This is a genomic window from Leptothermofonsia sp. ETS-13 (assembly GCF_049200465.1).
In the GTDB taxonomy this organism is placed as follows: domain Bacteria; phylum Cyanobacteriota; class Cyanobacteriia; order Leptolyngbyales; family Leptolyngbyaceae; genus Leptothermofonsia.
The window spans coordinates 5,125,310-5,240,652 of the sequence record NZ_CP120836.1 but is presented as its reverse complement, the minus strand read 5'-3'; the positions used below and the strand labels follow the sequence as shown (position 1 = coordinate 5,240,652).

Annotated in this window: 91 protein-coding genes, 2 tRNA genes, 3 rRNA genes, 1 pseudogene and 1 CRISPR repeat array (2 of these 98 running past the window's edge); of the genes and pseudogenes, 36 read left to right on the top strand and 61 right to left on the bottom strand. The window is 49.6% G+C overall.

The window, feature by feature from the left end:
- A protein-coding gene (gene glgB, locus P4D80_RS23835; RefSeq protein WP_421656538.1) for a 1,4-alpha-glucan branching enzyme crosses the window boundary here: on the top strand, positions 1–1,677 show its 3' portion. It extends 627 nt beyond the left edge of the window; 1,677 of the gene's 2,304 nt are visible here — the last part of the coding sequence; its start codon lies off the left edge, out of view; its stop codon occupies positions 1,675–1,677.
- Here glgB and P4D80_RS23830 read toward each other — a convergent pair.
- A complete protein-coding gene (locus P4D80_RS23830) occupies positions 1,671–2,321 on the bottom strand; it encodes a pilus assembly FimT family protein (RefSeq protein WP_421656537.1) in 651 nt (216 codons plus the stop codon). The two genes, glgB and P4D80_RS23830, sit on opposite strands and share 7 nt — an antisense overlap.
- Positions 2,322–2,718: 397 nt before the next feature.
- On the opposite strand from P4D80_RS23830, the gene groES reads away from it, so the two are divergent.
- The 6 genes and pseudogenes from groES to P4D80_RS23800 form a co-directional block, all read left to right on the top strand.
- Entirely contained in the window at positions 2,719–3,030 is a 312-nt protein-coding gene (gene groES, locus P4D80_RS23825) for a co-chaperone GroES (protein ID WP_421656536.1), read from the top strand.
- A gap of 133 nt (positions 3,031–3,163) precedes the next feature.
- Positions 3,164–4,801, top strand: a complete 1,638-nt coding sequence (groL, locus tag P4D80_RS23820) for a chaperonin GroEL (protein WP_421656535.1) — start codon at positions 3,164–3,166, stop codon at positions 4,799–4,801.
- A gap of 390 nt (positions 4,802–5,191) precedes the next feature.
- Positions 5,192–5,590, top strand: a complete 399-nt coding sequence (locus P4D80_RS23815) for a transposase (RefSeq protein WP_421656517.1) — start codon at positions 5,192–5,194, stop codon at positions 5,588–5,590.
- Positions 5,587–6,036, top strand: coding sequence for a transposase (locus tag P4D80_RS23810; protein WP_421656518.1), 450 nt, complete (start codon positions 5,587–5,589; stop codon positions 6,034–6,036). Before P4D80_RS23815 ends, P4D80_RS23810 begins: the two co-directional genes overlap by 4 nt.
- A gap of 377 nt (positions 6,037–6,413) precedes the next feature.
- Positions 6,414–6,554: a hypothetical protein gene (locus tag P4D80_RS23805; RefSeq protein WP_421656534.1), complete on the top strand. Its 141-nt coding sequence runs from the start codon at positions 6,414–6,416 to the stop codon at positions 6,552–6,554.
- 160 nt (positions 6,555–6,714) lie between these two features.
- A pseudogene (locus tag P4D80_RS23800) lies at positions 6,715–6,924 on the top strand (Uma2 family endonuclease); the annotation flags it as partial.
- Between the two features lie 249 nt (positions 6,925–7,173).
- On the opposite strand, the gene P4D80_RS23795 reads toward P4D80_RS23800, so the two are convergent.
- The 5 genes from P4D80_RS23795 to P4D80_RS23775 form a co-directional block, all read right to left on the bottom strand.
- Positions 7,174–9,252, bottom strand: coding sequence for an ABC1 kinase family protein (locus P4D80_RS23795; RefSeq protein ID WP_421656533.1), 2,079 nt, complete (start codon positions 9,250–9,252; stop codon positions 7,174–7,176).
- 186 nt (positions 9,253–9,438) lie between these two features.
- Positions 9,439–10,566 (bottom strand): ABC transporter permease, encoded by a 1,128-nt coding sequence (locus tag P4D80_RS23790; RefSeq protein WP_421656532.1) that lies wholly within the window; start codon positions 10,564–10,566, stop codon positions 9,439–9,441.
- Positions 10,567–10,736: 170 nt separating this feature from the next.
- Positions 10,737–11,843, bottom strand: a complete 1,107-nt coding sequence (locus P4D80_RS23785; RefSeq protein WP_421656531.1) for an ABC transporter permease — start codon at positions 11,841–11,843, stop codon at positions 10,737–10,739.
- Positions 11,840–13,849, bottom strand: a complete 2,010-nt coding sequence (locus P4D80_RS23780; protein ID WP_421656530.1) for an ATP-binding cassette domain-containing protein — start codon at positions 13,847–13,849, stop codon at positions 11,840–11,842. Before P4D80_RS23780 ends, P4D80_RS23785 begins: the two co-directional genes overlap by 4 nt.
- 24 nt (positions 13,850–13,873) lie before the next feature.
- Positions 13,874–15,088 carry an HlyD family secretion protein gene (locus P4D80_RS23775; protein WP_421656529.1) on the bottom strand — a complete coding sequence of 405 codons (1,215 nt, stop codon included), beginning with the start codon at positions 15,086–15,088 and terminating at the stop codon, positions 13,874–13,876.
- 321 nt (positions 15,089–15,409) lie between these two features.
- Between P4D80_RS23775 and P4D80_RS23770 the strand changes: the two genes are divergently transcribed.
- Positions 15,410–16,018 carry a TetR/AcrR family transcriptional regulator gene (locus tag P4D80_RS23770; RefSeq protein WP_421656528.1) on the top strand — a complete coding sequence of 203 codons (609 nt, stop codon included), beginning with the start codon at positions 15,410–15,412 and terminating at the stop codon, positions 16,016–16,018.
- Positions 16,019–16,212: 194 nt separating this feature from the next.
- On the opposite strand, the gene P4D80_RS23765 is transcribed toward P4D80_RS23770, so the two are convergent.
- The 5 genes from P4D80_RS23765 to P4D80_RS23745 all read right to left on the bottom strand — a co-directional run bounded on the left by P4D80_RS23765 (position 16,213) and on the right by P4D80_RS23745 (position 21,316).
- Entirely contained in the window at positions 16,213–16,506 is a 294-nt protein-coding gene (locus P4D80_RS23765) for a hypothetical protein (protein WP_421656527.1), read from the bottom strand.
- A gap of 349 nt (positions 16,507–16,855) precedes the next feature.
- Entirely contained in the window at positions 16,856–17,668 is an 813-nt protein-coding gene (locus tag P4D80_RS23760) for a tetratricopeptide repeat protein (protein ID WP_421656526.1), read from the bottom strand.
- 72 nt (positions 17,669–17,740) lie between these two features.
- A complete protein-coding gene (locus tag P4D80_RS23755; RefSeq protein WP_421656525.1) occupies positions 17,741–18,565 on the bottom strand; it encodes a tetratricopeptide repeat protein in 825 nt (274 codons plus the stop codon).
- 80 nt (positions 18,566–18,645) lie between these two features.
- A complete protein-coding gene (locus tag P4D80_RS23750; RefSeq protein ID WP_421656524.1) occupies positions 18,646–19,461 on the bottom strand; it encodes a tetratricopeptide repeat protein in 816 nt (271 codons plus the stop codon).
- Between the two features lie 457 nt (positions 19,462–19,918).
- Entirely contained in the window at positions 19,919–21,316 is a 1,398-nt protein-coding gene (locus P4D80_RS23745; protein ID WP_421656523.1) for a tetratricopeptide repeat protein, read from the bottom strand.
- 681 nt (positions 21,317–21,997) lie between these two features.
- Between P4D80_RS23745 and P4D80_RS23740 the strand changes: the two genes are divergently transcribed.
- The 4 genes from P4D80_RS23740 (at position 21,998) to P4D80_RS23725 (ending at position 26,695) form a co-directional block, all read left to right on the top strand.
- Complete coding sequence (locus tag P4D80_RS23740; protein WP_421656522.1) at positions 21,998–23,398, top strand: acyltransferase family protein; 1,401 nt, start codon at positions 21,998–22,000, stop codon at positions 23,396–23,398.
- A gap of 223 nt (positions 23,399–23,621) precedes the next feature.
- Positions 23,622–25,106: a glycosyltransferase family 2 protein gene (locus tag P4D80_RS23735; RefSeq protein WP_421656521.1), complete on the top strand. Its 1,485-nt coding sequence runs from the start codon at positions 23,622–23,624 to the stop codon at positions 25,104–25,106.
- A gap of 706 nt (positions 25,107–25,812) precedes the next feature.
- Positions 25,813–26,391: a filamentous hemagglutinin N-terminal domain-containing protein gene (locus P4D80_RS23730; RefSeq protein WP_421656520.1), complete on the top strand. Its 579-nt coding sequence runs from the start codon at positions 25,813–25,815 to the stop codon at positions 26,389–26,391.
- Positions 26,392–26,428: 37 nt separating this feature from the next.
- Positions 26,429–26,695, top strand: coding sequence for a hypothetical protein (locus tag P4D80_RS23725; protein WP_421656519.1), 267 nt, complete (start codon positions 26,429–26,431; stop codon positions 26,693–26,695).
- Here P4D80_RS23725 and P4D80_RS23720 read toward each other — a convergent pair.
- The 5 genes from P4D80_RS23720 to P4D80_RS23700 all read right to left on the bottom strand — a co-directional run bounded on the left by P4D80_RS23720 (position 26,692) and on the right by P4D80_RS23700 (position 34,423).
- Positions 26,692–27,141 carry a transposase gene (locus P4D80_RS23720; protein ID WP_421656518.1) on the bottom strand — a complete coding sequence of 150 codons (450 nt, stop codon included), beginning with the start codon at positions 27,139–27,141 and terminating at the stop codon, positions 26,692–26,694. The genes P4D80_RS23725 and P4D80_RS23720 overlap by 4 nt on opposite strands.
- A complete protein-coding gene (locus P4D80_RS23715; protein ID WP_421656517.1) occupies positions 27,138–27,536 on the bottom strand; it encodes a transposase in 399 nt (132 codons plus the stop codon). The genes P4D80_RS23720 and P4D80_RS23715 overlap by 4 nt, the downstream gene beginning before the upstream one ends.
- 262 nt (positions 27,537–27,798) lie before the next feature.
- Positions 27,799–30,807 carry a beta-phosphoglucomutase gene (gene pgmB / locus P4D80_RS23710; protein WP_421656516.1) on the bottom strand — a complete coding sequence of 1,003 codons (3,009 nt, stop codon included), beginning with the start codon at positions 30,805–30,807 and terminating at the stop codon, positions 27,799–27,801.
- A gap of 164 nt (positions 30,808–30,971) precedes the next feature.
- Positions 30,972–33,383 carry a sucrose synthase gene (locus P4D80_RS23705; protein ID WP_421656515.1) on the bottom strand — a complete coding sequence of 804 codons (2,412 nt, stop codon included), beginning with the start codon at positions 33,381–33,383 and terminating at the stop codon, positions 30,972–30,974.
- Between the two features lie 278 nt (positions 33,384–33,661).
- The gene (locus P4D80_RS23700; protein ID WP_421656514.1) at positions 33,662–34,423 is read right to left on the bottom strand and encodes a hypothetical protein; all 762 of its coding nucleotides are present in this window, start codon (positions 34,421–34,423) and stop codon (positions 33,662–33,664) included.
- A gap of 58 nt (positions 34,424–34,481) precedes the next feature.
- On the opposite strand from P4D80_RS23700, the gene P4D80_RS23695 reads away from it, so the two are divergent.
- The gene (locus P4D80_RS23695) at positions 34,482–37,220 is read left to right on the top strand and encodes an MGH1-like glycoside hydrolase domain-containing protein (protein ID WP_421656513.1); all 2,739 of its coding nucleotides are present in this window, start codon (positions 34,482–34,484) and stop codon (positions 37,218–37,220) included.
- Between the two features lie 226 nt (positions 37,221–37,446).
- Here P4D80_RS23695 and P4D80_RS23690 read toward each other — a convergent pair whose 3' ends face one another.
- From P4D80_RS23690 to P4D80_RS23645, 10 genes are all read right to left on the bottom strand, one after another.
- On the bottom strand, positions 37,447–37,608 hold the full coding sequence (locus tag P4D80_RS23690) for a hypothetical protein (RefSeq protein ID WP_421656512.1): 162 nt from the start codon (positions 37,606–37,608) through the stop codon (positions 37,447–37,449).
- Positions 37,586–37,939, bottom strand: coding sequence for a hypothetical protein (locus tag P4D80_RS23685; protein ID WP_421656511.1), 354 nt, complete (start codon positions 37,937–37,939; stop codon positions 37,586–37,588). The genes P4D80_RS23690 and P4D80_RS23685 overlap by 23 nt, the downstream gene beginning before the upstream one ends.
- Before the next feature lie 19 nt (positions 37,940–37,958).
- Positions 37,959–38,081 (bottom strand): hypothetical protein, encoded by a 123-nt coding sequence (locus tag P4D80_RS23680; protein WP_421659594.1) that lies wholly within the window; start codon positions 38,079–38,081, stop codon positions 37,959–37,961.
- A gap of 48 nt (positions 38,082–38,129) precedes the next feature.
- On the bottom strand, positions 38,130–38,294 hold the full coding sequence (locus P4D80_RS23675; protein ID WP_421656510.1) for a hypothetical protein: 165 nt from the start codon (positions 38,292–38,294) through the stop codon (positions 38,130–38,132).
- Positions 38,295–38,654: 360 nt separating this feature from the next.
- Positions 38,655–41,295: a CRISPR direct-repeat array (repeat unit 27 nt; unit sequence GTTTCAATCCCTGAAAGGGTTTTGGGG).
- A gap of 261 nt (positions 41,296–41,556) precedes the next feature.
- Entirely contained in the window at positions 41,557–44,118 is a 2,562-nt protein-coding gene (bcsA, locus tag P4D80_RS23670; RefSeq protein ID WP_421656509.1) for a UDP-forming cellulose synthase catalytic subunit, read from the bottom strand.
- Positions 44,115–46,604, bottom strand: a complete 2,490-nt coding sequence (locus P4D80_RS23665) for a cellulose biosynthesis cyclic di-GMP-binding regulatory protein BcsB (RefSeq protein ID WP_421656508.1) — start codon at positions 46,602–46,604, stop codon at positions 44,115–44,117. The genes bcsA and P4D80_RS23665 overlap by 4 nt, the downstream gene beginning before the upstream one ends.
- Positions 46,605–46,712: 108 nt before the next feature.
- Positions 46,713–47,306 (bottom strand): glycosyl hydrolase family 8, encoded by a 594-nt coding sequence (locus tag P4D80_RS23660; RefSeq protein ID WP_421659593.1) that lies wholly within the window; start codon positions 47,304–47,306, stop codon positions 46,713–46,715.
- Between the two features lie 95 nt (positions 47,307–47,401).
- Positions 47,402–48,073, bottom strand: coding sequence for a glycosyl hydrolase family 8 (locus P4D80_RS23655; RefSeq protein WP_421656507.1), 672 nt, complete (start codon positions 48,071–48,073; stop codon positions 47,402–47,404).
- A 19-nt stretch (positions 48,074–48,092) separates the two neighbouring features.
- Positions 48,093–50,405 carry a tetratricopeptide repeat protein gene (locus tag P4D80_RS23650; RefSeq protein ID WP_421656506.1) on the bottom strand — a complete coding sequence of 771 codons (2,313 nt, stop codon included), beginning with the start codon at positions 50,403–50,405 and terminating at the stop codon, positions 48,093–48,095.
- A gap of 4 nt (positions 50,406–50,409) precedes the next feature.
- Positions 50,410–52,062, bottom strand: coding sequence for a carbohydrate porin (locus P4D80_RS23645; protein ID WP_421656505.1), 1,653 nt, complete (start codon positions 52,060–52,062; stop codon positions 50,410–50,412).
- Positions 52,063–52,074: 12 nt separating this feature from the next.
- Between P4D80_RS23645 and P4D80_RS23640 the strand changes: the two genes are divergently transcribed.
- Positions 52,075–52,338, top strand: coding sequence for a hypothetical protein (locus P4D80_RS23640; RefSeq protein WP_421656504.1), 264 nt, complete (start codon positions 52,075–52,077; stop codon positions 52,336–52,338).
- A gap of 150 nt (positions 52,339–52,488) precedes the next feature.
- Here P4D80_RS23640 and P4D80_RS23635 read toward each other — a convergent pair whose 3' ends face one another.
- The 3 genes from P4D80_RS23635 to P4D80_RS23625 all read right to left on the bottom strand — a co-directional run bounded on the left by P4D80_RS23635 (position 52,489) and on the right by P4D80_RS23625 (position 56,139).
- Positions 52,489–53,331: a hypothetical protein gene (locus P4D80_RS23635; RefSeq protein WP_421656503.1), complete on the bottom strand. Its 843-nt coding sequence runs from the start codon at positions 53,329–53,331 to the stop codon at positions 52,489–52,491.
- A 1,069-nt stretch (positions 53,332–54,400) separates the two neighbouring features.
- Positions 54,401–55,585, bottom strand: a complete 1,185-nt coding sequence (locus P4D80_RS23630; RefSeq protein WP_421656502.1) for an acyl-CoA dehydrogenase family protein — start codon at positions 55,583–55,585, stop codon at positions 54,401–54,403.
- Positions 55,586–55,719: 134 nt separating this feature from the next.
- Complete coding sequence (locus tag P4D80_RS23625) at positions 55,720–56,139, bottom strand: FHA domain-containing protein (protein ID WP_421656501.1); 420 nt, start codon at positions 56,137–56,139, stop codon at positions 55,720–55,722.
- Between P4D80_RS23625 and P4D80_RS23620 the strand changes: the two genes are divergently transcribed.
- From P4D80_RS23620 to galE, 4 genes are all read left to right on the top strand, one after another.
- Complete coding sequence (locus tag P4D80_RS23620; protein WP_421656500.1) at positions 56,117–56,413, top strand: hypothetical protein; 297 nt, start codon at positions 56,117–56,119, stop codon at positions 56,411–56,413. The genes P4D80_RS23625 and P4D80_RS23620 overlap by 23 nt on opposite strands.
- Before the next feature lie 266 nt (positions 56,414–56,679).
- Positions 56,680–58,992, top strand: coding sequence for a response regulator (locus P4D80_RS23615; RefSeq protein ID WP_421656499.1), 2,313 nt, complete (start codon positions 56,680–56,682; stop codon positions 58,990–58,992).
- Between the two features lie 743 nt (positions 58,993–59,735).
- The gene (locus P4D80_RS23610; RefSeq protein ID WP_421656498.1) at positions 59,736–60,425 is read left to right on the top strand and encodes a DUF2834 domain-containing protein; all 690 of its coding nucleotides are present in this window, start codon (positions 59,736–59,738) and stop codon (positions 60,423–60,425) included.
- Positions 60,426–60,656: 231 nt separating this feature from the next.
- On the top strand, positions 60,657–61,655 hold the full coding sequence (gene galE / locus P4D80_RS23605; protein ID WP_421656497.1) for a UDP-glucose 4-epimerase GalE: 999 nt from the start codon (positions 60,657–60,659) through the stop codon (positions 61,653–61,655).
- 321 nt (positions 61,656–61,976) lie between these two features.
- Here the strand turns inward: galE and P4D80_RS23600 are convergent, their stop codons facing one another.
- The 6 genes from P4D80_RS23600 to P4D80_RS23575 form a co-directional block, all read right to left on the bottom strand.
- Positions 61,977–62,651, bottom strand: coding sequence for a Uma2 family endonuclease (locus P4D80_RS23600; RefSeq protein WP_421656496.1), 675 nt, complete (start codon positions 62,649–62,651; stop codon positions 61,977–61,979).
- A gap of 47 nt (positions 62,652–62,698) precedes the next feature.
- Positions 62,699–63,322: an ABC transporter permease gene (locus tag P4D80_RS23595; RefSeq protein WP_421656495.1), complete on the bottom strand. Its 624-nt coding sequence runs from the start codon at positions 63,320–63,322 to the stop codon at positions 62,699–62,701.
- 36 nt (positions 63,323–63,358) lie between these two features.
- Positions 63,359–63,568, bottom strand: coding sequence for a hypothetical protein (locus P4D80_RS23590; protein ID WP_421656494.1), 210 nt, complete (start codon positions 63,566–63,568; stop codon positions 63,359–63,361).
- Between the two features lie 181 nt (positions 63,569–63,749).
- Positions 63,750–63,884 (bottom strand): hypothetical protein, encoded by a 135-nt coding sequence (locus tag P4D80_RS23585; protein ID WP_421656493.1) that lies wholly within the window; start codon positions 63,882–63,884, stop codon positions 63,750–63,752.
- Complete coding sequence (locus P4D80_RS23580) at positions 63,877–64,668, bottom strand: ROK family protein (RefSeq protein ID WP_421656492.1); 792 nt, start codon at positions 64,666–64,668, stop codon at positions 63,877–63,879. The genes P4D80_RS23585 and P4D80_RS23580 overlap by 8 nt, the downstream gene beginning before the upstream one ends.
- Positions 64,669–64,744: 76 nt before the next feature.
- The gene (locus tag P4D80_RS23575) at positions 64,745–65,278 is read right to left on the bottom strand and encodes a tetratricopeptide repeat protein (RefSeq protein ID WP_421656491.1); all 534 of its coding nucleotides are present in this window, start codon (positions 65,276–65,278) and stop codon (positions 64,745–64,747) included.
- 431 nt (positions 65,279–65,709) lie between these two features.
- Here P4D80_RS23575 and P4D80_RS23570 point away from each other — a divergent pair, with 431 nt between their 5' ends.
- A complete protein-coding gene (locus P4D80_RS23570; RefSeq protein ID WP_421656490.1) occupies positions 65,710–66,798 on the top strand; it encodes a D-alanine--D-alanine ligase family protein in 1,089 nt (362 codons plus the stop codon).
- Here the strand turns inward: P4D80_RS23570 and P4D80_RS23565 are convergent.
- Positions 66,779–67,045, bottom strand: coding sequence for a MoaD/ThiS family protein (locus P4D80_RS23565; RefSeq protein WP_421656489.1), 267 nt, complete (start codon positions 67,043–67,045; stop codon positions 66,779–66,781). The genes P4D80_RS23570 and P4D80_RS23565 overlap by 20 nt on opposite strands.
- 455 nt (positions 67,046–67,500) lie before the next feature.
- On the opposite strand from P4D80_RS23565, the gene P4D80_RS23560 reads away from it, so the two are divergent.
- The 7 genes from P4D80_RS23560 (at position 67,501) to P4D80_RS23530 (ending at position 74,602) form a co-directional block, all read left to right on the top strand.
- A complete protein-coding gene (locus tag P4D80_RS23560) occupies positions 67,501–67,707 on the top strand; it encodes a hypothetical protein (RefSeq protein ID WP_421656488.1) in 207 nt (68 codons plus the stop codon).
- Between the two features lie 407 nt (positions 67,708–68,114).
- Complete coding sequence (locus P4D80_RS23555) at positions 68,115–68,894, top strand: glutathione S-transferase family protein (RefSeq protein WP_421656487.1); 780 nt, start codon at positions 68,115–68,117, stop codon at positions 68,892–68,894.
- A gap of 164 nt (positions 68,895–69,058) precedes the next feature.
- Positions 69,059–69,271: a hypothetical protein gene (locus tag P4D80_RS23550; protein WP_421656486.1), complete on the top strand. Its 213-nt coding sequence runs from the start codon at positions 69,059–69,061 to the stop codon at positions 69,269–69,271.
- Positions 69,272–69,595: 324 nt separating this feature from the next.
- Complete coding sequence (locus tag P4D80_RS23545) at positions 69,596–70,303, top strand: AAA family ATPase (RefSeq protein WP_421656485.1); 708 nt, start codon at positions 69,596–69,598, stop codon at positions 70,301–70,303.
- The gene (locus P4D80_RS23540; protein WP_421656484.1) at positions 70,300–70,656 is read left to right on the top strand and encodes a retron system putative HNH endonuclease; all 357 of its coding nucleotides are present in this window, start codon (positions 70,300–70,302) and stop codon (positions 70,654–70,656) included. Before P4D80_RS23545 ends, P4D80_RS23540 begins: the two co-directional genes overlap by 4 nt.
- A gap of 493 nt (positions 70,657–71,149) precedes the next feature.
- A complete protein-coding gene (locus tag P4D80_RS23535; RefSeq protein ID WP_421656483.1) occupies positions 71,150–72,910 on the top strand; it encodes a helicase HerA domain-containing protein in 1,761 nt (586 codons plus the stop codon).
- 708 nt (positions 72,911–73,618) lie between these two features.
- Positions 73,619–74,602 carry an RNA polymerase sigma factor, RpoD/SigA family gene (locus P4D80_RS23530; protein WP_421656482.1) on the top strand — a complete coding sequence of 328 codons (984 nt, stop codon included), beginning with the start codon at positions 73,619–73,621 and terminating at the stop codon, positions 74,600–74,602.
- 381 nt (positions 74,603–74,983) lie between these two features.
- Here P4D80_RS23530 and P4D80_RS23525 read toward each other — a convergent pair whose 3' ends face one another.
- Together P4D80_RS23525 and P4D80_RS23520 are read right to left on the bottom strand one after the other, a co-directional pair.
- A complete protein-coding gene (locus P4D80_RS23525; protein ID WP_421656481.1) occupies positions 74,984–75,592 on the bottom strand; it encodes a pseudouridine synthase in 609 nt (202 codons plus the stop codon).
- 147 nt (positions 75,593–75,739) lie between these two features.
- A complete protein-coding gene (locus P4D80_RS23520; protein ID WP_421656480.1) occupies positions 75,740–76,879 on the bottom strand; it encodes a PP2C family protein-serine/threonine phosphatase in 1,140 nt (379 codons plus the stop codon).
- A 140-nt stretch (positions 76,880–77,019) separates the two neighbouring features.
- Between P4D80_RS23520 and P4D80_RS23515 the strand changes: the two genes are divergently transcribed.
- The 4 genes from P4D80_RS23515 (at position 77,020) to P4D80_RS23500 (ending at position 80,473) form a co-directional block, all read left to right on the top strand.
- A complete protein-coding gene (locus P4D80_RS23515) occupies positions 77,020–77,451 on the top strand; it encodes an ATP-binding protein (RefSeq protein ID WP_421656479.1) in 432 nt (143 codons plus the stop codon).
- Between the two features lie 620 nt (positions 77,452–78,071).
- Positions 78,072–78,221 carry a hypothetical protein gene (locus P4D80_RS23510; protein WP_421656478.1) on the top strand — a complete coding sequence of 50 codons (150 nt, stop codon included), beginning with the start codon at positions 78,072–78,074 and terminating at the stop codon, positions 78,219–78,221.
- Positions 78,222–78,729: 508 nt separating this feature from the next.
- Entirely contained in the window at positions 78,730–79,200 is a 471-nt protein-coding gene (rplI, locus tag P4D80_RS23505; RefSeq protein ID WP_421656477.1) for a 50S ribosomal protein L9, read from the top strand.
- A 208-nt stretch (positions 79,201–79,408) separates the two neighbouring features.
- Positions 79,409–80,473 carry a glycerate kinase gene (locus P4D80_RS23500; protein ID WP_421656476.1) on the top strand — a complete coding sequence of 355 codons (1,065 nt, stop codon included), beginning with the start codon at positions 79,409–79,411 and terminating at the stop codon, positions 80,471–80,473.
- A gap of 471 nt (positions 80,474–80,944) precedes the next feature.
- On the opposite strand, the gene P4D80_RS23495 is transcribed toward P4D80_RS23500, so the two are convergent.
- A complete protein-coding gene (locus tag P4D80_RS23495) occupies positions 80,945–82,756 on the bottom strand; it encodes an ABC transporter ATP-binding protein (RefSeq protein ID WP_421656475.1) in 1,812 nt (603 codons plus the stop codon).
- Between the two features lie 738 nt (positions 82,757–83,494).
- Between P4D80_RS23495 and P4D80_RS23490 the strand changes: the two genes are divergently transcribed.
- Positions 83,495–84,157, top strand: coding sequence for a PEP-CTERM sorting domain-containing protein (locus tag P4D80_RS23490; RefSeq protein ID WP_421656474.1), 663 nt, complete (start codon positions 83,495–83,497; stop codon positions 84,155–84,157).
- A 77-nt stretch (positions 84,158–84,234) separates the two neighbouring features.
- Here P4D80_RS23490 and cax read toward each other — a convergent pair whose 3' ends face one another.
- Positions 84,235–85,326: a calcium/proton exchanger gene (gene cax / locus P4D80_RS23485; protein ID WP_421656473.1), complete on the bottom strand. Its 1,092-nt coding sequence runs from the start codon at positions 85,324–85,326 to the stop codon at positions 84,235–84,237.
- Between the two features lie 99 nt (positions 85,327–85,425).
- The gene (locus tag P4D80_RS23480) at positions 85,426–85,848 is read right to left on the bottom strand and encodes a hypothetical protein (protein WP_421656472.1); all 423 of its coding nucleotides are present in this window, start codon (positions 85,846–85,848) and stop codon (positions 85,426–85,428) included.
- Positions 85,849–85,959: 111 nt separating this feature from the next.
- Between P4D80_RS23480 and P4D80_RS23475 the strand changes: the two genes are divergently transcribed.
- The gene (locus P4D80_RS23475; protein ID WP_421656471.1) at positions 85,960–87,597 is read left to right on the top strand and encodes a tetratricopeptide repeat protein; all 1,638 of its coding nucleotides are present in this window, start codon (positions 85,960–85,962) and stop codon (positions 87,595–87,597) included.
- A gap of 59 nt (positions 87,598–87,656) precedes the next feature.
- Here the strand turns inward: P4D80_RS23475 and miaB are convergent, their stop codons facing one another.
- The 10 genes from miaB to P4D80_RS23425 all read right to left on the bottom strand — a co-directional run bounded on the left by miaB (position 87,657) and on the right by P4D80_RS23425 (position 96,285).
- Entirely contained in the window at positions 87,657–89,009 is a 1,353-nt protein-coding gene (gene miaB / locus P4D80_RS23470) for a tRNA (N6-isopentenyl adenosine(37)-C2)-methylthiotransferase MiaB (RefSeq protein ID WP_421656470.1), read from the bottom strand.
- 306 nt (positions 89,010–89,315) lie between these two features.
- Complete coding sequence (locus P4D80_RS23465; protein WP_421656469.1) at positions 89,316–89,849, bottom strand: single-stranded DNA-binding protein; 534 nt, start codon at positions 89,847–89,849, stop codon at positions 89,316–89,318.
- Positions 89,850–89,929: 80 nt separating this feature from the next.
- Positions 89,930–90,115, bottom strand: coding sequence for a hypothetical protein (locus P4D80_RS23460; protein WP_421656468.1), 186 nt, complete (start codon positions 90,113–90,115; stop codon positions 89,930–89,932).
- Between the two features lie 122 nt (positions 90,116–90,237).
- Complete coding sequence (locus P4D80_RS23455) at positions 90,238–90,405, bottom strand: glycosyltransferase family 9 protein (RefSeq protein ID WP_421656467.1); 168 nt, start codon at positions 90,403–90,405, stop codon at positions 90,238–90,240.
- 8 nt (positions 90,406–90,413) lie between these two features.
- A complete protein-coding gene (locus P4D80_RS23450) occupies positions 90,414–90,650 on the bottom strand; it encodes a glycosyltransferase family 9 protein (RefSeq protein ID WP_421656466.1) in 237 nt (78 codons plus the stop codon).
- A 317-nt stretch (positions 90,651–90,967) separates the two neighbouring features.
- Positions 90,968–91,084, bottom strand: a 5S ribosomal RNA gene (gene rrf / locus P4D80_RS23445).
- A 191-nt stretch (positions 91,085–91,275) separates the two neighbouring features.
- A 23S ribosomal RNA gene (locus tag P4D80_RS23440) occupies positions 91,276–94,150 on the bottom strand.
- A gap of 264 nt (positions 94,151–94,414) precedes the next feature.
- Positions 94,415–94,487 (bottom strand) — tRNA-Ala (locus P4D80_RS23435).
- Positions 94,488–94,610: 123 nt separating this feature from the next.
- Positions 94,611–94,684 (bottom strand) — tRNA-Ile (locus P4D80_RS23430).
- Positions 94,685–94,802: 118 nt separating this feature from the next.
- A 16S ribosomal RNA gene (locus P4D80_RS23425) occupies positions 94,803–96,285 on the bottom strand.
- The 16S, 23S and 5S rRNA genes sit together here with 2 tRNA genes alongside, the layout of an rRNA operon.
- Before the next feature lie 333 nt (positions 96,286–96,618).
- Between P4D80_RS23425 and glyQ the strand changes: the two genes are divergently transcribed.
- Both glyQ and P4D80_RS23415 read left to right on the top strand, forming a co-directional pair.
- Positions 96,619–97,506: a glycine--tRNA ligase subunit alpha gene (gene glyQ, locus P4D80_RS23420; protein WP_421656465.1), complete on the top strand. Its 888-nt coding sequence runs from the start codon at positions 96,619–96,621 to the stop codon at positions 97,504–97,506.
- Positions 97,507–97,706: 200 nt separating this feature from the next.
- Positions 97,707–98,327 (top strand): hypothetical protein, encoded by a 621-nt coding sequence (locus tag P4D80_RS23415; protein ID WP_421656464.1) that lies wholly within the window; start codon positions 97,707–97,709, stop codon positions 98,325–98,327.
- A 173-nt stretch (positions 98,328–98,500) separates the two neighbouring features.
- Here P4D80_RS23415 and P4D80_RS23410 read toward each other — a convergent pair whose 3' ends face one another.
- The 8 genes from P4D80_RS23410 to P4D80_RS23375 all read right to left on the bottom strand — a co-directional run bounded on the left by P4D80_RS23410 (position 98,501) and on the right by P4D80_RS23375 (position 106,894).
- Positions 98,501–98,827, bottom strand: coding sequence for a hypothetical protein (locus P4D80_RS23410; RefSeq protein ID WP_421656463.1), 327 nt, complete (start codon positions 98,825–98,827; stop codon positions 98,501–98,503).
- Positions 98,828–99,151: 324 nt separating this feature from the next.
- Positions 99,152–99,568: a RusA family crossover junction endodeoxyribonuclease gene (locus P4D80_RS23405; RefSeq protein ID WP_421656462.1), complete on the bottom strand. Its 417-nt coding sequence runs from the start codon at positions 99,566–99,568 to the stop codon at positions 99,152–99,154.
- A gap of 607 nt (positions 99,569–100,175) precedes the next feature.
- Complete coding sequence (locus tag P4D80_RS23400) at positions 100,176–101,780, bottom strand: ATP-dependent DNA ligase (RefSeq protein ID WP_421656461.1); 1,605 nt, start codon at positions 101,778–101,780, stop codon at positions 100,176–100,178.
- Positions 101,781–101,888: 108 nt separating this feature from the next.
- Positions 101,889–102,911, bottom strand: a complete 1,023-nt coding sequence (gene fni / locus P4D80_RS23395) for a type 2 isopentenyl-diphosphate Delta-isomerase (RefSeq protein ID WP_421656460.1) — start codon at positions 102,909–102,911, stop codon at positions 101,889–101,891.
- Between the two features lie 78 nt (positions 102,912–102,989).
- Positions 102,990–103,526 (bottom strand): bifunctional pyr operon transcriptional regulator/uracil phosphoribosyltransferase PyrR, encoded by a 537-nt coding sequence (gene pyrR, locus P4D80_RS23390; RefSeq protein WP_421656459.1) that lies wholly within the window; start codon positions 103,524–103,526, stop codon positions 102,990–102,992.
- A gap of 96 nt (positions 103,527–103,622) precedes the next feature.
- Positions 103,623–105,176 (bottom strand): circadian clock protein KaiC, encoded by a 1,554-nt coding sequence (gene kaiC / locus P4D80_RS23385; RefSeq protein ID WP_421656458.1) that lies wholly within the window; start codon positions 105,174–105,176, stop codon positions 103,623–103,625.
- A 297-nt stretch (positions 105,177–105,473) separates the two neighbouring features.
- Complete coding sequence (gene kaiB, locus P4D80_RS23380) at positions 105,474–105,794, bottom strand: circadian clock protein KaiB (protein WP_421656457.1); 321 nt, start codon at positions 105,792–105,794, stop codon at positions 105,474–105,476.
- A gap of 215 nt (positions 105,795–106,009) precedes the next feature.
- On the bottom strand, positions 106,010–106,894 hold the full coding sequence (locus tag P4D80_RS23375) for a circadian clock protein KaiA (protein ID WP_421656456.1): 885 nt from the start codon (positions 106,892–106,894) through the stop codon (positions 106,010–106,012).
- A 388-nt stretch (positions 106,895–107,282) separates the two neighbouring features.
- Here P4D80_RS23375 and P4D80_RS23370 point away from each other — a divergent pair, with 388 nt between their 5' ends.
- A complete protein-coding gene (locus P4D80_RS23370; RefSeq protein WP_421656455.1) occupies positions 107,283–110,942 on the top strand; it encodes an ATP-binding protein in 3,660 nt (1,219 codons plus the stop codon).
- Between the two features lie 252 nt (positions 110,943–111,194).
- Here the strand turns inward: P4D80_RS23370 and P4D80_RS23365 are convergent, their stop codons facing one another.
- Positions 111,195–112,994 (bottom strand): ArnT family glycosyltransferase, encoded by a 1,800-nt coding sequence (locus P4D80_RS23365; RefSeq protein WP_421656454.1) that lies wholly within the window; start codon positions 112,992–112,994, stop codon positions 111,195–111,197.
- Between the two features lie 5 nt (positions 112,995–112,999).
- On the bottom strand, positions 113,000–114,820 hold the full coding sequence (locus tag P4D80_RS23360) for an ArnT family glycosyltransferase (protein WP_421656453.1): 1,821 nt from the start codon (positions 114,818–114,820) through the stop codon (positions 113,000–113,002).
- 352 nt (positions 114,821–115,172) lie between these two features.
- On the opposite strand from P4D80_RS23360, the gene P4D80_RS23355 reads away from it, so the two are divergent.
- Positions 115,173–115,343 carry the beginning of a MarC family protein gene (locus tag P4D80_RS23355; RefSeq protein ID WP_421656452.1) on the top strand. Its footprint extends 426 nt past the window's final position, so only the first 171 of its 597 coding nucleotides appear in the window; its start codon is at positions 115,173–115,175; its stop codon lies off the right edge, out of view.

Below are 115,343 nucleotides of genomic sequence, written 5' to 3'. Positions count from 1 at the left end.
TTTCAACAGGAACCCCGTCCCAAAACAGCCTCCATTGTCACCGACCTGGATACTTACACTTGGCACGATGACGATTGGATGGAAAAACGCCGTCATACCGACCCTCTGACCCAGCCAATCTCGGTTTATGAAGTCCACCTGGGCTCCTGGCTGCACGCCTCCTCTGCAGAACCTCACAAGTTACCAGATGGGACTGAAGAGCCCGTTGTCATTGTGTCAGAATTGAAGCCCGGTGCCCGTTTTCTTACTTATCGAGAACTGGCAGAAAAACTGATTCCCTATGTAAAAGATTTAGGGTTTACTCACATCGAGTTACTGCCGATCGCCGAGCATCCCTTCGATGGTTCCTGGGGTTATCAGGTAATTGGCCACTATGCCTGCACCTCACGCTATGGTAGCCCTCAAGATTTCATGTACTTTGTTGACCAGTGCCACCAAAATGGCATCGGGGTCATTGTGGACTGGGTACCGGGACATTTCCCAAAAGATGGGCACGGGTTAGCCTTTTTTGATGGCACCCACCTTTACGAACATGCCGATCCTCGCAAAGGTGAACACAAAGAGTGGGGTACCCTGGTCTTCAACTACTCCCGCAATGAGGTCCGCAATTACCTGGTTGCCAACGCTCTCTTCTGGTTTGACAAGTATCACATTGACGGTATTCGGGTAGATGCTGTGGCATCCATGCTCTATCTCGACTACTGCCGGAAGGAGGGCGAGTGGTTACCGAATCAATATGGTGGTAGAGAGAATATTGAGGCTGCAGAATTTTTGCGGCAGATGAACCATGTCATCTTCAGCTATTTTCCAGGGATTTTGTCGATCGCCGAAGAATCAACGTCATGGCCGATGGTTTCCTGGCCTACATATGTGGGTGGTCTGGGCTTTAACCTAAAGTGGAACATGGGTTGGATGCATGACATACTCGACTACTTCCATATGGACCCCTGGTTCCGCCAGTTCCACCAGAATAATGTTACCTTCAGTATTTGGTATAACCACAGCGAAAATTTTATGCTGGCGCTCTCCCATGATGAAGTGGTCCATGGCAAGAGTGCCATGATTGGCAAGATGCCAGGTGATGAGTGGCAGAAGTTTGCGAACCTGCGTTGCCTCTACGCCTACATGTACACCCACCCTGGTAAGAAAACTTTATTCATGAGCATGGAGTTTGGGCAATGGAGCGAGTGGAATGTTTGGGGTGACCTAGAGTGGCACTTGTTACAATATGAACCCCATCAAAAGCTTAAGAACTTTCTGGCAGCCCTGAATCGGCTTTATCGGAGTGAACCTGCACTTTACACGCAGGATTTTGGGCAAGAAGGATTTGAATGGATTGATTGTAGTGACAACCGTCACAGCGTGGTTTCTTTTATTCGCAGGGCAAAGGATTCAAACGAGTTTATTGTGGTTGTCTGCAACTTTACCCCCCAACCCCATTCCCATTACCGGGTCGGTGTACCTGAAAGAGGTTTTTATACCGAATTGCTGAACAGTGATTCCCGCGAATACTGGGGCAGCAACATGGGCAATCTGGGAGGTAAGTGGACAGATGACTGGGCTTACCATAATCGTCCTTACTCTCTAGATCTTTGCCTACCTCCATTAGGAACGTTGATCTTGAAGCTAGATCGCCAAAAGACAGCCGCAGCAGAAAAGGGCATAACTGCTCAATAACAGGTTCTACCGCTACTATCGGGTCTGGGTCGCTCCTCCCCTTTGCGAATAGCTCCAAGGAGGGTAGATATCATGACACAACGTTTGCTTCCACCGCCGCTTTTGCTTGAAAGTGTGAGCCTGCCGAGCTGACCATTGACGTTCCCGTTTTCTTTAAATTGAATTCTGCGGATACCACCGGCAAGTTGTAAGGTGGTTTCCGAGTCTATTTGGATATTGGGGTCGAGATCTTTCCAGTGGGCAGTGGCAGCATTGACACTGGCAGGATGGATTGACCACTGGACAATACCGTTGAATTCTCGAAAGCTTGCCTGATAGGGAACATTTAATCGCTGGGCCGTACCCTGAGCATCTCGAATAGCCTGATAAACCACATCCTGAGCATGGCTGAGGGTTAGTCTTCTTAACAAAGCATTCCAACCGGGAGCCATAATCGACATTAGGATGCCAAAAACAACCAGGATGGTGGTCAATTCCAGGAGGGTGAATCCTGCTGTAGTGGGTTTGGATGGAAATGGCTTGAGGGGGTAGGGGGTCGTAGAGGTAGAAGAAGCTTGGAAGCTGAGGCTACGCCTATCGTTCGTTCTAATCCTGGTGATGATTCTGATAAAGGCGGTTCTGCATTCAACATAAGTTTTCATCATCAGCACCCTAAATAAAATGAAGCGGGTAGTAGATCGCATTTAAGGGTACCCGGAGAATTGTTGTCCTTAATCGCAATCACTAAACCTTCATAAATGGCGGCTGATTAATGGAATGAAGCCACAATGAAGAGGGTTGCTCAGGCCATTTTTGGGAGAGGAGAGTTCATAGGGGCATTCAAGGGTATGAGCTGGTTGACTGGGTTTGTCAATTTTTTTGTGACAATCCTGGAAAGGGGGGCGAGGGAATCAGGGTTTCAAGCCCACAGGTAGTTCGGGAACCCGTACAACTGAAAAAGTTGCAATCATGACCGGGCTATGGCTAAATTAGCACTCAGAGGTCGAGAGTGCTAACTCGATCCAGACTGTTCACCTAACCTGCTAGTTTGGAGAATTATTTATGGCAGCCGTAACTCTGAGTGTTTCTACTGTTAAACCTCTGGGTGATCGTGTGTTTGTTAAGGTGAGTGCTTCTGAGGAGAAGACTGCTGGTGGAATCCTGTTACCTGATACGGCAAAAGAGAAGCCTCAGGTTGGCGAAGTAGTTGCTGTGGGTCCTGGTAAGCGTGATGAGAAGGGAAACCGCCAGGAAATGGAAGTCAAACTTGGCGATAAGGTTCTCTACTCAAAGTACGCAGGCACTGACATCAAACTCGGCACTGAGGAGTATGTTCTGTTGTCTGAAAAGGACATTCTGGCAGTCGTCTCATAGAAGTTCTGAGTTTTAAGCTCTGAGTTTTGAGCTATCTAAAACGATTGATAACTCGAAACTTAGGACTTGCTCCCACGATTTGCGTTTTTTCACTCAAAACTCTTAACTCAACACTCAAGACTACTGGAGAACTATGGCTAAGCGCATCATTTACAACGAAAATGCTCGTCGCGCCTTAGAGCGTGGTATGGATATTCTGACTGAGGCTGTCGCCGTTACCCTTGGTCCTAAGGGGCGCAATGTCGTTTTGGAGAAAAAGTTTGGTGCTCCCCAGATCATCAACGATGGGGTGACGATTGCCAAAGAAATTGAGTTGGAAGATCACGTTGAGAACACGGGTGTATCCCTTATTCGGCAGGCAGCCTCTAAAACCAACGATGCCGCAGGGGATGGTACCACGACAGCAACCGTTTTGGCTCACGCAATGGTGAAGGAAGGTCTCCGGAACGTTGCAGCCGGGGCAAATGCGATCGCGCTCAAGCGCGGTATCGACAAAGCCACCAATTTCCTAGTAGACAAAATTGCTGAACACGCTCGCCCGGTTGAAGATTCCAAGGCGATCGCGCAGGTGGGTGCCATCTCTGCTGGTAACGATGACGAAGTGGGTCAAATGATTGCCAACGCGATGGATAAGGTTGGCAAGGAGGGCGTCATCTCCCTAGAAGAAGGCAAGTCAATGACAACCGAACTGGAAATCACTGAAGGGATGCGCTTCGACAAGGGTTATATCTCTCCTTACTTCGCTACCGACACCGAGCGCATGGAAGCAGTGCTGGATGAGCCTTTCCTGCTGATCACCGACAAAAAGATTACTCTGGTGCAAGACTTGGTGCCTGTGCTGGAGCAAGTGGCTCGTGCGGGTCGCCCACTGCTTATTATTGCTGAAGACATTGAGAAGGAAGCTCTGGCTACCCTGGTGGTCAACCGTTTGCGCGGTGTGCTGAACGTAGCGGCTGTGAAAGCTCCTGGCTTTGGCGATCGCCGTAAGGCCATGCTGGAAGACATTGCCGTCCTGACAGGTGGTCAGGTGATTACCGAAGATGCCGGTCTGAAGCTGGACAATGCCAAACTCGACATGATGGGTAAGGCTCGCCGGGTCACCATTACCAAAGACAGCACCACCATTGTGGCAGAAGGCAACGAAGCCGCTGTTAAAGCTCGTTGCGAGCAAATCCGCCGTCAGATGGAAGAAACTGATTCTTCCTACGACAAAGAGAAGCTGCAAGAGCGTCTGGCCAAACTGGCGGGTGGTGTTGCTGTAATCAAAGTCGGTGCAGCAACCGAAACTGAAATGAAGGACCGCAAGCTGCGCCTGGAAGATGCCATCAACGCAACCAAGGCTGCGGTTGAAGAGGGTATCGTTCCCGGTGGTGGTACGACTCTGGCTCACCTGGCTCCTGACCTGGAGTCCTGGGCAAGCAGCCATCTGAATGGCGAAGAGTTGATTGGTGCAACCATTGTTGCCCGTGCTTTGTCGGCTCCGCTGAAGCGGATTGCTGAAAATGCCGGTCAGAATGGCGCGGTGATCGCTGAGCGCGTTAAGGAGAAGTCCTTCAACGTTGGTTACAATGCGGCAACGAATGAGTTTGTTGACATGTTCGAGGCCGGTATTGTTGACCCTGCTAAGGTGACTCGTTCCGCTCTGCAAAACGCCGCTTCTATTGCCGGTATGGTGTTAACCACCGAGTGCATCGTGGTTGACAAGCCTGAGCCGAAGGATAATGCTCCTGCTGGTGCTGGTGCTGGCATGGGCGGTGACTTTGATTACTAATTAAGAGGTTAGAGATTAGGGGCCAGGAACCAGGTTCTACTGTCTCTGCTCAAAACCTGAAGGAATAGGAGCGATCGCTTCTCTCACGGAGCGATCGCTCCTTGTATTTTGAGCAAAATCCACTGAGATCTAAAATCCACTGAGATCTATAGCGATCCCGTACCTATAGCCACCAGGCTTAGGACAGGGTGCAGGGGGTCTACCCCTAGCTGCCCCCACCTCACCCTTGAGAAGCTGTTTGTAAATAGATGTAAAGAGAATGGTTCCCAGGAGATGGAATGAGCAATACCTAAATCATCTAGCTAGAACGGGAATGGACAGAGGATCAACGGATTCTCTTCTTGATGGAATAGCGATACCTAAATCATCTCGCTAGCACTCCTTGAGAATATGAGCCAACCCTTTTACGACAGTGACCTGAGCGACCAGGACTGGGAACGCATCGAACCGCTGTTACTCGGGAAAAAGCCTCTGGGTAAGAACCGGGAAGTGACCTCGCGAGAAGTGTTAAATGCGATTTTCTACCGGGCAGATAACGGCATCAAATGGCGCAGTTTACCGTGTGATTTTCGCTTGGCAGACGGTCTACGGGTACTTCCGATTGTGGGTCAAATAGGCATTTGGGAGCAAATCAATCACGCCTTGGTGCAGGATGTGCGGCTGAGTGAGGGGCGCGATGCGGACCCCAGTTTAGCCATCATCGCCAGTTTAGCCATCATCGATAGTCAGTCCATCAAACTCGGTCAAAAAGGGGGAACGAACAGGGGGGCGATGGGCATAAACAAGTGAAAGGACGCAAACGTCATATTGTCGTGGATGTATTGGGACTCGTGTTGGGGTGTTATGGGCGTGCAGCGAATGTCGCCGATGTTAAAGCCGCACCAGCGGTACTGACTTGGGTGTTAGAGTTGTATGAGCAGATGGCCAAAGTGCTGGCAGACAAAGGGTATCAGGAAGCCTTGAAAGCCCTCATCAGCAATACCTTTGACACGGAGGAACGCAGCGTTGAGGTAGAAATTAGTCAGCATCCAGAGGGGGCTAAGGGGTTTCAGCTAGAACCCAAGCGTTGGATTGTAGAACGGACTTGGACCTGGTTGGACAATGCACGAGCACTGGCACGAGACTATGAAACCTTACCTGAAAATCACGAAGGCATGATTTATGTCGTCATGATTCGGTTAATGCTCCGGCAATTAACCAACAATCGCCGAACGAGAAACCCAAGACCTGCTTAACTATTATTTACAAACAGTTTCTTAATTATGACTACTGCAGTGCCACAGCTTAATTTTAGGGTTTCCACCTTTTGAAAAGTACGTCAGATAAGGTTTTCAGAGATGGCTAACCCTAATTTTTAGTCTTAACGCTGCACTACCTACTTATTTGGATTGTGAGAAAGGATTCCCCGCAGCAATCCTTTCTCACAAAACCTCTCAATCTCACGACTGATTTAGGACTGCTATATTACCTGCTATAGCCTGAACAAAAGCACTCTTTCAGTAACAGAAGCTATGCAAGCCAAAGAGCATTTTTAATTTCCCAAAGAATACCTGGCATTAGAGGAAGCGGCTGAATTCAGAAGCGAATATTACAACGGTCAAATTTTTTTCCAATGGCAGGGGCTACACCAAATCACAATCGCATTACAGTTAATATTGGCTCTGCTCTGAATGTTGCTCTCGCGGAGCAAGATTATGATGTGTTCATTAGCGATATGCGTCTCTGGATTCCTCAGGTTGGACTACCTTCCTGATGTAATGTTAGTAGCCAGAGAACTGGCATTTGCAGAAGATTGCAAAGATACAATTACAAACCTACTATTAACTATTAAAACCCACTAAAAACCCACTATTAATTGTCTATTAGTTGTGGAAGTTTTATCGGAACCTACTTAAAACCATGACCGGAGTGATAAGTTTGAATTTTACCGGACGCTTTCGAGCTTTCAAGAATATGTTTTAGTTGATCAATACAAAATTCATGTTGAGCATTATGCCAAAACTTCTAACAACCAGTGGCTGTTGTCTGAATATGGAGATATGAATACTGAATTTGATTTAGTTTCTGTATCTTTTAGAGTTAGAGTTTCATTATCAAATTGCTACAGAAAGGTTAGTTCTTAAGCGATCGCTTCTTTCGTGGGAGATCGCCCACACAAAGGAATATAGCGGTAGTCATTATGGTTAGGACGGGGGGCAGGGGTGGAACCCCTGGCTGAGGGCGAAGCCCCCATTCCTTTCTAATTCCAATGTTCTAATGCACCCGCGTAGAGCTATATAATGGCATCCATTAAAGAGCGCGATTGTCCCTGCTGAACAGCTTCGGTGATTGCAACCGCTTTTGCCATACCTGATAAAGCGGTTTTAAACTGTTTACTGACGGGCAGGAGAAAGGCGCGGTTGATTGGAGGGGAGTGGCGGGTTTACAATTCCCTCATCAATGGGTTCCACCTCCTCCGCTAAAAGGAACTCGCGAATAACGCGTGCGATCGCCCGTTGAGCTAATCCACCAGCAATTTGCTGACCCATCTGGTGCACAGTGGGGTTAAACAGTAGACGGGGAATGATGGGCAGAATTTTCGCTGGATCAAAGCCACGGGTTTCCTGCAAAATGTCCCAGATCCGCTTAATGTGGTCTAGAGTCTTCTGATTGTCTGACGAAACTGGGGACTGATGAATCGAAAGCCCCAATTGTTCGCCAATCGTATGACTGAATCTGTTGAAAGTATTCGTAGCTAAGGTATCTATGCCTTTGACAACCTCATTGACAATGTTTTGCCGGATCAACTCACCCCGCTCAGAAAAGAGATAGTCCAGTGTTTGGTCAACTACCTGCCCTAAATCATAGTCGCTGCTGTTGCGAGCGTTACGGAGCAAGTTTTCCAAACGATTCCAGCGGAAACTGCCATCCTTGAACAGAAGATCCCGTAACGATGCCCGCAATTCGGGAGCTGGATCGGTGAGCAAGCGTTTTGCTACATAGGGATAGGCTTTGCTCAAAACTTTGAAATTGGGATCGACATTAATGGCAATGCCTTCCAGGGTGACAAGCGATCGAATAATCAACGCATAGTAAGCAGGCACCTGGAAGGGATACTCATACATCAATGCTGAAAGCTGATCTGTAATCGTTTTGATATTGATTTCAGCAACACTGGCTCCCAGAGCATTGTTAAATACCGTGGCAAAAGCAGGAATGATCGGCGTCAGGTCAGTGTCAGGACTGAGGAATTCCAACTTAATGTAATCTCTTGCCAAACCTTCAAAGTCTCGATTTACCAGATGAACAATCGCCTCAATTAATCCATAACGCTGAGGCGGCTTCACCTCACTCATCATGCCAAAGTCCAGGTACGCCAGCTTGCCGTCGGGTGTTGCCAGCAAGTTACCAGGGTGGGGGTCTGCATGGAAAAAGCCATTTTCTAGAAGCTGACGCAGAGAGCACTGAACGCCGACCTCAATTAAGTAACTGGCATCCACCCCTTGAGCTCGAATCGCCTCTGGCTGAGTCAGCTTAGTGCCCGTAATCCATTCCATCGTCAGCACTCGCCGCCCGGTGTATTCCCAGTAAATCCGAGGGATATAGACATCGGGGATGTTGCCGTAAAGCTGGGCAAACCGCTCTGCATTGCGCCCTTCCTGGGTGTAGTCCATCTCCTCAAAGATGCGGGCAGCGAACTCGTCCATAATGCCAACCAGGTCACTCCGCACCCACTTCACGTTCTTCTTCACCAGGTAGGCCAGAGTCCGAAGAATGTACATATCCAGAGCAATTCCCTGAGCCAGCCCGGGCCGTTGAACTTTGACCGCAACAACTTCCCCCGTTTTCAGTTTGCCTTTGTAAACCTGCCCCAGAGAAGCGGCTGCGATGGGTTCGGGGGTTAGCTCAGCATAGATATCTTCGGGTGGACTGCCCAACTCCTCCTCAATGAAGCGGTAGGCCACGGCATTGTCAAAGGGCGGCAACTGGTCTTGTAGCTTTGCAAGCTCTTCCATATAAACCGCCTGCACCAGATCGGGACGGGTAGAGAGTGCCTGTCCCACTTTGATGAAGGCCGGTCCCAACCAGGTCAAAATTTCACGCAGACGGGCTGCCTGCTGCCGCTGTTTGCGCTCATTGATGCCCGTGCGCTGGTTCCACCACCAGGTCAGGCCATAGGTCAAAAAGGGAAAAATGATTTGCATGATCCGCCCCAGAACTGCAAAGGGGCGCTTTCGGTAGTAAGCAGCGATCGCCTCCGGGTTGTACCGCAGACCTGTAACTTCCTCATGCCTAGAGGAACTCTGGGCAGACCTCCAGTGTTTTTTAAACACCGGAGAAAGCTCCCCTTCAATGGCTAACGTAGGAGTAACTGGCCCATCCCCAATTTCATGGTAGGACTGCTCAACGGAACCAACGGCGATTCTTTCGGTAGGCGAAATCGATTCAAGAGTAGCAGTCTTTGAATTCATGGATTTATGGCCAGGTAAGAATAGGTCTTGTAAAGTATTGTAACAATATCCGCCCGAAAGGGACTCCTACGAATGGCAGAAATCTTTATAGAGTGGGGAAGTGGGAGAAAGAATTATTACCTATCCACCCTCCCACTCCATCGCCCCCACCCTATCACTCCATCCATCCCTATTATCAGGGCTTCATCAACTCAATTGCTTGCGAAATTGATGGACGCTGATGCCCATGAGGATGGCCGCAAACGCTAACAGTGCCAGGGCATGGGTCCACAACACTTCCAGCCCGACACCTTTGAGCAAAATGCCGCGGATAATGGCAATGTAATGACGCAGGGGATTGAACAGTGCCAGAACTTGGAAAAACATTGGCATGGTTTCGATGGGGGCGATCGCGCCTGAAGTTTGAATCAGCGGCAAATTAATGAAAAAGGTAGTGAGGACGACCTGCTGCTGAGACCTGGAAATGGTAGCCAACATAATACCGACGCTGATTCCGACAAACAGATAGAGCCCCGAAAGTACCATAAACAGGAGAAAACTTCCTCGAAACGGCACCTCAAATACAGCTCGCCCAATCGTCAGTGCCAGCAGCACATCTCCCATCATCAACCCAAACAGCGGCACAATTTTTGCCAGTAGAATTTCCCAGGGCTCTGCGGGGGTCATTAGCAGTTGTTCCAGGGTGCCCGTGTCCTTCTCCTTGACAAGGGTAACGGATGAAACCAGTGTCCCAATCAGGGTAATCACTAATCCCATGACACCGGGTACAAAAAACCAGCTACTGGTTAGCCCTGGATTGTAGAGAAAAGTGACTTGAGGGCTTACAGGAGGTGAAACCGGCCCGGCTGCCAGACGAAAGTTATGTTGCCGAATAATTTGAGCCACGTAACCACTTGCAATTCCAGCCGTATTTGCATCGACTCCATCGATAAACACCTGCACTTCTGCAGTTTTTCCACTCGCAAGGTTTCGTTGAAAGGTGGGTGGAATGACCAAACCTGCCGTCAGTTGCCCTTCCTCAACCATGCGTCCCAACTCTTCTTCACTCGCCGGATACGCCTCTGCAATGAAAATCCGGTTCTCTGTCAGGGCAGAAACCAACTCTCGACTTGCAGACCCATTGGCGTAATCCACCACACCCAATTTCAAATAATGCACATCAGGGTTTAAAGCAAAACCATAGATGAGCAACTGTATCGTCGGTGGAATTGTTAATAGAATTAACAGTTCTTTTGTGTGAAAAATTTGATTCAATTCTTTGCGCGCCAACGCCCAGAAACGACTGTCAAAAAAATGTTTGAGGAAGGGGAACATAGAGGGTTTGAGTTGGGAGGAGGGATTAAGATTTGAGTTTTGGTTATGAGTTTTGGTTATGAGCTGGGAAAAATATAGGGTTTTTCAGTTGAGTTAGCCACATTCTTTAAAGGACTAGTGTTGCAAACACTAAATTTTGCAAGATGGGGGGTTGAATTGCGCCTAGCTACTTAATACGGCAGTTGCATCCTGCTTAGTAGCCGTCTGGCAATATTAAAAAGTAATAATCCAATCAGAATGATCATCAGTAAATCAAACCAGATACCTGCCCATCCCACACCACGAACGAAGGCATCACGGGTAATCACAATGAAGTAACGGGCGGGAACGATGTTGGAAATTAGGGAGAGGGGAAAGGGAATGTTGCTGAGGGGATAAATAAAGCCAGAGAGCAGAAATGCCGTCAAGAAACCGATGAGGGCAACTCCCTGAACAGCGGTGTTTTGATTGTTACTGCGCACGCCGAGGAAGAGTCCAAACATAATGGCAACTGCTAAATAAATGGGTGTGCTGATCAGTAGGGGAGCAGGATCACCGGCAAACCCCACTCGAAAGATGAGCCATCCTAAACCCATGACGATTAAGGCTTCGCAAAGACCTACCAGGACATAAGCAAGAGCCTTCCCCAGTAAAAGTTCTGAAGCGGTAAGGCTGGAGGCATAGACTTGCAAAATGGTGCCTTTTTCTTTTTCGCGGACCATAGCGATCGCTGCCAGCAAGGATGGAAAAATCCATAGCACAACAGCATAGACCCCCGGCACAATGTAGAGCGACTCTTTTCGTCCAGGGTTGAACCATAGCCGGATCTGGGCCTTGATTGGCTCAAATCGGTCTACCAATCCATCTGCGCTCAAAAAGAAATTTGTGGTTGCTTGTATGCTGTTGCGGATAACGCGGGCATTATTAGCGTCGGTACCATCCACTAGTACTTGAACTGGGCTTTGCTTATCTGCCTTGATGCGGCGGCTAAATTCAGGCGGAATGATGATCGCTGCTTTGGCAACCCCCTGATCTAACGCTTCTTCTACGGGTTCGTTGGGGGACCAGCGGACCGGTTGAAATTGATTTGTTGCAAACAGGCGTTCAATGTAGGTGCGGCTTAGACCGCTGCGGTCAAAGTCTTGAATTACCAGGGGAATGTTTTTGGACTCTAGCCGAATGGCGAACCCAAAAATAAACAGACTCAATAGGGGCAGTAAAAAAGCGAGACCTAATGTGATGCGATCGCGCCGAAATTGAGCCAGTTCTTTGACACATTGAGCCAAAATTCGTTTCATCGTGTTGCTTGCGCTCGCTGTACGGTTCCAATAAAGGCATCTTCCAGGGAATAGGGAATTGGGCGCAGGGATTGAATGTTCAATCCACTCGATTGCAGGATAGAGCGGAGTTGAGGCAGATCGGTTTCTGGATCGTCTATAACGACGTGGAGGCGATCAGCAAAGATGGAAACCCGCCAGGGTGCGAAATGTTGTTTCAGCAAATCGGAAGCAGCCTGGGTGCGATCAGGCTTGATTTCAATCAACTTGCCGGGTTGACCCATCTTAATCTGGCTGGGAGAGCCTTCAATCACCGTTTCACCAGCAACCAGAAAGCTCATTCGATTGCATTGCTCCGCTTCTTCTAGATAGTGAGTGGTCACCAGAATAGCGGTACCGCGTCGAGCGAAGTCGTTGATCAATCGCCAGAATTGCCGCCGCGCTAATGGGTCAACGCCTGATGTCGGTTCATCCAGAAACAAAATCTCCGGCTCATGCATAACGGAAGCCCCGAACGCAACCCGTTGTTTCCAGCCGCCGGGAAGTTGCCCGGTGACCAGATGTTCCTGCCCTTCTAGACCGCAGGTGGTAATTACCCAGGCGATCTTTTCGGGTTGCAGCCGACGGGGAATGCCATAAACTCCAGCATAAAATTCCAGGTTTTGTAGGATCGTGAGGTCATCGTAGAGGGTAAATTTCTGACTCATGTAGCCAATTCGCCGCCGCAGGTCTTGACTACGCAGGTTACTGGTTTCACCACCCAGGGAAATTTCTCCAGAACTGGCTTCCAGCAATCCGCACAACATTTTGATTGTGGTCGTCTTTCCGGCTCCATTGGCACCCAACAGCCCAAAGATTTCGCCGTACTGGACTTCCACATTCACGTTCTTAACGGCCTGAAAATTACCAAACATGCGGTTCAGGTTGCGGGCATAAATGGCGGGTATCCCAGAGTCCCGACGGGCATCGCGGCGACTGCGAGGAAACGGAATGAAGGGTGGAGCAGACCCTTGCTGCCGCAGGCGGGTAACAAAGACGTTTTCCAGAGTTGGCTCCATCCGATCCAGTTGATTTACGGGCAGGTGGCTCTGGGCGAACAGTTCACGCACTTCAGCTTCGCCAGTTTGAGCGTCTGAAACAAGGATGTCGAGGCGATCGCCAAAGGTTTGTACATCCACAATTTGGGGGGCAGCGGTAAGGGGGCGATCGCCGCCAGTATTCTGACAGACTCTCCCCTCGCCCGCCTCGATTAATATCCGTTCTGCCGCTGCCAACTGACTGGTTCGAACTTCTAAGCGTTGTAAACCAAGACTCTGTTTCAACTCCTTCGGTGTTCCGATTTGCTGAATCTGTCCCCCATAGATAAGGGCAACCTGGTTGCAGCGTTCGGCTTCATCCAGGTAGGGTGTGGAAACGACAATCGTCACCCCTTCACTGGCAAGGGTCGCCAGCACATCCCAAAACTCGCGCCGGGAAACGGGGTCTACCCCTGTGGTGGGTTCATCCAGCAGCAGCACTTCCGGTTTGTAGATCAGCGAACAGCAGAGCGCTAACTTCTGTTTCATGCCGCCGGAAAGTTGCCCAGCCAGACGAGAACCAAAGGGCTCCAGACCCATCAAGCGCAGATACTTTTTCCGTCGCTCAGCAAAAAGCGGATCTGGAACACAACGCAAGCCAGCGATGTACTGCAAGTTTTCGTCAATACTGAGGTCGGGATAAAGGGAAAATTGTTGGGTCAGGTAACCAATCCCTAAGCGAGCATCGCGGGGTTTCTGGCCCAAAACCCGCACGCTTCCCAGCGTGGCTTCCATCACACCACCCAGGATATGAAAGGTCGTCGTTTTTCCAGCCCCATCAGGACCAATCAGCCCAAACACGTCTCCTCGCCGCACTGAAAAGCTAATACCCTGTAGGGCTACCAGCCTGCCATAGCGTTTGTGGAGTCCTTCCACCTGAATGATGGGGACTGAGTGGTGAGGAGTGAAGGAGGAGGGGTGGGGGGCATTGTTCAGGCGGGAAGTTGTCATAGGATTGCCCTTTGTCTTGGTTGATCACTCCACCACAATCTCAGCATCGGCGGGCATCCCAGGTTTGGCGTAACCACCGGGTTTATCGATCGCAAGTTTAATGCCAAAAGCCTGCCTGACCCGGTCATCGCGAAAGTAGATATTTTCAGGAGTGAAGGAAGCTTGTGAATCAACCGCAGCGACTCTGGCATTTAACGGCTGCGTGGGGTTGGAGTCCAGGAAAACTTTGGCTGGTTGCCCGATGCGGACCTTACCAATCTCCCCAGCAGGGAGAAAGCCGCGCATGTAAACCGTATTGAGGTCAATCACAGTCAGCAACGTTCTGCCGCTGGTGACGACGGCTCCTGGCTCCACCGCACGGGCTGTGACCACTCCATCGATCGGGCTGGTGACGTTAAGGAAAGCGATTTGCGCCTGAATTTGCTGTTTTCCTGCCACCGCATTTTTGACTTCAGCCTGGGCTGCTTGTAGTGCGGCGATCGCCCGTTTCCGTTGCTCCACCAGGGCAGCCGTTTGGGCATTGCGGATATAGGGATTCAGGTTAGAAGCCTCTGCCAGGGCCAGGGCTCCTCTGGCGGCAGCAACCTGCTTATTCACCGCCTCCACCTTTGCCTGAGCGGTTTCGTAGGCTGTTTGAGCCTGGTCAAACTCAATTTTCTTGGCTGCGCCTTCCTGGTAAAGTTGGGCGTAGCGATCGCGGTTGACGTTTGCCAGGTTCAATTGGGCCTGGGCTTCTTTGAGTTGGGCTTCTGCGGTTGCCACATTGGCCTGGGCTTGATAGACCCGTCCCTGCGTATCCTGTTGCGCCTGCACCACTCCAATCTGCGACTCCCGGATCTGGTTTTCAATCACATCAATTTGCACGCGGGCCTGTTGTTCCTGTTTTCTGGCAGCGGCGATGCGGGCTTCGGCTCCCCGCAGTTGGGCCTGCACTTCATCGTCGTTGATGCGGACGACGAGTTGCCCCTGCTTAACCTCATCTCCCTCCCGCACAGCAACAAAATCAACCCGCCCACCTGTCTTTGCCCCAATATCCGTTTCGTAACCCTCAATTCGCCCACTCAACCTCAGCCCAGTATCAATTGGACGGGCCAGAAAGTACCACATGGAGCCTGCGATCGCGGCGATCGCCCCAATTCCCACTGGAATTAAAATTTTTGAGCGAGGTTTGTGTAGCCTAGACGGCAACGATTCAGAACCTGCAGGCGCAGTTTCAGGAGGGGTGATAGTCTGACTCATAGCTAGAAACCTCAAATGAGGAACGTTATCATACTAGACAGTCTAGTATGGTTAAACAACCATCGTTTGGAAAATTTAATGGTAAGTAGCTAGGTGCAATTAAATTAAAGATAATTTCGGGGGTGGAGGGGGTGAAACCCCCTGCCTGGGGACGCAGCCCCTACTCCCCCTTTACCAATTAATGATGACTACTGGTCTGTCAAGACTGTTTTGATGGGTTGAAAACCCTCAAAACACCTGAGAATTGGGTTTTGTAGATTTGAGTTATCCCTCAAATCTATCCTGACGGACTACTACCTACTTAGTGCTGGGAAAGGCGGGATGATGGAAGGGACTTTAACGGTTGTTAACCAGAAACGGGAACAGATTTTGCAGGGAGCGATGCAAGTCTTTTTAGCCTCCGGTTATGCCAGTACCAGCATGGATCGGGTAGCAGCGGCAGCTGGAGTTTCTAAACAAACGATTTACAGCCACTTTCAGGACAAGGAGGGGCTATTTAAGGCCCTCATGGAGCGAGTGACCTTTGACCGCGTGAGAAATTTTCTTGGCGAGGAGGAGATATTGGGTGAGCCAGAGGTGGTGCTGCTCCAACTGGCTGAGTTCTTCCTGACAGTCATTGCTGACCAGGAGTACCTCTCCCTATTGCGCTTGATTATTGCGGAATCGGTTCGCTTCCCTGAGTTGGCGCAACTATATACTCGCTCGGTGATTCAACAGGGGCGGCAACTTCTGTCTCGCTATTTCCAATCCAGACCCGAACTGGATATTGCCGACCCGGAAGCGATGGCTCAAATCTTTGTCGGTTCGCTGGTTTCCTACGTGCTGGCGCAAGAGATTTTGCATGGCAAAGAAACCATTCCCCTGGAGCGCGATCGCGTCATTGCCAGCCTTGTTGACCTGATGTTGAGAACGAAGAAACGAGAGTCATAATTGATGGCCATAGCCACCAGGCTCAAGACGGCTTAACCTCAACACCGTGTGACACCCCCACACCCCCTTAAACCCAGTGTCCTGAGCAACCTGGCGACAGTCATATAGCGGTAGTCATTATGGTTAGGACGGGGTGCAGGGGTGGAACCCCTGGCTGGGGGCGAAGCCCCAACTCCCTTTCTCATTCCAATGTCTTAATGCACCTGCGTAGAGCTATAACTGCCGCTGATCAGAGTTTGCCCATCTGGACTGGTTGCCACCGCCCAAACCGTATCTCGATACCCAGTCAAAGACCTTGCTGCGAGGGATTCTGGCGGTGGAGTTGTTGGAGGTTCATGAATAAGCGATTGGGGCAGAACCTCGAATTGCTGCGCGTTCGATGGATTCGATGGATTCAGTTGAAGCGCAGTTAAAACAGAAAACCAGTGGGAATAGGTTGCCAGAAACACGGTTAGCAGACCTGCTGTGCCTACACCGATTAGCAACACTGGCTTGCGCAAAAAACAAGGTAGCTGAGGGGGTTAAAAGGGCTGTATGCCAGTGTATCAAGGTCTGAGCTTTGGGGAGCTTTGGATGGCTTGCGATCGAATGGGCGATCGCGATGAAGCGTTACCACGGACAAAGCAGCTTCCTTGACCCATTCTTCCTGTGAGGCAACTCTGGCAACATTAACCTGAAATGGCTAATGCTGGGGACGGCACTGCTTTGGCCCCGGTGATGATTCGAGATTCAATGATCCTGATGACGGGGAGGGCATCGCTTGCAAATGAGCATAGCCCTTTTCAAGGGGGTGAGGTACCTCATTCAAATGAAAACCGCTAAATCGCTATGAAGTTTTTATTCTTCCAGAAGTGCTAGAAATCGAGGGTCGTTGCGAATTCGGTGAAAGTTAACGTCAGTATTGGCCATCACACGGCACAGGTAGGGACTAAACTCAATTGCCTGTTTCAGGTTTTCAAGTGCCTGATCAACATTTCCCTGAAGCGCATAACAACAGGCTTTGCCATACCAGGCATTGGCATTTTTTGACTTCACCTTGAGGGACCTCTCAAAACAGGTCAACGCTTCCTCAAACCGCTCCAGTTTTGCCAGTACCATTCCTCGATAATTCCAGGCATAGTGGCAGGTGCGTTTGATAATGAGAGCGTTTTCAAGGCTGGTGAGAGCCTCGTTGAAGCGGTTCAGACAAGTCAGTGCCACTGCCCGGTTATACCAGGCTTTGTAACTGTCAGATTTGAGTTCCAGAACCTTATCAAAGCAAGCGATCGCTTCTTTATAGCGGCAGAGGCTAATCAACGCTTTGCCCTGGTTTTGCCAGGCGCGGTAATCGTCAGGTTGAAGCTTCAGAGCTTTGTTAAAACTGGTGACAGCCTCTTCATAACGTGTCAGCTTTGCCAGCGCAATTCCTTTGCCTTGCCAGGCTGGAGCATACCTGGGCGCGATCTCCAGCGCCTGCTCAAAGCTCTTAGCCGCCTCCTCATACTGACCCGAACTTTCCAGCGCATAACCACGACAACTCCAGGCTTTATAGTCGTCTGGTTTAACGGCAAGTACCCGGTCGTAACGGGCAACAGCCCCTTCATAATGCCCCAGTTCACGCAGGACATGTCCCTGGCTGTAAAAAATTGCTGAGTCGTCACTATGGCTCATAGAAACGCTGGACTGACAGTGCTGATTTCAGGATGACTGTATTATGCCCTGTTAGTTCAGCTTTTCTGGCACCTAGCCCCGGCCATCGATCAGGGACAGAAAACGCTTATCCTGGCGCAGGGCATCAAAATCAGAATTGGTTTTGGCAATTTCACGATACTCATCTGGGCTCAGTTCTACAGCCCGCTGAAGGTTTTCAAACGCCAGATCAAAGTTACCCTGAAGGGCATAACAACAGGCTTTATTGTACAGTGTGTTGGGATTATTGGGTTTCAGCTCCAAAGCTCTATCATAACTGGCGATCGCCGCTTCTAACTGTCCCAGGTGATACAGAGCATTGCCACGATTGGTCCAGGCTTCTTCAAAGTAGGGGTTGAACTCCAGGGCTTTGTCGTAGCTGGCAACCACTTTCTCTAACTGATTGAGTTTCCGCAATGCCAGTGCCCGATTATACCAGGCCCAGTAGTAGTCGGGTTTAAATTCAATCGCCCGGTCGTAGCTACCAATGGCTTCTTCAAAGCGCTTCAAATTTCGCAGCGAAATGCCCCGATTGTACCAAGCCCAGTAGTAGTTAGGTCTGAACTTGATGGCCTGATCGTAGCTGGCGATCGCCTCTTCATAACGCCCCAGGTCATCCAGCGCACTGCCCCGGTTATTCCAGGCTTCGGGGAATCCCGGTTCATACTCCAGCGCCTGGTCATAGCTGGTGATCGCTTCTTCGTAACGTCCTAAATGATACAAAGCATTTCCCCGGTTATACCAGGCATCAGGGTAGTCTGAATATAATTCCAGAGCGCAATCGTAGCTAGCGATGGCAGCGCTGTAGTCCTTGATCCTATTCAGATAAAGCCCCTTCTGAAAGAAAAAGGTAACTTCAATATCTTGAGCGTGGCTCATAGACTCTAGCTTCTCAGTACAGTGCTTTAGTTAACATGCCCAATAAAGGTGCCGGATAAACAGGGAATAGAGAGTCCTTACTACTTTCGGGGGGAAAGGGTAAGGATCTGGTCGGTTTTCAAAACTTGACGGAAGTTGCTGTCAATTTTTGCCAGGCTGCGGTACAGATCTGGGTTGATTTTGATCGCACGTTGTAGAAAATTGAGAGCCAATCCACTTTCTCCCTGAGCGGCGTAGCACCGAGCTTTACCATACCAGGCATCGGGGTTATTCGGTTTACATTCCAGGGCTCGTTCAAAGCTACAAATTGCTGCGTCGTAACGTCCCAGTTTGGTCAGAATGCTGCCTCGATAGTTCCAGGCGTAATAGCAATTGGGTTTGATGGCAATTGCTTTTTCCAGGCTGACGAGTGCCTCCTGAAGATTACCCAGGCTAGCCTGAGCTTTGCTACGGCTATACCAGGCTTTGTAGTCATTGGGTGCAGACTCCAATACCCGGTTGAAACAAGCCAAAGCAGCTTCGTAACGACGCAAACGCACTAAAGCACTACCCTGGTTATAACGAGCTTTAAGGTCAGCGGGGTTAAGCTTGAGAGTTCTGTCAAAGCTAATCAGGGCTTCTCTATAGCGCCCCAACTTTGCAAGAGTTACGCCTTTGCCATGCCAGGCCAGGGAGTATTCAGGATTAATCTTGAGTGCCTGTTCAAAGCTAGCCAGAGCTTCCTGATAGCGTCCAAGATTTTCCAGGGCATAGCCACGATAACTCCAAACCTCGTAAAGGTCGGATTGTACGGCTAAAACTCTGTCATACCTGGCGATCGCGGCATCATAGTGACCCAAATTATACAAAGTATTTCCGTGGCCATACCAGGCCGCAGAGTCCAGACTATTTTCCATGAGAACTTGAAGGAACCTTGCTAAACCCGTTGCACCAGGGATACCCCAATAGATGCTGACAAGAGGTCCTGTTCTTAGGATTGCCAAAAATATTGGCTGTTATCTGAAGACTGATTGAACTTTCTTCAAAGGAAGTATGAATGATTGGAGGGGAGAGATGAGAGGGGTTAGGAGGCAGGAATTAGAAGCGAGGAGCCAGAAGTCAGAAGAGGAAAGGCGTGGGAGGGTGGGGGAGGGAGGGAGTAATAGAGTAGGGAAATACCGTATCACCCCACTATGCTATTACCTTATCACTCATCCACCCCGCTACCCATCCATCCCTCACCCCTTACGGCGTTGCTGAATTTGGGTATGAAATAAGTGCTGTATGCTCGAAACTTCATTTCGATTCATACTGCTTTTCAGCAACGCCCACTCCCTACTTCCTCTAACAACCAACAGATAACAACTGTTCTTCCTATGAGCCATGTGGAAAGGACTGGAACGGTTTGCTGGCTGAGGAAAAGTGATTGGAAAATTCTTCTGATTCTTCTCGCTCACCAGCGATCGCGTGTTGCTCTTGCTGATAGCGTCCAATTGCCAGTTCCCGACGACTGAGTGCATCAGGAAAGTCAGGCTTGATTAGCAGGGCTTTGTCGTAGCTGGCGACGGCGACCCGGTAGTTACCCAGATGACTGAGGGCAGCCCCTCGACTGTACCAGGCAGGGTAGAAGTGGGGGTTGATCTCCAGGGCTTTGTCGTAGCTGGCGATGGCTTCTTCGTTCTGGCCTAAGTGACCGAGAGATAAGCCTCGGCGGTACCAGGCTTCGTACAAATCGGGTTGAAACTGAACGGCTTTATCAAAGCTGGTGATTGCTTCGGCGTATCGTCCCAGTTTACAGAGGGCAATCCCCCGACTGTACCAGGCTTTGGCGAAGGTGGGGTTGAGTTCAATCGCCCGGTCATAGCTTGTAATAGCTTCCTCATAGCGACCGGATTTATGTAAAGCGCAACCCCAATTATACCAGGCTTCCCGCAGGTTTGGTTTCAGATCCAAGGCTTTTCGATAGCTGGCGATGGCTTCTTCATAGTGCCCCAGAGTGACTAGGGCATTGCCCCGGTTGTACCAGGCTTCGTAGAGGGTGGGATTCAGCTCAAGGGCTTTTTTGTAGCTGGCGATCGCCTCTTCATGTCGCCCTAGCTTATGCAGCATATTGCCCCGGTTATACCAGGCTCCGTACCAGTCTGGTTTAATGTTGAGTACCCGGTCATAACTAATCAAGGCATCGTAGTAGCGGTTCAGTTGATTCAGGGTATTGGCGCGGTTGTACCAGGCATTTGAGTAATGGGGTCTGAACTGGATGGCCATGTTGTAGCTAGCAATCGCCTCTTCGTGTCGGCCTAGCTTGCATAGAATGATTCCCCGGTTATACCAGGATTTGGCATACTCTGGGTCAACTTGGAGTGTCTGGTCGTAGCTGGCAAGTGCCTCTTCATAGCAACACGTTTTATCTAAGGCGTTGCCCCGGTTATACCAGGCTTGATGAAAATCGGGCTTGAGCTTGATGGCTTTGTCGTAGCTGGCGATCGCGGCGTCGTAGCTACCCAGGTTAAACAATGCCATCCCTCGACTGTTGAATGCTTCAGGGTAATCAGATTTCAAGTCCAGGGCATGGTTGAAGCTGGCAACTGCCTCCTCATAGCGTCCTAATTCATAGAGAACAACTCCCCGCTGGTACCAGGTTCGGTAATTGTCAGGAGCAATTTGTAGTGCCCGCTCAAAGCTAAGAACAGCGTCTTCAAAGGAACCCACCTGACTAAGCTGCCAGCCTTGCTGGCAAAGAAAGTCTGCTTCTGCATCTGAAAGCTGGGGCATGTTCAGAACCTAGGAACGTTGCTTCATTCTACTCGTAAGCAAAATTGATATCTGAGAGGGGAGCGATTGAATTCTGTAAATTCACGGTAGCCGATTACTTTTATCTAGCAAAGGGGAGCGAAGGGTAGGGGGCAAAGAACTGATGAAATGAATGAGGTGACCCTATAAATAAAGCTTATGTAATCAGCCTCTAATATGGAGGTCTGTTGAGGATTTGTATCAAAAATGGGACCTGTAGGCTATAAAACTATAAAGAAAATAAAGAAATACATATTTTTCGGAAGAAGGAGGGGAAAAGGTGTTTTTTTTTCATCAGAAAAACAAATCATTCTCATGTTTGAGATTAGTAGAAAAAATTTGTGCGGTAGATTTACGGAATTGTGGCTCTTTTATTCAAGTTTCGGTAGACCTCAAGAGGTAATGATGAGTGGCACTAGCCGCCATTATTTCAAACTGAAAAATCATTAATGATTTGGGCAATACCCAAGTTTCTCTCGTGCTCTTTCCAATCAGGCTGTAAATGTGCGCATCTGGCGGCTCAAAGTTAAAATGACTTGCTCATTAATGCTGAGGAGACCCACGTCTATTTATCAAAATCGGTTGATGATTAAAAAAATCGGTGAGAACAGCTTTTTGTTTTCAAATTCTCTGCTTACCACTTCTGCATTCATTCAGGGATAGATGGCTAATAATAGGATTCTGCGGCAGCGTTTAGGTTGGCTAGAAGGTATTCGTATCTTCGGAGTTGTTTTTTTATTGCTGTACCATGCCCAATCGCTCTTTACAGGCTATGCCTACACTCCGCAACCAATAGGACTTGCAGAAAATTTGGAACAGTTGCTTGCCCCGGTCGAAAGTCTTTTAGATCGGGGTTGGCTATTCCGCCTGCTCAGCATTCCGATCTGGTTTGGGTTTCAGTTTGTTGATGTGTTTATCCTGATCAGTGGCTTTTGTCTGGTGCTCTCCCAAAAGGGAAAACCTCTGGATATCAGCGGATTTCTCAAACGTCGGGTGCTGCGATTGCTGTTTCCTTTCTGGACGATCGCGTGGCTGTCACTTCCGATTCTTTGGGCGATCGGAGTAGCGGCCAACCTTCCCCTGCCGAATCCCTGGCAAATGTTTGCAGCTGCTACCTTTCCTCTGCTGGCAGATTTTAGCGGTGAACTTTTGCGTGCAACGAGCAGCACCTGGGGCTTTATGCCACTGATTCTGAGTTTTGGGCTCCTTTCCCCATTTCTCTGGCTGTTGCTGTTACGCTGGGGTACTGCCAATCTATTGCTGGTTAGCACAATCATTACGATTGGCTACCGGGCACTGGCGGTATTTCAATTTGATGGGCATCCCACCTACGTGTTGTTCGATACTCCAGTGGGCTGGTATCCCTTTCTTTTGTTTCCAGCCAAGCTCAGCACTTTTGTAATTGGGATGGTGGTTGGGCACTACTACCTCAAAGGACGGGGGCCTGTTTTCTGGCAGGCGGAACAGGCATTACTGATCGGGCTGGGGGTTTATGGGGCGGGGTTTGTTTGCCAGTTTTATCGCCTGGGCTGGATATTCGCTGATTTACTGTTGCCAATTGGTCTTAGCCTCTGTTGCATGGTGGTTTCTCGTGCGGTTGTTCAGGGGCAAGTGGCAACCGTTTTGAATGGACTGGGTGGATATAGCTACAGCTATTTTTTGCTTTCCAGTCTGGTGGCGGACCTGACCATCAAAGTGGTTGTACGAGATAGCCCTTCGCTATACGCCCACTGGCTGCCAGTGATTGTGTTAGGAACCTGGGCGATCGCGATTCTGGCGGATTACACTCGCCCAGCTTTGCAAAAGGTCGTAACCGGAATTTTGCGAGATCTGGATTATGTGATGAACCGACAGCCCATGGTTCGTCGCCGCCAGTGGAATCCCCAAATTGGCGATCGCGTCAGTTATCGGGGCAAAACTGGCTGGACTGTGCTGAAGATCGAAAAACTGTTGGATGAACAAGAATTTTTTCTATGCCAGGTCAGCGATGGGGAGCAGTCGCTCTGGGTGAATGAGGATGATTTAGAGTTTGCTGCCAGCGCTAGTAGAAGAGTGGATGGGTAGATGGGTGGGTAAAGGAGTGATGGAGTGGGAGAGTGATGGAGTGATGGAGTAAAGAAACCTATCTTATCACCCCGTTACCTTATCACTCCCTCACCGCTCACCCCTTACTTCCTCTTAATAGCCAATAACCAACAACTGATAACAACTGATAACAACTGAATAAAACTGTAACGAATCCAACCTGTTTGTCCTTACCAAAATCCCTAACCCTGAGGAGTGTACGATGCTTGACATGAAGAAATGGTCGGGCGATGCGCAAAAGTTGTTTTATACCCATCTTTTGTTAATTGGTGTGCCAACGATCTTCTATTACTGTCTGCGGCTGGGGGGATTTAACTTGGTTGATGTGCATATGGCGATCGCCACCTTTTTTCTCTTTAGCTCGACGGTTATTTTTGTGGAGGGAACCAGTGCCCTGTTTCGACGGTTTGCGGTAGAAACCAAATATCGTCCAACAGGCAAAGTAGACCGATTGCTACAATTCATCAAATCAAAGCTTGGAATCCAAGGTTATTGCCTGCCCATCTCAAAAACTCCGGTTCCCCGATGTTCTTTTTTAGTTGCCGCTTACCTGCCCAATGAGCAGGACATCATTCTTGAAACGGTGCAGCATATTCTCAGCAACGTACTACGTCCAGACGATGGAATTGAGTTAATTCTGGCCTACAACACACCGGTGGATTTGCCGATTGAGGAGGATTTGAAACTCCTGGCAAAGGAACATCCGGAGCTACGGCTGTTGCGCGTGGAGGGTAGCCGCTCTAAGGCGGAAAACCTGAACGCTGCCCTTGATATTGTAACGGGGGAGATTGTTTGCATTCTGGATGCCGATCACCATCCTGCTCCAGATTGCTTTTTCCGAGCGTGGCGATGGTTAGAGTATGATTACGATGTGGTTCAGGGACGCAATGTCATTCGCAATCATGACCACAACTTGCTGACCCAGAATATTGCGATCGAATTTGAAAGTCTTTATGGAGTCAGCCATACTGCTAAATCGTTTTTGACCGACTCCAGTATCTTTGGTGGCTCTAACGGCTACTGGCGTGCTTCGGTACTAAAGCGTATTCGCTTCAACCCAGGGATGTTAACAGAAGACATTGATGCCTCCATTCGGACGCTGCTGAGTGGCTTTCGTATCGTTCACGATCGCAGCATCATTGCAACCGAACTGGCTCCAGAAGATTTCCACTCTTTCTGGTTTCAACGCAAACGTTGGGCCCAGGGATGGTTAGAAGTCAGTTTCAAATATCAGCGACGAGTCTGGCGATCAAAAAAACTGACTCTCCGGCAAAAGATCTATTGGACCTATCTACTCTACTATTGCGTGTTCTACTCGTTGATTGCTCTGCAAATTTTGCCACTGATTCTCAGTTTGTTTTTGTTCTACGGCTATCTTCCCCCCTCTGAAAATCCCTATCTGCTGTTCAGCACAATTGTTACGTTTTCCAGCGGAATCTATCAAACCTTAGTGACCATGCGGGTATCAGCCCTGCGTTATCCAACCTTTTACTTTATCCAACATTCCGTATTGATTTTCCTGTACACCATTTTGAAAAACATGATTACAGTCGTTAGTTTGTATGATCACCTGCATGGATTTAACAAGTGGGTGGTGACACCGCGAGGCATCCAGCGGCAACGTAAAATTGCGATGCAGGAAGCAACCATTCTGGCATCTTCTACGGCAATCCGAACGACGAAATGAAGACGGTGGGCAATGCTCACCTTTGTGATTCCAGGCACCTTTTAGCGGTTGTAAGGGATGTTTGCCCTATCGATGAGCCTCTCCTTACCCTTAGAAAGGAGAGGTAGACACTGCTTGATGTCTTATACCGATTTAAGTGATGAACCTTGCACATTACCCCACCGCCTTCGGCACCTCCCCTTGCCAAACTACCGTGTATACACAAATCGCTTGACCTCTCCCCAAACCCCTCTCCGTGTCGGAGCGGGACTTGAATCAGAGCTCCCTTGGAGGGAAGGGGTTGAGGGTTAGGTCTGAGAGGCTTCCAGCGGAAACAAACCACTGATGTATACACAGTAGCCTGGCAAGGGAAGGTTAGGAGGGGTCAGATTTGCACTGTTTTCAAATCAAATTTCAAATCAAATTGCTCTGAAAATACCCTCGTTTTCATCTTCCGAGGTGCTGAAACAGCAGCATAGACGATTGATATTAATTGGAAGATGGCTCCACATCAATTGACAAAATGGAGCTTCTTGTCGGATCAATAATTTTTCTAAAGAAATCAAAATATTGCGTCAGGGCTATTGTGCCCAATCAAGAACTTAATGGAGACTGATGGGATTGGCGAGTTTGAACACCTGATTGAATTGGTGTAATACAGATTGTCAGACATGTTCAATGTAATGAGATGGGAAGCAGGCGACCAGATGATTTGCTGGGGTGATCCATGAAGAGCAAATGTCAATGGCAGTTAGAAATGGCAGCATGTTTGACGGTAGTTGGAATATTGTCTTCTGCGCCTCTCGCGATCGCTCAAAATATCACACTAGATGGCACGCTTGGACCAGCACAGACGCTAACCGGGCCAACTTATTTGATTCGTCAAGTTGATGGCACAACTGTTGGCAGTAACTTATTTCATAGCTTCGGACGCTTCAATCTGAGTGCAGGTGAGGTTGCCAATTTCCAAAGTGCTGCTAATATTCGTAATATTTTGTCCCGTGTGACGGGTGGTTCTCCTTCTTCCATTGATGGACTGATTTTCACTCAAAGTCCTAACGTAAATTTGTTTTTGATTAATCCTGGTGGAATTATCTTTGGTCCCAATGCTCGCCTGAATATTGGTGGTTCCACAAGAGGTTCCTTTGTTGCGACCACAGTTGATGCACTGGTGTGGCCAAATGGTGCTCAGTTCAGTGCAACAGTTCCGGGCAGACCTGATAGCCTGTTGACCATTGTGGGAGATCCTAGCGGATTTCTGGCTGCTCAGAGACTACCTCAACCAATCAATCATCTTTTCAGGTAGCACACTCAGGGTTGCTGAGGGACAGAGCCTGTTGCTGTTGAGGGGAAATGTAACCTTAGATAATAGCTTTCTATCAGTAGACTTTTTCCAGGGTGGACGGATCGAGTTAGGTGGAATAGCAGAAGCCAGTACTGTTGGATTGAGAATCAATGGTAATGAATTTCGTTTAACTTTTCCTGAACGTATCGCACGGGCTGATATTTTCATTGCCAATGGTTCTTCTATGGATGTCGTCGCTGAAAATGGTGGCAGTATTGCAATCAATGCTCACAACCTTAAGAAACTGTTTGTAAATAATAGTTAAGCAGGTCTTGGGTTTCTCGTTCGGCGATTGTTGGTTAATTGCCGGAGCATTAACCGAATCATGACGACATAAATCATGCCTTCGTGATTTTCAGGTAAGGTTTCATAGTCTCGTGCCAGTGCTCGTGCATTGTCCAACCAGGTCCAAGTCCGTTCTACAATCCAACGCTTGGGTTCTAGCTGAAACCCCTTAGCCCCCTCTGGATGCTGACTAATTTCTACCTCAACGCTGCGTTCCTCCGTGTCAAAGGTATTGCTGATGAGGGCTTTCAAGGCTTCCTGATACCCTTTGTCTGCCAGCACTTTGGCCATCTGCTCATACAACTCTAACACCCAAGTCAGTACCGCTGGTGCGGCTTTAACATCGGCGACATTCGCTGCACGCCCATAACACCCCAACACGAGTCCCAATACATCCACGACAATATGACGTTTGCGTCCTTTCACTTGTTTATGCCCATCGCCCCCCTGTTCGTTCCCCCTTTTTGACCGAGTTTGATGGACTGACTATCGATGATGGCTAAACTGGCGATGATGGCTAAACTGGGGTCCGCATCGCGCCCCTCACTCAGCCGCACATCCTGCACCAAGGCGTGATTGATTTGCTCCCAAATGCCTATTTGACCCACAATCGGAAGTACCCGTAGACCGTCTGCCAAGCGAAAATCACACGGTAAACTGCGCCATTTGATGCCGTTATCTGCCCGGTAGAAAATCGCATTTAACACTTCTCGCGAGGTCACTTCCCGGTTCTTACCCAGAGGCTTTTTCCCGAGTAACAGCGGTTCGATGCGTTCCCAGTCCTGGTCGCTCAGGTCACTGTCGTAAAAGGGTTGGCTCATATTCTCAAGGAGTGCTAGCGAGATGATTTAGGTATCGCTATTCCATCAAGAAGAGAATCCGTTGATCCTCTGTCCATTCCCGTTCTAGCTAGATGATTTAGGTATTGCTCATTCCATCTCCTGGGAACCATTCTCTTTACATCTATTTACAAACAGCTTCTCAAGGGTGAGGTGGGGGCAGCTAGGGGTAGACCCCCTGCACCCTGTCCTAAGCCTGGTGGCTATCGCTATAATTCGACCCTGAGATCGCCTATCTCTCCCATTATTTGGTAGCCGCTAATCTCAGCCTGTGCTTTAATTCTGCCCAGTGGATTTCTGCCAGGCTAGGTAATATCACATGGGCTTTGCCAACTCGTTCACTAGGACCCAGCCCAACTGCCCACATGCCGCCTGCCAGAGCAGCTTCAATTCCCGCAGTTGCATCTTCAAAGACCACACATTGCCTAGGTTGAAGTCCTAATTCCTGCGCGGCAAATAGAAACAAATCGGGAGCGGGTTTGGGATGTTGAACACTATAGCCATCTGCGATCGCATCAATGAGACTGGCAATTCCCAATTTTTCAATCACCGTTCGGGCATTTTTGCTGGCTGAACCAATGGCAACCTTCATTCCTTCCTGGCGCAATTCCTGTAGCAGGTTGAGCGAACCGGGTAGCAGATCGTTCGGTGTTATTTGTTGAATCAACTCAAGATAATAGCGATTTTTCCGATCCATCATTTCTTGAATTTGGGCTTCTGTATAGGCGCGATCGCCAATAATTTTCATCAACGATTCTCGCCGGGACACTCCCCGCAGCGCCTCGTTTGCCTGCCGATCAAAGGGCAATCCCTCTTCATTGGCAAGTCGCTGCCAGCTCTGATAATGATATTCTGCGGTATCAGTCAGGACGCCATCCAGATCAAAGATAACACCGTGAATATCCAGACTGGGGACGAAAGAAGGGGAAGCCGACGGAGCAGCAGCAAATTCTGGCGGAGCAGCAGCAAATTCTGGCTCTTGCCTGCTTTCCTGTACCTCCTCACCCACACTGACTTCTCCTGTTCTGGTAAATCCTGTTGCCATTTTTTTATCCTTCGCCCTGAAGTCAAACTCGTGCCAGGTACCGTGCCAGTGCAGCTTAAACTTGAGTCGTGTCCAACCGGGAGGAAGATGGGGATTGGCCACAGGACCGTCACTGGTTAACTGAACGCCCCCAAATCCCAAGACTACTGCCTGCCAGATGCCTCCAGCGGAGGCTCCATGAATGCCTTCGGCAGCATTGTTACGAGTATCTTCTAAATCAACCAGGGCGGCCTGCATAAAGCGGGCATAGGCTTCCGTTGTCTTGTTCAAATCGGATGCCAGAATTGCATGAATGGCGGGACCTAAAGAAGAGCCATAGGTAATATCGGTGCGGGGTGCATAGTAATCCCAATTCTTTTCCAAAATCTCTTTGCTGTAAGGAAATTCCTGGGACTGACGCATCAGGTAAAGCAACATCAACACATCGGGTTGCTTTAACACCTGGCGTCGGTTAGCCCCTTCAATTCCCAAGATGGTCTGCATGGACTTACTGCGTGGCTCGTAGCTTTCCAGGTCGATGTCTTCCAGATTGAAAAATCCTTCAAATTGTTCAATCAGTCCTGTACTGCTATTGAAGGGAATCCAGAGATTATTAGCGATATCCTGCCAGCGCGATCGCCGTCCGGATGTGAGTTGCAATTTCTCCTCCAGGGCAGCCGCGTGCTCTGGATAGCAGTCGTGTAGCCAATCGTAAACAATGATGGCTTTCTCTAGGTGCCATTGCGCCATCCGGTTTGTAAAAGCATTGTTATTTACGTGTTCGTGATACTCATCGGCACCAATCACTTCTCGAATTTCGTAGCGCTCTTTTTTCGTATTCCATTCCACTCGGCTCATCCAAAAAACAGCCCCATCCAGAATAATTTCGGCACCGTAATCGCGCATCCAGGCGTCATCCCCGGTGGTGTACCAGTAATACCAGGAGGCGTAGGTAATATCTGCTGTGATATGAATTTCCTGATCACGGCACCAGATCCGAATGTCTTCTCCATAGGGATCGTTGGGCAAGGCCCAGCGGGGAGTGACTTCATCCCCCGTACCCGCGCTTTCCCAGGCGTACATGGCTCCTTTGTAGCCGTAGTGAGCTGCCTTCCGCCGCGCCCCATCTAGGGTGTGATAGCGATAGGTGAGCAGGTTACGGGCGATCGCAGGCTGGGTGAGAATAAAAAAGGGCAGAATGAAAATTTCTGTGTCCCAGAAAATATGGCCTCGATAGCCAAATCCAGAAAGAGTTTTGGCTGGAATGCTGACCCGATCGTCATGGTACGGGGCGCTAATCAACAGTTGAAACAGGTTATAGCGAACGGCGAGTTGGGCTTTGGTATCCCCTTCGATCAAAATATCGCTCTGCTGCCAAACGTTGCTCCAGGCTTGTTCATGGGCATCCCGCAAAATGGGGTAGGGAGACAATTCTGCTAATTTTTGCTGGGCTGTTTCGACGGGTTTCTCCACTTCCCGCGATGTGAAAATGACCACCAGATTTTCAACGGTTACAGTCTGCCCAGGCGATAGGGTTAATGAGGTTCCTAGGGTGGGGTAGCCAGGAGCATTCGCTACCTGTAGGGAAGGGGTAACTTCAGATATGGTCATACTGGAGGCGATCGCCAGTTCAATCCGAGAAGTGCGGGTACGGACATTGAGCCAGACGCCTCGATTGGTTTTGCCCTGGTTGAGCAGTTCCCAATGGTTGAACCCTTGATTTTCGGGATAGCCATTGATGCTAGATTGAATTTCAACCACACCCTCAAAATCCACCGATGTTACCTGGCAGCGCAATCCCAGGACATGTTGATCGGCCAGGCTGGCAAACCGCTCAAAGGTTAAATCCACCGTATTTCCAGTCGGACTGCGCCAGCGCACAGAACGGATGAGAACGGCACGGCGCAGGTCAAGCTGGCGTTCATAATGGAGAATCTCGCCCTCGCTCATGTGGAAGCGATCGCCATTAATTGTAATCGTCAGGGGCAACCAATCAGGGCAGTTCACCAGTTCGGTATAAACTATGGGGACGTCATCATAAACGCCATGGATAAATGTGGCAGCCCATGCATTTGGATATCCTTCCTCAAAACTTCCTCGTGTTCCCAAGTAACCATTGCCAATAGTGAATACCGTTTCTCTAGAGTGCAACCGTTCAGGAGCAAACTGAGTCTCAGTCAGCATCCAATCGGTATAGGTCAGGGAATAGGATTGCTCAGCTATATCCATCGGCACTGTTAGCAAAGAGGAAAGAAGAAAGAAATTAGGAATTAGGAGTCAGGAGCTAGAAGGGGAAAGGGGAAGGGGAAAGTCAGGAGCTACCAATAGGCAACCGCTAAGAGCAAATAGCCTATCTCCAGTTGTGCGGCTGCACATTGGTCAGATGATAGGCACTACTGTCGATAATGTTGTTCCAAAATCAGTTCAGCTCTGGGTTTATAAATCAGATGAAACAGGGCGTCCAGATAGTGTAACAAGGCTTCGCGGTTGTCCTGATATACAGGATTCCAGAAGCTGTAAAGCTTGGCGAGTAGAAGGAGTTGGCGGGTGTGGAGTTTCCAGTTGTACTCATCTTGAATGCGTTGAATCATACCATCGGAAATCTCCTGCCAGTAAGCTGGATTTTGATTGCACTGATCAATGAAATTCAACAATTTTTGGGTTGAGCCCTCAATGTCAGTAGGATTAATTAAGAAACTATTCTCATAGTGTTGAAGAATTTCTGAAGCTCCGCCAAATTGGGTTGCAAAGGTAGGCAGCCCTGAACTCATTGCTTCTAAGATGACTCGCCCAAAGGCTTCAAATCGGGCAAAGTGAACAAATATCCCCCGCTGGTCCGCAATTACCCGATAAATTTCACCTAGATCGGAGGTGGGCAGAGGCATTCCTACCCAGCGAATGTGCCCATGTAGCTGATATTGCTCGATCAGCCTGTGCAGCCGCCTAATTTCTTCCACTTCATCGGCACGGGCGGTGTTGGCTACATGCAAATTGTTGGTGACTAGAATCAGGTTACAGTGATGCTGCAATTCCTGGCTGTGGCCAAAACATTCCACCAGCCCGGTGAGATTTTTGGTGGAATTGACCGGCGCGATCGCCAGTATGGGTCGCTTCTCTGTTTTTTCCAAATATCCAGTAACGTTGGGGTCTTCGCGGGAAAATAATAGAGCTTGTACCCGTTCGCAATCGCTCACATTTCGCTTTTCCTTCTGATAGTAGGGAAAGAAGATGGCCTCATTCACCCCTGGCGGCACCCGATTGAACTTGGGGCTAAACAAATCAATCCCATCAATAACGTGGTAGAGCTGAGGCATGGAATAGCACTTATAGGATTCGTACTGTCCCATAGTGTCTGGGGTGCCCACAATTTCCTGGTAAGAGGATGTAATGATGAAATCCGCAGCATTCATACTGAGCAGATCAGCGGCAAACTGGGCTGACAAGTGGTACTGATCTTCCATTTCCTGCCAGTACAGATCGCTAAACAACCGCTTCGGTTTTTCCAGGGAATGGGCAATGTGACAGTGGATTGCCTTCAACCGCCGGGCCAGTAGAAACGCGACCAGATTTCCATCACTATAGTTGCCAATGATGAAATTGGGACAACCCTTGAGAATCTTGAGCAGTTCTTTTTCAGCATCCTCGGCAAAGCTTTCCAGGTAGGGCCAGATCTCGTATTTAGAAATCCAGTTCTGCGTCACGTTGGGGTTAAATTCCCGGAACGGAACGCGCAGGATCCACCCATTTTCGGTGCCATCCAGTTTCTCTAACTTCTGGTTACAAAGTGTTCCTTCACAATTGGGAATTAGCCGAGTCAGGATAATGACATGGGGTTGAATGTTGAGGAAATCTAAGCCTGCCTGCGAAATTTGTTCTCGCAGAGTGTTTTCTAGAGTGCGTGCCTGATCCAGTACATAAACTACCTGGCCACTGGTTTCGGGTCGGCCTAAAACACTTTCCTGCCCAACCCAGCCATGAACGGAAATGAGAACCACGCGCAGAATTGCCGGCACACGGGAGACAAAGGCTTCCAGGAAAGCGGGTTCGGGATTATGAATCAGGTGCTCCAGGAGTTCCAGAGTTTCTCGAACACGGAAGGCAGTGTCGCCCCAGCCAGGGTCAAACCCCAGTTCCTGAAGCTCAGGATGGAATTTCTCGTAGGGTTCATTGGGTGGTCGTTGATCGATAAACTGAATTGCTTCCCTCACCCGCTTTGCCAGTTGAGTACCCGAATGAATGCGATTGCTAATCAATAAAGAAATGCCATCATATTCATGCTGGCGTAAAACCTGAAATAGCGCTTCTATCCAGAATTCTCGATTGGTCGATACCTGTTCACAGAGGTGGTGGTTCAAAAACGTCAGTCCCTGACCGATGTTTCTGGGATCACTAATAGAGGGCGATTTTTCGTAAAACGGTCCAAAATCAATTTCTAAAATATTGGGTTGATAACGGTTCACCCAGCGATCGCGAACATCCAGCAATGAACGCATTGGCATTTGCTCAAACTGGCTCAGGTCTGAAGACAAACGCCACACCTGCTGACTTGCCACCCAGGGACGCAGCACCAACCAGATGCTGCCATCTTCCAGAATCAACTCATGGGTGAAATGGATAAGTTGTGCCAAAGGGGAGGAGTGAAAAAAGTAAGCGGGTTTTTGCGTTTTTTCACAGTATTCAATAAACGCTTGCTGAATTTCGTTTCTTAAAAAATATTGTTTGTCTGAAGCCTGCAATAGATCAATAAATTCCTTTAGCGCAAGCTTTTCATGATCAGTTAAAACCGTTTGAACCAAGGAGTGCATGGCTAATTTTGCTCCGACTAGCCTGGTTGAATCATAATTTATGACTGGAACCATCGTCACCTAGCTCACGATAGATTTCATAATCTCTCATGGTTGTTTGCGCCTGAGAAAGGGAAAGGAAAAAAGAGGAAAGAGAACAGCAGAAAAATGGGTTGCGGGGTTAGATGGGTAAGGGGTGATAAGGGTAATGGCTCTTTGCATACTCCATCATTCAGTTACTGCATTACTCCCCTACTCCCCACTCGCCCTTATGGCTTCTGACTCCTGGCTTCTGACTCCTAGTTCCCTACCAACAGCGCATCAAATTCAAGGAAACTGCGCATTTCTCCAATTCCAGCCTGCTTACGGCGGCCAATCCAGAGGGAGCGGCGACCGTCATACCACCGTACCAGTTGATAAGCGCGGCTGACTTGGGCACCAGCGCGGGGGATTTCTTCCTCATGGACACGAAACGCTTCAGTTCTGGAAAGCAGGTGCCCGACGGGTTGGGGAGCGACTTCATTGATTTCGTCCAGCAATCCTGCCCGCACCAGAAACCTTTTCTGGGTTGTCGGGTCGCGCATCAGCACCAGGGGAAGCCAGTGTTCGGGCAGGTCGGTCATCACCTGATAGTACAGGGATTGATGGAATTGGGGGCGTGGCAGTCCATTGACATGGCTGAGGCCCTGATCGGCGTTCTCTTCAGGATATCCACTCGCATTGGTAACCATCTTTGTCAATTGCCCGCACCATATTCGCCATTTCGTCCCGCAGGAAGGCCACTTCTTCCAGGAGCGGAGCCTAAAGGGAAGACGATAAACCGGAGGGACAAACAGAAATTCATTCATGTTCCGGGTTTCGGGTGCCTGGGTGAGGCGGTTCATTTTCCAGTTTGAGGTATGGTGCTGTTGAGGCAAAATACTGGTTTTGATGCCAAAGGTATCCGTGACGTGGAGTTGATTAATTTTATAGCGGTAGTCATTATGGTTAGGACGGGGTGCAGGGGTGGAACCCCTGGGCTCTGTCCTAAGCCTGGTGGCCATGGCTATAACTGAAAGCATTCAACTAAAAATTGCTTTGCAGAGCAAACACCATTTGATGTCCAGGAGTTAGTCATCTATGACCGCAGAAGATCAACGGCTTGAGCAGACCTGCACTGGCGAAGTGGATTGGTACAAGTGGGGCCCCTATCTGAGTGAACGCCAGTGGGGAACCGTGCGCGAAGACTACAGTTCGGATGGAGACGCCTGGAATTATTTTCCGCACGACCATGCGCGATCGCGTGCCTATCGCTGGGGCGAAGATGGATTGGGCGGCATCAGCGACAGCCATAACCTGCTCTGCTTTGCGCTGGCATTGTGGAACGGCAAAGACCCAATTCTCAAAGAGCGGTTATTTGGCTTAACCAATAGCGAAGGTAACCATGGGGAAGATGTTAAAGAGTACTACTTCTACCTGGACAGCACGCCTACCCATTCGTACATGAAGTATCTCTACAAATATCCCCAGGAAGAGTTCCCCTATGAGGATTTGGTCAAAACCAATGGCAGTCGCAGTCGCTATGAGCTGGAGTACGAATTGCTCGATACGGGCATCTTTGATGGCGATCGCTACTTTGATGTGTTTGTGGAATACGCCAAAGCTGATCCTGAAGACATTTTAATTAAAATCAGCATTGCTAATCGAGGACCGGAAGCGGCTCCAATTCATGTGCTACCTACCCTCTGGTTTCGCAATACCTGGTCCTGGGCGGTGGGCGGATCCAGGCCGGTATTAACAAAGCTGGAGGGAACAGGGAACAGCGTCGTTCATGCCCACATTACCGATACGTTGCTGAATCGGTACATCAAAGATTATTACTTTTACTGTGATGGAGTGACTCCGCTGCTATTTACGGAGAATGAAACTAATAATCAGCGGTTGTTTAACACGTCCAATGCCAGCCCCTATGTGAAAGATGGCATTAACAATTACATTGTGCATGGGCAGAAAGATGCCGTGAACCCTGATAGCGTAGGGACTAAAGTTTCACCTCATTATGAATTGACTGTGGGTGCCGGAGAAACAAGGGTGATCCGTTTGCGGCTGACAAAACATGCTCCCGCCCAGGTGGGTAATCCGTTTAGTGCTTACTTTGAGCAAATGTTTGCCACACGCCTCCAGGAAGCCGATGAGTTCTACGCGACGATAACTCCGCCAGCGATTCAGGCTGATCAGGACCGCACTAACGTTATACGGCAGGCGTTAGCGGGGATGATGTGGACAAAACAATATTTTTACTATGACGTGGATCAATGGCTGAGAGAACGTAATGTTACTCCCTGGACACGGCCTGACCAAAAGAGGCATGTGCGAAACAACGAGTGGTTTCACATGCATAACAAGGATGTTGTGTCCATGCCCGACAAGTGGGAATACCCCTGGTATGCTGCATGGGATCTGGCATTTCATGTGATTCCTATTAGTTTGATCGATCCAGACTTTGCCAAAGCTCAACTCATGCTGATGCTGCGGGAAGATTACCTGCATCCCAATGGTCAAATTCCTGCCTATGAGTGGAACTTTGGCGATGTGAATCCACCCGTGCATGCGTTTGCCACCTGGGAAATTTACACTCGCGATCGCGAACGCAACAACGGGGTGGGCGACATCGACTTCCTCAAATACGCCTTTTCCAAATTACTGATTAACTTCACCTGGTGGGTTAACCGTAAAGACGAAGGTGGCAACAATGTGTTTGAAGGGGGATTCCTGGGACTGGATAACATTGGTGTGTTTGATCGCAGTTCACCGTTACCCACAGGAGGCCGCCTGGAACAGGCAGATGGCACAGCCTGGATGGTGTTTTTCAGCCAGCGGATGCTCCAGATTGCCATTGAATTGGCACTCCACGATCCTCTCTACGAAGACCTTGCAGTCAAGTTCTTTGAACACACCATGTGGATTGCGGGAGCAATGGATCGCATGGGTGAACACAATGACGAATTGTGGGATGAAGAAGACGGCTTCTTTTACGATGTGCTGTGCCTGCCCGGCGGCAAATCCACCCGCTTGAAGGTGCGATCGCTGGTTGGCTTATTATCCCTGATGGCAATTTCTGTCTTTCCGCAGGAAGCCTTTGAGAAGTTACCACGCTTCAGTGCGCGGGCGCAAGAGTTTATGATACGCCATCCGGAGCTGACTCAAAATGTCCATCTTCCCTTAACACCTGGTGTACGTAATCGGCTGATGTTGTCAATCTTGAACGAAGACAAACTACGCCGTGTGCTTTCCAGAATGCTGGATGAATCCGAGTTCCTTAGCGATTACGGAATTCGTTCTCTATCTCGCTATCACCTGGAGCATCCCTACTGCTTCTATCACGCAGGACAGGAATACAAAGTGGGATATGTTCCTGGTGATTCCACCTCCGGTATGTTTGGTGGAAATTCCAACTGGCGCGGCCCCATCTGGATGCCCGTCAATCTCTTGCTGTTGCGAGCGCTGCTCCAACTCTATAGTTACTATGGCGATGCTTTTACCATCGAATGCCCAACTAGATCGGGTAAATACATGACGCTGTATGAAGTCACGAAAGAAATCAGTGAACGGATCGTCAGCATTTTTCTCAAAGATAAATCCGGTCGCCGTCCAGTATATGGTGGGGCCGAGAAGTTTCAGACCGACCCCTACTGGCGCGATCTGATCCTGTTCTACGAATATTTCCATGGGGATAACGGAGCCGGACTTGGAGCCAGCCACCAGACTGGATGGACGGGGTGTGTGGCTCGCATCATCCAGGCGTTGGGCTACTTTACCAAGGAAATGGTGTTGGAAACAATCGCCCCAGGAGAATTGATTCAGTATCGGGAGCTGTAAACCATGACCACACCGACCCACCCTACGCTATATCAGGTCAATACTCGTGTGTGGATTCAATCCCTCTCGAAGCAATTGAACTGTCCAGCCACGCTGGATGATATAGCTCTACGCGGGTGCGTTAGGACATTGGAATTAGAGAGGGAGTGGGGGCTTCGCCCCCAGCCAGGGGTTTCACCCCTGCACCCCGTCCTAACCACAATGACGACTGCTATACACTTCAGCTTTAGCAGGGCACAGATCTCGAACCTCTAATCGGTTTGCCAGGAGTGTACAACGAAAACACCAGTAAATACTCCAGAATAGTTAAACAGGCGATCGCCAGCCATAAACCAAAGGAAAAGCCGCCAACCTGTTGTCCAGGTCTAAACAGAACCGTCGTAACCACCACCCAAATCGGAATAAATCCAAATAAAGCTTGCAACCAGAAGCCAGCCTATCCTAACCAGCGGAAAGAACGGGCGATCTGTGTTCAGGGAGACTTTCGTATACCTGGGATCAGGGTCAAGATTCGTTGGCACGATGTAAGTGGCAGTTTGTAAGATCTGCCAGCGATCGCACCAGGCTTGTTTTTGGGGCGTAAACACTTCACGGGTGAGGCAATTATGCCAGATAGGCTCTGCTTCAGCCCTGGCTTCTAGGCCGAATGCGATGGCACTTCCCAGGGTTGTTATCCCTAAACTTAAACTGAGTATAGGAGGAAAAATTTGCTTGTGCATATTTAATCAGGGATACCCCTCAATCTTGGGGCTGTTCAATATCATGCTGTATTTGTTGCGGGATACCGATTTGAATATGGTTGCGATCGAAAGCAATTTTAAGCCGACGACGCAGTTCTCGTGCAGTTATCCATTGTTTCAGCGGAGCTGTTTTGATCCAGATGCGAATTGCAATTCCAGTGTGGGAAATCTAATCGACTCCAAAGAGTTCGTGAGTATCCAGAATCAATGCTTTCCATTCCGGATCTTGCGCCATCTGATCAATAGTGGCTTGAACGACGGCAAGGGCACAGTCAACATCGGTGTCATAGGCTACTTCAATCCTCAAATCAGCGCGGACCCAAGTGCGGGACATATTTTCTACCTGAGCAAAAGTCGGTCAGCCGATTCACTAAGCCTTTAATAAACCAGGCAATTAGCAACACAACCGGGACGACAACCACCTTTATGGCAAACTGGCGCATTTGCGGAAAAGTATTGAGACTATAGGCAATCCCAAGCACCCAGACAAAGGCGACGATCGCCCGTCAAGAACAATACAAGCAGCGCATGAAACCAGGATGACTCGCATTGAGCAATACTTGGAGGCGACCACAGCACAGCAAGCGTTGAACACCCAGCAAATTGGTATCATCAGGAAGCGATCGCCAATCTCACGGCGAGCATCCTAGACTTGTGAAACCTGGTAGCTGACTACATCCAAAGTCACAACCAGGTTTCAATCCCTGAAAGGGTTTTGGGGTTTGCGACTGCTCAATCGCAGGCTGAAAGGAGAATTTGTTAGTGTTTCAATCCCTGAAAGGGTTTTGGGGTTTGCGACGCTATAGCTGCCACTAGAAGCGTACCCACTACTGGTTTCAATCCCTGAAAGGGTTTTGGGGGGTTTGCGACCCAACCTTTCGCATGAGCATCTGGAATTAGCAAATCGCGTTTCAATCCCTGAAAGGGTTTTGGGGTTTGCGACCTTTCTCTTCGCAGATAGTTGCAATCTGCGCAAGGTTTCAATCCCTGAAAGGGTTTTGGGGTTTGCGACGAGGAAAGAGAAGCAGAGCGGATTCAATTGATCGAGTTTCAATCCCTGAAAGGGTTTGGGGGTTTGCGACTCAGTTGTTTCTGGCTGTGGGCGGATTTCTCTTAAGTTTCAATCCCTGAAAGGGTTTTGGGGGGTTTGCGACGAAGTTTGACGGGATTTGGACAACTCAAGTCAAGAGTTTCAATCCCTGAAAGGGTTTTGGGGTTTGCGACGGCTAAAGGAGCTATGATCGCGGCTCCTACAAAAGAGGTTTCAATCCCTGAAAGGGTTTTGGGGGGTTTGCGACTTTCCTCGCTTCAATAAATCGGGAGACACCCCTAAGTTTCAATCCCTGAAAGGGTTTGGGGGTTTGCGACACGTTAGCTCTAGCTGTAATTGCTGTAAGGTTAGTGTTTCAATCCCTGAAAGGGTTTTGGGGGGTTTGCGACTTATGTTTCCAGGGATGACAATCAATCAAAGTTCCTCGTTTCAATCCCTGAAAGGGTTTTGGGGGTTTACGACCCCTAATGGCATAACAGCAGAGAATCCTCTCCTGCTCCGCACCTGGTTTCAATCCCTGAAAGGGTTTTGGGGGGTTTGCGACACAGCTTCTGTCTGGGAAAATGCAGCCAAAATAATTGTTTCAATCCCTGAAAGGGTTTTGGGGGGTTTGCGACTTCCGCCTGGCGACCACGAAATTGATCGCCGAGCGCGTTTCAATCCCTGAAAGGGTTTTGGGGTTTGCGACTCAATTTAGGAATTAAGTGCTAAAGCATTTCTCATGCCAGGTTTCAATCCCTGAAAGGGTTTTGGGGTTTGCGACTTCGGCCTTCTCTTGGCAAATAGAAGCAATCCCTCAAGGTTTCAATCCCTGAAAGGGTTTTGGGGGGTTTGCGACTCATATCTCCTCGGAAACAAGAATGCAGTTGGGGTTTCAATCCCTGAAAGGGTTTTGGGGGGTTTGCGACTTTTGGCAAATCGGCTCGATACATTAGTTCCTCCTGGTTTCAATCCCTGAAAGGGTTTTGGGGGGTTTGCGACGGACTCCAACGAATAAACTCCCGCATTAAGAAATGTTTCAATCCCTGAAAGGGTTTTGGGGTTTGCGACTTTGAAAAAGCCTCGGTGTAGAAACAAATGAATAGCTGGGTTTCAATCCCTGAAAGGGTTTTGGGGTTTGCGACGGCAGAAATAGTTTTGCAGTTTCAACAATGCGCTTAGAGTTTCAATCCCTGAAAGGGTTTTGGGGGGTTTGCGACGATTTAGCGCCCGATGTGAACATCAATATCGGGTTTGACTTCAATGGGGTAAATATCGTTTCAATCCCTGAAAGGGTTTTGGGGTTTGCGATTGACAACAAAATCCCCACTTTCTTTTCGTTGGGGTTTCAATCCCTGAAAGGGTTTTGGGTTTATGACTCCCAGCCCCGTTACTGCGGGCTGGGCGTGGTTCGTTTCAATCCCTGAAAGGGTTTTGGGGGGTTTGCGACCAAACGGAAGTTGAGGAGAAGTCTGGCACATCAGAGTTTCAATCCCTGAAAGGGTTTTGGGGTTTGCGACGCAGGTGGTTGTGGGTATGGCCTAAAAGTCAATAAGCGGTTTCAATCCCTGAAAGGGTTTTGGGGGGTTTGCGACAAGAGGGGACGAAGACCTAGGGAAGGCTATGGAAGTTTCAATCCCTGAAAGGGTTTTGGGGGGTTTGCGACTGGAACCAAGAAGAGATCGTTAAAGCAGGGCAAGGTTTCAATCCCTGAAAGGGTTTTGGGGGGTTTGCGACTGGTTTTCCCATAGTCGTAATAGTTATGATTTTCCCGGTTTCAATCCCTGAAAGGGTTTTGGGGGGTTTGCGACCCCAGAACCCCAAGTATTTGCAGATTGGTTAGGTCGTTTCAATCCCTGAAAGGGTTTGGGGGTTTGCGACTTTTAGCTGTGCTGATCTCAAGGGTGCCACAATGCGTTTCAATCCCTGAAAGGGTTTTGGGGGGTTTGCGACGTAGGTTCGTTGTAGTTACGTCTCCAGTAGCTAAAGTAGGTTTCAATCCCTGAAAGGGTTTTGGGGGGTTTGCGACGTCAAATCGGCACAAAAAGATATCAATGAGCTAACAGGTTTCAATCCCTGAAAGGGTTTTGGGGGGTTTGCGACTAGATAAATCCCATCCAAGAGTATCCAGCTCTTTGTTTCAATCCCTGAAAGGGTTTTGGGGGGTTTGCGACAATCAGCCCATTACGACCACATTACATAGTGGCGTTTCAATCCCTGAAAGGGTTTTGGGGGGTTTGCGACGTGCACAAAAGATTGATTGTTGGGTTGTCAGCCTGTTTCAATCCCTGAAAGGGTTTTGGGGGGTTTGCGACCGCTGACGCCTAAGATCATTGTTACATGCAGTTTTCAAGGTTCGATTGCGCGGATTGAAATGATTATAACATTCCAGAATTAGATTGTCACATAATTGGGTTAAGCCAAACTCACTCAATCCCCTACCAAATGAGTCATTCCAGGTTTGCGCGGATCGATTCTTCCACATAAGAGGATTCAAAGCCTTATCTACCAAGGGTTCTAGCCGCTGAATTTCTGCCTGGTCAAAAAACACCCCCCTATCCGCGCATCAGTTGCTTAGCATCAACTGCTTAATTTTAGACTCCTGTTGGGTGCGCAGACGCTCTGGAAAACGAAGCTCGACCTGGATCTGATTGGATGGGAGGGCGTGGGGCGTGGGGGACGTTTGGGGTTCAGCCGATGCTACGATCGCCAACAGCTGATTTCGGTCACCTGTTTTTTGATCATATTGCAGTAACCCCACAATTGGTTTCTTCCGCTGAAGCAATTCCCAATTGGGAACCCTTTGAGCATCCACAACTAACCGCATACTCTGGGCTCCAACCTCCGTTACTAGTGCCGGGAAAAGATGCCCTTCCCAGAAAAGCTGCACCGGAGTTTGTACCTGTTTGCGTACTCGCACTCCCTGAATTGGCTGGGGTTCTCGTAGTGAACGGTTAACACTGGAAGCAATGAACCGGAGAGACTCCAGCGGATCATCCACCTGTTCCCGGTGTTGCCCATACCATTCAGCCACATCGGAATAGAGTACCCGGATCAGGGCATCCATCTGTTCACGGGTGGGTTCCAGATAATCGGCAATCAGCAAGGTCTGGTTCTCATTCAGGGGCACTCCGCGAACAATCTGGGCGCTGACAAAAGCTCTGGCACCGTAATCTCCTATCAGTTCTAGTTCCACCACATCGGGAATGTTAGGCCAGGTATCCAGAATAATGCGGGCTCCGGTTTCACTAACATCCACCGTTCTGCCCTGCCAGGTTTGATCTTGACTGTAAAGGGTGACGGGTAGCTGGCGATATAGGCGGTGCGATCGCCGCAGTTGGGGTTGCTCCAGAGCCACCAGCAGAGCACCTAGCATCAGAACCAGGTTAAACATGCCCCAGGTGGCATTCACCAGAACAGCTTCTCTGTCTTCGGGATATAGAATCAACCAGAAAGGAACTGTTAATAGGGACGCAATCACCAATCCAGTCACAATCAGTAGAGGACGGGCAGAAGACCAATCAAAACTGCGTTTGGTAACAGATAAACCCTTATCGGTGACATTAAATTTACCCAGTTTTGGATTCAGTATCGCCATCAAGGTTACAATCGCGGTGAAAAATGCCAGCGCAAATTCGTAGACCTCATTCCAGAAGGAGAACCGCACTCGTTTAGAAACAATGTAATTGGTGTTCATTGCCAGAACAATGTGGGGCAACGCATAGGCGAGGGTTTCTAAGCCCAAACCTCGAATTGGATTGATAGCAAACAGTAGAAACAGTGTAGGAGCGATCGCATACATGATGCGGGGGAAACCATAGAAGAACCCAAACATCGCCGAAAAGTAACACAACCGTTGGGGAATGGTAAGTTTCAGTCGACGGTTGAATAGGGGATTTTCCAGACGCAGAATTTGGGCCATGCCCCGTGCCCAGCGCACCTGCTGACCGACCAGCGCAGAGAATTTCTCCGGGGCCAGTCCGGCAATCATGATTTTGTCGTAATAAACCGAGTCATAGCCCTGGGAATGGAGCCGCAGGGAAGTGTGGCAGTCTTCCGTCACGGTTTCAACGGCAATTCCCCCCACCTGCAACACATAGTCTTTGCGAATCAATGCTGCCGACCCGCAGAAGAAAGCGGCATTCCAGAAATCATTTCCCTTTTGCACCACTTTGTAAAATAGTTCATTGCTGACAGGGATCCGTCCTTGAGTCAATAAATTGCGCTCAAACGGGTCGGGATTGTAAAACCAGTGGGGAGTTTGTACCAGGGCCACATTAGGATTGTAGAAAAAGCCTACGGTGTTTTGTAAAAAATCGTGGGAGGGGATGTGGTCACAGTCCAGGATTAGGATTAAATCTCCATTGGTGCGCCGCATGGCGGTGTTGATGTTACCGGCCTTGGCGTGGTCGTTGTTGTCTCGTGTTAGCAGGGTGCAGCCCAGTTCTTCGCACATGCGTCGCAGTTCCTGCCGTCGTTCGGGAAATTTGCGTCCATCGTCCAGGATATAGACTCGCTTTTTGTCCATTGGGTAATTGATGGCCATTGCGGCGATCGCCGTTTTGCGGACAATTTCCACATCCTCGTTGTAGGTAGGGATGTAGATGTCTACCTTGAACCATTGGTCCTGCGGCCTGAGCGTCAGGGGGACGGGCTGGCGTTCCTTCAACTTCAGCGTTTGAAAGTAGGAAAGCAATAATCCGATAACGGCATAAAGCTCAGCGCCATAGAGCAGGAGACAGAAGACTGTATTTAACCAGCCATCAAAATTGAGGGTATAGGCACTGCGGTAATAGAAGTAGCGCAGGGTGGTGATGACACTCAGCCAGACCAGAAACAGGTGGAGATATTCGCTGGTCTGAGTATCGGTTTGGCGGTGTTCTACCTGTACTACCAGCCAGCCCAGCGCAATCAACAGAGCCGCTACTAATCCCTGCTGCCAGATTTCCAGGGGTGTCACAATCAGTGGCACCGACAGAATGAGCGCCAATCCGATCAATCCCAGCAGTTGGCGACGTCCGGCCCGGTCCAGGGTACGGTTAAAAAAGTCGGGAACCCGCCCCACCAGAGTGTTGATCACCATCTGGCGCTTGCCTTGTTTGGGCGACTTTAGAGAAGGACTGGTCATCGCTTGTCTCCTACGGCCACACGCTTGAGGTAGAGTTGGACAACTCCGTAGAGCACCAGAGAGGCCGTGACAATTCCCGTGGGCAGGAAGTACCAGTGATCTTGCAGAAAGCGGGAAGCTTTTGTCAGCGGAGTGGAGTTGTCAATGCGCTGGGTTTTGTCGGCTTCCTGGAAGAATTGCATGGCCCAGGCATCGGGTTTGTACTGGGAGGGGTTCTTCTCGCTGGTGTTGATGACAACGGTGTCATCTTTAAGTCGGAAAAAGAGAGAGTCATAGGCCAGCAGCTCTTTCAGCCTGTCCAGGCCTGCGTCGGTTTGGGCGGTGAGCGCCAGTAGAACGCGATCGCCATTCCAGGGAGACAGAATTTGCTTGACAACGCCCCCTGTATCGGGCAGGGTTTGCACCTGGCTCTGGTCTGAGCGACGGCCAAACAGGTCGCCAATCTGGAAACCTCTGGACTGGAACACTTCGGGGAAGGGAAAGTGTTCTCGTTTGCCAATGCCAACCAGGTTAGCTCGTTGCCGAACTGGCTCTGGCAGGGTGCCCACGGTATAAACCTGGAGTTGAATGCCATCGGACTGGCTGAGCCGACCCAACCGTTCGCTGAATTCCAGGAGGGTTTCCAGTTCAGAACTGGATGGGTTATCGGGGAGGGCGATCGCTGTGGTGGAAAGATCCTGCGGGGCGGTGAAGGGATAGCCTGTTTGCAGCAGCTTCAGGTCAGGTAATTTGACCGACTGATCTCGCTGAAGATTGAACCGGGTGTCGCCATGAACGGTGCCCCAGAGTTGCTGATCCACTACTCTGCCACATTCTCCCGGTTCTTTGGGCACCAGGTTAAAGGCAACCTGCATTTTCGAGGTGGGCTGGATCAGATCCTCTGGCAGGTTGAGGTTGACCGATTCCCGGTTTGCTCCATTTTCCGAGGTCAGCCGTTTGCCGCCAATGGGAATGCCGTCGATGCGCACTTCCACCGTGGAAAGGCGGGGGTTAACCTGGGGGCTGTGGCTGTAGACCAGGGTCATGGTGTTGCCTCGCTTGAAGCGATCGTCCGGTAGTGCCCGGAAATTAAATTCAACGGGGGGGGCATAGGCTCCCCGAACGGTGACATCTTGTATCGGCTGATCGTTCAAGTCTTTCAGATCACTGAGCTGGAAGGAGTTTTCTTCCGGCAGGTAGCGAGCCCACTGGCGTGGCGGAGGGGTAGGGGCTTCACTTAATTGATCCACCAGGACAGCGGCTCCAGTGGCCAGCTTTCGCTGTTGGGGTTGGAGCAGGAATTGAAGCGCCTTTGCTACCCCTTCGGGGCCATTCCCCGTCACCACCAGGACGGGCACGTTACTGTTGCGGCTGGTGGTCAACATCAGTAACCCCACATCCTCTGGCAGAGCAACTTTGCTGCCATCGATAAACTGGTTATCGGCCATCCGATAGGGGAGCTTCAAAGACTTCAAAGTGGGCTGCTCCTGGGGTGTGCCAATGATGACCAGCCGGTGGTTAGCAGGCACTTCATCCAGTTTTTTCACCAGTTGGCTTTCCAGGGGGCGGAAGTCTGCCAGCCGCCCCATGCCTGCCTGGAAGCGGGCAATGGAGGTGAGCCAGGATTCATTTATCTGATTGGGTTGCAGGTAGGCGACCTGGTTGGCGTCCAGACTCAGATCATCAAATAGTGGATAGGGATAGTGGCTGAAGTCGAGGGCGATCGCTTTCGGATAAAAATCAAACAGCAGACGGGAGTTTGGCAGGATTTCCGTCCAGAGAGTCTGGTCTGCCGGGTCGGAGCAGGTGGGCGAGTTGTTCTGCTGAGCGACCAGGGTGAGTTCGTTGTAGTTCTGGATCAGATTGGGCGGAATATTGACCAGGATCTGTCCGGTTTGGGATTGCTTACGGTTGAGCGGTACACTACCCACGCTGGTGCCATTCACCCGCACCGTCAGGTTTGAGCGGTTTGCCAGCAAGGCCGGGGAGTGCTGGAAGCGAATCAATGCCTTCACCGATTTCAGATCCCAGTTGCGCGGACGGGTAAATTTCAACCGCGCTTCACTGTAGGTTCCCCGCAACTGGAGGCTGTTGCCCACCCTGGGATCCCGATTGAACTCATAAACGTACTGGCTGAGTGGCAGCCTATCCGCCGTTGCACCGGGTTTGCTGGCCGTTCTTTCGGCGGGGTCACTGGCAGGCTGACTGGGCTGAGCCGGAGCGGGCGCTGGGGCCGTGTAGTCAGCAGCAGGCGGCGGAGCGGGAGCCGGTTGATAAACGGGCGCTGGTAGTGGGGCAGGCGGCGGCGCAAATTGGCGAATGAGCTGATCTTCCTGCTTTTGCAAATTACTCTGAGCTTGAGCCAGCGGCACCAGTGAACTGAGAATCACGCCAACCTGAGTGGACAGCAGCAGCCAGGCGATCGCGCCAGATGACAATCGCAACGGGTGCGATCGCCGACGAGAACCGGCAGGGTGAATGACTTTAGGACGGGAGTTGGGTTTCATGGCAGGAGGAAGGAGGAAGAAAGAGGAATGAGGAAAGAAGAAGGAGGAATGAGGAATGGGAAGGTAGAAACTCGAAACTCAAAACTTCATCCCCTCATCCCCCCATCCCTAATCAGGCTGAAGAAGCGGAATGATCCCCTCGGAAGGAAGCAGCCCGATCCAGACAAGGTTTTGGGTGTAGTAGGCGAAATCGTTGTCCCAGAATCCCTGACGATAGCGGGGAACCAGTTTGGTGGCTTCGATTTGTTGAGCGGTGGGTGGGTCGATGAGTTGGAAGGCAATGTGTAGCATGGCGTATTGGGCAGTGGCTTCATAGGTTACGGTGGGTTTGCCCTGGAGGTTGATGCGGGCGGGAATTTTGCGCTGCGATCGCCACAGCCGCTGTGGAAACTTCAATTGGGTTTGTAAATACCGGATGGCTCTGGGTTCTTTGAACCAGGCGGCATCCCAGGCTACTCGCCACCAGACGCGGTAAGCATCAAATCCGTAGTCGCTGGTACCTGGATTGGCGATCGCCATCGGTTTGACGGTGCCGATTTTCAAATCCAGTACGACCCAATCGTTGGGCAGTCCAACGGATGACAGGCTGGTGGCTTGCTGCAAAATGTCGTAGCTGCTGTTAACCAGACTGAGCCAGTCGTGGCTGGGGTCTACCTGGGCAAACAGGCGGAAGGCGTAGGGCGCAAAGTAGGAGGGGTTGATTTGAACTGTGGCTGACTGTTGAAAGGCGGCGGCGGGACCGGGCAGGAGGTAGCGGGAGGATTTGCCAGCTTGGTTGGGGTGATAGGCAGGAGGGGTCAGGGGGGGGAGGGGCCAGGGGTAAAAGGCTTTCCTGGCCTGGGTTTGCGCCTATCATTAGCCTGCACGCTTGTGGGGAATGCGGTGACAGTAGACAGGTTCCAGAGGTCGTTTAGCTTGGTGCGGGCAAGGTCTAGATAGGCGGAGTCTTGCCAGCGGCGGGCGGCGAAGATGAGGGCCGTTACGGCGTCAATATCGGCATCGCTGGCAAAGTTGCTATCCAGAATGCCCCAGGCTCCTTGTGAGTTGCGTCCCCATTTCCAGGCCCACAGGTGATCGGAGCGTTTGCCATTGGTTTGCCGTTGCAAATTGTTTTCAGCCCATTGCAGGGTGCGGTCAAAGGTGTCCCGATCGCCCACTATCACGGCCCGCAGCATGGCGTAGGCCTGTCCTTCGGAAGTGGAGCGATCGTCGGCCTCCCGGTCAATCACCCGGCCATCGGCCTGGATAAACCGCTGTCGATAGGCCGCCCAACTCTGTTGCAATAAAGTCTGGCGATCGGCGGGGGCAACTGAGGCAACAGTGACCGGAGCTGGAGCGGTTGATTCTACAGCAGATGGTGGCTGTGAACTTGTCTGCGGAAGGGACTGTCGGGATAATAGGGCAATATCCTGACAACCTTCCAGTGCCAGTGTGAGGGAAGCGATGGTTAATGCAACTGGTAAATACATAAGAGCTTTTCCCATGTGACTAATAGCGCTCCCAGGGGGGTTGGAATCCTCGTCGTTGGAGAAAGTCTTCTTCGATCTTTTGCTGGCGCTGGGCCAGTTCTGAGTCTGGGGTGGATGCGCCCTGTTGCAGTTGGAGTTCTTCCAACTTTTGCAAAGCGGTCAGGGGATAGTCCTGGGCCACTTCGACTTCAATCAGCGATCGCTGAATGCCAACATCACCCGGCTTCAGAGCCAGGGCTTCACTGTAAAGCTGGCGGGCCGTTCCCCACTGGCGCTGCTGGAACCGAATATCCCCCAGTCCAATCAGGGCGTCCACGTTGCCCGGTTGCTGTTGCAAAATAGACTGGAACGCCTGATCGGCCAGGGAGATGTCTCCGGCGGCCTGGGCCAGTTGTCCCTGTAACAGATAGGTGCTGGTATCATTCGTTCCAGTGGCACGGCTACGGGCAATGAGTTGACGGGCTAGTGCTTTGGCTTCTGCCGGGTTGCGCTTGGCCACTACCTGCACCAGGCGCAACTGCACAGGCAGATAATTCGGGTCTGCCTCGGCCAGCGTCAGATAGAGGGATTCACGCTGGGGATCGGGGGGAAGCGCTCCCACCAGGCTAAACAGTTCCAGGGGGGTATCAGAGGCGGGACGGCTCCTCAACCAGTTGTTGAGAACGGCTTCCGCTTCAGGGGTGGAAATCTGTTTTGCCTGGTACGCAATACTGGCACGTCCCAGTTGCAACCTGGCATTCGTTGGGTTGCGGGCAACCAGCTGGTCATAGAGTTGCAGGGCATCGCTGGTGCGACCTTGAGCCAGACGCACTCCCGCCAGACCACGGATTGCGGCTAACTGCACGTCGTTATTTGCTGGACTGGCTGCCAGGATGGCTTCATACCGTCGGGCACTGGCGGTCAGATTACCCTCTCGTCGTTCAATTTCGGCGGCTAACAGTTGGGGAGCCAGATCGCCCTTTGCCTGGGGCGTTGCTGTATAGGCAGCGAGGGCATTGCGGGCACCCACCAGGTCGTTATGTTCCACCAGAATTTGAGCCACCCGAAAGTTCAGAAACGGTTCCGTTTGTCCTGCCCCGGATTGCAGCAGGGTCTGGTAAATGGGCAAAAATTCTGGGTCGGGGTCTACCCTTACCAGTGCCTGGGCGATCGCCTGTTGCTGGAACGGATCAGCAGGCAAAGGATTGAGGAGGGGCTGCAACTTCTGGCGCAGTTCTGCTTTAGAAAGGCTACCCAACTGGCTCTCTAAGGCCAGAATTTTGACCTGAAGCGCCCGGTCTTCTGGCTGGGTCTGGGCAACTCGACGGTAGAGTTGTAGAGCCTCTTCCCGATTCTGGGGTTGACCACTCAGCACATCTGCGGCTTCCTGTAAAAGGGCGGGAGATGGATTGGGAGTTTGGGCCAATACCCGCTGGTATAGGGTTGCTGCTTCTGTGGTTAACGCGGGCAGATTCAACTGTCGCCCAATTTTGTTCAACCCTCTGGCCAGGGGCAGGGTGGCTGCGGGGCGATCGCGCAAGGGGTCAAGGGCTGCCAGTGCTTGAGCTTGCTGCTGATTGGCCAGGTAGGCTAAGGACAGTTCCGCCCGTAGTTCGCTATCCAGATCCGTGGAGCGATTGGGTCTGGTCAGTTGGGTTTGCAATACCTCTATAGCCTGAGCTGCATTGCCTGTGTTGCGCAGGGCGCGGGCATAGGCGATCGCCGCAAAGCCCTGAATTTTTCCCCCCGTTCGCTGGTAGCGGTTAAATAACTCCAATCCCTGCTGGTCGTTACCGTTGTAGGTATACACCTGAGCCGCCCCCAGCAAAACATCGGGTGAAGGGTTGCCCTGCAATGCAATCTGATAATCTGCCAGCGATTCGGTAAAGCGTCCCTGATAGCCATAGAGCAAGGCTCGTTGTGCCCGTGCCTCTCCGTCATTGGGATTGAGGTTGAGCAGGGTGGTGAGGGCTTCAATTCCTCTCGCCTGCCACTCCGGGCGATAGCCACCCAACAGACCCAGGCTTCTCAGCGCCAGTTGATTGTTGGGGTCAAGGGCCAGCACCTGTTCATAGGCGCGAAACGCCTCCCCATCCTGCCCGTTGCGGCGGTAGGCGATCGCCAATCCCAACCGGGCTTCCACCGACTGGGGATAGCGCTGCACTGCTCGCTGAAAGGTGGCGATCGCATCCTTCACCCAGCCTTTCCCCAATAACCCATAGCCCTGCTGGACTTCCACCGGAATCGCCTGAGCATGGACTGCCAGCGTACTGAAGTCCAGAACCAGTGGCACTCCCGCTAACACAATGCTGAGGTGAGCCCCGAACGCAAACCAGAGACCACCACTCCTCATTGCCCTACCTCCTGGGTGGCACTAAATCAAATTCGGTCTTAACCCGGACTCCAAAAATGCTTTCTGAAAACCCATCCGATGCCTGATAGGAGAAGGCTAACCGCAGGTTTTTCAGCACCGCAAAATCATAGAAGACCTCAAATACATCTGGGACTTTTTCCCCGGCCTGTTTGCGCAACTTCTCGCTGGATAAGGCTCGCCCGTAGGCAACCCCCAAACGATCATTCCGCATAAACAGATCCAGGAAATTAATCCCTGCACTGTAGGTGTCACCACTTTCACCCACGCCACGATTAAAATAGCGGCCATAGCGTGCAAATATCCCCATTTTGAGTTCGGGGATAAAGACCTCGGCGTTGATGCCATAGGAATCTTCGCGATCGCCCCGCAACAGCCCGGTACGTCCATCGCCACGATCAATTTGAAAGATTTCGCGGAATCCACTTCTTGCCCCGGCATCGCGACCACTGGCAAAGGTTCCCCGCACAATGAAATTGCCATAACGCAGTCCCACCTCTCCTGCAAATCCATCCAGACTAAAGTCACTGATGCTGCGGGAAGACGAAAAGACTGCGGCCTTTGCTTCTAGATAGTCGGTAATGCTCCAGTTCACCAGTGCGGCTGGACGAGAGCCAATGCCCGTTGCCGCCAGAGCCGGATTGGTTTGAAAAACCGGATTGAAAAAGTGAGTTGCTCCATCCTTGGCAAAACTATTGCGATCAAAGTAGGAGGTGAGATCTAGTTGCCCGATAGCAAAACGCAGATTGGGTACACCCGGAAATGCAGCAGCCACATACAGTTCATTGATGCTAATCCCCTGTTCCGGCGAATCTGTGAAGGCATTGCCATCCGTAAAATCGATCGTGCCACCCACCAGCACACTCGGCGAGAGGGGATACACTCCCGTTACTCTTGCGCGGGCTGAGTTTTCATTACCCTGGAAAATGTCAACAGCCTGAAACTTGAGAGTGGGCGGATTCAATGCGGCACTGCGGGTCGAGGGACGTTGTCCCGGTAAGGAGCCTGGAGCGGGTGTTGTCGATGATGGTTGGGCAGGCTCAGGCAATGGTGGTAAGGGAGCTGCACCCGTTGGTGTTGCAGTGGGGGCACTGGTTTGACTGAATTCAATTTCTACCGCTGTTTCTGCTGGTGCAGGGGATGGACTGGGGCAATGACCTGACTCGCAGCGATCGCTCTGGCTGGCTTCAGGCTTGCCTGCGGGTGCAAACAGCTTCAGACCTACATCCGAGTTTCCGACTGCTGCGGTCTGGGGTGCAGAACTGAACGTTGGAGGGGTTCGCTCTGGAGCAGTTGGAATCAATTCTGCCTGAGGCCGAACGGTGCCTGCCTGAGTCACAGAACCGGGTGGGCGGAAACTGGGTGCTGGAGCCAAAGGGTTGGAAGTCGGCACAACCCGCTTTGCACCAGCCATTTGACGAATGAAGTCGTCTTCGGTTTGGGGGGGAGATGGAGTCGGGGGCAGGAAGGGAGTAATGTCTTGCGACGGATCAGTTGCCCGTGCCTGCGATCCAGCCAGAGGTTCTGCCTGAACCGCTTCTCCGCCAATCACTCCAGAGGCACATAATATCGATACCGCTCCTACCAGTTGGACATGACCCAGGGCTGGGCGTTTAGAAGAATAGGATGAATTGGACATGCTAAGCCAATAGTGAGCTACCCATTACGCGATCGCACCCTCAATCCAACAGGACCATCTGTCTACCAACAGGGGAATCGACACTGTCTGCCGCCAGAATTTCAAACCCTGCACCCAGGCCTGACCACAATCACTTCCGGCATTGCTGAATTTGGGTATGCAATAGGTCTGTATGCTCGAAACTGCGTTTCGGTTCATACTGCTTTTCAGCAATACCTCAATACCTCACTACCGCTACATCCCTACAGTAGGGTGGGCACTACTCACCAGCCTTAATTTAGAGCGATTACTTCAAGTTGGAATCGCAAGTTGGAACCGACTATATCTTTGCAATCCCGTTGATAGGTTTGGGGTATAGCAGGTAGTACGTACTAACTAAAACTCAAAACTTCCAAAGACTTGAGATAAACCGCAGCAGTACAAATACTAAGAGGCAGCCTGTTCTTTCATCCAGGTTGACTCCAGCAACTGGAGCCGCCGATGCAAATGTTCTAGCACTGAACTGGGAGGTTCGGAGGGTTGAGCTACCGGAGTTTCTTGTACCTTCCGCAGGGAAGTATGCAGGCTATTCAATTGAGCGGCCATTTGCTCCAGTTGGGTTTGCAATTCATCCACCTGAGCCAGAACTTCTGGAGTCGATTGAACTGGAGTTTTCTCAGAGTTTGCAACTCTAGATTTCATCACTGCTGTAGTCGATTCAATTGTGTCTATAACTGTTTGCGCTGAACGTGAAGAAGTAGCAGGAGATGCAGATTCGAGAACAATTGACTCAGGTTGATGTACAAAGTTTCGCACTACCATTGTCATCGGCTGTATAACTTCTTCGGGAGTTTCCTCCACAATAGACTTCATAACTTGTGGAGTCATCTTTTCTGAAACTACAGCCAGGAAGGGAACAGCCTTCGGGTTCAGAAATTGGTGCAGCCCCGTTGACTGCAAGTGGGACTCTGACAGGCGAAGCTCATCTAGCAACGATTCTTTTTCATACAGTTCTTGTTGCAGTTGGGAAAGCTGTTTTTGAATTTGAGCAGATTTGTGAGAAGACCTGCGCCATCCACTAAACAGAAGGCTCAAAACTCCAGTTCCTAAGCTTGCTGTTGCTGCAACTGCTAGATAAGGAGGAGCAATATCTCTGAGTTTGCCAAAAAAAATAGGTTCTTTCTGAAACTCAATCCCAATAGAGTGGGAACCAAAAACGGCTAAAGGCAGGGTTAGACAGGAGAAGACAGTGCAGGATAAAAGGGTTGCCGATAGGATTGAACGCTTCATAGAAGATTCGACTCAAATATCTGTAAAATGACGTAACGAATCCAGGGGAGTTTTGACGAATACCAGACCCTGCACCCAAAGGGTTGATTGGACGACGTTGAATTACGGTTCTGTTGCAAGTCGTAAGGTTCTCCTGAACGTCTAGTGAGAAGCACCGTTGATCACTAGAACGATATTGACATTCGAGGATACTATGGGAAGTGAAAGAGCATCTCGTTAATCTTTCACTGGCAGATCATCTTTCACTGACAGATCAGGAGAACCATTGTTGGATAAAATTTAACTGAATTTCTTTTACTTTTGGGTTTACGTCTTGTGAAGATGGTAGAAGTATGATTAAGTTTTTGTGAATAAACCAGGACTCAAAGAAGCGGAATTGTTGATAGCACTGTGGATGGAAAGCATTAATCGCGATCGCTATCAACACTGCAACTAACCGGGAGGTACTGGTTGCCTGACAAAGTTTTGAAACATAGATAGAAAAAACACAAAACCCAACATCTGTATGGGTTGCATCTCGCTGCCTTATCTCGGAATTTTTGGGATCTTCAAAAGTTTTTTAGCAGGTAGATTAATGGATAAGGTAGACCTCAAGAGGTAATAATGAGCGGCGCTGGCCACCATCATTTCAAACTGAAAAATCATTATGATTTGAGCACTACCATGGATAACGTTACTTAGCTCAAGTATCAAAATCGACATTACTTTTGTATAAAAAGATACGTTGTCATATTAAAAAGCATTCAATTCAAAGATTCATTCCAATAGTCATCCTTACACATAGGAATCCCTACCTATAGCAATCCCACTAAATTACTATACCGAAATATAGCTCTACGCGGGTGCGTTAGGACATTGGAATTAGAGAGGGAGTGGGGGCTTCGCCCCCAGCCAGGGATTCCACCCCTGCACCCCGTTCTAACCATAATGACTACCGCTATAGTAGCTCTAAGTCGGAGAGGGACTTTGAAAGCGAGAAAACATTCCCTTTCTCTCTTCATCCCTTCTCACAATCAACTGTTCTTACGAATACTGACCGGGAACTGACATTTCCTCATTCAGCACCTTCTTACGAATACTGACCGGGAACTGGCACTTCATCATTCAGCACCCAGTTGCCAATGCTGCGCAGTTTATGGTCGAGTGGATCGTGTAGAGAGAAGGTTCGCAAATCGCGCCAGTAGCGATCAAAACCGTAGCGGCTGGCCGTTGCACGGGCACCCATGAGTTCAAAGATGCGATTTGTGATATCAGTGCCTACCTTAATGGCAAAGGCTTTGGCTGTGGAAACGGCGATCGCTGTTTCACCCCGCTCTTCCGGGCTAAGTGCTACTCCCCTATCCCAGGCTATTTGTACTTGTTCTGCTGCCCGGTCTGCCAGGGAGATCGCGGCCTGCAACGAAGACCACAGTTCGCCATACTGCCGCAGAATATAGGGATCCTGGGAGGCGCGATCGACTCCAGAATTCATCCAGGGTCGGGCAGTTGTCTGAATATACTCCCGCGCAGCCTCTAAAGCGCCTTCAGCAATTCCCAAGTAAACGTAGGTTTTCGTTAATTGGGCAATTACACTTGGAATCGTCAGAAAAGCACTTTCGGGGAAGGGGGATGGCCCTACAATTTCATCCCGGTAGACGATTACGTTGTTGAAGGTGAAACTGCCGCTGGCGGTGCGTCGCTGCCCCATGTTGTCCCAATCGTTATTGTAGACAACACCTTCTCTGGTTTTGGGAATGACAAAGAAGACAGGCATTTCTACCCCATCTTGCATGGCAGAAAATACGCGCATGTCTGCAACAACGGTACCTGTGCCAAAGGATTTGATGCCATTCACCCGGTAATGCTCTCCCACGGGTTCAATTTTGAGCCGAGTATCTCGTGTATTGATGGCATTGCCCCAGAACAGGTTGTTTTGAGCTGTGATGCGATAGAAATACTCCGCCTGAGCGGGTGTGCCAACCATTCCAATGATCACCAGCGCCAGGTGATTACCGTAAAGTTGACCAATAGAACCATCAGCTTTGGAAAGTTCCTGAAGAATTTTGCTGGACTCAATCCAGTTTGCACCAATGCCACCATACTCTCTTGGGATATTGAGCGCCAGCAATCCCGATTCCTTAAATCGGCGGATTTCTTCCTCCGGAATGCCAGCTTCCAGGTCCCGTTCAACTGCCGAAGCAGCAAACTCTTCCGAAAGGGCAGTCGCGATCGCGTGAAAATCTTTCAGTTCAACACGTTCCAATAACTGAATCATGGTTTGTTTCTCCAAATATGAGGGGTAACCAGGGAAAACTTTTGGATATAGCGGTAACCATTGTGGTCAGGACGGGGTTTGGGGGCTTCACTCCCAAGCGGGGGTGGAACCCCCAAACCCCCATATTGCAAAATTTAGTGTTTGCAACACCAGGTATTTAGAATGGGGTCTGCCTTCAAACCCCTCCACAAACCCTCGGTCAGAAATATCGTTTTGCTGGAACTTTCCTTGGGGGGATAGATTAACCGATTTACCAGAAGCCGGAATCGAATTTGCGGCCCAGAGGGTGCCAGACGAATAATCGTGCCAGTTGTCAGCAGGGCATGGGGAACGGGGGCATTATTCAGGTAAGTTCCGTTGGAACTTAAATTGACAATTTTCCACTCATTGCCAAACCCCCATAGCATCGCATGGAAGCGAGAAACTACTTTGCTGTGTAGGACGACGTGGTTATTGGAGTCTCGCCCAATTCGAATCACAGACTCATTCTCAAACGTCCAGTTCTGCAAAGAAGTAAGCCCTGATGGATAAATGAGTTCTAAGGAAATTGCCATAGCTAAAACAACTGAAAAAAGAAGAAGAAAGAAGAAAGAGGAAAAAGGAAAGAAGAAAAAAGACAAGAGCCGGGAGCTACGGTTTATAGCTATAGCCATCAGGCTTAGAACAGGGTGCAGGGGTGGAACCCCTGGCTGGGGGCGAAGCCCCCACACCCCCTTTAAAGCCAATGTCCTAAGCAACCTGGTGACAGCTATAAGATTTGATGCTGTTTTTTGTGTCGATGGTTTTAGAGTAGGAAGCGATCGGGAAGAAGTCGGGAAGGATAATTAGTTCAGGACTTACGCATTTTGCCAAAACCTCGGAGGTTTTAACCTGAAATTGCACCTCATGACCCCCACATCAGCGCTTAAACCTCCGAGGTTTGCGTAAGCCAGTTGTTAAGTAACTGGACAAAATTAAGTTGAAGATAGATTCGGGGGTGGAAGGGGTGGAAACCCCTGCCTGGGAGCAAAGCCCCCATTCCTTCTTCTTCTAATTAATTGGGTGCAGCTACTTAGTGGTTGGTTGTTAGTTGTTAGTCGAGTGGTGATGTTCCTGTGAGAATTTTGCTGATTGAAGATGACGAAATTTTGATTGATGCGCTTCGCCAAACATTGACCAGCCAGCACTATGTAGTTGATACGGTAGAAGATGGTCGCAGTGGTTGGGAGTATGCCCAGAGTACAGAATACGACCTGATCCTGATGGATGTGGGTTTGCCTGGGTTGGATGGAATTTCCCTGTGCCAGCGACTGCGTTCTGAGGGGTGTTCAACTCCTATCCTGCTGATTACTGCACGAGATGCGACCACCGATCGCATTCGGGGACTGGATGCAGGTGCCGATGATTATTTGATTAAACCGCTGGATTTATCAGAACTTCAGGCAAGGGTGCGGGCATTGTTGCGGCGGGGCACGGTTCCCACTTCACCCATACTTCAGGTTGGTAAGTTGCGACTCGATCCCTCTACGGTTCAGGTCAGCTATGGCAATCAACCATTGAATCTGACGCCCAAAGAATATTCCCTGCTAGAGCTGTTTTTGCGCAATCCATCGCGAGTCTTTAGTCGGGGGCAAATTTTGCAACACCTCTGGACGTTTGACGATCCGCCGCTGGAAGAGAGTGTGAAGGCACACATCAAGGGACTGCGGCAAAAGCTGAAAGCTGTTGGTGCGGCGGACTGGATTGAGAATGTTTATGGGATTGGCTATCGGTTAAGGGAAGGAGTTGACCATCAAGAACAGGAGCAGACAGAACGTTCACCCCTCGCCCCTCGCCCCTCAGCCCTCAGCCCTCACCCTCCCTCCACTGAACACGAACACCAATTTAACCAAGCGATGGGGGATCTGTGGGAACAGTACCAGGGGTTGATGGCGCAGCGGCTGGAGGCATTGCAGAAGGCGGCGGCAGCGATCGCAACTGGCAAGTTAACGGAGGCATTGCGCCAGGAGGCAGGGAAGGCGGCTCACAAACTGGCGGGTGTGCTGGGGATGTTTGAGAAAGAGTCGGGAACTCTGCTGGCACGAGAAATGGAGCACATCTTATTGACCGAGGGCGCGTTGTTGCCGGAGCAGGAGCAACGGCTACTGGAACTGGTGCAGGAAATGGCCCGGTTGCTAAACCTGGGGAAGGGGGAGCTATCTCTGCCACCAGAGGCGGCTCAATTATTGTTAGTGGATACTGACCCGGAGTTGCAGCGATCGCTACAGATCCTGGGGCAATCCACCGGGATGGGCTGGCAATTTGTAAAAACCTTGCGGGATGCAACTGACTGGCTGCGATCGCACACCCCCTCACTGGTGGTGCTTGCGGTGGACACGATCGGGCAGGAAAACACCCTGGCACTTGTGGCCGATCTGGCTGCACGCACTCCGGCTGTTCCAACACTGGTACTGGCGGCAGCAGATGAATTGTTAGACCGGGTAACGGTTGCCAGAGCAGGTGCACAGGGATTTCTGGTCAAGCCAGTAACCGCACCCCAGGTATGGGAGGCAGCCACCCAGCTATTGCAAAAGTCCCGCTCTCAAACGGCCAATGTGCTGGTAGTGGATGATGACCCGATATTTTTGGGTGTGCTGCGATCGCTCCTGGAACCCTGGGGGATGCGGATGACCGGACTGGACGACCCCCTACGCTTCTGGGACATGCTGCAATTGATTTCCCCCGACCTGTTGATTCTGGATGTGGAAATGCCTGAAGTCAGTGGAATTGAACTCTGTCAGGCCGTGCGTACTGATCCCACTTGGCAGGGGCTTCCTATCTTGTTTCTCACCGCGCACAAGGACTCCCAGACAGTGCAGCAGGTGTTTGCAGCCGGGGCCGATGACTTTATCATCAAGCCTGTTGTAGTACCAGAACTGTTAACCCGGATTACTAACCGACTGGAGCGGAACCGTCTGCTCCAGACCCTTTCTACCCGCGATCCTATTACTGGACTAGCGAACTACCCCCAGTCCAGCCGCGATCTGGAATGGTTGCTCCAGGAAGCCACTCAAACTCAGCAGCCTTTTTGTTTGGTGGTGTTAACGGTGGCCGACCTGCGTTCAATTAACATTCAGTATGGGCATGGGGCAGGCAACCAGGTGTTACAGCGCTGGGGACAGGTGTTGCAATCAGCCCTCCGTAGCGGTGAAGTGACGGGTTATTGGGGTAACGGCGAGTTTGTCGCTGGTCTGCCTGGATTAAAAAAAGCCGAAGCCCGCGATCGCCTCGCCGATGGATTAGCCACACTCCGACGACAGATATTTTCGGCACCGGATGGTAGGCGATTTCAGGCCACCTGCCAGGTTGCGATCGCCGAGTATCCCACTGATGGAGCTACCCTTCAGGCACTTTATCAGGCAGGTAGCTCAGTTCCAGTAGGGAAGTGATAAGGGGATGGGGGGATAGGGGATGGAGGGCATTGCTGAATCTGGGGATGAAAAAGGTGCTGGATGCTTGAAACTTCGTTTCAATTCATCCCACTTTTCAGCAACGCTGACCTACCAGTAGATCAAAACAAAAGTTTTGAAGGGGGTGGAGAGGGTGAAACCCCCACTCCTCCATGTTGCAAAATTGATGTCTTGCAACACTAGTGGGTCATTTGGCATGTATAGCTCTACGCGGATGCGTTAGGAAATTGGAATTAGAGAGGGAGTGGGGGCTTCGCCCCCAGCCAGGGATTCCACCCCTGCACCCCGTCCTAAATGACTACCACTATACATCCCCCTCCTTAAAAAGGCAGCCTATCCTAAAAAACGTACCTAGCGATCTGTAATGGCTATATTCGAAGCAAATGACCCAATAGTAGTCCGCCAAGCAGATTTTGAAGGGTTTGCAAACCTTCAAAACCTCGTAAATTTGTTTTTCTGGGTTTAGATAACCAGGCAAAGTTCCTTTAATGAACCACTAGTGCAAACTGCTATTAACACTAAATAAGTGGGTCAAATTAGATTGAACATGGCGTCTCTGGCCCCCCTTGTAGTTCCCCCTTACCAAGGAGGACTACAAGGGGGTAGCTAGTTTAATTACGCCTACCCATTGACTCCTCTGGAGGGAGTTTTACGGGGGGTACGAACCTAACCGCTCACTTCCTTTACATTAGAGGAGTGGAGGATGATTAGACAGATAAACAATGGGACGCAGACTTGGATTTGGACTATTGTGGTTGGGATTTGTTATTTACGCATTTTTTCTGTCTCCACCCCAACAGCCCGACACTTTTGCGCTAATTAAACATCTTTCTACTGGGCAAATAGCTGGAATCAATCCCCTGGTGGTCTTAATTTTCAACCTGCTTGGGGTTTTCCCAGTGATTTACAGCTGTCTCTTGTTTTTTGATGGGCAGGGACAGAGAATTCGAGCCTGGCCCTTTGCAATCGCATCCTTTGGAGTAGGAGCATTTGCACTCCTACCATACCTGGCGTTTCGGCAACCCAATCCTTCCTTCTCAGGGCAGAAGAATTGGTTTTTGAAACTGCTTGACTCGCGTGGATTGGGAATTTTGCTCGCGCTTGGCACCTTTGGTTTAGTGGTTTATGGAGTAACTCAGGGAAACTGGGTCGATTTTCTGGAACAGTGGCGCACCAGCCGCTTTGTTAACGTCATGAGTCTGGATTTTTGCCTGCTCTGCCTGCTTTTTCCTGCCTTGCTAGGGGATGATATGGCGCGGCGGGGACTGAAAAACTCCTGGATCTTTTGGGTTGTTTCCCTGGTACCGTTACTCGGTGCCGCTTTTTATCTTGTGTTGCGCCCCCGATTGGCTGAGTCCTCTCAGGCTGACTCTGGGCTTAATCAATCTCAGTCCTATGGCACTTTTTCATAAATTTCTTGTAAGTCTGTGTGGCCTTTTTGTAAAGCCCTCACACCACTCGATTCCATTACCAGGTTCTAGCTAGACTAGTGTTGCACTAAATTTTGCAACATGGGGGTTTGGGAGCGGAGCCCCCAAGCAAGGGTGGCCCCCCTGCACCTCCAACAGATCTTTCGTTTTGCTGTACTAATGCAAGGTGTGATAGGCATTGAAGTTTTACTATAAGTTCACTAAGGGGTAGATGTGACATTCAATCAATCAACGATTTTAGTGACGGGAGGCGCAGGATATATTGGCTCCCATGCAGTGTTGGCGTTGAAACAAGCCGGATATGAAGTAGTCGTTTTGGACAACCTGGTGTATGGCCATCGGGAGCTTGTGGAGGATGTGCTGAAGGTGGAGCTTGTTGTGGGTGATACCTGCGATCGCCCCCTGCTTGATCAGATATTTGCCACCCGTAATATTGCTGCGGTAATGCACTTTGCCGCTTACGCCTACGTAGGCGAGTCGGTGACGGAACCGGCAAAATACTATCACAACAACTTTATTGGCACCTTGACCCTGCTGGAGGCGATGCTGGCAGCTTCTATTAAAACCTTCGTGTTTTCCTCCACTTGCGCCACCTACGGTGTTCCAAACACAGTCCCCATCCCGGAAAACCATCCCCAAAACCCAATTAATCCCTATGGGGCAACCAAGCTAATGATTGAGCGAGTGTTGCAAGATTTCGATCGAGCCTACAATTTCAAGTCGGTTTGCTTCCGCTATTTTAATGCTGCCGGAGCCGACCCGGAAGGGCGGTTGGGCGAAGACCACAATCCCGAAACCCACATCATTCCACTGGTATTGCAGACTGCGTTGGGCAAGCGAGAGTCGGTTTCTATCTTTGGCACCGATTACCCTACATCGGACGGCACCTGTATCCGTGATTACATTCACGTTACCGATCTGGCTCAAGCCCACGTCCTGGGTCTGGATTACTTGCTGAAGGGCGGCGAAACCACAGTGTTCAACCTGGGTAATGGCAACGGGTTCTCGGTTAAAGAAGTGGTTGAAGTGGCTCAGCAAATTACTGGTCGAACAATCAAAACAGTGGAGTGCGATCGCCGCCCCGGTGACCCTCCAGCCTTAGTGGGAAGCAGCGATCACGCCCGTACAGTTCTCGGCTGGGATCCTCAATATACCGATTTGCACACCATTATTTCCCACGCCTGGAACTGGCACCAGAAAAGGCATGGGTGAGGCTCGTACTCAAACTCATACTTTTCTCACCGTGTCTTTACAGCGATTTCACCCAATTGCGAATGGCGGTAGTTACCTTAGATTCAGTTGGGTTGGTAATGCCCACTCCATGAGAAGAACGGGACGGACAGCAGTGGGGGGCTTGTTGCTGTCCGTCTTGCTTTGGGAGACTAAAGATTGATATAACTATAGTCACTAAGTTTAGGAACGGGGTGCAAGGGGGGAACCCCTGGCTGGGGGCGCAGCCCCCCACCCCTCTCTTAAACCCAATGTCCTAAGCAACCTGGCGACAGCTGTATCAGGATTTGTGGATAGAATTCCTCACTTTTGCTGAGTTTGACTCCGAACCCATTGCCGCAGAGCCCGAATGACGGCATTATCATCTTCTGTTTCTGCCAGTTGAAGAAACTGCCCTAAGGTTTCTCCAGAGATCATTGGAAATGTAGGGCTAAATTCACACTTAACATATTCACCCGCTTGAAGTTGAAAAATGGTTATCCCGCTCTGTTCTGTGTAGTGCCAAACTTCTGGTATTCCAAGCTGCAAATAAATTCCAAACCTGCGGTGGGAAGAACTGGTGATATCGACTTCAATGGCAAGATCAGGAGGTGGATCGTCAGAGAGATGGAGTCTACTCTCAGGTCGTCCCGGACGAGATTTGCCCAAAACCTCTGCTACGTGCTGAATATAGAAACACGAATCGGGTTCGACTCCACGGTTTAAATCTTCACGATCAAGGGTTGTGGAACCACAGTTCCGAATTTTTAAACTCAATTCATCCGTCAGAGCTGTGACCATGAGAGCTAAGAGCCGATTGATAAATTCATGCAAATTTGAAGGCATGATGATTTCTAAAATTCCCTGGTCATACGCCAACCTTGAAGATCGATGATTACCCAGATCTTTCAGCAATGCCTGGTAGGTCTGCCAGGTCACTCCTTCCAGAACGACATGTTGGGTTTGTCGAGATGAAGGAAGATGCAGAGTTGCCGTCATTGCTGCTTACTCTCAGGGGAAGGGACTGTTTTATACCTGTATTTTAGTCAGTGTTTGATAGTGAACTGTCGTTCTAGCCAACCGATACTGTAGTCAGCAAAGAGAGCGATCGCGGCGGCTGGAACTGCCCCGGCTAAAATCAACTGGTTATTTACCACTGAAATTCCCCGAAAAATGAACACACCCAGCCCCCCTGCCCCGATCGCGGCGGCAATGGTGGCAATGCCAATCGCAATCACGGCAGCAACTCTGACCCCTGCCAGAATCACCCCCATCGCCAAAGGAATTTCTACCTGGGATAGCAATTGCCAGTCTGTCATGCCCATCCCCCGCCCCGCTTCTCGAATAGCCGGATCGATGCTGGTAATGCCCACATACGTGTTGCGAATGATGGGTAGAAAGGAATAGAGGGTAAGGGCAATAATGGCAGGCACCGGACCAATACCGACCAGCGGAATCAGTAAACCAAACAGAGCCAGGCTGGGAATCGTTTGCAGAACGTTTGCGATCGCCAGAATGGGTTGGCGCAGAAAGGATTTGCGCGTAATCAAAATGCCGAGGGGAATGCTGACAAGGGTGGCAATGGCGATCGCCACAGTCACCAGCAGCAAATGTTCTCCGGTTCGTTGCAAAATCTCAGAGCCATAGCGAATCAGAAAAAAATTGCTCACTAACTTTTCTCACCAAACTGATTGTGGTAAACCGATTTAGTTATCTTCTGTCTCTAACCGTCTTATTCGGCGTTCTAAAGCATTCATTCTCTCTTCTAAATCCAGGTGATCAGATTCATTGGTAATGCTGTAACCAATAAGACAGTCAACTAAACGTTGCTGGCGCTGCTGATACTCCAACAATCGATCAATTTCCTGGCGTTGATTTAACTGACTCTCCTGTAACTCCCGCTGTACAGCAAGCATCTATTCTAATGTGCGTTGAATTTCGCCAAAGGTCATTGGCGGCCCCCATTCCGATTCTAAGTAGGTAGCCACAATCTAATTGTAAAGGGGGTGGAGGGGGTTCCCCCCTGGCTGGGGGGAACCCCCTCCACCCCCAAAATTATCCTTAAATTTAAATTACGCCTAGCTATTTACTTATGTTCTAACCAACCTCTAAAGCCTTTTGCCAGGCTAACTTTGCAGCACCAACGATGCCTGCCTGGTTGCCTAACTCTGCTTTTAGTAATTGCAGTCCAGCACGGGAACTGGGCAATACCCGCTGCTCAATTTCAGCCAAAACGGTGGGGAAGAAAAAAATCGGCACTGGCACTTACGCCGCCTCCAATAATGATCGCCTCTGGCGTCAGCACATAAATGAGGCTGGCTAACCCTGCTCCCAGATCTCGTCCATAGGTCTGCCAAAATGCCAGAGCCTGAGAATCCCCTGCCAGTGCCAGCATGCCCAACTCCTCCGGTTCCATTCCCGTGCGGCGGCGAATGGCCTGCACCGAAGTGTAGGACTCCAGCGAACCCCGATTGCCACTGTTGCAGGGAGGCCCTTCTGGATTAAGGGTAATCAATCCCAACTCCCCAGCCGTACCGTGATGACCTACGAAAAGTTTGCCGTTGAGGATAATGGCTCCCCCTACGCCCGTTCCCAACGTCAGTAGAATCAGGTTTTGATACCAGCGTCCGGCTCCTAACCAGGCTTCTCCTAAACCGGCGCAGTTGGCATCGTTGGCAATAATGACAGGACGTTCGGTTTTGGCTTCCAGCCAATCTGCCAGGGGAACATTGTGCCAACCGATGAGGTTAATGGCTACTCTGGCAATGCGTCCCGTGGCATCGGCCGGACCGGGAGTGCCTACCCCGATCGCGATGGCCTGTTTTTCTGGGTCAATTTGAGCGATCGCCTCTGCCATTGCTGCCAAAACCGCTTCTGGTGTTGAAGGCTGAGGTGTCGGCACACTGAGTGAATGCAAACAGGCACCATCCCGGCTAAACCGCCCCAGCTTAATCGCGGTGCCGCCCAGGTCAACTCCCAAAACCTGGGCTCTAGGCTCAATTGATTCCCCACTCATGGTGATGATATTGAATCCACAGTGATCTCAGTCGATCATAAACGGCTGGGTAAGCGTGGGGAATGGGGGTGGGAATTTAATCTGGCCCACAGCCGGAGGATGTTGGCTGAGAAGAAAACTTGAAAAGCTGGAAGAATTTTTCCCATCCCCACAGACGATCAGTGCCAGTGGCGCGATCGTAGCTGGTATAGGCATCTTTATACCGTCCCAACCGATGCAGCACTACCCCTCGAAATGTCCAGGCTTCCCGATCATCCGGAGCAAGTCCAAGGGCGCGATCGCAACTTTCTAAGGCTTCCTGATAGCGCTCCAGATGAATCAAAACGACACCATGAAACGTCCAGGCTTCATGGGAGTCCGGTCTAAGCTCAATCGCTCGATTAAAGTTTCTCAATGCTTCCGAGTAACGACCCAGATTAGCCAGGGCATCTCCCCGACCATACCAGGCTGCATAGTTATCCGGGGCAAGCTGGATAGATCGACTGTAGAGAGAGAGGGCTTCTTCATAGCGTCCCTCTTCTGCCAGGGCTGCCCCTCGCCGATTCCAAAATTCAACGTCGTCTGACTTTACTTTCGTAAAATGATTGGTGGTTGTCATTCGCCGTTCCATATCACCTAGGTAAGCTAGCGTGAGTGTTTAATGCCAGGGATCCGAATACCGCTCGAAGCGGAGACTGGTAGAGCCACCACGCAGACACACCACTGCCCAGGGAACTTCGGTAAACTTGCCGGGGGTAAGGGATAAAAATCCTTAACGCTTGCGACAACTGAGCTCAATTTAGCCAGTTATATAGTATCAGCCACTCTCATCATGACATGCAGAAGTGTGCCAGTGTAAAAAATGTCGCCTTACTGGATAGACGAAATTCAACGATTGGGCAATGAGGCTGATCAGATACACCATTAGAGCCTGAAATCAGCAATCGTTCTTTTGCAGAAATTGGTTTTTAGGAATACAAGAATTGAATTTCCAGCCTGAATGGGTGTTGATCAACCAAACAAAGGTTATGATTTCCGGTTAATGTTTAAGGCAGTGGATTCATGGCAAAACGACAAGTAGGACTGTTGTTTGGAGGTTGCTCAGGAGAGCATGAAGTATCCATCTCTTCGGCACGGGCGATCGCCCGTGCCTTTGCGGACGAAGCCAATCAAGCAAGGTATGAATTACGACCCTTTTACATCCAAAAGGATGGACGCTGGCACACTGGCACAATCGCTCAGACAGTCCTCGATACGGGTTGCCCTTTGCAACCAGAAGAAACGTCAACTGAAGGTAGGCAGTCTTCTAACTGGCACTTTCCAGCAACCACTGCCGAAGTAGACGTGTGGTTTCCAATTCTGCATGGCCCCAATGGAGAAGATGGCACTGTTCAGGGATTACTCACCCTGATGCAGGTACCCTTTGTGGGCTCTGGTGTTCTGGGCTCGGCGATCGGGATGGACAAACTTGCCATGAAAACTGTGTTTGCTCAGGCAGGACTGCCTCAGGTGAAATACCTTGCAGTGAGCCGTGCCCAGGTCTGGTCAAACCCCTGCGTCTACCCCAAGCTGTGCGACGAAATTGAGGCAACGCTAGGTTATCCCTGCTTCGTTAAACCCGCAAACCTGGGGTCTTCTGTGGGTATTTCGAAGGTACGTAATCGTACTCAATTAGAAGCCGCTCTCGACAGTGCCGCCAGTTTCGATCGCCGCCTGATTGTAGAAGCAGGTGTCGTTGCCAGGGAAGTCGAATGCGCTGTTTTAGGCAATGACCACCCGAAAGCTTCTGTGGTGGGAGAAATCACCTACCAAAGTGAGTTTTATGATTATGAGACTAAATATACCGAGGGCAAAGCTGGTTTAGTGATTCCAGCCACCATCCCAACATCAGTAAGTGAGCAAATTCGGGAGATGGCCCTTCAAGCCTTTCTGGCCATTGATGCAGCAGGATTGGCAAGGGTGGACTTCTTTTATGTGGAAGCGACGGGCGAAGTATTAATCAACGAAATCAACACCATGCCTGGTTTCACAGCAACCAGCATGTATCCCCAGTTATGGGGTGCCACTGGCATTTCCTTTGCAGAACTGGTGAATCAATTAGTTCAGTTAGCATTGGAACGAGGAGGGGAGGTCACTGGGCACCCCCACTAACGGGAGGAATTAACACCACCTCATCCCCATCTTGAAGGGGTGTGTTGGGCTCAACAAACTGGAGGTTAATGCCAAAGCGAGTCAGATCGCGCCATTCGGCTAATTGGGGATGTTCAGCAATGAGGCGATCGCGCACCGCTGCAACCTCTGTCCCCGGCGGAAACTCCAGAATGACTTCTGAAACTCCAGAGGCTTCCTGATAGGCCGCAAACAGCTTAACCGTAACCGTGACTTTAGGCTCAAACATGGATTGAGTTGTTAGTTGGGTGAGGAATGAGGGGTAGTTTTGGGTTCTAAGTTTAGATAGAGGCGATAGGGTGGGGGGATGGGGGGATGGGGTTTTGAGTTCTAAGTTTTGGAGTTTGTCAAATTTTGGGTTTGTCAGTTTCTTTGTGGCAATGCTGGAAATTCTTTGTGGCAGTGCTGGAAAGGGGGGCAAGGGAAAATCAGGTCTTCAAGGAGTCAGAGCCTCGTTTCTAGAACACCCTCCTCCACTTCCTATTCTCTCTTCTGTCTCCTTTCTTCTTTCTTCTCCCCTGCTTCCACTCATCTGTCTCCTGCTTCCTCAGCCTTCACTTAAAACGTAAAAGCAAAGTCCGTTCAGACATAATTTAAATGGAAAATTTTCTACTTTCTGTTGACGACTATCGATTGGTATAGCTACAACCAACAGGCTTTGCCCCCGCTGGTTACGCCACTGGTTTGAATCTGATTGTTATTTATTTGTCTCTGGCTAACGCCTGGACCGTAGGTCTGACTGTAGTTGCGAGCCTGGTAGTCTCCATCGTTCCGATAGCTCACCTGATTAGCAAATCATCGGGGTGGCGATCAGGGTTGTTGGCAGACTCCACTATCTATCTGGTAAAGCCACCTGCGGTAGCACCACCCCGGCCAAGAACGTTGTTGTAAAGGGCGTTCATCTAACTCCGCTAACTTTCGGTTTGAGACCCATTGGAATTGGGAGTGTTAACGTTTTCCTAGGCAAAAGCAGGCAGCCCCAAAAGACTACTGACTGCGATCGCCCCAAACAGTGCAGTCGCTTTCCTGACCAGGTTTTGACTTCTTTTTAAGTTCATCATATTTGAGATATCTCCTTCAACTGTCGCAAAACTGCGAGCTTCCAGAATCTGAAATTGGTTAACTTCGATACAGTTGAAGTCTAGAAATCTGGCGTTACTGATTTCTCTGCCATGGGTGAGATCTACCCACTAAACTTAGGTTCGATCTCTATCAAATGCCCTTTGTAGCAGTCTTTCGCATTGTGTTTCACAAAGGATTGGGTTAGTCTTACGGAGTTGCCTGACAGGAGACTCTCCATGCTAGAGCTATACCAATTTGAACTGTCCCACTATGTTGAAAAGGTGCGTCTGATTCTGGACTATAAAGGTCTGGCCTATCGGAAGATTGAGGTGACTCCCGGAATTGGCCAACTTGACTTGATACGAATGACCGGGCAGCGACAGGTTCCTGTATTAAAGGACGGAAGCGAAGTGATTGCAGATTCAACAGCGATCGCGGAATACCTGGAAAAACAGTATCCCGACAAGCCCATTATTCCCACGGATCCTAAATTGCGCGGCTTGTGTCTGCTCATAGAACAGTGGGCCGATGAATCGATTGGGATTAATGCCCGTAAATGTTTGATTAGCGCCATGGGCCAGGATCCTAGTTTCCGCACCGCGACCCTGCCAGCCGAAACTCCCAATTTCCTCAAAAGCTTAATTGGAGCCGTTCCTGGCAACCTCTTCACCCTTCCTGGCCTGCCCGATCCCTTCAAGTCTGCCAAAGATGCGATGAAACGTGATTTAGCATCGCTGTGCTTCATTCTGATGGAACAGCCCTACCTGGTTACCGATCATCCCACCCTGGCCGATTTTGCTGTGGCCGGGCTGACTATGTACATCAAGTTTCCCGAAGGTCCCTATTTAGATATTCCCGCTTCCCTCAAAGGCAAAGGCGTTCCCGGCATTGCCGACGTGGGTACCTTTGACCCCTTCTTCACCTGGCGTGACAAACTCTACACCGACTTCCGCCAGGCTTCTCCGTCTTCCAGTTCCACCTCCCCATCTTCCCCAACCTCGATCAATATTGAATAATGCAAGTTGAGTGAGTTGTGGGGAATGAGCAAACCGCTCCATCCTTGCCTGTAGGAAAACATGGAAGTTAAATGCCTGAAAATCCAGTTTTTTCGCGGCATTGAGGATCTAACTCTAGAGTTAGATCCTCAAATAACTGTATTGATTGGTGTGAATGGACTGTATTGATTGGTATGAATGGAGTTGGAAAGTCCAGTATTCTCGATTGTCTGGCTATTTTGTTGCAAGAACTAATTCTGAGCCAAATACTGGACAAGCTTAACCTGAAGCGAAATTTTACAGCAGCCGACTTTAAAGCTAAGCATAGAGAGATTTATGTAGAGATTTTGTTAACTGCTAACTCTCAAACTGGAAAGCTTTCAAACTGGAAAGCTTAATTTGATCGGTCACTTATCAAGTGGAAAAACTTCCAAAATCTTTCAAGAAAAGACTTTTCAAGGAGAATTGTCAGTTTTTTTCCGAAGAATCAGAGACCAACTAGAATCTGGTTCTAGTCAAGAAACAGCCCAGACTAATCTGCCACTTTTTGTTTATTATCCAGTTAATCGAACGGTAGAGGATACTCCGTTAAAAAGTGAGAATGCACTTACTTTTCAACCCATTGATGCCTATGAAAACCCATTGATGCCTATGAAAATGCACTAACTGGAGGACAGGTTAAATTTGAGGACTTCTTCAGATGGTTCCGAAACCAGGAGGATTTGGAAGCAGAGTATTTACGAGACGACTCGACCTACCGCGATCGCCAGCTAGAAGCAGTTAGAACCGCAATCCCTCAGTTTCTCCCAGGATTTTCAGACTTACGAGTGCGCCGTTCCCCGCTTCGCATGACTATTCAGAAGCAGTGTCAAGAACTCATCATCAATCAATTATCGGATGGTGAAAAATGTTTGCTGGCAATGGTAGGGGATATTGCCAGGAGATTAGCGATCGCCAATCCTGGCTTAGAAAACCCACTCCAAGGAGAAGGCGTCGTTTTAATTGATGAAATCGAACTCCATCTCCACCCCCAATGGCAGCGGAAGATCATTCCTTCTTTGAGAAGTGCCTTTCCTAACTGTCAATTCATTGTTACAACCCACTCTCCTCAAATCATCAGTCACGTTGAACCAGAGAGTATTTACATCATTTACATCCTTGAGGCAACGCCTGAAGGAATTAAGGCATTTCGACCTGAATACTCTTTGGGACGAGATAGTAATACAATTCTTGAAGATTTAATGGGGGTCCCAGCCCGTCCAAAAGAATACCAGGAGAAGCTTCAGGAATTGTTCCAGTTGATTGAAGAGGGAGATCTGAACGCTGCCCGCGAAAAAGCCGCACAGCTATCCGTAGAAATTGGAGCAGATGAAGCAGAACTGGTCGGGGCAAGGGCAGCGATTCGGCGGAAGGAAATTTTGGGTCGATGAGGCAGATTCATAAAAGCCAGGAACCTGCAAGCCTGACAAACTGGAAAGCACTTCAGAGAAATACTCCTAATTTCTATTACAACTATTTACAAAATCCTGCCAAACGCGAACTCCATCAGGTTCTTCTGCAAGAGCAAGGCTATCTTTGCTGCTATTGTGAAATGCGCGTCAGCCAGCAGAATAGTCATATTGAGCACTTAAAACCGCAGAGCGAATGTTCCAGTGAAGAGACGGTAGAATACATCAACCTTCTAGCTTGCTGTCAGGGAGAGGGCGAAGTTTCTCGAAAACCAGAACATTGTGGGCAAAGGCGGGGCAAAAGCCCACTTAATAGCAATAGCCACCAGGCTTAAGACGGGGTGCAGGGATGGAACCCCTGGCTGGGGGCGAAGCCCCCACACCCCCTTAAAACCGATGTCCTAAGCAACCTGGCGACAGCTATAAGATTACGCCTCGAGATTCCGCTTGCTCTAATGCCTTTCGCTTTACTGAGGATAGCCAAATTCTGGCTAACTGGAATCTGCCAACGAAAGAAGCGGCAGAATCAGTTATTGAAGTTCTTGGTCTCAACATTCCTAAACTTCAAAGAATGAGAAGAGAAGCCATTCGGAAAAACATCCAAGGTGCTGAAAACTTGACCCAGGAAGAAATTTAGAAGTTGATTCAGGTTTTTGAAAACCGAAGTGCTAGTGGAATGTATGAGGAATTTTGTAGTGCTGTTCTCTACCAATTGCGGCAATTTATGATTTAGCTTAGAACATCTGTTCTTTTTGTCTAGAACTGGTGTATTATTTAGAGTTGTCATCCCAGTTCAACCCTCGCTAAACGGGATGGTGTGGGATAGGTATGACCTTAGAGATGCCACTGGGTTCTGTTGTTCAAGGCTCTCTGAGCCAGGGTTTAGAAGTGCGCCTGCATCCAGATGTCTCGGTGGAAGACATGCGGGTAGGTAAATTTTTGGTCGTGCAGGGGGTGCGATCGCGCTTCTTTTGCATGCTCACCGATGTCTCCCTCGGAACGGGCAGTCCCCGCATTCTAGCAAACCCACCCGACCCGGCCAATACATTCTTGCAAGAAGTCTTAGCGGGCAGTGGCACGTTTGGGACAATTAATCTATCGCCGATGTTGATGATCAGCCAGGAGGTGAGGAGGCAGGAGCCAGGAACCAGGAACCAGGAGCCAGGAGCCAGGAACCAGGAGCCAGGAAATCATTCAAAACTCAAAACTCAAAACTCAAAACTCGCCTCTTACGACGCTCAATCCAGCGCCCCAATTGAACTGCTCCCCGTCAAGACCATTCCCAGCCACTTCAGCCAGGTCTACGACGCCAGCGAATGGGATTTCCGGGCCGTGTTTGGCTGGGAAGATGACCCTCATCGGCGGAATTTTTCCGTAGGGCAACCGATTGATATGGATGTGCCGATTTGTCTGGATCTGGACCGCTTTGTAGAGCGCAGCAACGGAGTCTTTGGCAAGTCAGGCACTGGAAAATCCTTTCTGACAAGGTTGCTGCTGTCTGGCATTATTCGCAAGCAGGCTGCTGTCAACCTCATTTTTGACATGCATTCTGAATACGGCTGGGAAGCGACGCGGGAAGGGAAACAGTTCAGTACTGTCAAAGGGTTGCGCCAACTGTTCCCCGGACAGGTACAAATCTACACCCTCGACCCGGACTCCACCAAACGGCGTGGGGTGCGGGACGCCCAGGAGCTTTACATCAGTTTTGACCAGATTGATGTGGAGGATCTGATGTTGGTGCGGGGAGAGTTAAACCTGTCGGAAGCCAGTTTAGAAAATGCCATTATCCTGAGAAACGAATTTGGCAAATCCTGGATTTCGCGGTTATTGACAATGAATAACGAAGAAATTCAGGAATTTTGCGAAACCAAGATGGGTAGTAAGTCTTCTATCATGGCGCTTCAGCGTAAGCTCAATCGTCTGGCTGAATTGAAATATATCCGGAACTCCTGCCCACACAACTATGTAGGGCAAATCCTGGAATCCCTGGAAGCGGGTAAGCATGTGGTAGTGGAGTTTGGCTCCCAATCCAATTTGTTGTCTTACATGCTGGCCACCAATGTGATTGCCCGTCGCATTCACCAGGCTTACGTCCGTAAAGCCGAGCAGTTTTTACAGACCAAAAAAGTGAGCGATCGCCCCCGCCAATTGGTCATCACCATTGAAGAAGCGCACCGTTTCCTTGATCCGGCTACCGTGGGGCAAACCATCTTTGGCACCATTGCTCGCGAAATGCGGAAATACTTCGTCACGTTGCTAGTGGTTGATCAGCGCCCTTCTGGCATTGACAACGAAGTTATGTCCCAAATTGGTACCCGCATCACCGCCCTGCTAAACGACGAAAAGGACATTGAAGCCATCTTTACTGGAGTAGCTGGAGCGCAGAGCTTAAAATCGGTTCTGGCAAAACTGGATTCTAAACAACAGGCCCTGATCCTGGGTCATGCTGTTCCAATGCCGGTAGTGATCAGAACCCGTCCCTACGATGAAACCTTCTATGCCGAAATTGGTGACCCCGCATGGGAAGAGATGCCTAGCCCGTTGGTGTTCAAAGCAGCAGAAGCAGCTAGAGCCGACCTGGGCATTTAAATCCAACCCTGGCGACACAGCGTATACCTTTTAGAGCAAATCTTCTTTTCCCTAACCCGTCCTGTTAACCACCCATCTACACACAAAATCAACATTATTGTCATACCCTGGTTGCAACCATTCAATACACTCAACCGCAGGAGGTGTACAACCTAAAAAGATTCACTATGGCTGTTGCAGATATCCTCACTAGAGAGGTTCAAAAAGTTCGGTTATCCCTCTCAGTTGAGACTAGCCACGACGACGCGATCAAGGCACTATAGGATTGCAAAGCCGAATTCATGTGACGTGCTAGATGCATGCCTTTGGCATCAATTGAAACCTTCTCATACTGGATTTTTCCTGTTTTGCAGAAAATATGAATCGATCATCCATCTGAATCATCCAGTAGGGGGAAACCAAACGACTTTACCGGCGTCTATAATTTGTAATAATATTGATTAAAACTCATAACGATTCCGCGTTTGTACTTATTCTTGTATTTGTCCTCGCCTCACCCATCGTATCCCCGTTATTAGTAAAGTCCAGACGTTTCATCAAGTCTTTTTCCTGATTCTCTGAAAAGTGTTGCAACTGGGCTAGCAGTCCAATCCTATCGGTGTTTTGCCAAGGGACTCGCCTTTCCGGGAAAGGTGAGTCGCTTCTCAAAAATCTAGTTTCTGTTTGTATGTTCCCTTGTCTTTTGTTTACGGAGTTAAGTACGCATCCATGACCACTGCCACTACTAAATCTAAAACCGCTAAGCCCACCTTCACGGCAGATATGGTTCGCACGTATTTGCACGAAATCGGTCGCGTACCGATGCTGACCCATGAGCAAGAGATTATCTATGGCAAGCAAGTACAGCAGATGATGTCGCTGCAAGAGAAGAAGGAAGCCCTTGCCAAGAAACTGAATCATGAGCCAAGTGAGCAGGAGCTGGCAGACCACGCCAAAATCAGCGAAGCTGACTTAAAGGACATTATGCAGAAAGGTCGGCGAGCGAAGCAGAAGATGATTGAAGCGAACCTGCGTCTCGTTGTCTCCATTGCTAAGAAGTACCAGAAGCGTAACCTGGAGTTTCTAGATCTGATCCAGGAAGGCACAATGGGACTGGAGCGTGGTGTGGAGAAGTTTGATCCCACCCGTGGCTATAAGTTTTCGACCTATGCTTACTGGTGGATCCGGCAGGCAATTACGCGGGCGATCGCACAACAAGCACGCACTATTCGCCTCCCAATTCACATTACCGAGAAGCTGAACAAGATCAAAAAAGTCCAGCGAGAGCTTTCTCAAAATCTCGGTCGTGCAGCCACCGCTTCTGAAATCGCAGAAGCTCTGGAGTTAGAACCAGCCCAGATTCGCGAGTATCTGACCATGGCTCGTCAGCCAGTGTCCCTCGACCTGCGTGTGGGTGACAACCAGGATACGGAACTGCAAGACCTGTTGGAGGACGATGGACAATCTCCTGACACCTTTATGGATCAGGAATCCCTCCGTCAGGATCTGGAAACCCTCATGGCTGAGTTGACTCCCCAGCAGCGTGAGGTGCTGACTCTCCGCTTTGGCTTAGAGGATGGAAACGAGCTTTCTCTGGCAAAAGTGGGCGAACGTCTCAACCTCAGCCGTGAACGGGTCCGCCAGCTTGAACGGCAAGCTCTTGACCAACTTCGTCGCCGTAAAGCACGGGTGAGGGAGTACCTGGCTAGTTAGGCACTAGCACAGCAAAATGAAAATTCTGTTGGGGGTGTAGGGGGTCCTCCCTGTACCTCCATGTTGCAATGTCAGACGATGTTTTACTGATTGCTCGTGACCAAGCTTCAGCCTGGTCAGGTTGGACGAGAAGCTCCTGCTGCCGATTGAATCTGGGAAGTCAGAGCTTCCATTGATGGGTTTGCTAAGCCGGAGCTTAAAAACCAGGAGAAGCGCAATCTTTATCACGGCCAAGTTATATAGCTCTACGCGGGTGCATTAGGCCATTGGAATTATAGAGGGAGTGGGGGCTGCGCCGCCAGCCAGGGGTGGAACCCCTGCACCCCGTCCTACTCAAAATCATTACTCACAATCATTACCGCTATAAACGCCATGACTCCCTCACCTCTTCGCATTGCCGATATAGAATTTCTGCCGTAAGTGATGCAACTCTTCAGCCGTCACCTCTCGCCATTGACCGGGTTGTAGCCCTTCCAGGCTGAGGTAACCAATCCGAATCCTTACCAGCCGCAAAGTTGGAAACCCTACCGATGCAGTCATCCGTCGGACCTGACGGTTGCGCCCTTCTGTCAGAGTCATCTCCAGCCAGGAGGTTGGTACGGTCTTACGAAACCGGATAGGTGGGTTGCGCGGTGGGAGGGGAGGCTCCGCTTGCAATAAAATGACCGTTGCGGGACGAGTGCAATAACCCTGAATCTCTACCCCCTGTCGGAGTTGGCGTAAAGCCGTTTCATCTGGAATGCGTTCGACCTGTACCCAGTAGGTACGGGGATGCTGAAATTTGGGATCACTTAGTTGATGCTGAAGTTGTCCATCGTTGGTTAACAACAACAGCCCTTCACTATCGTAGTCAAGCCGCCCCACGGGGTACACCGATGGTACAGGAATGTAGTCCTTCAGGGTCGATCGCCGCTGTTCGATGGAACTATCATCTGTAAACTGGCAGAGGACATTGTAGGGCTTGTGAAACAGGAGGTAGCGGTAGGACACGGGAGGGGGGAGGGGTGATGGAGTGATGGAGGGGGGGAGTGATGGAGTAAAGAAACGAGGGTGTTCTAGAAACGGGGCTCTGGCTCCTTGAAACCCTGATTCCCTCGACCCCCTTTCCAGGATTGCCACGAAGAAACTGACAAAGTACTAATGAAACTCAATCCTGAGTAGGGATAGATCATCATCCAGGGAACCTTTGGGGTTAAGGGCTTTGATCCGTTCCAGGATATAATCTAACCCGAAGCGATCGATATTTCGGGCATCATTTACCAGCAAATCGACAAACGCCTCCAAACCCCAGATGTTGCCGTCAGGCTGCATGATTTCATAAACCCCATCGCTAAAGATGTAGAGAATGCCAGAGGATTCAATTTCATAACGCTGGTTAACAAAGCGAGTGTCAGGCAACATCCCAATCGGCATACTGGAAGTTTTTAAGGGCACAAATGGCCCTCCTCCCCTTGAGGCTTTTGGGAGCAGGATCGCTGGGGGATGACCGGCGCTGGAGTAAATCAACTGCCGCTTGACCTGGTTGTAGACACCGTACCAGATGGTAAAGAATTTGTCGTTCTGGTTATCCATCTGAAAGGTTTCGTTTAGTGCCCGTAACACCGAATTGGGCTGGTAGAAGTTGACTCCATCCATGGATTGCGATCGCAGCAAATTCAGCACCGAGATCGAGGGCAACGCCGCTCCCAACCCATGTCCCGACACATCTAATAAATAAATGGCGAGATAATCGGGGTCAAGCCAGTAATAGTCAAAACAATCTCCTCCCAATTGCCGGGAAGGGATAAAGCGGGAATCAATTTGAAGCTTGCCCGTCATTGGGGGAGGGAGGAGCGATCGCACATACTCCGCCGCTTCATTAAACTCGGACTCTAACACCCGTTTCTGTGCTTGCAAGTCCTGGTTCACCTGATGCAGACGGAGGCCCGCCCGCACTCGCGCGGTTAGTTCATCCAGTTCAATCGGCTTGCAAAGGAAATCATCGGCCCCATTATCCAATCCTCGTACCCGATCTTCTACCGTTGTTCGAGAAGTCAGCAAAATAAAGTATGATGCTGCTAGTTCAGGGTCAGCTTTAATGCAACGGCAGACCTCTAACCCATTCATTCCTGGCATCATCCAATCGCAGATGATGACCGCAGGCAAATATTCTGCTGCCATCTTGGCCCCTTCTCTACCGCTGGTAGCAACGATAACATCATAGCCCTGAGCCACCAGTAGCTTTCTGAGAACAATTTGGATGGCAGCATCGTCATCAATAATCAGGATCTTGGGCATAGAGGGGTGAATAGGTTAAAGCGATGACCAAGGGTTAAACAGCCAAGATGCTAAATGAAAATTTCAATTCATTGAAACAACACCTGTCTGGGCAACGCATATACTGGTTCCCAGGTTCTCAATTTGAGGATTTTCAACCGTTGCAGCCAATCCACAGAGACTCCATTCAAGTAAATACAGACCTCAATGCTCTGATTCAAGTTCTTGCATGGTTTGACCAGTTTAACTGTCCTCCGGTCTCTTATCAAACCTGGATGCAATGTCAACTTGCTCTGGCAGAGGGGTTTACCAATGCGGTACGCCATGCCCATCAAGGACAACCTGTTGAGCGGTTGATTGATATTGAAGTGGTTATTTTTTCTGAATGGCTGGAAATAAGAATCTGGGATCACGGGGCACCGTTTAACCTGATTCAGAAGTTGAAGAGTTTACCGTCTGAAATGGATACCAATGCCGAAGGGGGACGGGGCTTAAAACTAATGGAACGCATTGCTGACTCGTTGAGCTATACACGAACAGAGGACGATCGCAACTGCCTGTTGATTGTGAAGCATTACTCGGAGTCCGCTTAACCAATCAGAACTTATTCGAAAATTAAAATTGCGATCGCTTAAATCCCAGTAAAATGGGCATTTTTTCGTGATGAAGAATTTGCAAAGCTAACCACCTAACTCCCTCCTGCAAGGCTACTATGCAGCTTAAGACCCATTCAGGAAAGTTATCTAGATTAGACAGACTAAAATCAGTCTAAATACACAGTCTAAATACAATTTAGATCGCTTGCATTGGTCAGTGAGACACCTCTTTAGGCTTCTTTTAGGGAGCAAAACATTGATAACAATCATCATGTGGTTTACTGGACGAATAATCTTTTTCATAAGTTAAGCCTTTAAAAAATTTGCTATTTCTATTTGCTATTTCTCCTATTTCTATTTGCTATTTCTCATAGATCTGACAAGATGCAAGTAAAACTTGCACCTCACTTCACGCGACTAATTTCAGATGCAGCTTTGAAACCATTTTGGAGAAAACGAACCTTGAGAGACTTCTTGAAACAATGCGGTGTTTCTGAGACATTGTTAGCGACATGGAACGAGGATGAAACAAAAAGAGATTTTTAGATCGTCTCCTTCCAAAACTTCATGAGTCCGATTCAGGGCACCAAGTTGTTGTTAAGATAGCTTATTCCTTAATGGAGCAAACAACTTTTCCAGCTTTGAAGAACTGGGAAAATAGCAAAGACAAAATTCGAGATGTCTATACTGCTGTTGAATGGTTAAAAGCTTTTCATAAAAAACAACTAGCAGAAATTGAACGACAGATATCTAAAGAACAATCTTAAAGACGTTTTAGAGAGCATGCAGCAACAAAGCTCAATCTTGCACCATGCCAGGCTAAATGAGGGTGCAAAGCTTCTCGCAGTAGAGTAATCTGATTCCTGAAGGTTTCGTGGATAGAATATGGTAATTCTCATGAACCCCTTTCCTGCTCCCCTTTTGCGAGCTTTTGTCCTGTACTTAGGGAGCAGGCATAAAACATAAAATAAAATGTTGGGATAAAATTTTGAAATGCCAGAATAATAAAATGTCCGGTTTGCGATCAGACCAGTCAGTTCTAATATAAGCAGCATACACGCCGTGATTCATAATGTCATACTCAAACTACAGCTAGTGATGCAACTGGGGTTACTTCTAATCAAGGCGAAAAGATTCTGGAAGGTGTTGCAGGCTTAAGATTAAAGAGATGTCTGCTATGTGGCCAAATTTTTAGGGAATGGTGTAGATGTTCTTCCTCTTGTTGCGGTAAGATTGTACTTCTGTGGGTAAGAGTTGAGCAACACAGGAAGAAATATGGCGAAGCGCGTTCAGTTAGTTCTTAATAAAGACGTCAGCAAATTAGGTCGGGCAGGAGATCTGGTAGATGTTGCTCCCGGTTATGCCCGTAATTATTTAATTCCCCAGGGATTGGCGGTGCAGGTAAATCCTGGCATTTTGAAGCAAGTTGAGCGGCGCAAAGAGCTAGAACGACAACGCCTCCTGGAAGAGAAGCAGCAAGCCGAAACCCGTAAGAAAGCACTGGAAACTGTAGGTCGGTTCATGATTGCCAAGCAGGCCGGTGAGAAGGACGCTATTTTTGGTACCGTAACTAACCAGGATGTGGCAACGGCGATTCAGGAAGCTACGAATCAGGAAATTGACCGCCGCGGAATTACTGTTCCCGACATTCACAAACTGGGTTCCTACAAAGTTGATATCAAGCTGCACCCAGAGGTGACAGCAACCGTAGAAATCCAGGTAGTACCCGCGAAAGCCAGCGAATAGCGGTATATCACCTGCTATAGCCCTATGGAATGCCCCTGGTAAGTTCGCGTTACTGGGGGTATTTTGATGCGATGAGCACATTTCTGACTCCCCTCATTTATAGCTATAGCCACCAGGCTTAGGACGGGGTGCAGGGGTGGAACTCCTGCACCCCGTTCAAATTGCAAGAAGGATCGCTATAACAGAGAGCTATTAGTTGAAAATTCAAATGGCTATTCATAACCTGATTAAGCGTCTGTCGGTAAAAGAATCACTTGACCTGAATGAGTGGCATCATCTGGAAGAAATGACACTCCAGGATGAACGGGCTGCCAGAGCGTTTGGGATTACCGCAGAAAATGTAAGTGAGCATTTGCAGTTGCGATCGCACCTCCTCCAAACTGTCTATCCAGACTTCATTCAGCTTTGCCAAACTCGTTTTAATCAAGCTCTAGAGAACCAGTTCAATACCCTCTGGAACCTGTGGCTTCCCTTGGCCATTTGGCTGGCGAACCGTCGTCAAGCTCAAAGCCGCCCCTTTGTTCAAGGCATTCTGGGTGGGCAGGGAACGGGCAAAACCACCCTGGGAGTTATCCTCACCCTCCTCCTGAAACACCTGAGCTATCAAACACTCAGCCTTTCCCTGGACGACCTCTACAAGACCTATGGCGATCGCCTCCAACTACAGAAGCAAGACTCCCGCTTAATTTGGCGTGGACCACCCGGCACCCATGATGTTGAACTGGGTATTCAAGTTCTGGATCAACTCCGTCACCCGCCACTGGACCAACCGATCGCGATTCCACGTTTTGATAAATCACTGTATGGGGGAGCGGGCGATCGCACCGTCCCTCAAATGGTGTCCAACATTGATATCGTTTTGTTTGAAGGCTGGTTTGCTGGTGTCCGTCCCATTCCCCCATCCCTTTTGAACACCGCCCTTCCCCCCCTCACAACCGAAGCGGACCGTACCTTTGCCCGTGACATGAACACTCACCTGTACGATTATCTTCCCCTCTGGGAACGGATAGACAGCTTGATGGTGCTTTATCCAATTGACTATCGCTTCAGTAAGCAATGGCGCAAACAGGCAGAACAGGAAATGGGAGCAACAGGCAAAGCCAGAATGAGCGATGTCGAAATTGATGCATTCGTGGATTATTTCTGGAAAGCACTCCATCCTGAGCTATTTATCAAACCGTTGGTGGACATTCCAGGTTACGCCGATCTGATCGTCGAAATTGACCAAAATCATAAGCCTAGAGCCGTGTATCAGGGGGGCGATCGCGGATGAAAGAACTCTAGATTTACCGCTGAAATCAACTCTTCATTTATCAATTCAATGGTCAGCAATTCAAGAAAGCTAAACCAGTTTGCAGGTTCCTGAGATCAACATCAAAATGTTGGTCCCTAAGTATGTCAACCGAGGCTGGCAAATCGGTTCCAGTATCTCATTGCAAGAGTTTGAGCAGTTTTTGAATAGTTCTGAGTTCTATAGCAGTAGTCATGATGGTTAGGACGGAGTGCAGAGGTGAAACCCCTGGCTGGGGGCGCAGCCCCCACTCCCTCTCTAATTCCAGTGTCCTAACGCACCCGCGTAGAGCTATAAATTTTGAATTTTGAATTTAAAGGCACAAGGGAGAAACCAGAAGCCAGAAATGAGGGACTGGAGAAAAGGGGATGAGTGATGGAGTGATAGGGTGATATCCACGCCCCGACTCCATCACCCTATCACCTCCCCCCCACTTCTCACCCCTTCTCTTGCCTAAGCTAGCAATTCGCCCGTTTCCTGCAACGAGTGCAGGCGTTGATAAATGCCACCGTGATTTAGCAACGATTCGTGGCTACCCACTTCTACAATGCGTCCTTTCTCCAGCACCACAATCTTGTCAGCCTCACGCACCGTACTCAAACGGTGGGCAATGATGATCAATGTGCGGGTACCCAGAATGGCACGCATCGCCAGTTGAATCGATCGCTCCGACTCATAGTCCAGGCTAGAAGTTGCTTCGTCAAAGATCAACACATCCGGCTCCATAATCAAAGCACGGGCAATGCCAATCCGCTGCCGCTGACCACCCGAAAGCCGCACGCCCCGCTCACCCACCACAGTAGAGTAGCCGTTAGGCATATTACGGATGAACTCATCCGCCTGGGCAATCCGGCAGGCGTCCTTCACCTGTTCGAACGTAGCCTTAGGGTTGCCATAGGTCAGGTTTTCCAACAGTGTGCCATTGAAGATATCCACCTCCTGATGAACGATCGCCAGCCGTTTCCGGTAGGCTGTTACATCCAGTCTGCGAATGTCCACTCCATCCATTAAAATTGCCCCCTCATCCGGTTCAAAATAACGGAACAGCAGCTTCACCAGCGTAGACTTACCCGAACCCGACCGACCCACTAACGCTACCGTTTGATACGGCTCAATCAGCAGATTCACATCCTGCAATACGGGACGTTCCCGATCGTAACCAAAGGTCAGATGAGAAAATTCCACCTTTCCTGTGAACTGGTAAGACGACACCCCTTCAAAAACCAGATTGCCCGCATCCTTACCAATCGGAAGATGCATGAATTCATGGAAGTGAATCATTGATGCATAACGCCGGGCAACCATCTCTGCAATCTCGCTAATGGGCTCTACTTCGGCATAGGCCATGCTGGAAACCGTTAGCGTTGTGATGAAATGCCCAATCGAGATTTGCTCCTGTACCGTTGCAATCAGCGTAAATACCAGCACCAGAAACACACAGGTTTGCACAATTGTGCGCTGCCGCATGCCCAACATAACAAACCCCTTGTGAATGCGGTAATCCAGCACTTTAAATTCGCGATCGAACCGCTGTTGCTGACGTGCAAGCTCCGTTGCCTCCGTTGCAAAGGCTTTTACCGTCTTAATGTTAGTGATGATCTCAGAGGTGCGGCTCTCAGTATCTTCCATGTATCTATCCAGTTTCTTATCCCGCTCCATCAGCGGTATTAAACCAGCCAGGTTCAGCGAAAGAATGACAATGAACGAAACCATTGTCAATAAACCAATCCACCACTCAATCATCCAGATCAAGACGAAGATACCCACCAGTCGAAGCATTTTAGGGAGCATCTGCCCAACCACCACCGGGTAGCTCCACATGTGGTTGGATAATCCTTTTGCAACCCGTGCCGCAATCCGTCCAGAGTTGTTCTCGTCATAGAACTCCAGCGGTAGGGTCAACACCTTTTCCAATGCTTTGCGAGCGTGGTCGCGGTGTGCCCGAAATGCCGTATCCCAACTAAACCAGGGACCCAGCCAGGGTTGAATTGGGGCACGCCCAACCGATACCAGACCAATCAGCACCAGCAGCACCGCGAGGGTAAGCGTCTGGCTTTGAGGCTGACCAGTAACCCTGGCAACACTGGCAACGAGGTTTTGGATGGGTGCATCCAGTGGTTGCTCGGAGAGAACATTCAAAGTCTGCCCGATCGCATAGGGAACAAACAAATCAATAATTTCGAAGGCACTCATCATTGCAATGCTGAAGACGGTGATCCGCCAATACCTTCGGTAATAGCGGACGATGTCTTGAAATTTCGCCATGACTCCTCCTTCCAGAGAAATACAGATAATGAATGCTGAGTACCGTTGCCATTTCTGGTCAGCCCAAACGAGCAGCAACCTGACTACGGTTTGCAGCAGTGGCTCAAATGAGTTTTCGTAACACTGAATCCCTCTGTCGTGCCAATTTCATTAAGTCAGTTGCTATAGAACATCAGGACAGAGGAGAAAATTAGATACTACAGAGTAGTATTGTAATACAGATACAGTTCTGATAACTAAATTTCGGATACAGGTTTTTCTTCTTGCTCTCCTATTATTTCGGCCTGACATGTTGCTGATTCTGGGAAAGCCTCTCACAATGCTCCTTTTTCACAAGGATTCAGGATTGATATAGCTCGGTACCTTCACCAAACCTTTAAGCTTCAAAACTTCTCCGGAGATAATTAATTAAATGGAAACTTTACTTTAGATAAGTGAATCTAACTAACCTATACGGTTGCAGTTTGCCTCTCGTTTATTTTCTTTTGGTAAAGACTGCGTAGTTTACTGGCCGATCCCTATCGACTTCGGTTATGCTGCGTTGAGCATGTCTCCGAGTATCAGGAGGCAACAGGGTGGTGGCATCTACACTTGGAGTTCCCTGTTGTTTGCGATCACAACTAAATCGCTTTTCTCCGGGGAGCGTTTCTGGTTGTGCGAAAGTTATTCTCCAGGTAAAACCTGCATCAACCTGGCGGGTCCTCTTTTAGTCCACCTCTCCTGACATACGGGGAAATCATGATCAAGTCTATTCTCACGACGCCCCTTGCAACAGTTGTAGGAGCCACTGCCCTGAGCTTCATGGTGGCGACAAACCCTGCCCAGGCAGCCAGGATAACCTACAATTTCACTATTAATGTCCCTACAGGAGAATATACCGGTACCTATCAAGGGAATTTCAGCTATGACGATGCCGTCCTGACGGGAAAAAACCCAACTCCAACTACACTGGAATCGGTGTCGCCTTCCTTTGGTGAGCTAGAGGTTGAGTTCAATTTCCTGAGTGTCCAATATACCGAAGAAGACGACGCAGCGTTTTTCTCCTTTCCCAAAGTTTATTTTGACAATGGCCAGTTTGTTGGGCTGAGCTTCCTAGTTGTTGCTTCCGGCACAAATCCAGGATTCTTCATCGTGCCTAAACAGGTGACAGAATTTGGAAAGGAAGTTGAGGAAAAAGGAGGTCTCCTGGTGGGCACCACCAATTTCTCCTTTGGGGAACTCATCAGTACTCTGATCACTTATCAACGCGTTCTGGGAGGGGCGGGCGATCCTGAAGATCCCGAAGATCCCACAGCCGCTGTGCCAGAACCGTCCGAAATAGCGGGGAGTCTTCTTGGACTCGGTTTATTGAGTCTGGGTTTAAGGCTGCGGAAGCGAAACAAGCCATTCCAGCCGAAATAGTTTGATATTCCTGAATCTTTGTCGGTACGTGTGCTTCCTGTTGCTGGGGTAGACCTGTGGGTTTACCCCGTTTCACTTCAAATGGGGTGGAAGTAGAAAGCTGCTCCCAAAACAATATAAGTCGCCAAGAGTAAAATTCCTTCTAACCAATTTGAGCGGCCATCCAGACTAATCAGGTTGGCGATCGCCACTGCTAGCGTGACAGCCACTACTTCAAACAGGTTAAAGTTCAAGTCCATCGGCTGCCCGATCACCTGCCCCACAAGCACCAGAATCGGAGCCACCAGCAGTGCCACCAGCAAGCTTGATCCCATCGCCACAGACACGGACAAGTCCATATTGTTTTTCATAGCAACCCTGACGGCTGTGACATATTCCGCTGCTCCCCCCACCAGTGGCAGCAAAATTACACCGGTAAAAAGTGGAGTCAACCCCAATCCCTTTGTTGCTTCTTCAACAGCACCGACAAAGATTTCCGATTCAAATGCGACGGCAATGGTTGCTACCAGCAATACCCCCACCCACAACCAGAGATTCGGCTTATGTTCAGAAGTGTGGCCAACTTCAGCAGGATCGTTCTCCAGGTCTGCTTCCGCTACTTCATACAAGTACGAGTGGGTATTTAAAGAAAAAAGCACTGTTAGCAGGTAAACCACAATTAAAACCACCGCCACAGTGACCGATAGACCACTAATGGCTGAGGACTCCACGACATTCGATGTAGAGATCACCATCGCGGGAACCACGATCGCACTCACCGCCAGCGTCATCGTGGAACCATTTACTCGCGCCACCACTGGCTGAAACTCTTGCTCTTTGTAGCGCAAGCCCCCCAGTAGCATCGACAGCCCCATCACTAGCAGCAAATTGCTAATAATCGTTCCCGTGATGCTGGCTTTGACAATATCCACCAGTCCTTCTTTTAAGGCTACCAGGGCAATAATTAACTCCGTCGCGTTACCAAAAACTGCGTTTAATAAACCTCCAATTGAAGGTCCAGCAGTCACCGCGACTTCTTCTGTTGCCGTGCTCAGCCAGATGGCCAGCGGAACAATTGCGATTGCCGATAGAGCAAACACCGCCAGGGATCCCCATTCAAAATGCTCAGCAGCAATAGAGATAGGAATAAAAATCAGTAAGCCAAAGGAAATGATATTTTTGAATGCCATAAAGCAAGGAGAACCCTCTGAAATCCGTGATACAGCATGCCTTGTAACACTAACTTCTGACGGTTGCGCAACAGATCAGGCAGGGGGTGCTAATAACGCTTACTCTGAAGCCTCCCCATCCCGTCGCCCCAGATCATAAATGCCACAACCAACGCAGGCTAATATTCCAATGCTGATTGACCAACTGCGACCCAGTCCCCATTCCACGCCATAATTGCAAAACCCACCCACAACCAAAAAGGGCACAATACTGAAAACTGATGCGTAGAACTGATTAAGTGCTTCTCTAGCACGGCGGGTACGCTCGAACTCTTCAGTCGAGGTATACAGCGATCGCTCCGCAAAATTAAACCAGCGGTTAAGCTGCTCAGTCACCCAATCACTGATTGGAGAAAACCCAAGGTATAGCGCCAGAGACCATAACCCCATTCCGGCAATTGTCATCGGGTCTATATCAAAATCAAACGGCAGAAATTCACTTAACATGGCAATCCCATTATGGAGTGGAGGTGCAGAGAGCATCACAGGTAGAATCTTTTCTGATCAGCACCCTCGTCATTTTGTCTGGTTAGCATCTTAACGAAAATTAAACGCTCAGGAAACAAACTTTCCTGTCGGCGGGCGCAGAATACTATGTTGAATTCCCCTTCCCCCTCCTTACCAGTGGACAATCTTTCTCTCAACCGATCCAACCTCTCTGAAGCACTGGCCACCGCAACTGCCCATCACCAGGCAGGGCGCTTAACCCAGGCAGAACAGATTTATCGGCAAATTTTGCAGCAGCAGCCTCAACAGGTCGAAGTCCTGAATTTACTGGGAGTCATTGCCTGTCAAAAGGGTCAGTTGGAGGAGGGAATTGCCCTTTACCGTCAGGCGCTCACGATTAAACCCAGTTTTACAGGGGCAAGAGAAAACCTCTGCCTCGCCCTTTGGAAACTGGGAAGGCAAATGATTGAAGAAGCGATCGCCAACTACAGCCAGATCGCGAACTTTGAGCCCAAAAATCTGAAAGCCTACGACGGTTTAGGGGCGATTTTTCAAGACCAAAACAAACTGGACGAAGCCCTGACCTACTATCAGCAGGCTCTTATTATCCAGCCCGAGGAACCCCAAACTCTGAACAACATTGGTGTGATTCTGCAACGTCAGGGGAAAGTGAAAACCGCCATCTCCTTTCATCAACGGGCACTCGCTGCTCAACCCAACTGTGGAGAAGCTCACATTAGCCTGGGCACTGCGTTGCACGAGCAGGGAAAGTTTGCGGAAGCAGCAGATTGTTTCAATCGAGCATTGCAGCTCGCTCCCAATAATCCCAATGCCCACTATAATCGCGGTCTCCTATTATTGATTCAAGGTAACTATCAGGAAGGTTTTGCCGAGTACGAATGGCGACTCCACACGGGGGAGTTTCCACCTTGCCCATTTAAACAGCCAGTCTGGGATGGTTCTCATCTCAAAGGGCGCACCCTCCTGCTCCATGCGGAACAAGGACTGGGCGACACCATTCAGTTCATTCGCTATGCCCCTATCATCGCTCAAAAAGGTGGACGGATCGTTTTCACCTGCCATAAACCGTTAATGCGACTTATGGCAACGATTCCAGGGATTGATCAGTTGGTCCCTCTGGGGTTTCCCCTTCCCGAATTCCACACCTATGCACCGCTGCTCAGCCTACCCCACATCCTGGGCACCACTCTAGAAACTGTCCCTAATGCAGTCCCTTATCTGCATCCGCCTGCATCAAATTGGCACCTCAATCATTCTCCAGAAACCCAGTTGAAAGTCGGCATTGTCTGGTCAGGTGGCAATCTTTACAAGCGTAATCAGGTGCGCTCCTGCCCTCTAATCCACTTTCAACCCCTTTTCAACATTCCAGGGATTGTCTACTACAGCTTGCAGAAGGGCATTCCCCAAGTGGATTTGCTTGAACTCAGTGATGAAACCCAGGTTCAAGATTTGAGTAACCAGTTAAACGATATGGCAGATACGGCAACCGCGATCGCCCAACTCGATCTCGTCATCACCGTTGATACCTCCATTGCCCATCTGGCTGGGGCTTTAGGCAAACCTGTCTGGACTTTGCTCTCCTACGTCCCTGACTGGCGCTGGCTGCTGCACCGCGAAGACACTCCCTGGTACCCCACGATGCGCCTCTTCCGCCAGAACCATCCGGGAGACTGGCCAGGCGTGATGAACAAAGTAGAGCAGGCATTGAAAGAATCGATCAAAAACCCCTCCCATTTACAGAAACCAGTTGATCGCTCCTTATAATCAAACCTTATAATCAAAGCATCTTCAATCAGATGAATTGAATGAATGATATAGCGATCCTATACGGCCTCTCCTACCAACTCACCCGTTAAGCTAAATGCTCTCGCTTCCGTAATCCTCACCTTCGCCAGTTTCCCCTTCAATTCAGCAATGTCCCCAGGAAAAAAGGTCAGGCGGTTACTGCGAGTGCGTCCCATTACCTGGGTAGGGTCTTTCGGATTCTGATCTTCCACCAGAATTTCTTCAACACGGTTCAAATAGCGCAATGAGCGTTCAGCCGCTTTGGTAGCCACCAGATGATTCAGGCGTTGCAGGCGATCGCTCTTCACCTCCTCACTCACCTGATTTTCCCAAAGCGCTGCCGGAGTTCCTGGTCGAGGTGAATAGGCCGCCGTGTTCAACTGGTCAAAGGCAATATCCTCCACCAGTTTCAGTGTGTTCTCAAACTGCGCTTCCGTCTCTCCAGGAAAACCCACAATGGCATCCGCACTGATCGCCGCATCCGGCATATACTCCCGAATGGTATGAATAATCCGGCGATACTTCTCATGGGTATAGCCCCGTGCCATTGCCTTGAGTACCCCATTATCTCCAGACTGAAACGGAATGTGAAAATGCTCACAGACCTTGGGCAGCTCTGCACAGGCACGAATCAGTCGCTCTGTGAAATAACGCGGGTGACTGGTTGCAAATCGAATTCGCTCAATTCCCGGTACATCATGAACGAAATAGAGCAAATCCGTAAGCGTATACCTGTGACGACCATCCTCAGTAACTCTAGGCAAATCCCGGCCATAGGCATCAATATTTTGCCCCAGCAAAGTCACTTCCTTATAGCCCTGCCGACCCAATTCTTCTATCTCCGCCCGAATCGATTCCGGTGTGCGGGATTGCTCTACTCCTCGAACATTGGGGACTATACAATAAGTACACCGTTCATTACATCCATAAATCACATTTACCCAGGCCGTAATCTCACTGTCCCGCCTGGGTTTCGTAATGTCCTCCATGATATGGACAGGTTCAGTAGCCACTACCTGGCTTCCACTAAAAACCTGCTCCAGTAAATCTTCCAGCCGATTGGCATGCTGCGGCCCCATCACCAGATCAAGCTCAGGAACACGGCGCAACAACTTCTCTCCCTCTTGCTGCGCAACACATCCAGCTACCACTAACGTTAAATCCGGTTGCTCCTGCTTTCGTTTCGCCTGCCGCCCAAGATAGGAATAAACCTTTTGCTCAGCATTGTCCCGAATCGTACAGGTGTTGTAGAGAATCAAATTGGCATCATCCGGCTGTTCCACCCACTCAAAGCCCATTTTTTCTAGAATGCCCGCCATCCGTTCAGAGTCAGCTTTATTCATCTGACAGCCAAACGTAGTGATATGGTAGCGGCGGGAATTTACAGTCATGCTAGACAAATTGGAATCACAAATTATAAGGTCAGACTCTTATTTTAAGTCGTTTTTCAACGGCTAACCTTCCTTGTCTGGCTATTCATCAGGAGACAACCCCATGCTTCATAGTTGTGTTTCACATTTGCTGTTTCCATACCCCTAGTAGTCTGTCAAATAGATTTTGAAGGATTGCAAACCCTTCAAAACCCCGTAAATTGTTTTTTCTGGGCATTAGATAATCAGGCAAAATTCTTTTGGTGAGCCACTAGGGACGTTCCATAGAGCGCCCCTACAAAACCTACTTACAGTTTAGAGACCGCCTTAGCTCTTTGCTGTGACGGCTGCTTTATTCCCGTTCGGTTGAGACGCAACTTCATTTCCCTTCACTTTAGCCTCCTTGCCATTGACGGAACCTTGAGGTGCAGCAGCAGGCTGGACTTCGCTTTTTGGAAGCATATCAGGTTTTGGAGCCATATCAGTCGGGGGGCTTTCTATTTGTTCTCCCTCTTCTTCTATTCCCCGAACATTGTCAAGGTCGATATCCACCACTGTCATCCTTAATCCAGCCTTAGGCTTATTGTCACTGCTAGAAATAAATGGATTGGGCTCAACAGTCCCAGTACAGATAATCAACGATCCTTTCTTCAGATAAGGGAGCTTTCTCCATGCAGCAGAGTTTTCCCAGATGCTCAAGCGCACAGTAAACGATTCATCCTTACTGCGTGGCTTACGAACGTACATGGTTGCTTCTGCAACCTTTGCTTTTTCGCCACTTTTCAAATCAACCGTTTTAATTTCAGCATCTGCAGCCAAATTACCACTGACAATCCATTTGTTTAATCCGGCACTTGACATAATACTTCACTCTACTGAATTTCTTTTAAGAGAATTCCCACGGAAGGTAGATAAACTAACAAGGAATAGATGAGTGAATGTTAATTCTTGATCAAATAGCGACACATGTTCAGCAGATCTAAAGCTGAATCAATCACTTCCTGGGTAGTAGAGACATCATTAACAAATGAATCAGAATGTTCGCAGGTGTCGCGGGTGCAATCAACCCCACAGACAGGACAGGCAAGCCGCCATGAAATAGCTGGGCGATGAAACATCCGAGTCATTGCTCCTGCCGTAATTAAATTGCCGCACCAATATAGCTCTACGCGGGTACGTTAGGACATTGGAATTAGAGAGGGAGTGGGGGCTTCGCCCCCAGCCAGGGGTTGAACCCCTGCACCCCGTCCTAACCATAATGACTACCGCTATAAATACCAACCGTTGCCGTTCCAACGGCTCTCGCTAAATGTAAGGGACCCGTGTCGTTAGAAACTATAACCAGACATCGGGAACATAATCCTGCCAGTCCATTTAGCGAAAGTTTTCCACACGCATTTTGAGCACCAAATTTCATGGTGTCTACTATGGCTTGTACCAGTCATAGTCCTGTTCTATTCCAGTTATAACCACTTGGGCGCCAGTTTTTGCTAAAGCGTTTCCAACGGCTGCAAACTTTTGCCCCGACCAACAACGGCGAGGAGCACTCTTATCCGGATGCAGCACAACCGATGGAGAAACCGTTTCCAGCACAATCTGCTGAGACTTTAGCAAATCTACCTCAGCAACTGAAAAAGAAGGTTCCAGCCCATTGGTTGGCACCAACTAACGAAACAACTTCCCATCCGGGAATTTATTCCTAATCCCACCCTCAGGAATTACAATCACTCAATCAACTGGGGATGGTCTTCGAGAAAGAAATTGCTGATGCCAGCTCCTAGCCAGGAAAGCAATTTCTGCCTTTGGATAGGCCAATTGCAAAGCCGTTAAAGCAGATAAGGCAAACAGAAAATCACAGATGTTCATAAGACTCTATCTTTGGGGCGATCGCCTTTTTATTCTCGATACTGCTACATCAATTCATATTCAATAATAAAAACTCCTTTTCAGAATCCTGAAAAGGAGTTTTAACACAATTACCCTGGCATCGAGCTATTTTTGCGGGACGCAGCCGTCCAACTATCTTCGCCGCAGATGCGTTTCACACCTCAGTTCGGGATGGATGAGGGTGGTGCCACACCGCCATAGACACCAGGAAAGCTTTGGAATGAGGGGAGCGAGTCAGGACGGGGAGACCGAATCATCAGACTCAGGCGTTATCCTGACCCCTTTCCCCCTCAGAACCCTGAAGGCTGCATAGTAACTTGTCATATTAATCAGGATGATTCGCTCAGAGCAAGCACTGTGACCGGCTCTCCTGAGACTTCACCCCCAACCCAATGAATGTGAGGTCAAGCCCTCGGTCTATTAGTACGGCTCGACTTCATGTATTACTACACTTCCATCTACCGCCTATCAACGGGTGTTCTACCCGTGACCTTACTGGCTGATGCCATGAGAGCACTCATCTTGAGGTGGGCTTCCCACTTAGATGCTTTCAGCGGTTATCCGCTCCGCACATAGCTACCCGGCGTTTACCGTTGGCACGATAACCGGTACACCAGCGGTGCGTCCTTCCCGGTCCTCTCGTACTAAGGAAGGCTCCTCTCAATGCTCTTACGCCTGCACCGGATATGGACCGAACTGTCTCACGACGTTCTGAACCCAGCTCACGTACCGCTTTAATGGGCGAACAGCCCAACCCTTGGGACGTACTACCGCCCCAGGTTGCGATGAGCCGACATCGAGGTGCCAAACCTCCCCGTCGATGTGAACTCTTGGGGGAGATCAGCCTGTTATCCCTAGAGTAACTTTTATCCGTTTAGCGACGGCCCTTCCACTCAGTGCCGTCGGATCACTAAGGCCGACTTTCGTCCCTGTTCGACGTGTGAGTCTCACAGTCAAGCGCTCTTATGCCTTTACACTCTACGGCTGATTTCCAACCAGCCTGAGAGCACCTTTGCGCGCCTCCGTTACCTTTTAGGAGGCGACCGCCCCAGTCAAACTGCCCACCTGAAACGGTTCCTTCGCCGGTTCACGGCTGAAGGTTAGAATTCTAGCCTCACAAGAGTGGTATCTCACTGGCGGCTCCATCACCCCCACAAGGATGACTTCTTAGCCTCCCACCTATCCTGCGCATGCAAGGCCCGAACCCAATTCCAGGCTACAGTAAAGCTTCATAGGGTCTTTCTGTCCAGGTGCAGGTAGTCCGTATCTTCACAGACACTCCTATTTCGCCGAGCCTCTCTCCGAGACAGCGCCCAGATCGTTACGCCTTTCGTGCGGGTCGGAACTTACCCGACAAGGAATTTCGCTACCTTAGGACCGTTATAGTTACGGCCGCCGTTCACCGGGGCTTCGGTCGCCAGCTTCGCTTGCGCTGACCGACTTCCTTAACCTTCCGGCACTGGGCAGGCGTCAGCCCCCATACCTCGTCTTTCGACTTTGCGGAGACCTGTGTTTTTGGTAAACAGTCGCCTGGGCCTCTTTACTGCGACCCCCCTTGCAGGAGGCACCCCCTTCTTCCGAAGTTACGGGGCCATTTTGCCGAGTTCCTTAGAGAGAGTTATCTCGCGCCCTTGGGTATTCTCAACCTTCCCACCTGTGTCGGTTTCGGGTACGGGCAACTTTGGCTTAACGTACTTCGGGCTTTTCTTGGAAGCGTGACCTCAACCACTTCGGAGCCGTAGCTCCTCGTACTCGCACCTTAGCTCAGAGCGTTTTCGCCGCTCCTCATTACCTCGGATACTTGAACCAGTAACCAACTCCTGGCTGGTTTAGCCTTCTCCGTCCCCCGGTACAAACCAAAGTCGGTATCGGAATATTAACCGATTCGCCATCGACTACGCCTTTCGGCCTCGCCTTAGGTCCCGACTAACCCTCCGCGGACGAGCCTTCCGGAGGAACCCTTGGGATTTCAGGGCATTGGATTCTCACCAATGTTTGCGCTACTCAAGCCGACATTCTCACTTCTGCTTCGTCCACACCTGCTTTCGCTAATGCTTCTCACTACCGCAGAACGCTCCCTACCATTCTTTCGAATCCACAGCTTCGGTACACGGCTTAGCCCCGTTCATTTTCGGCGCAGGAGCGCTTGACCAGTGAGCTATTACGCACTCTTTTAAGGATGGCTGCTTCTAGGCAAACCTCCTGGTTGTCTATGCACTCCCACCTCCTTTCTCACTTAGCCGTGATTTGGGGACCTTAGCTGGTGGTCTGGGCTGTTTCCCTCTTGACGATGAAGCTTATCCCCCACCGTCTCACTGGCGGACTGTGCACTGGGTATTCAGAGTTTGACTCGATTTGGTACCGCTCTCGCAGCCCGCACCGAATCAGTGCTTTACCCCCCAGCTATAACGTCCACCGCTGCGCCTCAACACATTTCGGGGAGAACCAGCTAGCTCCGGGTTCGATTGGCATTTCACCCCTAACCACACCTCATCCGCCGATTTTTCAACATCGGTCGGTTCGGACCTCCACTTGGTGTTACCCAAGCTTCATCCTGGACATGGTTAGATCACCCGGGTTCGGGTCTATAAACACTGACGCTTCGCCCTATTCAGACTCGCTTTCGCTTTGACTTCGCCATTTCCGGCTTAATCTGCCAGTGCCTATAAGTCGCCGGCTCATTCTTCAACAGGCACGCCGTCACCCGTTTAATCGGGCTCCGACTGCTTGTAGGCTAACGGTTTCATGTTCTATTTCACTCCCCTCCCGGGGTTCTTTTCACCGTTCCCTCGCGGTACTGGTTCACTATCGGTCACACAGGAGTATTTAGCCTTACGAGGTGGTCCTCGCTGATTCACCCGGAATTCCACGTGCTCCAGGCTACTCGGGATTCAGCTCGTATCCTTTGACTTTCGACTACAAGACTCTCACTTTCTCTGGTGCATCATCCCAATGCTTCGTCTAGTCTCCAGATTCCTTGTTGCTGTCCCACAACCCCAGCGTGCATGCACACTGGTTTAGGCTCTTCCCGCTTCGCTCGCCGCTACTAAGGGAATCACGTTTGTTTTCTTTTCCTACAGCTACTAAGATGTTTCAGTTCGCTGCGTTCGCTCTTTCCCACCTATGGATTCAGTGGGTAGTATTGAGGGTTGCCCCATTCGGACATCCCCGGATCACTGCTCGCTTCCAACTCCCCGGGGCGTATCGCCGGTAACCGCGTCCTTCTTCGCCTCTGTGTGCCTAGGTATCCACCGTTAGCCCTTATTAGCTTGACCACTTAACAAGTTCATTGGTGTCTGTGATGAAAGGTGTTAGGACTAGGGTCTTGAAGTTAGGCAATCCCTACCCTCTACTCCCACGTCACCAACTCCTCATCTACCTGACAAGTTCTATGCAGTTTTCAAGGTTCTGGCTGGATTCGACTCCAGCAGGCTCTCTAATTTACCCCACTACGCAGCCGTATAGGCAACTGGTTGAGTTCTTTAGTCGAGTTGCTGAAGACTTTTCCTCTTGGACAATCACCCTAAGCAATTCTCCAGTGGAGGTTAGGAGACTCGAACTCCTGACATCCTGCTTGCAAAGCAGGCGCTCTACCAACTGAGCTAAACCCCCTTAGGTGAAAGATAAAAGATGAACAGTAAAAAAGAAATAACAAAAAAGAAAAGTCAAAAGTAGAAAACTTTCCTCTTCATTCTTCTCACTTTCAGCTTTCTTCTTTCTTCCCGCTTTCAAAGGTGGGCCATCCTGGACTCGAACCAGGGACCTCACCCTTATCAGGGGTGCGCTCTAACCACCTGAGCTAATAGCCCATTGTCCGAACCTGCCATAGTTTGAAAGCCAACACCGTGTCCTCGACCGACCTTGGGATGACCAACTCTTTCCTATTTGCACTGTGCTTTCGGAATTAGAGTGGGTAGGTCTCCCTATAAAGGAGGTGATCCAGCCACACCTTCCGGTACGGCTACCTTGTTACGACTTCACCCCAGTCATCAGCCCTGCCTTCGGCGTCCTCCTCCGCGAACGGTTGGAGTAACGACTTCGGGCGTGGCCAACTCCCATGGTGTGACGGGCGGTGTGTACAAGGCCCGGGAACGTATTCACCGCAGTATGCTGACCTGCGATTACTAGCGATTCCGCCTTCATGCAGGCGAGTTGCAGCCTGCAATCTGAACTGAGCCGTGGTTTCCGAGATTTGCTTGCCGTCGCCGACTCGCCGCTCTTTGTCCACAGCATTGTAGTACGTGTAGCCCAGGACGTAAGGGGCATGCTGACTTGACGTCATCCCCACCTTCCTCCGGTTTGTCACCGGCAGTCTCTCCAGAGTGCCCAACTCAATGATGGCAACTAGAAACGAGGGTTGCGCTCGTTGCGGGACTTAACCCAACATCTCACGACACGAGCTGACGACAGCCATGCACCACCTGTGTTCGCGCTCCCGAAGGCACCCCTCCCTTTCAAGAGGGTTCGCGACATGTCAAGCCCTGGTAAGGTTCTTCGCGTTGCATCGAATTAAACCACATACTCCACCGCTTGTGCGGCCCCCGTCAATTCCTTTGAGTTTCACACTTGCGTGCGTACTCCCCAGGCGGGAGACTTAACGCGTTAGCTACGGCACTGCCCGGGTCGATACGGGCAACACCTAGTCTCCATCGTTTACGGCTAGGACTACAGGGTATCTAATCCTTTCGCCCCTAGCTTTCGTCCCTCAGTGTCAGTTCCGGTCCAGTCGCGCGCTTTCGCCGCCGGTGTTCTTCCCAATATCTACGCATTTCACCGCTACACTGGGAATTCCCGCGACCCCTACCAGACTCTAGTTCCTCAGTTTCCACCGCCTGTACGGAGTTAAGCTCCGCGCTTTGACAGCAGACTTGAAAAACCACCTGCGGACCCTTTACGCCCAATAAATCCGGATAACGCTTGCATCCTCCGTATTACCGCGGCTGCTGGCACGGAGTTAGCCGATGCTGATTCGTCAGGTACCGTCAGACCTTCTTCCCTGACAAAAGAGGTTTACAACCCAAGGGCCTTCCTCCCTCACGCGGTATTGCTCCGTCAGGCTTGCGCCCATTGCGGAAAATTCCCCACTGCTGCCTCCCGTAGGAGTCTGGGCCGTGTCTCAGTCCCAGTGTGGCTGATCATCCTCTCAGACCAGCTACTGATCGTCGCCTTGGTAGGCTCTTACCCCACCAACTAGCTAATCAGACGCGAGCTCATCTTCAGGCACTAAAGCTTTTACCTCTCGGCTCATCCGGTATTAGCAGCCGTTTCCAGCTGTTGTCCCCGACCTGAAGGCAGATTCTCACGCGTTACTCACCCGTCCGCCACTAGCACCCGAAGGTGCCCGTTCGACTTGCATGTGTTAAGCATACCGCCAGCGTTCATCCTGAGCCAGGATCAAACTCTCCATGTTACTCTTGAGTTCCTTGGCTCCAGAAACTTCTCAGTCTCCGGTTCTCGTTCCTTCGAAATAAGCTATACGCTTATTCCCTATTTCCTTGACGAGGTTTCGGTGCTATTCTGGCTTTCAAACTATTCTCTTGTCTAGGTTCGGACGGCTTTCCTTCGCTTCGCTTGTGCTTGTCTCCGTTTCAGCCGCATTTATCAAGATAGCGAAAGTAAACAGGAGTGTCAAGCTATCGCCCCAAATTTTTTTCCGGTTCTTCTAACGCTCTTGTAACGCTCTTGATGGCAGGCTCTGAGGGAGAATGGGAAATGATTTAATGGTCTGGAAGGGGAAGGTGTTGTGAATTTTCAAACGGTCATTGCTACGTTGCATCAATTTTGGAGCGATCGCGGTTGCTTAATTGTCCAGCCCTACGATACGGAGAAGGGGGCGGGGACGATGAGTCCGCATACGTTTTTGCGGGCGATTGGTCCTGAGCCGTGGTCAGTTGCTTACGTGGAACCATGTCGGCGACCGACGGATGGGCGATATGGGGAGAATCCCAACCGCTATCAGCATTACTACCAGTACCAGGTGTTAATTAAGCCTTCTTTGGATAATATTCAGGATATTTATCTGAACTCCTTAAGAGCGCTGGGGATTCACCCGGAGGATCACGATATTCGTTTTGTAGAAGATAATTGGGAGTCGCCCACTTTAGGAGCCTGGGGGGTTGGTTGGGAGGTTTGGCTGGATGGCATGGAGATTACACAATTCACCTATTTCCAGCAATGTGGTGGGATCGATTGTCGCCCGGTATCGATCGAAATTACTTATGGATTAGAAAGGCTGACGATGTATTTACAGGAGGTCAGTGCCTTTACAAAGATTCAATGGAATGATCAGGTGAGCTATGGGGATGTGCATCTTCAAGGAGAGATCGAGCATTCCACATACAACTTTGAAGCATCGAATCCGGATATGCTATTTACACTATTTGGGCTATATGAGCAGGAAGCGACTCAGTTAGTTGACAAGGGGCTTGTTTTGCCTGCTTTAGATTATGTACTCAAGTGTTCACACACGTTTAATTTGCTGGATGCGCGAGGGGTGATTTCGGTAACGGAGCGGACGCGGTATATTGCTCGGATTCGAAATCTGGCACGGCAGGTGGCACAGCTTTATTTGAAGCAGCGAGAAACGATGGGATTTCCACTGTTGAGGACTGAGAAAGATAGGGCAGCTTGATTAAGATGGAAACGGAGCGTTTGGATTTGTCCATTTCACATCTAAGCTTCAACTAAGTAGGTAGCATAATTAATTAGTAAAGAGTAAAGGGGGGGGGGGAGTGGGGGCTGCGCCCCTAGGCATGAAACCCCCTCCACCCCCCAAAATTATCCTTAATTTAATTGCGCCTAGCTACTTAGAGTGGACATGTTTGTTTATGTATGAATTCTGACATTAAAGTTTTGCTAGAGGCTATTAGGGATTGGCGAAAAGCCTGCAAACAATTAGAAGCAGCAATCCCAAATGGCAAAACGGCTGAAATGAACGCTGAGAGAGCCCAGTCTCGTGTTTTATCAATTTTGCAAGAGGATAGCATTTCTGAAGTTCTTGAACAGTTTGTACAGAGCCATTATTCCAGAATCGCCTTACAAAATGAAGTTAATAATTTGGAGGGCGATCGCGATCGCATTATCTCTATTGAAACTCGAGCAACTCAACCCTTGAATTTGAGTCGTCGAGATCTTAATTGCATCATTACATCGTATCTAGAATCTAATTTTGAGGAAAAGTTAGATCCCAATCACAGCAATTTTGCTGAGTTATTTGCTCAATTGCACAAGAGCATCATTGATCAATATCGTATTTCCCGTGACCTACCGAGAAAGCAGAAGAAACAGTGGAAGCGAAAAGTCACTATAGGAGTTACATTTTCTGCTATCGGATTAGGATTAATTGCAGGTAATACTCAACTAAGTACTTCTTTTTCTATCTACTCGTACCTACTTGGAGGCAATGCTCTACTTCAAGCAATACGTGACCTTATTGGAGAGGCAGTGGAATGAGCTCAACAAACTCCAAAGGAGTGAATTCTGAAATTGCCATGGAGCTTTGGTAGTGTTCCAGAAATATTGCTTTGCTCTGTCCAGAAATATTGCTTTGCTCTGTAGAGATTCCATGGAATGTCTCTACGAATGGTCAACCCCAGATTTAATATGCTGTCAAGGCTTTTTATGCTTTAGCAGGATTTTGCTTCACTTGCTTCCTTGCGGTGGTTTGTTACCACTAGTTCAAACTCCCAACCAGGTAGTTGCTGTATGAGGGCAGTCATCCGGTGAAGATCCTCAGAACCATTCAAGGTTAAGCTATCACGTGTACGCACTTCTACGACTACGGTTGCATCTTCACTTTTAGCGATCAGGTCGATAGAACAATCAGCCAGCACTGCGGGCAATTCAGATGCCGAGGGATGAAGAATTACTGAGTACCCCTTCTCCTGATACTCCCTCGCCAGTCTCCGCAGCCGCTGCCGTTCAAGTTTGGTTCTATCACTTATATCAACCATGGTATAAATATATCCCCTATCTCAATAATCCGCCAGAAAGCAGGAAAATCAAGTCTTTGAAAGCACTTTGAAAGCATAATAATATGAAGTCTTCTGAGTTTTGAAGATTTCGATACTTAGTTATTCTTTCGTACTTACTTTAAGGAATCCTGATCCGGAGAGTTTAGATTTGATGTAGAAACTCGGGTAAGCACACATATAAATAACGAAGCTGGCCAGTTTCCTAGTTTTACAAACACTAAATTTTGCAACATGGGGTTTGGGGACGAAGCCCAAAGCAGGGATGGAACCCCTGCACCCCAACAAAAGTTTCATTTTGCTTTACTAGTTTAGCTCAGCGGGATCAGGAGCAATTTCAATTCGGATGTGCAAGAACTCTTCACCGCTACAAAATCCTTTTGCCAACACGGGAGACATCCCTTTAACACGAAAGGAACCATTAAGACTGCGTCGCCGACTGACAAAATCTGCTATTTGATAGTCGTCAACGTAAATTACTCCATTGAGAGCATCTCTAACAGGTTTTATGATGTTGTCGCTATCTGGAACTCCGTTTTCGTTTCCGGGTTCAACGTCGTAATAATGGGTAATGACGATTCGCAGGGAGTCACCGGAGGGATCTCCGGACCAACAACCCTCAACAGTATTGCGCACTAGGCCCTTCCAAGCTTGAAGGCGTTTCTTATCTTTAGTTTGGTGAGAAATGGGCTTACCGATAACAATAAATTCAAAGGGCAGCACTGGAGAAATCCTAAGTGATAGGACTGGCAATCCAGGGAACAAAAAAGTGAGGTGGTAGACTACCCATAATGACTTTCATCAAACGGTTCAGGCGTAATACTTCTATAGTAATCCCCGATTTAATTTGTCAGTTGTGACGGAGAGATGCAGGGAGAATGTTGCCTATGAACTTTGTTTTCTGGTGCCTGACAGGTTGCATTTTCGTGTGTAAAAAGTAAATTAACCAGTCATTGTTGTACTCTACAAATGGTACGAGGTCATTTCCTGAATGGATGTTTGAAAAGGAAACAATTTGAATTCACTACTGGAATCAAATTATGGGGCGATCGCGAAGCTTCCAGTCTAAATTATGGTTTCTGTTTCATCGTTTCTTTTTGCTTGGCTAAGGGCGTGTTCTTCAGATCTCACAACTCGCTCTGAGCAGACAAAGCAAGGAGGAGTGGGGGCTGCGCCCCCAGACAGGGCGTTTCACCCCCTCCACTTCCGAAGAAATTATCCTTAATTTAATTGTGCCTAGTGGACGATGGCATCAGTCCAGTAACCATTGGGTTGGGGAGTGGGGAGTCGGAGGGAGCCAGAATGGTATCCGTATTCCCGCCGTGCTGTACTAGCTACTTAGTAGCGCGAATGCGGTTTGCAGTGTATCAGCTTCGATCGCAGGTTTATCTCTACGCCAGCGGAGGATTCTGGGGAATCTGACTGAAATTCCTGACTTATGACGACTGGACTGGCTGATCCCTTCAAAGCCAATTTCAAAAACGTGGATTGGTTCGACGGAACGGACAGGACCAAATTTTTCGAGGGTGTGTTTGCGAATCCATTTGTCGAGTTCGTCAATTTCGGTATTGTCTAGACCAGAATAGGCTTTGGCAAAGGGAACGAGTTGGTCACCGTCCCACAGGGCAAAGGTGTAGTCGGTAAACAGGTTGGCTCGTTTGCCGCTACCTGCCTGGGCATAGATAAGAACGGCGTCGAGAGTCATGGGATCAACTTTATATTTCCACCAGTAGCCGCGTTTGCGTCCAACCAGGTAAGGGCTGTCGATAGCCTTGAGTACCAATCCTTCCGCACCCTGGTCACGGGATTGGGCTCTGAGCGATCGCAAGTCCTCAAAGGATTCAAACTTCAAACTGGTTGAGGCTGTTACATAGCCAGGTTCCAGTTTTTGAAGGGTGGAGAGGAGGAGTTGGCGGCGATCGCGCAGGGGCTTTTGCCGAATATCCATGCCATTGTGTTCCAGCAAATCGTAGGCAATGAAATGAACCGGATTTTCTGCAATGATTTTGGGAGTGACTCGCTTACGCCCCAACCGTTTTTGCAGGTGATTGAAACTCAATGGGCGATCGCCCTGCCAGCACAGGATCTCGCCATCAAATACCAGCCCATCGGGTATGGTCAAAAAGTACTCTGCCAGTTCAGGAAACTGTTCGGTTATGAGGTCTTCTCCCCGTGACCAGATAAAAACTTCGCCCGCCCGACGGATGATTTGGGCGCGGATGCCATCCCATTTCCACTCGGCCTGCCAGCGGGAAAAATCTTTTAGCTGGAATTTGTCTTCTTCAATCTGAGAAGCGAGGAAGAAGGGATAGGGTTGGCTAGGCGATCGCTGCTGGGTTGCTTCTGGTTGAGTCAGTGATTTGTAAAAGTCAGCCGTGGGTTTAAAGTCTCCCATCAACCGATGGGCCAGCACTGGTTCAGGAATACCGGATGCCGCAGATAATCCTTTAATCACTAATTTATCTGACACACCAACCCGAAATGCTCCCGTCAACACTTTGTTCAGGACAAACACTTCAAACTCATCCAGTGTTGCCCACCAGGACAGTACCTGATCTTTCAATTCCTCCTCTGAGTTTACTTTTCTGACCTGGGGAATAATTTCCTCCATCCACTGCCACAAAGGATAGTTGGCGGGCTGTTGGGTTGTGAGGGGAATGTCACGCAAGAGCAGGGCAATGACTTCTGCGGAGTCTCCTACGTGAGCATAGCAGTCAGCAAATAGCCATTCTGGAATGACATAAATCTGTAGAAAAATGTCGCGTAAAACTCTGGAGGTAATCAGTCGTCGGCGCGTCTTACCAAGCAATAGATAAAGTGCCCATGCTGCGTTTGCTGGATCTTCTTGCTCAAAATATTGTTGGAGCGCACGCACCTTTTCATTGGTGGAAGTTGTTGAATCAATTTGCTGAAACAGTTGAGAAAATCGCTTCATGTTGCCGATTTTGAGAATTGTTGCGCCCGGAGGTGATAGGGAATGGGGAATAGAGTGAGGGGTGAGGGGTAAATGTTGGTGTGAGTGAGGAAAGAGATCAGGTTTGGGTTAAATTTTTTGCAGAACATTGGGCGATCGCAAGTCTACTAACCGCTGGCTTCCAGTACAAAACATTGCTGTTGTAATCTCTGCAATTAATATTTCAACCAGTTCATGCAACGCTTCTTCTGATTTATTGGCTGCTTGCAGAAAGGGGAGTGCCATACCTGCCAGATCAGCGCCAAGGGCGATCGCCTTTGCCACATCTAACCCGTTGCGCAGCCCGCCAGAGGCAATCAGAGGGATCGTGGGAGCTATTGTCCGAACAGCCGTAATGCATTCGGCAGTTGGAATGCCCCAATCAGCAAAGGTCTGTCCTAAACGACGCTGGCGCGCATCTTTTGCCCGTTCACCTTCGACCCTGGCCCAGGAGGTACCGCCTGCCCCGGCTACATCGATCGCGGTTACACCAGCTGCAATTAACTTTTCTGCCATCAATGCTGAGATACCGTTCCCCACCTCCTTGGCAATGACCGGGACAGGGAGCCTGTCACAAAGCACAGCGATCTTGTCTAGCAATCCTCGAAAGTTTGTATCTCCCCTGGTCTGAACACACTCTTGCAGTGGGTTCAGGTGCAGGATCAGTGCATCGGCTTCAAGTAGATCAACCACCTTCAGGCACTCATCTAATCCATAGCGGTAGTTAAGTTGCACCGCCCCTAAGTTTGCATATAAAGGAATGGTAGGTGCCAGCGATCGCACCGCAAAAGTGGTCGCCACCTCTGGATTTTCTACTGCCACTCGCTGCGAACCGACACCCATAGCTAGCTGGTAGTGCTGGGCGATCTTAGCCAGTCGGCAATTGATCGTTTTTGCCAAATCCGTGCCACCGGTCATGGAGGAAATCAGGATCGGGGATCCCAATGGCTTCCCCAGAAAGGTCGTCGCAAGGTCAATATCAGTACGATTGAGTTCAGGTAAACAACAGTGGGTAAAGTGATAACGCTCTAAACCGCTGGTTGTTTGGCGAAACTGAACATCCTCATCCAGGCAAATTCGCAGATGATCGGCTTTTCGAGACTGAGTTTCCATTGAAAGTAAGGGTTCAGGGTTGAAAGTACGGGGAGGAAAATGACTCAAACCCACCCCACACATCTATACCCTAATACTCTAAGCCCTCAAGAGCTCTACTCCGTCCCGCCCGTCAAGCTCTTGAAGATAGACTTTGACCTGTTCCTCTTTTGCTGTAGGAAGCTGCTTGCCAGTAAAGTCTGGGTGAATCGGGACTTCGCGGTGACCGCGATCAACCAGCACAACCAGGCGAATCACTTCCGGTCTGCCATAATCGTTCACGGCATTTAGCGCCGCTCGAATTGTGCGCCCTTTGAAAATCACATCGTCCACCAGCACTACTGTTTTGCCCGACAGGTCAAAGGGAATTTCAGTTTTGGCAGGAGTCCGTAAACCGATTGTATCCAGGTCATCCCGGTAAAAGGTAATATCCAAAGCCCCAACGGGAACAGTAATTTGTTCCAAGGCTTCAATCTGCCGCGCTAGCAGGTGAGCCAGGTTAACTCCTCGTGTATAGATACCTACCAGCGCTAGCTTAGAGAGATCACCCGCCCGTTCCACGATTTGGGAGGCAAGGCGAGTCACCGTCCGACGCAACTCTTCTGCTGAAAGGATTTCAACAACTTCTGTGGACATAGGGGTAGGTGGATGGATGGGTGAATGAGTGAGTTATGAATTTTGAGTTACAAGTTTTGACCCTCTAATAATTCAAAACTCATACTCAAACTCACCTCACTCTCCGTCCCGCTGTACTCCTTTGACAATACGGGATAGTTCGCTTTTCTCATCAATTGAAATCCGAGATGGAGAACCGCTAATAATTCGTTCAAAATTGCGGAAAGAGTCTTTAATTTCTGGGCCGTGTTCGTTGATGTTGTACTCGCGAATTCCCTTATCGTGCCAGGAGCCACGCATTTTGAAGACGTTAATGGCACGGGACATTTCTCCCCGAATTTCCACATACTGGAGCATCAAAATCGTGTCTGTGATAGTCGAAATATGGGAGTCGGTAATGGAGTGGGAACCCATGAACTGATCCGTCGTATTGGTGAAGAAGCCAGTAATCTCTTCCTGCTTCGCAAAGCCAGTTACCCCAATTACAAACTGGCGGAAGGCATTATTGCTAACCCCTCGCGCCAGGGCAGAGAGAGAATCAATCGCAATCCTCGAAGGCTGAAATTCCGCAATTTCCTGTTTAATAATTTGCAGGTGATCTTCTAAACCAGCTGACTCTGGATAGGCGCAGAGGATTTTCAACACCCCTTTTTGCTCCAGATCTTCAAAATCAATTCCCCAGGAGTAGGCGTTGCGAGAAAGCTGGGCACGGGATTCCTCATAGGCAAACAGAATAGCACGCTCACCCCGCATACAGGCATCTTGTAAAAACTTGCTGACGAGCAGTGTTTTGCCTGTACCCGTTGCCCCTGTAGCCAGAATAATAGAGTCCTTAAAAAACCCACCTCCACACATATCATCCAGGGTTTTGACACCAGAAGAAACCCGGACATTGGACGATCGCTGAGTCAAACGCATAGCTCCTAAGGGGAAAATGTTGATGCCCTGGTTGGTGATTGTGAAAGGATACTCTCCTTTCATATGGGTGGTGCCCCGCAGTTTGAGGATCTCAATGGTGCGACGGCGGCGTTCCCCTTCCAGGACATTGCGGATAATCACGACATTATCAGAGACAAATTCTTCTACCCCGAATCGGGCTACGGGACCATACTCATCCACGCGCTCAGTCGTCATGATAGTGGTGGCCCCCACCTGTTTCAGGCGGGCAACCAGTCGAAAGATTTCGCGTCGAACAACGGAGGCTGCATCGTACTGTTGAAATACTGCCGTGACTGAATCAATCGAAACGCGCTTTGCTTTGTATTTGCGAATGGCGTATTGAATTCGCTCAATCAGCGCCGAGAGATCAAAGCTGCCAGCAATATCTTGTCCCTCTGGATCGGGCGATGCATCTAAAATAAACAACTTGCCTTCATTGATAAATTTCTGTAAATCCCAACCAAAACTAAAAGCATTTTTAATGATATCGTTGGGAGATTCTTCGAAAGTGACAAAGATTCCTGGCTCATCAAAGTGAATGATGCCATTGTAGAGAAATTGAACGGCCAGCAAGGTCTTACCTGTACCTGAAGTGCCACTGACAAGAGTTGTTCGACCAATGGGAAGACCACCGTGGCTGATATCATCAAACCCTTCAATCAGAGTACGAACCTTCTGAACACCAATTGAATTAGAATTACCATCTTGTGCTGCTTGATTTACTTGGGTCATGGCATGAATTCATTCTGAAAAAATTCTCAATAAGTAGGTAGCCATACTTAATTGTAAGGGGAGGAATAGAGAATTAACCTCTAGGCACAGAGTTTTATCCCCAATCCCCGAAACGATCCTTAAATTTAATTGCGCCTATTTACTTATCAAAAATATAAAACTTTTTTGCGCCACATACTGGTCGTACTAATATCAAAAACTGTCTATCTATTTATGGATTTTCCAGTAGTTTCTGACATCTCTGATATAAACGATAGATTTCTTGATAGATTTCTTGATAGAAGCGTTGAAAAAGCATTATTCTTCTGAATCAAATCCGTCATCTCGCAATTCTTCATAGAGCAGATCTAGTCCAATGAGAACTTTTTCGCGATCGGACAGGTCTCCAATAATTTTTCGGACTGGAGGAGGTAAGATTTTGGCGAGGGTGGGGGTTGCCAGAATTTTATCTTCTTCAGCCAGTTGGGGATTTTTTAGCACATCAATAACCTTCAATGCATAAACTCCTTGAAAGTCTTTTTCTAAAATCTCGTTTAACGTTTTTAAGGCGCGAATCGAATTCGGTGTGTTTCCCGCAACATACAGCTTAAGAACATAGGTTTTCTTGGCAGGACTCATAAACAAAAATGTTAGGAAACGTTAGAATGACTAAAAAAACCGGAAGCAGGAGGGGGTTAAGTGACGAATGGAGAGTTTGGCTCAACTATAGCGTTCACAAACTGTTTGTGAACAAGGAAGGGCAAAGCCCCTACGTAGGAGTCCCACCCCTGCACCCCGTTCAAATTTCAAGAAGGACCCTATGTCCTTACTTTTTACCAGTTGCCCATCACCCTCTACGATTCCCTGGGAATGGATCGTCGATACATTTCGCATAAATGGGCAATGGTGTCAATCAGTGTCAGACGGTAGTCCAGTAGGATTTCCTCGCTGCGCCCCTCCAATTTTAGCTGTTTAGCAAACTCATCCATCAGATTCATGTGAATTTCTACGACTTGGGCAACGGGGATATCCGTGAAGAAAATGGTATTCACAAAATCATCGATACGTTGGTTAAGGGTACCATCATTGGAAAAATAGCGGAGGATGATTTCACGATATTCATGCTTCAACTGGTCGAGAAGTTCCTGCTTTTGTTCTGCTGGGAGGTAGCGGAAGAAGTTTTTGGGATTCCGCTTGTAGTATACGCCCAGGTATCCTAGTCGCTCTTTTAGTTTTTCAGTCAGGCGTTGCTGCTGTAGCTTTAAAAAATTTTGGGCATTGAGATCGGCCGCCTGATCGGCGGCAGACAAGTGGCTGAGGCGGTAGGAGGGCGAGAGGTTGATAAATTGAGCGATCGCTCGATCAATCTGTTTTGGAAGTTGATGAATTTGCCCACGATTCAGACAAACCTCAGCCGTATGGTAAATAAATCCTTCGCCTTCATGATCAGGAAGAGGAGCTTCTGGCAGTTGGTCCTGGTCAGATTCAGCCTGGATGATGACAGCGGGTAGCAGAACAGCTTGACCATAAAGCCATTTTGTTAGCAAAGATAGCTCTGAATTAGCTTGAAGCACCAAACAGTCAAGCTGCTGCTTCTCCTGATCTATCAAAGCAAAGAATTCGTCAGCAGAACGGGGCAGAGCAACCGTGTACCGTCGTTCTCCACTCAAATATTTCAGAACCGCCTGAACAAGCGGTTCTTCGTTGAGAAAAATGCATATCGACAGATGATCAGACAAGGGCTTTAGAGTTAAGAGAGGATGCAGATGAGATTCGAAGATCAGGGAACGGGCATTTATGCAACGAAACTAAAGGTATAAATATCAGTATTTTTAACAAATCGTTTAAAGTTTTTTTAATACTTTGACACTTAATTAATTATAGTTACAAACCGATCGCTTCCTGTTTGTCCCCCGCCTCACAGAGGGATAATTGAGCTACACCAGGTTTGCAAACTATCTATCTCGCCCTGATTGACCCTTATTTTGGCCCCCCTTCAATATATTCACGATTCACATCCCTATTTTGATCTAAGGTAGTTTCTGCTTAGAGCGTTGCTCTGGCTGTCATATTTGCCTGTTTCGTTGGAGTTGCTCAATACTGTGTTCCCGTTTAGGCAGGTTTTCTATGGTTCCAACGAGTGCCTGTCTTAGAGAATTTGTTGAACCTACCCCAACATGTCCTGAAACTGCGGATCTGATGGCAGTGTTTGCGGTCTTGAGTAGGGTAGAGCAACGTCCTGCTGCAAAGATTTTTTATGAATACCTGGTACTGGTGGACGAACAGCAGCGTCCCAAGGGGTTGGTTGGTCTGCGCCGTTTGCTGCCCTGTTTGCTTGAAAAAGGGTTGATTGGGCAAAAAACCTCTTCCAGAAAAGCCACAAAAGCCACGAAATTAAGTAAACCCACCCCTTCCTGCTCCCTGTCACCTTCCCTGGTGGAGCCTCTTACTGTTCTACCGGGCGACTGGTTGGTAGGACAATTTCTACTCGATCCAGGTATCCAGGAGCACACACCCATTGCCATTGCAGGCGATCGCGGCGAGTTTCTGGGGTTACTGGATTGCGATCGCCTGCTCAAATTCCTGATTGCCAGTTTTTCAGATCGATCTGTTGGTTCCGAGCAAAAGGTTTCTTCCTCTCCCCCAGTCAACTCCAGCGAGACCAGGCACCCAAAAGCCTTGAAACAGCAACAACGGCAAATTAATCGCCTGGCACAACAGATTCTGGTACAGAAGGAGGACCTGGAGCAACAAGTCAAGTCCCAACAGAAAACCATTCATCAGTTGCTACAACAGCAGAAAGAATTCTGGTCAACTGAAATCTCTGCTAGCTCGCTATTTCCACCAGTTGGTTCGTCTAGTTCTCTACCCTCCCCCCCCCTACTTTACCCATTGCTAGACCTTCTGGAGCAACTGCCATTGCCCCTGATGCTGCAATCGCAAGATGGGCAAATCCTGACAAAAAACGCAGTCTGGCGACAACAGATAGAGTGTTGGACAAGCCCTAACCAGATTGAACAGGAAGTCTGTTTATTACTAGACAGTGCTGCTGGAACAAAGAGTGCTTCTTCCCAAGGGGCTGATCTGACCACTCAGCTGCTAACTTCTCCCTCCCTCCTTTCCACTGGAGCATTCTCGTCTGAGGCCCATCACCCTTCCACGAAACAGTCTGAGTACCCTGCTTCAGAGGCCCTGGGTCAGGAGGTAGATTCCTCTTCAGCAGGTACAAAACTGTGTCATATTGGACCTAAGCCAGGCACCTGTATTTGCATTTGTCCATTAAAAAATGGGCAAGAGCAGGTGTTGCAATTTATCAAGATTCCAGTTGAACCATTCCTCTTCCCCTCGGCGGGAGAAAAATCTACTCCGCCTGTATCTTTAACGACCTGTCTACAATTTCAGAACGCTTCGCAGGAAACTTCTTCACCTCAACCGTCTGATTCAGCAACGTCGATTCACGCAGCCGTTCAACCCTCTACTACTCTCATAGCAGGAAACAATTCCCCTAGCCCTGTACAGTCCAACTCAGGGCTTTCCCGCTCAATCGTTCCCCAATCAGGTCTGCTCTGGTTGATTCTGGCCCAGGATATTACTGAACAGCAACATCTTGCCCGTGAGCTCGCGGCTAAAAATGTTGACCTGATTCATCTCAATCGTCTGAAAGATGAGTTCTTAGCCTGCATCAGCCACGAACTGCGTACCCCTCTAACGGCAGTTTTGGGCTTATCAAGTCTGCTCAAGGACCAGACCTTGGGGAAATTGAACCAGCGGCAGGTACACTATGCCCAGCTAATTTACCAGAGCAGCCGCCACTTAATGGGAGTGGTGAATGACATTCTGGATTTGACTCGGATGGAAACAGGGCAACTAGAACTGATACCAGAACCAGTTGACATTGCTGTGGTATGCAGTCGAGCCTTTGAACAGGCAAAGCAGCTACGGCTATTAGATGACAAACACCCCTCCCCAAAGACCTGCCAACAACCTCAGTTTTCGCTGGAAATTGAGCCGGGGCTGTATTCGTTGATTGCTGATGAGCAACGGCTGCGTCAGATGCTATGTCATTTACTGACCAATGCGCTGAAGTTTACAGAGCCTGATCAACAAATTGGGCTGAAGGTAAACCAATGGGGGGGTTGGATTGCTTTCACTGTTTGGGATAGAGGGATCGGAATTCCTGCTGATAAACAGCATTTGATTTTTCAAAAATTTCAGCAGTTGGAAAATCCACTCACCCGCCGCTTTGAGGGTGCAGGTTTGGGGCTTGTTTTAACTCAGCGCCTGGCTCGTCTTCACGGGGGGGATGTCACTTTTATTTCAAAAGAAGGGGAAGGGAGTCAGTTTACCATCTTGTTGCCCCCCAGTCCGCCTGGAAAAGCGGCGATCGCTTCCAGCGATACCGAAATCCCCTATTCTCAGGGCCAGTATCCCAGTGGTCGAGTGCCCTTAAGTATCCCAACCGCCCAACGCGATGACCCAACCGCCTCTGTCAATCCCAATTCTCTGGAATCAAAATTACGCCATCGCCTGATTTTATTGGTAGAAGTCGTCCCTTCATTTATAGAAACTCTGACCAATCAATTGACTGGCCTAGGGTACCGGGTTGTGATTGCCCGGTCTGGTACGGAAGCACTAGAAAAAGCTCGCCGCCTGCAACCCGGCATCATTTTTCTGAATCCAGTTTTACCGCTACTCTCAGGCTGGGATGTGCTCACACTTCTCAAGTCCAGCCCTGAAACACGGCAGATTCCAGTGGTTGTGACAGCAACCCAGGTAGATGAAACCCACACCCATCGCAGCTATGCCGATGGCTGGCTCAGCTTACCGATTCAGGCAAAAGCCTTGCGCCAGACGCTAAAGCAACTTGTGACTGAATCCGAAGAACCTGCGGCCTCTACCCGCCCATCCAATGCTTTGACCATTCTACGGCTGAGATCTACGGCTCAATTGGAAGACCCTCCGTCGATCGCCGCTGCCGACCTGACTCCGCTTCTGCATTCCTGCCACTACCAGGTGTTGGAAGCCGATGACCTGGAGCAGGCAGAACTGCTAGCCCGCGTCTGGAAACCCAACGTTGTCTTACTGGATGCTCCCCTGGCTGACCCCACCGCGTTCTTCCAGGAATTTAGCCACCATCCATTTCTGGCATCGCTTCCCCTGGTCACTTTAGATCAAGAAACAACCCAGGCCGCAAATCAGGAACTGGGACTGATGGCATTTCCATGCCTGGCTAACCCGGCAACTACTCAACTGGTAGATAGAACACCAGAAACCTCTCCTCTGTTGCAGGTCATTCAAATTGCTGCCGGGTATACCTGGCGATCCTCCATTCTGGTGATGGACCTTGCAACTCTTCCAGCATCCCTGGATACCAACCTTTCCCAACCCTTACCAACCGCTTCCCCAGGCAACTCCTTAAAGGAAGCCGAATGGCTGCAAGCGCTAATCCAATATCTACAAACCGCAGGATTGCGAGGGTTGATGGGGCGCTCCTGGCAGGAAGTGCTTCAACAAATCCAGTCTCAAAGCATTGACCTTCTGTTAATTTGCTGGACAACTCAAAAGCTTGAACCCACTACGCTGGAAAGGCTAACAGTCTTGAAACAGTTAGAGAATATCCCCCCGATTCTTGTGCTAGATCATCGGCCACGGGAGGAAAGTAATCAATCCCACCCGATCGAAAATTTGCTAGAGATTCTGCAGCCGCTGACATCCCAAATCCTACCTCCTTCTCTGCCAATGGAAGAGTTGCTGAAGCAAATCCGTCAGATGTTGCAGAGACAGTAGGGGTTATCAGTTGTTAGTTATAGCGATAGCCGCCAGGCTTAGGACAGGGTTGCAGGGGTTCCACCCCTGGCTGGGGGCGCAGCCCCCACTCCCTCTTTAATTCCAATGTCCTAACGCACCCGCGTAAAGCGATAGTTGTTGGTTGTTAGAGGGGAGAAGGGGAGTGAGGGGTGGATGGGTAAATGAGGTTTGAGTTCTGATCTCCTCACTGACTCTAGAACCTATCTTCTACCTCTTACCTCTTACCCCTTGCTAAATTCCATAGGACCTTGGATAGGGTTTTAGCAGGCGATCGCACCGATAAATCTCGATCACTTGTACAATTGCCCCGCCCCGATTAATGGGAATCTCCGCAACCTTCTGAACCTTTTCAAAATACCCCTGATATTGGGCCAGCGTGGTTTCTGCCTTGTGTGCGGGAGTGACCAGGAGTCCATCTTTGCCAACCCACCCATCGTTTTTTGACCAGAAAGCGAATCCCCTTAAATCCTGTTCAAAACAGGTAATGGGCCGATGGGGTAAGGACGCCAACGCCATCCCAACTTGCCCAGCCAGATACAAATCATTGGTGAATAAGTAATCAATGCCTTGCATTTCATGCCGCAGGCTGGCTGAATCCGCAAAACCCGCTCGAAGTTGATGGATGTCGATCAATTGAATCGAAGCATCGGCAGTGGGAGACAGAAAGCCCCCTAGCAGGGCATAGCGGCTGTTTTTTTGGAGAATTCCTAAATTAACGTGCAGCACAGCGATTAACAGGCAAAGGGCGATCGCAACCCCCGATCCCCATAACCAGCGCTGCACTAACCGGGGAAACCTGCATTGCCACCCTGCGGCCCTCCACCCCAGTAGTAACGTCGCACTCCAAAACCCCGGCATTGCCCATGTTGGTAAGATCGAACGGTAGCCGCCCATGAGGGTAAAGCCCAGCATGAGTGGGAGGGATAACCAGAGGAGTAGAACGTGGGGCGTAGGGTGTGGGGCATAGGGAGTGGGGCGTAGGGGTGAGTCAATTTCTGCTATTTTTCCTCTCGCTTCTTCTCGTCTGTCCTTCTTAGCTTTCCAAACTTCTCCAAATTGGCTTAATCGGCTTAATGCTGTCTTCAGACTCACCCCCCAGAGGGGAAATCCAAAGCTGGGAAATAGATAAGCAACCCCTGCCAGAAAGGTAACCAGCAGGTCCAGCAGGCTATAGCTGCGGTCAGGAACAGCTCTACCAGATTGAAACCGAAGGGAAACCCAATCATGCTGAACGTTCCAGATCAGAATTGGGGTAATCGCCAGTAAAAATAAACCGAAACTCAACACCATCCAGGGAGAGCGTAGGGCAACACGGTACCGGGAACTGGTCAGACAAAACCCCACCAGTCCCATACCCAATATCAGACCGTGGTATTTGCTGAGGCATGCCAATCCAACTAGAAGACCGATGATAGCTAAACGATAAGTAGGTGTGTAGGAATGGGGGCGATCGCTTCCTTCCTCACCCCCGGCCCCCTGATTCCTACCAGAGGCAACAGGCGACAGACAACGAACAATCCTCCTGGCTCCTGGCTTCTGCCTCCTGGCTTCTGCCTCCTCCTGCCTCCTGTCCCTTCCCCTCCGCGGCCAGAATTCCCGCACAGCCACATACACCGTCGCCGTCCAGAAGAAGATGAGCGGAGCATCTGGTAGAGTCAAAACGCCAAAGCCAACCAGAAAGATGGGAATGAGTGACACGATCGCCAACGTCAAAACCGCCGCTTGACTGGAAAACAACCAGAAACTCGTTAAATAGAGCAACCAGAGTGCCCCTGTGTGCAACAAAAGAGTACCTAGCCGAATGGTGAATTGGGAAACTTCTCCTGTTATCCAGGGACCCAGTCCCGTGGAAAGCGCAACCAGAAGTGGATGATCGAAGTAGCTCCAGTCCAGATGTTGGGTGTAGAGATAGTAGTAGGCTTCATCAAAACCGGGGGGAAGGAAGAGGGCGATCGCCCCCCGCACCAACAGTCCCCCCAGCAGCAAACCTGCCGCCCAGCGATGATGCCTCTGAGTCAACCATTTCTGCAAGTGGCTTACTCCTGGGGCAACCGGGAAAGAACCTGCTCAGAAACCCGGATCAGCTGGTAAGGGCCAGACTTTCCTAAGTTCTGGTACTGAGCTGGCTGCAAATCAAGGACTTCAAGCTTTTTAGGAGTGGTCAAAATCAACACGGTTGAAATACCTGGTTGGCTAATCGTTCTTTTCTGTAAATAAATAGCCGCCGACCTGGCGCGAAGCTTAAAGGTTACTGGCTGACGGGTGTAGAATACAATGCTTGGCTTTGTCGTGCCAATCATGACCAGTTCTTCCCCCGGTTGCCGCTCCTGTACAATGACCTGCGCTAACTGTCTTAGGGGAAGCTGGCGTTGAGAATCCACAATTGAAGCCGCAGGTAGTAAGACAAAGATAATCAAAGTCAGCATACCCAGGAGATTGACCAGCCACACCCATTGCCCTTGCCGACGCAGCGCCAAAAGCCCAATCGCCATCGCCGTTGCAATTGCGATCGCCCCTCCCAGTATTGGCAAGCCAGATTCTTGCAACAAAGGAGCCAGATCAGGCATGGCCTGATCTCCCTTCACCAATTGCGGCGTGTAAACCAGAACCCCTCCCAGGATTAGAAAGAACACCCCATTCAAGACGTTGCCCAGTTTCATCATCCAGGAAGGTGATGAAGACCGTCCCATCTGCTCAGCCCAGAGCAGAGCCACCAGAATTCCCGCTGCGGGCATTAAGGGCAAGACGTAACTGGGCAGCTTGGTGGCAGCGATCGTAAAAAAGCCAAAAATACAGACAAACCAAAAGAAAGTGAATAGACCCAGATGAGTGGTGCGTGGCTGGTGCCTCCAGATCGACCGTTTCCAGAACCGCAGGCGCGCGATCGCTGCAGGCAAATATAGTGACCACGGCACAAATCCCAACAGTACAACCACGAAGTAAAAATACCAGGGAGCCCAATGGCGGTTGACCACCTCTGTAAACCGTTCAACATTGTGATAGCCAAAGAAGGAATCAATGAACGCTTTACCATTTGCCAGAGTTACTAAAATGTGCCAGGGTAAAGCAACTAGCAGAATAATAAATAACCCCTGTAGAAGATGCATTTCCCGCAGGACTGCTCTCCAGTTCCCCACATACAGCACAAAGGAGCCAATCGTCAGCCCTGGCAGCACAATGCCCACCGGCCCCTTTGTCAAAATTGCCAGGGCAATCAAGAGATAAAACGTGAAGTACCAGATCTGAGAGGTTTTGAAGACTAAATTGTGAATCTGGAGGGATTTCCCCTGATCTACCTCGCCTTCAGCATACCCACAGAAGAATGCCATCAACGCCAGCCCAATGCAGCCGGTCAGCAGCATGTCCGAAACGCCAGTTCTTGCCCAAATAATGGTTAAAGGATGGAGGGCAATGAGAGCAGACCCAATAAAAGCAGAAAGCCAGCATTGATTGGAATCAGGATAGCCATCAAGGGTGGCAGCACCGAAGCGCTTCAAGGTATAGAAACCCATACCCATCAGAGCAATCGCCGACAGAGCTGAGGGTAATCGTGCCGCCCATTCATTAACGCCAATCATCTGATAGGCGATCGCCATCAGCCAGTAGATCAGGGGCGGCTTATCAAATCGAGGAGCACCATTGAAATAAGGCGTTACCCAATCTCCCGTTTCTTTCATCTGGCGGGCAGCCTCGGCAAACAGCGGTTCTGTTTCATCCACCAGACCCGTGCCGCCTAAATTCCCAATAAAGGCAATCCCCCCAATCACCAGAATCCAGGCAATGGCAATCAATCTGGCCGAAACTGGATTCTTGTTTAAGTAACGCCAGAAGTCCACAATTTGCCGTTCAACCTTCACCTTCAGCCTCCCACTCCTCAGCAAACGCGTTTCTTTTACGGCTTTGCTTCCAGACCCTACTTTAGCGGGAAAATTACCAGAACGGGATAAACCTCAAGACCATTCCCGATTCCTCCAATAGGGTGAACCGATTGGGGGGAGTCTTATCTCAACAGACCTGCTAAACTTTTAAAGCGTTCATCATGCTCCCGTGAATTCGCTATTGAATTCGCCATTGAGGTAGTGCGGTTATCTCGCAGAAGCGAACCCGCGCTTTTTCCATATGTATGCACATCAGTAAGTGATAGATGGGTGAGCAGTAGATCCAATTCAAGCTAGGGTAGAGAAAGGAGCTTTTGACACCACCCCCCCTATGGATATTCCCATTCTCGTCCAAACCTTTGTCATCGTATTTGTAGTCGCTGATGCATTGGGTAACGCCCCTCTATTTCTGGTGCTGACAAAGGGAATGGAAGCAGAGCAACGCAACAGCGTAATTGACCGGGCAACACTCGTTGCAACCGCAATTCTGATTGGGTTTGCG

Bases quoted from the DNA above. Each gene is read 5' to 3' on its own strand.
- P4D80_RS23830 (WP_421656537.1), bottom strand. From the start codon at position 2,321: ATGATGAAAACTTATGTTGAATGCAGAACCGCCTTTATCAGAATCATC.
- groES (WP_421656536.1), top strand. From the start codon at position 2,719: ATGGCAGCCGTAACTCTGAGTGTTTCTACTGTTAAACCTCTGGGTGAT.
- groL (WP_421656535.1), top strand. From the start codon at position 3,164: ATGGCTAAGCGCATCATTTACAACGAAAATGCTCGTCGCGCCTTAGAG.
- P4D80_RS23815 (WP_421656517.1), top strand. From the start codon at position 5,192: ATGAGCCAACCCTTTTACGACAGTGACCTGAGCGACCAGGACTGGGAA.
- P4D80_RS23805 (WP_421656534.1), top strand. From the start codon at position 6,414: ATGGCAGGGGCTACACCAAATCACAATCGCATTACAGTTAATATTGGC.
- P4D80_RS23795 (WP_421656533.1), bottom strand. From the start codon at position 9,252: ATGAATTCAAAGACTGCTACTCTTGAATCGATTTCGCCTACCGAAAGA.
- P4D80_RS23790 (WP_421656532.1), bottom strand. From the start codon at position 10,566: ATGTTCCCCTTCCTCAAACATTTTTTTGACAGTCGTTTCTGGGCGTTG.
- P4D80_RS23785 (WP_421656531.1), bottom strand. From the start codon at position 11,843: ATGAAACGAATTTTGGCTCAATGTGTCAAAGAACTGGCTCAATTTCGG.
- P4D80_RS23780 (WP_421656530.1), bottom strand. From the start codon at position 13,849: ATGACAACTTCCCGCCTGAACAATGCCCCCCACCCCTCCTCCTTCACT.
- P4D80_RS23775 (WP_421656529.1), bottom strand. From the start codon at position 15,088: ATGAGTCAGACTATCACCCCTCCTGAAACTGCGCCTGCAGGTTCTGAA.
- P4D80_RS23770 (WP_421656528.1), top strand. From the start codon at position 15,410: ATGATGGAAGGGACTTTAACGGTTGTTAACCAGAAACGGGAACAGATT.
- P4D80_RS23760 (WP_421656526.1), bottom strand. From the start codon at position 17,668: ATGAGCCATAGTGACGACTCAGCAATTTTTTACAGCCAGGGACATGTC.
- P4D80_RS23755 (WP_421656525.1), bottom strand. From the start codon at position 18,565: ATGAGCCACGCTCAAGATATTGAAGTTACCTTTTTCTTTCAGAAGGGG.
- P4D80_RS23750 (WP_421656524.1), bottom strand. From the start codon at position 19,461: ATGGAAAATAGTCTGGACTCTGCGGCCTGGTATGGCCACGGAAATACT.
- P4D80_RS23745 (WP_421656523.1), bottom strand. From the start codon at position 21,316: ATGCCCCAGCTTTCAGATGCAGAAGCAGACTTTCTTTGCCAGCAAGGC.
- P4D80_RS23740 (WP_421656522.1), top strand. From the start codon at position 21,998: ATGGCTAATAATAGGATTCTGCGGCAGCGTTTAGGTTGGCTAGAAGGT.
- P4D80_RS23735 (WP_421656521.1), top strand. From the start codon at position 23,622: ATGCTTGACATGAAGAAATGGTCGGGCGATGCGCAAAAGTTGTTTTAT.
- P4D80_RS23730 (WP_421656520.1), top strand. From the start codon at position 25,813: ATGAAGAGCAAATGTCAATGGCAGTTAGAAATGGCAGCATGTTTGACG.
- P4D80_RS23715 (WP_421656517.1), bottom strand. From the start codon at position 27,536: ATGAGCCAACCCTTTTACGACAGTGACCTGAGCGACCAGGACTGGGAA.
- pgmB (WP_421656516.1), bottom strand. From the start codon at position 30,807: ATGGATATAGCTGAGCAATCCTATTCCCTGACCTATACCGATTGGATG.
- P4D80_RS23705 (WP_421656515.1), bottom strand. From the start codon at position 33,383: ATGCACTCCTTGGTTCAAACGGTTTTAACTGATCATGAAAAGCTTGCG.
- P4D80_RS23700 (WP_421656514.1), bottom strand. From the start codon at position 34,423: ATGCTTTCAGTTATAGCCATGGCCACCAGGCTTAGGACAGAGCCCAGG.
- P4D80_RS23695 (WP_421656513.1), top strand. From the start codon at position 34,482: ATGACCGCAGAAGATCAACGGCTTGAGCAGACCTGCACTGGCGAAGTG.
- P4D80_RS23685 (WP_421656511.1), bottom strand. From the start codon at position 37,939: ATGCACAAGCAAATTTTTCCTCCTATACTCAGTTTAAGTTTAGGGATA.
- P4D80_RS23675 (WP_421656510.1), bottom strand. From the start codon at position 38,294: ATGTCCCGCACTTGGGTCCGCGCTGATTTGAGGATTGAAGTAGCCTAT.
- bcsA (WP_421656509.1), bottom strand. From the start codon at position 44,118: ATGACCAGTCCTTCTCTAAAGTCGCCCAAACAAGGCAAGCGCCAGATG.
- P4D80_RS23665 (WP_421656508.1), bottom strand. From the start codon at position 46,604: ATGAAACCCAACTCCCGTCCTAAAGTCATTCACCCTGCCGGTTCTCGT.
- P4D80_RS23655 (WP_421656507.1), bottom strand. From the start codon at position 48,073: ATGTATTTACCAGTTGCATTAACCATCGCTTCCCTCACACTGGCACTG.
- P4D80_RS23650 (WP_421656506.1), bottom strand. From the start codon at position 50,405: ATGAGGAGTGGTGGTCTCTGGTTTGCGTTCGGGGCTCACCTCAGCATT.
- P4D80_RS23645 (WP_421656505.1), bottom strand. From the start codon at position 52,062: ATGTCCAATTCATCCTATTCTTCTAAACGCCCAGCCCTGGGTCATGTC.
- P4D80_RS23635 (WP_421656503.1), bottom strand. From the start codon at position 53,331: ATGAAGCGTTCAATCCTATCGGCAACCCTTTTATCCTGCACTGTCTTC.
- P4D80_RS23630 (WP_421656502.1), bottom strand. From the start codon at position 55,585: ATGATTCAGTTATTGGAACGTGTTGAACTGAAAGATTTTCACGCGATC.
- P4D80_RS23620 (WP_421656500.1), top strand. From the start codon at position 56,117: ATGAGTTCTAAGGAAATTGCCATAGCTAAAACAACTGAAAAAAGAAGA.
- P4D80_RS23625 (WP_421656501.1), bottom strand. From the start codon at position 56,139: ATGGCAATTTCCTTAGAACTCATTTATCCATCAGGGCTTACTTCTTTG.
- P4D80_RS23610 (WP_421656498.1), top strand. From the start codon at position 59,736: ATGGGACGCAGACTTGGATTTGGACTATTGTGGTTGGGATTTGTTATT.
- P4D80_RS23600 (WP_421656496.1), bottom strand. From the start codon at position 62,651: ATGACGGCAACTCTGCATCTTCCTTCATCTCGACAAACCCAACATGTC.
- P4D80_RS23590 (WP_421656494.1), bottom strand. From the start codon at position 63,568: ATGCTTGCTGTACAGCGGGAGTTACAGGAGAGTCAGTTAAATCAACGC.
- P4D80_RS23580 (WP_421656492.1), bottom strand. From the start codon at position 64,668: ATGAGTGGGGAATCAATTGAGCCTAGAGCCCAGGTTTTGGGAGTTGAC.
- P4D80_RS23575 (WP_421656491.1), bottom strand. From the start codon at position 65,278: ATGGAACGGCGAATGACAACCACCAATCATTTTACGAAAGTAAAGTCA.
- P4D80_RS23570 (WP_421656490.1), top strand. From the start codon at position 65,710: ATGGCAAAACGACAAGTAGGACTGTTGTTTGGAGGTTGCTCAGGAGAG.
- P4D80_RS23565 (WP_421656489.1), bottom strand. From the start codon at position 67,045: ATGTTTGAGCCTAAAGTCACGGTTACGGTTAAGCTGTTTGCGGCCTAT.
- P4D80_RS23555 (WP_421656487.1), top strand. From the start codon at position 68,115: ATGCTAGAGCTATACCAATTTGAACTGTCCCACTATGTTGAAAAGGTG.
- P4D80_RS23540 (WP_421656484.1), top strand. From the start codon at position 70,300: ATGAGGCAGATTCATAAAAGCCAGGAACCTGCAAGCCTGACAAACTGG.
- P4D80_RS23535 (WP_421656483.1), top strand. From the start codon at position 71,150: ATGACCTTAGAGATGCCACTGGGTTCTGTTGTTCAAGGCTCTCTGAGC.
- P4D80_RS23530 (WP_421656482.1), top strand. From the start codon at position 73,619: ATGACCACTGCCACTACTAAATCTAAAACCGCTAAGCCCACCTTCACG.
- P4D80_RS23520 (WP_421656480.1), bottom strand. From the start codon at position 76,879: ATGCCCAAGATCCTGATTATTGATGACGATGCTGCCATCCAAATTGTT.
- P4D80_RS23510 (WP_421656478.1), top strand. From the start codon at position 78,072: ATGGAGCAAACAACTTTTCCAGCTTTGAAGAACTGGGAAAATAGCAAA.
- rplI (WP_421656477.1), top strand. From the start codon at position 78,730: ATGGCGAAGCGCGTTCAGTTAGTTCTTAATAAAGACGTCAGCAAATTA.
- P4D80_RS23500 (WP_421656476.1), top strand. From the start codon at position 79,409: ATGGCTATTCATAACCTGATTAAGCGTCTGTCGGTAAAAGAATCACTT.
- P4D80_RS23495 (WP_421656475.1), bottom strand. From the start codon at position 82,756: ATGGCGAAATTTCAAGACATCGTCCGCTATTACCGAAGGTATTGGCGG.
- P4D80_RS23490 (WP_421656474.1), top strand. From the start codon at position 83,495: ATGATCAAGTCTATTCTCACGACGCCCCTTGCAACAGTTGTAGGAGCC.
- cax (WP_421656473.1), bottom strand. From the start codon at position 85,326: ATGGCATTCAAAAATATCATTTCCTTTGGCTTACTGATTTTTATTCCT.
- P4D80_RS23480 (WP_421656472.1), bottom strand. From the start codon at position 85,848: ATGCTCTCTGCACCTCCACTCCATAATGGGATTGCCATGTTAAGTGAA.
- P4D80_RS23475 (WP_421656471.1), top strand. From the start codon at position 85,960: ATGTTGAATTCCCCTTCCCCCTCCTTACCAGTGGACAATCTTTCTCTC.
- miaB (WP_421656470.1), bottom strand. From the start codon at position 89,009: ATGACTGTAAATTCCCGCCGCTACCATATCACTACGTTTGGCTGTCAG.
- P4D80_RS23465 (WP_421656469.1), bottom strand. From the start codon at position 89,849: ATGTCAAGTGCCGGATTAAACAAATGGATTGTCAGTGGTAATTTGGCT.
- P4D80_RS23460 (WP_421656468.1), bottom strand. From the start codon at position 90,115: ATGACTCGGATGTTTCATCGCCCAGCTATTTCATGGCGGCTTGCCTGT.
- P4D80_RS23455 (WP_421656467.1), bottom strand. From the start codon at position 90,405: ATGAAATTTGGTGCTCAAAATGCGTGTGGAAAACTTTCGCTAAATGGA.
- P4D80_RS23415 (WP_421656464.1), top strand. From the start codon at position 97,707: ATGAATTCTGACATTAAAGTTTTGCTAGAGGCTATTAGGGATTGGCGA.
- P4D80_RS23410 (WP_421656463.1), bottom strand. From the start codon at position 98,827: ATGGTTGATATAAGTGATAGAACCAAACTTGAACGGCAGCGGCTGCGG.
- P4D80_RS23400 (WP_421656461.1), bottom strand. From the start codon at position 101,780: ATGAAGCGATTTTCTCAACTGTTTCAGCAAATTGATTCAACAACTTCC.
- fni (WP_421656460.1), bottom strand. From the start codon at position 102,911: ATGGAAACTCAGTCTCGAAAAGCCGATCATCTGCGAATTTGCCTGGAT.
- pyrR (WP_421656459.1), bottom strand. From the start codon at position 103,526: ATGTCCACAGAAGTTGTTGAAATCCTTTCAGCAGAAGAGTTGCGTCGG.
- kaiC (WP_421656458.1), bottom strand. From the start codon at position 105,176: ATGACCCAAGTAAATCAAGCAGCACAAGATGGTAATTCTAATTCAATT.
- kaiB (WP_421656457.1), bottom strand. From the start codon at position 105,794: ATGAGTCCTGCCAAGAAAACCTATGTTCTTAAGCTGTATGTTGCGGGA.
- P4D80_RS23370 (WP_421656455.1), top strand. From the start codon at position 107,283: ATGGTTCCAACGAGTGCCTGTCTTAGAGAATTTGTTGAACCTACCCCA.